107 protein-coding genes and 7 tRNA genes (1 of these 114 running past the window's edge) are annotated in these 114093 nt (G+C 62.7%); 72 read left to right on the forward strand and 42 right to left on the reverse strand.

The genetic code is table 11. The annotated features are described in order from the left end of the window. Positions 1-157: 157 nt before the first annotated feature. A complete protein-coding gene (locus J2X44_RS09545; RefSeq protein ID WP_310089276.1) occupies positions 158-922 on the reverse strand; it encodes a DUF1134 domain-containing protein in 765 nt (254 codons plus the stop codon). A gap of 242 nt (positions 923-1164) precedes the next feature. On the opposite strand from J2X44_RS09545, the gene J2X44_RS09550 reads away from it, so the two are divergent. The 5 genes from J2X44_RS09550 (at position 1165) to J2X44_RS09570 (ending at position 4412) form a co-directional block, all read left to right on the forward strand. Continuing rightward, positions 1165-1256 (forward strand) — tRNA-Ser (locus J2X44_RS09550). Positions 1257-1417: 161 nt separating this feature from the next. Beyond that, positions 1418-2062, forward strand: coding sequence for a PepSY-associated TM helix domain-containing protein (locus J2X44_RS09555; protein ID WP_310089277.1), 645 nt, complete (start codon positions 1418-1420; stop codon positions 2060-2062). 11 nt (positions 2063-2073) lie between these two features. Continuing rightward, positions 2074-2604, forward strand: coding sequence for a DUF2271 domain-containing protein (locus tag J2X44_RS09560; RefSeq protein WP_310089278.1), 531 nt, complete (start codon positions 2074-2076; stop codon positions 2602-2604). Between the two features lie 18 nt (positions 2605-2622). Beyond that, on the forward strand, positions 2623-3456 hold the full coding sequence (locus J2X44_RS09565; protein ID WP_310089279.1) for a DUF4198 domain-containing protein: 834 nt from the start codon (positions 2623-2625) through the stop codon (positions 3454-3456). Between the two features lie 92 nt (positions 3457-3548). After that, positions 3549-4412: an FAD:protein FMN transferase gene (locus J2X44_RS09570; protein WP_310089280.1), complete on the forward strand. Its 864-nt coding sequence runs from the start codon at positions 3549-3551 to the stop codon at positions 4410-4412. On the opposite strand, the gene J2X44_RS09575 is transcribed toward J2X44_RS09570, so the two are convergent. The 4 genes from J2X44_RS09575 to J2X44_RS09590 all read right to left on the reverse strand — a co-directional run bounded on the left by J2X44_RS09575 (position 4409) and on the right by J2X44_RS09590 (position 9327). Next, positions 4409-5092 (reverse strand): Fe2+-dependent dioxygenase, encoded by a 684-nt coding sequence (locus J2X44_RS09575; protein WP_310089282.1) that lies wholly within the window; start codon positions 5090-5092, stop codon positions 4409-4411. The genes J2X44_RS09570 and J2X44_RS09575 overlap by 4 nt on opposite strands. A gap of 57 nt (positions 5093-5149) precedes the next feature. Further along, positions 5150-7552, reverse strand: a complete 2403-nt coding sequence (locus J2X44_RS09580; protein ID WP_310089284.1) for a TonB-dependent receptor domain-containing protein — start codon at positions 7550-7552, stop codon at positions 5150-5152. Positions 7553-7690: 138 nt separating this feature from the next. Continuing rightward, positions 7691-8413, reverse strand: coding sequence for a TonB family protein (locus J2X44_RS09585; protein WP_310089286.1), 723 nt, complete (start codon positions 8411-8413; stop codon positions 7691-7693). 44 nt (positions 8414-8457) lie between these two features. After that, positions 8458-9327 (reverse strand): alpha/beta hydrolase, encoded by an 870-nt coding sequence (locus tag J2X44_RS09590; RefSeq protein WP_310089288.1) that lies wholly within the window; start codon positions 9325-9327, stop codon positions 8458-8460. Positions 9328-9452: 125 nt separating this feature from the next. On the opposite strand from J2X44_RS09590, the gene J2X44_RS09595 reads away from it, so the two are divergent. Beyond that, positions 9453-10244: an SDR family oxidoreductase gene (locus J2X44_RS09595; RefSeq protein ID WP_310089290.1), complete on the forward strand. Its 792-nt coding sequence runs from the start codon at positions 9453-9455 to the stop codon at positions 10242-10244. A 132-nt stretch (positions 10245-10376) separates the two neighbouring features. Here the strand turns inward: J2X44_RS09595 and J2X44_RS09600 are convergent. Both J2X44_RS09600 and cpdR read right to left on the reverse strand, forming a co-directional pair. Beyond that, positions 10377-10451, reverse strand: a tRNA-Val gene (locus J2X44_RS09600). A gap of 70 nt (positions 10452-10521) precedes the next feature. Next, on the reverse strand, positions 10522-10899 hold the full coding sequence (gene cpdR, locus J2X44_RS09605; RefSeq protein ID WP_088442230.1) for a cell cycle two-component system response regulator CpdR: 378 nt from the start codon (positions 10897-10899) through the stop codon (positions 10522-10524). 153 nt (positions 10900-11052) lie between these two features. Between cpdR and J2X44_RS09610 the strand changes: the two genes are divergently transcribed. Further along, complete coding sequence (locus tag J2X44_RS09610) at positions 11053-11928, forward strand: N-formylglutamate amidohydrolase (protein WP_310089296.1); 876 nt, start codon at positions 11053-11055, stop codon at positions 11926-11928. A 181-nt stretch (positions 11929-12109) separates the two neighbouring features. Here the strand turns inward: J2X44_RS09610 and J2X44_RS09615 are convergent. After that, positions 12110-12186, reverse strand: a tRNA-Pro gene (locus J2X44_RS09615). Between the two features lie 107 nt (positions 12187-12293). Then, on the reverse strand, positions 12294-12722 hold the full coding sequence (locus tag J2X44_RS09620; RefSeq protein ID WP_310089299.1) for a JAB domain-containing protein: 429 nt from the start codon (positions 12720-12722) through the stop codon (positions 12294-12296). A 154-nt stretch (positions 12723-12876) separates the two neighbouring features. Here J2X44_RS09620 and thyA point away from each other — a divergent pair, with 154 nt between their 5' ends. The 4 genes from thyA (at position 12877) to J2X44_RS09640 (ending at position 17527) form a co-directional block, all read left to right on the forward strand. Then, positions 12877-13812 carry a thymidylate synthase gene (gene thyA / locus J2X44_RS09625; RefSeq protein ID WP_310089301.1) on the forward strand — a complete coding sequence of 312 codons (936 nt, stop codon included), beginning with the start codon at positions 12877-12879 and terminating at the stop codon, positions 13810-13812. Positions 13813-13905: 93 nt separating this feature from the next. Beyond that, entirely contained in the window at positions 13906-15201 is a 1296-nt protein-coding gene (locus J2X44_RS09630; protein WP_310089303.1) for a thiamine pyrophosphate-dependent enzyme, read from the forward strand. Further along, complete coding sequence (locus J2X44_RS09635; RefSeq protein WP_310089305.1) at positions 15198-16223, forward strand: alpha-ketoacid dehydrogenase subunit beta; 1026 nt, start codon at positions 15198-15200, stop codon at positions 16221-16223. The genes J2X44_RS09630 and J2X44_RS09635 overlap by 4 nt, the downstream gene beginning before the upstream one ends. Before the next feature lie 5 nt (positions 16224-16228). Further along, entirely contained in the window at positions 16229-17527 is a 1299-nt protein-coding gene (locus tag J2X44_RS09640; protein WP_310089307.1) for a dihydrolipoamide acetyltransferase family protein, read from the forward strand. Positions 17528-17633: 106 nt separating this feature from the next. On the opposite strand, the gene J2X44_RS09645 is transcribed toward J2X44_RS09640, so the two are convergent. From J2X44_RS09645 to J2X44_RS09660, 4 genes are all read right to left on the reverse strand, one after another. Continuing rightward, positions 17634-22799 (reverse strand): hypothetical protein, encoded by a 5166-nt coding sequence (locus tag J2X44_RS09645; RefSeq protein ID WP_310249261.1) that lies wholly within the window; start codon positions 22797-22799, stop codon positions 17634-17636. Between the two features lie 67 nt (positions 22800-22866). Beyond that, positions 22867-23931 (reverse strand): hypothetical protein, encoded by a 1065-nt coding sequence (locus tag J2X44_RS09650; RefSeq protein WP_310089471.1) that lies wholly within the window; start codon positions 23929-23931, stop codon positions 22867-22869. A gap of 74 nt (positions 23932-24005) precedes the next feature. After that, on the reverse strand, positions 24006-24470 hold the full coding sequence (locus tag J2X44_RS09655; RefSeq protein ID WP_310089469.1) for a hypothetical protein: 465 nt from the start codon (positions 24468-24470) through the stop codon (positions 24006-24008). Between the two features lie 11 nt (positions 24471-24481). Then, positions 24482-25483: a hypothetical protein gene (locus J2X44_RS09660; RefSeq protein ID WP_310089467.1), complete on the reverse strand. Its 1002-nt coding sequence runs from the start codon at positions 25481-25483 to the stop codon at positions 24482-24484. A gap of 198 nt (positions 25484-25681) precedes the next feature. On the opposite strand from J2X44_RS09660, the gene J2X44_RS09665 reads away from it, so the two are divergent. Then, positions 25682-26878 (forward strand): AI-2E family transporter, encoded by a 1197-nt coding sequence (locus J2X44_RS09665; RefSeq protein WP_310089465.1) that lies wholly within the window; start codon positions 25682-25684, stop codon positions 26876-26878. 43 nt (positions 26879-26921) lie between these two features. Then, positions 26922-26998 (forward strand) — tRNA-Asp (locus J2X44_RS09670). A gap of 79 nt (positions 26999-27077) precedes the next feature. On the opposite strand, the gene J2X44_RS09675 is transcribed toward J2X44_RS09670, so the two are convergent. The 4 genes from J2X44_RS09675 to J2X44_RS09690 all read right to left on the reverse strand — a co-directional run bounded on the left by J2X44_RS09675 (position 27078) and on the right by J2X44_RS09690 (position 28787). Beyond that, positions 27078-27323 (reverse strand): DUF2842 domain-containing protein, encoded by a 246-nt coding sequence (locus tag J2X44_RS09675; protein ID WP_310089463.1) that lies wholly within the window; start codon positions 27321-27323, stop codon positions 27078-27080. Continuing rightward, positions 27320-27913, reverse strand: coding sequence for a 5-formyltetrahydrofolate cyclo-ligase (locus J2X44_RS09680; RefSeq protein ID WP_310089461.1), 594 nt, complete (start codon positions 27911-27913; stop codon positions 27320-27322). The genes J2X44_RS09675 and J2X44_RS09680 overlap by 4 nt, the downstream gene beginning before the upstream one ends. 231 nt (positions 27914-28144) lie before the next feature. Beyond that, positions 28145-28588, reverse strand: a complete 444-nt coding sequence (locus J2X44_RS09685) for a cell division protein ZapA (protein ID WP_310089459.1) — start codon at positions 28586-28588, stop codon at positions 28145-28147. Continuing rightward, positions 28581-28787 (reverse strand): hypothetical protein, encoded by a 207-nt coding sequence (locus tag J2X44_RS09690; RefSeq protein ID WP_310089457.1) that lies wholly within the window; start codon positions 28785-28787, stop codon positions 28581-28583. Before J2X44_RS09690 ends, J2X44_RS09685 begins: the two co-directional genes overlap by 8 nt. 168 nt (positions 28788-28955) lie before the next feature. On the opposite strand from J2X44_RS09690, the gene tkt reads away from it, so the two are divergent. The 5 genes from tkt (at position 28956) to J2X44_RS09715 (ending at position 34939) form a co-directional block, all read left to right on the forward strand. After that, positions 28956-30923, forward strand: a complete 1968-nt coding sequence (gene tkt, locus J2X44_RS09695) for a transketolase (protein WP_310089456.1) — start codon at positions 28956-28958, stop codon at positions 30921-30923. Between the two features lie 36 nt (positions 30924-30959). Then, complete coding sequence (gene gap / locus J2X44_RS09700) at positions 30960-31967, forward strand: type I glyceraldehyde-3-phosphate dehydrogenase (RefSeq protein ID WP_310089454.1); 1008 nt, start codon at positions 30960-30962, stop codon at positions 31965-31967. A 131-nt stretch (positions 31968-32098) separates the two neighbouring features. Continuing rightward, on the forward strand, positions 32099-33295 hold the full coding sequence (locus J2X44_RS09705) for a phosphoglycerate kinase (RefSeq protein WP_310089452.1): 1197 nt from the start codon (positions 32099-32101) through the stop codon (positions 33293-33295). A gap of 82 nt (positions 33296-33377) precedes the next feature. After that, positions 33378-34268: a fructose bisphosphate aldolase gene (locus J2X44_RS09710; protein WP_405053360.1), complete on the forward strand. Its 891-nt coding sequence runs from the start codon at positions 33378-33380 to the stop codon at positions 34266-34268. 11 nt (positions 34269-34279) lie between these two features. Then, a complete protein-coding gene (locus J2X44_RS09715) occupies positions 34280-34939 on the forward strand; it encodes an O-methyltransferase (RefSeq protein ID WP_310089450.1) in 660 nt (219 codons plus the stop codon). 78 nt (positions 34940-35017) lie between these two features. Here J2X44_RS09715 and J2X44_RS09720 read toward each other — a convergent pair whose 3' ends face one another. Further along, the gene (locus J2X44_RS09720) at positions 35018-35419 is read right to left on the reverse strand and encodes a hypothetical protein (protein WP_310089448.1); all 402 of its coding nucleotides are present in this window, start codon (positions 35417-35419) and stop codon (positions 35018-35020) included. A 35-nt stretch (positions 35420-35454) separates the two neighbouring features. Between J2X44_RS09720 and thiE the strand changes: the two genes are divergently transcribed. The 4 genes from thiE (at position 35455) to J2X44_RS09740 (ending at position 39942) form a co-directional block, all read left to right on the forward strand. Further along, positions 35455-36093, forward strand: a complete 639-nt coding sequence (gene thiE / locus J2X44_RS09725) for a thiamine phosphate synthase (protein WP_310089447.1) — start codon at positions 35455-35457, stop codon at positions 36091-36093. Positions 36094-36394: 301 nt separating this feature from the next. Further along, complete coding sequence (locus J2X44_RS09730) at positions 36395-38353, forward strand: OPT family oligopeptide transporter (RefSeq protein ID WP_310089446.1); 1959 nt, start codon at positions 36395-36397, stop codon at positions 38351-38353. Between the two features lie 100 nt (positions 38354-38453). Next, on the forward strand, positions 38454-39017 hold the full coding sequence (gene efp / locus J2X44_RS09735; RefSeq protein WP_310089445.1) for an elongation factor P: 564 nt from the start codon (positions 38454-38456) through the stop codon (positions 39015-39017). A 106-nt stretch (positions 39018-39123) separates the two neighbouring features. Continuing rightward, entirely contained in the window at positions 39124-39942 is an 819-nt protein-coding gene (locus tag J2X44_RS09740; RefSeq protein ID WP_310089444.1) for an inositol monophosphatase family protein, read from the forward strand. 99 nt (positions 39943-40041) lie between these two features. Here J2X44_RS09740 and J2X44_RS09745 read toward each other — a convergent pair whose 3' ends face one another. Next, positions 40042-40524, reverse strand: a complete 483-nt coding sequence (locus J2X44_RS09745) for a YbjN domain-containing protein (protein ID WP_310089443.1) — start codon at positions 40522-40524, stop codon at positions 40042-40044. Between the two features lie 216 nt (positions 40525-40740). On the opposite strand from J2X44_RS09745, the gene J2X44_RS09750 reads away from it, so the two are divergent. From J2X44_RS09750 to J2X44_RS09850, 21 genes are all read left to right on the forward strand, one after another. Beyond that, positions 40741-41115, forward strand: coding sequence for an NADH-quinone oxidoreductase subunit A (locus J2X44_RS09750; RefSeq protein WP_088441761.1), 375 nt, complete (start codon positions 40741-40743; stop codon positions 41113-41115). Between the two features lie 29 nt (positions 41116-41144). Further along, positions 41145-41678, forward strand: coding sequence for an NADH-quinone oxidoreductase subunit B family protein (locus tag J2X44_RS09755; protein WP_310089483.1), 534 nt, complete (start codon positions 41145-41147; stop codon positions 41676-41678). Continuing rightward, complete coding sequence (locus J2X44_RS09760) at positions 41678-42580, forward strand: NADH-quinone oxidoreductase subunit C (protein ID WP_310089442.1); 903 nt, start codon at positions 41678-41680, stop codon at positions 42578-42580. The genes J2X44_RS09755 and J2X44_RS09760 overlap by 1 nt, the downstream gene beginning before the upstream one ends. Before the next feature lie 35 nt (positions 42581-42615). Next, positions 42616-43833, forward strand: a complete 1218-nt coding sequence (locus tag J2X44_RS09765) for an NADH-quinone oxidoreductase subunit D (protein WP_310089481.1) — start codon at positions 42616-42618, stop codon at positions 43831-43833. 165 nt (positions 43834-43998) lie between these two features. Beyond that, positions 43999-44667 (forward strand): NAD(P)H-dependent oxidoreductase subunit E, encoded by a 669-nt coding sequence (locus tag J2X44_RS09770; RefSeq protein ID WP_310089441.1) that lies wholly within the window; start codon positions 43999-44001, stop codon positions 44665-44667. A 1-nt stretch (position 44668) separates the two neighbouring features. After that, on the forward strand, positions 44669-45961 hold the full coding sequence (nuoF, locus tag J2X44_RS09775) for an NADH-quinone oxidoreductase subunit NuoF (RefSeq protein WP_310089440.1): 1293 nt from the start codon (positions 44669-44671) through the stop codon (positions 45959-45961). Further along, complete coding sequence (locus J2X44_RS09780) at positions 45958-46608, forward strand: hypothetical protein (RefSeq protein ID WP_310089439.1); 651 nt, start codon at positions 45958-45960, stop codon at positions 46606-46608. The genes nuoF and J2X44_RS09780 overlap by 4 nt, the downstream gene beginning before the upstream one ends. Before the next feature lie 3 nt (positions 46609-46611). After that, positions 46612-48624: an NADH-quinone oxidoreductase subunit NuoG gene (gene nuoG / locus J2X44_RS09785; protein WP_310089438.1), complete on the forward strand. Its 2013-nt coding sequence runs from the start codon at positions 46612-46614 to the stop codon at positions 48622-48624. Then, positions 48621-48761, forward strand: coding sequence for a hypothetical protein (locus J2X44_RS09790; RefSeq protein WP_310089436.1), 141 nt, complete (start codon positions 48621-48623; stop codon positions 48759-48761). Before nuoG ends, J2X44_RS09790 begins: the two co-directional genes overlap by 4 nt. Beyond that, entirely contained in the window at positions 48758-49807 is a 1050-nt protein-coding gene (nuoH, locus tag J2X44_RS09795) for an NADH-quinone oxidoreductase subunit NuoH (protein ID WP_310089435.1), read from the forward strand. The genes J2X44_RS09790 and nuoH overlap by 4 nt, the downstream gene beginning before the upstream one ends. Further along, entirely contained in the window at positions 49804-50235 is a 432-nt protein-coding gene (locus tag J2X44_RS09800; RefSeq protein ID WP_310089434.1) for a hypothetical protein, read from the forward strand. Before nuoH ends, J2X44_RS09800 begins: the two co-directional genes overlap by 4 nt. Further along, positions 50232-50720 (forward strand): NADH-quinone oxidoreductase subunit NuoI, encoded by a 489-nt coding sequence (nuoI, locus tag J2X44_RS09805; protein ID WP_310089433.1) that lies wholly within the window; start codon positions 50232-50234, stop codon positions 50718-50720. The genes J2X44_RS09800 and nuoI overlap by 4 nt, the downstream gene beginning before the upstream one ends. A gap of 12 nt (positions 50721-50732) precedes the next feature. Continuing rightward, positions 50733-51344 (forward strand): NADH-quinone oxidoreductase subunit J, encoded by a 612-nt coding sequence (locus J2X44_RS09810; protein WP_310089431.1) that lies wholly within the window; start codon positions 50733-50735, stop codon positions 51342-51344. Positions 51345-51468: 124 nt separating this feature from the next. After that, a complete protein-coding gene (nuoK, locus tag J2X44_RS09815) occupies positions 51469-51774 on the forward strand; it encodes an NADH-quinone oxidoreductase subunit NuoK (RefSeq protein ID WP_260583119.1) in 306 nt (101 codons plus the stop codon). 4 nt (positions 51775-51778) lie between these two features. Then, the gene (gene nuoL / locus J2X44_RS09820) at positions 51779-53824 is read left to right on the forward strand and encodes an NADH-quinone oxidoreductase subunit L (protein WP_310089430.1); all 2046 of its coding nucleotides are present in this window, start codon (positions 51779-51781) and stop codon (positions 53822-53824) included. Continuing rightward, positions 53821-55374, forward strand: a complete 1554-nt coding sequence (locus J2X44_RS09825) for an NADH-quinone oxidoreductase subunit M (RefSeq protein ID WP_310089429.1) — start codon at positions 53821-53823, stop codon at positions 55372-55374. The genes nuoL and J2X44_RS09825 overlap by 4 nt, the downstream gene beginning before the upstream one ends. After that, entirely contained in the window at positions 55371-56804 is a 1434-nt protein-coding gene (gene nuoN, locus J2X44_RS09830) for an NADH-quinone oxidoreductase subunit NuoN (protein WP_310089427.1), read from the forward strand. The genes J2X44_RS09825 and nuoN overlap by 4 nt, the downstream gene beginning before the upstream one ends. Continuing rightward, positions 56726-57526, forward strand: coding sequence for a biotin--[acetyl-CoA-carboxylase] ligase (locus tag J2X44_RS09835; RefSeq protein ID WP_310089426.1), 801 nt, complete (start codon positions 56726-56728; stop codon positions 57524-57526). Before nuoN ends, J2X44_RS09835 begins: the two co-directional genes overlap by 79 nt. A gap of 1 nt (position 57527) precedes the next feature. After that, positions 57528-58313: a type III pantothenate kinase gene (locus tag J2X44_RS09840; RefSeq protein ID WP_310089425.1), complete on the forward strand. Its 786-nt coding sequence runs from the start codon at positions 57528-57530 to the stop codon at positions 58311-58313. Then, the gene (locus J2X44_RS09845) at positions 58310-59944 is read left to right on the forward strand and encodes a ribonuclease J (protein ID WP_310089424.1); all 1635 of its coding nucleotides are present in this window, start codon (positions 58310-58312) and stop codon (positions 59942-59944) included. The genes J2X44_RS09840 and J2X44_RS09845 overlap by 4 nt, the downstream gene beginning before the upstream one ends. 14 nt (positions 59945-59958) lie before the next feature. Further along, positions 59959-60219: a DUF1467 family protein gene (locus J2X44_RS09850; protein ID WP_310089423.1), complete on the forward strand. Its 261-nt coding sequence runs from the start codon at positions 59959-59961 to the stop codon at positions 60217-60219. 390 nt (positions 60220-60609) lie between these two features. On the opposite strand, the gene J2X44_RS09855 is transcribed toward J2X44_RS09850, so the two are convergent. Continuing rightward, positions 60610-62979 carry a hypothetical protein gene (locus J2X44_RS09855; RefSeq protein WP_310089422.1) on the reverse strand — a complete coding sequence of 790 codons (2370 nt, stop codon included), beginning with the start codon at positions 62977-62979 and terminating at the stop codon, positions 60610-60612. A gap of 68 nt (positions 62980-63047) precedes the next feature. Between J2X44_RS09855 and J2X44_RS09860 the strand changes: the two genes are divergently transcribed. Further along, complete coding sequence (locus tag J2X44_RS09860; protein ID WP_310089421.1) at positions 63048-63344, forward strand: Hpt domain-containing protein; 297 nt, start codon at positions 63048-63050, stop codon at positions 63342-63344. A gap of 184 nt (positions 63345-63528) precedes the next feature. Continuing rightward, positions 63529-64845 (forward strand): tetratricopeptide repeat protein, encoded by a 1317-nt coding sequence (locus J2X44_RS09865; protein ID WP_310089420.1) that lies wholly within the window; start codon positions 63529-63531, stop codon positions 64843-64845. 86 nt (positions 64846-64931) lie between these two features. Here the strand turns inward: J2X44_RS09865 and J2X44_RS09870 are convergent, their stop codons facing one another. Continuing rightward, positions 64932-65405: an Lrp/AsnC family transcriptional regulator gene (locus J2X44_RS09870; RefSeq protein WP_310089419.1), complete on the reverse strand. Its 474-nt coding sequence runs from the start codon at positions 65403-65405 to the stop codon at positions 64932-64934. A 172-nt stretch (positions 65406-65577) separates the two neighbouring features. Between J2X44_RS09870 and J2X44_RS09875 the strand changes: the two genes are divergently transcribed. From J2X44_RS09875 to J2X44_RS09890, 4 genes are all read left to right on the forward strand, one after another. After that, on the forward strand, positions 65578-67257 hold the full coding sequence (locus tag J2X44_RS09875; RefSeq protein WP_310089418.1) for a histidine kinase dimerization/phospho-acceptor domain-containing protein: 1680 nt from the start codon (positions 65578-65580) through the stop codon (positions 67255-67257). A 41-nt stretch (positions 67258-67298) separates the two neighbouring features. Further along, complete coding sequence (locus tag J2X44_RS09880; RefSeq protein WP_310089417.1) at positions 67299-68321, forward strand: polysaccharide deacetylase family protein; 1023 nt, start codon at positions 67299-67301, stop codon at positions 68319-68321. A gap of 70 nt (positions 68322-68391) precedes the next feature. Then, a tRNA-Ile gene (locus tag J2X44_RS09885) sits at positions 68392-68467 on the forward strand. 91 nt (positions 68468-68558) lie between these two features. Continuing rightward, positions 68559-70034 (forward strand): M20 family peptidase, encoded by a 1476-nt coding sequence (locus J2X44_RS09890; RefSeq protein ID WP_310089416.1) that lies wholly within the window; start codon positions 68559-68561, stop codon positions 70032-70034. Between the two features lie 31 nt (positions 70035-70065). On the opposite strand, the gene J2X44_RS09895 is transcribed toward J2X44_RS09890, so the two are convergent. After that, positions 70066-70142, reverse strand: a tRNA-Pro gene (locus tag J2X44_RS09895). Positions 70143-70181: 39 nt separating this feature from the next. Continuing rightward, positions 70182-70499 carry a hypothetical protein gene (locus tag J2X44_RS09900; RefSeq protein WP_310089415.1) on the reverse strand — a complete coding sequence of 106 codons (318 nt, stop codon included), beginning with the start codon at positions 70497-70499 and terminating at the stop codon, positions 70182-70184. A 406-nt stretch (positions 70500-70905) separates the two neighbouring features. On the opposite strand from J2X44_RS09900, the gene ettA reads away from it, so the two are divergent. From ettA to J2X44_RS09915, 3 genes are all read left to right on the forward strand, one after another. Continuing rightward, positions 70906-72585: an energy-dependent translational throttle protein EttA gene (gene ettA / locus J2X44_RS09905; RefSeq protein ID WP_310089413.1), complete on the forward strand. Its 1680-nt coding sequence runs from the start codon at positions 70906-70908 to the stop codon at positions 72583-72585. A 71-nt stretch (positions 72586-72656) separates the two neighbouring features. Further along, positions 72657-73034, forward strand: coding sequence for a PaaI family thioesterase (locus tag J2X44_RS09910; RefSeq protein WP_310249266.1), 378 nt, complete (start codon positions 72657-72659; stop codon positions 73032-73034). 73 nt (positions 73035-73107) lie between these two features. Beyond that, positions 73108-73680 carry a DUF1579 domain-containing protein gene (locus tag J2X44_RS09915; protein ID WP_310089410.1) on the forward strand — a complete coding sequence of 191 codons (573 nt, stop codon included), beginning with the start codon at positions 73108-73110 and terminating at the stop codon, positions 73678-73680. 9 nt (positions 73681-73689) lie between these two features. Here the strand turns inward: J2X44_RS09915 and J2X44_RS09920 are convergent, their stop codons facing one another. Continuing rightward, positions 73690-74268 carry a hypothetical protein gene (locus J2X44_RS09920; RefSeq protein WP_310089409.1) on the reverse strand — a complete coding sequence of 193 codons (579 nt, stop codon included), beginning with the start codon at positions 74266-74268 and terminating at the stop codon, positions 73690-73692. Positions 74269-74281: 13 nt separating this feature from the next. Further along, positions 74282-74923, reverse strand: coding sequence for a carbonic anhydrase (locus J2X44_RS09925; protein ID WP_310089408.1), 642 nt, complete (start codon positions 74921-74923; stop codon positions 74282-74284). Positions 74924-74985: 62 nt separating this feature from the next. On the opposite strand from J2X44_RS09925, the gene lipA reads away from it, so the two are divergent. Both lipA and J2X44_RS09935 read left to right on the forward strand, forming a co-directional pair. Further along, positions 74986-75918, forward strand: coding sequence for a lipoyl synthase (lipA, locus tag J2X44_RS09930; protein ID WP_310089406.1), 933 nt, complete (start codon positions 74986-74988; stop codon positions 75916-75918). 8 nt (positions 75919-75926) lie between these two features. Beyond that, positions 75927-76406 carry a type II toxin-antitoxin system RatA family toxin gene (locus J2X44_RS09935; RefSeq protein ID WP_310089405.1) on the forward strand — a complete coding sequence of 160 codons (480 nt, stop codon included), beginning with the start codon at positions 75927-75929 and terminating at the stop codon, positions 76404-76406. Here J2X44_RS09935 and J2X44_RS09940 read toward each other — a convergent pair. Both J2X44_RS09940 and J2X44_RS09945 read right to left on the reverse strand, forming a co-directional pair. Next, the gene (locus tag J2X44_RS09940; protein WP_310089479.1) at positions 76349-76906 is read right to left on the reverse strand and encodes a CinA family protein; all 558 of its coding nucleotides are present in this window, start codon (positions 76904-76906) and stop codon (positions 76349-76351) included. The two genes, J2X44_RS09935 and J2X44_RS09940, sit on opposite strands and share 58 nt — an antisense overlap. 2 nt (positions 76907-76908) lie before the next feature. Next, positions 76909-78087, reverse strand: coding sequence for a bifunctional 2-C-methyl-D-erythritol 4-phosphate cytidylyltransferase/2-C-methyl-D-erythritol 2,4-cyclodiphosphate synthase (locus J2X44_RS09945; RefSeq protein ID WP_310089404.1), 1179 nt, complete (start codon positions 78085-78087; stop codon positions 76909-76911). Positions 78088-78182: 95 nt separating this feature from the next. On the opposite strand from J2X44_RS09945, the gene dusB reads away from it, so the two are divergent. The 7 genes from dusB (at position 78183) to hflX (ending at position 87396) form a co-directional block, all read left to right on the forward strand. Next, a complete protein-coding gene (dusB, locus tag J2X44_RS09950; RefSeq protein ID WP_310089403.1) occupies positions 78183-79181 on the forward strand; it encodes a tRNA dihydrouridine synthase DusB in 999 nt (332 codons plus the stop codon). Beyond that, on the forward strand, positions 79178-80269 hold the full coding sequence (locus J2X44_RS09955) for an ATP-binding protein (protein WP_310089402.1): 1092 nt from the start codon (positions 79178-79180) through the stop codon (positions 80267-80269). Before dusB ends, J2X44_RS09955 begins: the two co-directional genes overlap by 4 nt. Then, entirely contained in the window at positions 80266-81675 is a 1410-nt protein-coding gene (locus J2X44_RS09960) for a sigma-54 dependent transcriptional regulator (protein WP_310089401.1), read from the forward strand. Before J2X44_RS09955 ends, J2X44_RS09960 begins: the two co-directional genes overlap by 4 nt. Positions 81676-81758: 83 nt before the next feature. Further along, complete coding sequence (locus J2X44_RS09965; RefSeq protein WP_310089400.1) at positions 81759-84059, forward strand: ATP-binding protein; 2301 nt, start codon at positions 81759-81761, stop codon at positions 84057-84059. Next, complete coding sequence (locus J2X44_RS09970; protein ID WP_310089398.1) at positions 84049-85428, forward strand: sigma-54 dependent transcriptional regulator; 1380 nt, start codon at positions 84049-84051, stop codon at positions 85426-85428. The genes J2X44_RS09965 and J2X44_RS09970 overlap by 11 nt, the downstream gene beginning before the upstream one ends. A gap of 118 nt (positions 85429-85546) precedes the next feature. Continuing rightward, positions 85547-86047, forward strand: a complete 501-nt coding sequence (gene hfq / locus J2X44_RS09975) for an RNA chaperone Hfq (RefSeq protein ID WP_405053402.1) — start codon at positions 85547-85549, stop codon at positions 86045-86047. 50 nt (positions 86048-86097) lie between these two features. Beyond that, positions 86098-87396: a GTPase HflX gene (gene hflX, locus J2X44_RS09980; RefSeq protein WP_310089474.1), complete on the forward strand. Its 1299-nt coding sequence runs from the start codon at positions 86098-86100 to the stop codon at positions 87394-87396. Here the strand turns inward: hflX and mazG are convergent. The 10 genes from mazG to J2X44_RS10030 all read right to left on the reverse strand — a co-directional run bounded on the left by mazG (position 87371) and on the right by J2X44_RS10030 (position 96264). Continuing rightward, the gene (gene mazG, locus J2X44_RS09985) at positions 87371-88147 is read right to left on the reverse strand and encodes a nucleoside triphosphate pyrophosphohydrolase (RefSeq protein WP_310089397.1); all 777 of its coding nucleotides are present in this window, start codon (positions 88145-88147) and stop codon (positions 87371-87373) included. The genes hflX and mazG overlap by 26 nt on opposite strands. Before the next feature lie 111 nt (positions 88148-88258). Continuing rightward, a complete protein-coding gene (locus tag J2X44_RS09990) occupies positions 88259-88435 on the reverse strand; it encodes a hypothetical protein (RefSeq protein ID WP_310089396.1) in 177 nt (58 codons plus the stop codon). Beyond that, on the reverse strand, positions 88432-89196 hold the full coding sequence (locus tag J2X44_RS09995) for an MBL fold metallo-hydrolase (protein ID WP_310089395.1): 765 nt from the start codon (positions 89194-89196) through the stop codon (positions 88432-88434). The genes J2X44_RS09990 and J2X44_RS09995 overlap by 4 nt, the downstream gene beginning before the upstream one ends. Positions 89197-89209: 13 nt before the next feature. Further along, on the reverse strand, positions 89210-89986 hold the full coding sequence (locus tag J2X44_RS10000) for a TatD family hydrolase (protein ID WP_310089394.1): 777 nt from the start codon (positions 89984-89986) through the stop codon (positions 89210-89212). After that, positions 89986-91560 carry a methionine--tRNA ligase gene (metG, locus tag J2X44_RS10005; protein WP_310089393.1) on the reverse strand — a complete coding sequence of 525 codons (1575 nt, stop codon included), beginning with the start codon at positions 91558-91560 and terminating at the stop codon, positions 89986-89988. Before metG ends, J2X44_RS10000 begins: the two co-directional genes overlap by 1 nt. Positions 91561-91598: 38 nt before the next feature. Next, positions 91599-92579, reverse strand: coding sequence for a DNA polymerase III subunit delta' (locus J2X44_RS10010; RefSeq protein ID WP_310089392.1), 981 nt, complete (start codon positions 92577-92579; stop codon positions 91599-91601). Further along, positions 92576-93196, reverse strand: a complete 621-nt coding sequence (tmk, locus tag J2X44_RS10015; RefSeq protein ID WP_310089390.1) for a dTMP kinase — start codon at positions 93194-93196, stop codon at positions 92576-92578. Before tmk ends, J2X44_RS10010 begins: the two co-directional genes overlap by 4 nt. A gap of 78 nt (positions 93197-93274) precedes the next feature. Further along, the gene (locus tag J2X44_RS10020; protein ID WP_310089389.1) at positions 93275-94324 is read right to left on the reverse strand and encodes a D-alanyl-D-alanine carboxypeptidase family protein; all 1050 of its coding nucleotides are present in this window, start codon (positions 94322-94324) and stop codon (positions 93275-93277) included. Next, positions 94248-95219, reverse strand: a complete 972-nt coding sequence (locus J2X44_RS10025) for a septal ring lytic transglycosylase RlpA family protein (RefSeq protein ID WP_310089388.1) — start codon at positions 95217-95219, stop codon at positions 94248-94250. Before J2X44_RS10025 ends, J2X44_RS10020 begins: the two co-directional genes overlap by 77 nt. Beyond that, a complete protein-coding gene (locus tag J2X44_RS10030) occupies positions 95203-96264 on the reverse strand; it encodes a lytic murein transglycosylase (RefSeq protein ID WP_310089387.1) in 1062 nt (353 codons plus the stop codon). The genes J2X44_RS10025 and J2X44_RS10030 overlap by 17 nt, the downstream gene beginning before the upstream one ends. Before the next feature lie 148 nt (positions 96265-96412). On the opposite strand from J2X44_RS10030, the gene J2X44_RS10035 reads away from it, so the two are divergent. The 4 genes from J2X44_RS10035 to J2X44_RS10050 all read left to right on the forward strand — a co-directional run bounded on the left by J2X44_RS10035 (position 96413) and on the right by J2X44_RS10050 (position 99023). After that, a tRNA-Ser gene (locus J2X44_RS10035) sits at positions 96413-96502 on the forward strand. Positions 96503-96645: 143 nt separating this feature from the next. Beyond that, complete coding sequence (locus J2X44_RS10040) at positions 96646-97797, forward strand: phage integrase central domain-containing protein (protein ID WP_310089386.1); 1152 nt, start codon at positions 96646-96648, stop codon at positions 97795-97797. Then, complete coding sequence (locus tag J2X44_RS17610) at positions 97794-98042, forward strand: sigma factor-like helix-turn-helix DNA-binding protein (protein WP_405053361.1); 249 nt, start codon at positions 97794-97796, stop codon at positions 98040-98042. The genes J2X44_RS10040 and J2X44_RS17610 overlap by 4 nt, the downstream gene beginning before the upstream one ends. Positions 98043-98093: 51 nt before the next feature. Then, positions 98094-99023: a HEPN domain-containing protein gene (locus J2X44_RS10050; protein ID WP_310089384.1), complete on the forward strand. Its 930-nt coding sequence runs from the start codon at positions 98094-98096 to the stop codon at positions 99021-99023. Positions 99024-99326: 303 nt separating this feature from the next. Here the strand turns inward: J2X44_RS10050 and J2X44_RS10055 are convergent, their stop codons facing one another. Beyond that, positions 99327-100172 (reverse strand): HNH endonuclease, encoded by an 846-nt coding sequence (locus J2X44_RS10055; RefSeq protein ID WP_310083269.1) that lies wholly within the window; start codon positions 100170-100172, stop codon positions 99327-99329. Between the two features lie 68 nt (positions 100173-100240). Here J2X44_RS10055 and J2X44_RS10060 point away from each other — a divergent pair, with 68 nt between their 5' ends. Next, a complete protein-coding gene (locus J2X44_RS10060) occupies positions 100241-101170 on the forward strand; it encodes a hypothetical protein (RefSeq protein ID WP_310083271.1) in 930 nt (309 codons plus the stop codon). A gap of 800 nt (positions 101171-101970) precedes the next feature. Beyond that, the gene (locus J2X44_RS10065) at positions 101971-102282 is read left to right on the forward strand and encodes a helix-turn-helix domain-containing protein (RefSeq protein ID WP_310083274.1); all 312 of its coding nucleotides are present in this window, start codon (positions 101971-101973) and stop codon (positions 102280-102282) included. An 11-nt stretch (positions 102283-102293) separates the two neighbouring features. On the opposite strand, the gene J2X44_RS10070 is transcribed toward J2X44_RS10065, so the two are convergent. Next, positions 102294-105596 (reverse strand): P-loop NTPase fold protein, encoded by a 3303-nt coding sequence (locus J2X44_RS10070; RefSeq protein WP_310083277.1) that lies wholly within the window; start codon positions 105594-105596, stop codon positions 102294-102296. Positions 105597-105707: 111 nt separating this feature from the next. After that, positions 105708-106466, reverse strand: a complete 759-nt coding sequence (locus J2X44_RS10075; RefSeq protein ID WP_310083280.1) for a type I restriction enzyme HsdR N-terminal domain-containing protein — start codon at positions 106464-106466, stop codon at positions 105708-105710. Positions 106467-106673: 207 nt separating this feature from the next. Between J2X44_RS10075 and J2X44_RS10080 the strand changes: the two genes are divergently transcribed. Then, positions 106674-108077 (forward strand): hypothetical protein, encoded by a 1404-nt coding sequence (locus J2X44_RS10080; protein ID WP_310083283.1) that lies wholly within the window; start codon positions 106674-106676, stop codon positions 108075-108077. A 311-nt stretch (positions 108078-108388) separates the two neighbouring features. On the opposite strand, the gene J2X44_RS10085 is transcribed toward J2X44_RS10080, so the two are convergent. Continuing rightward, a complete protein-coding gene (locus tag J2X44_RS10085) occupies positions 108389-109480 on the reverse strand; it encodes a flavin reductase (protein ID WP_310083286.1) in 1092 nt (363 codons plus the stop codon). Between the two features lie 109 nt (positions 109481-109589). Continuing rightward, positions 109590-110570, reverse strand: coding sequence for a nitronate monooxygenase family protein (locus J2X44_RS10090; RefSeq protein WP_310083288.1), 981 nt, complete (start codon positions 110568-110570; stop codon positions 109590-109592). 133 nt (positions 110571-110703) lie between these two features. Here J2X44_RS10090 and J2X44_RS10095 point away from each other — a divergent pair, with 133 nt between their 5' ends. The 4 genes in view from J2X44_RS10095 to J2X44_RS10110 are tightly spaced (at most 24 nt apart) and all read left to right on the forward strand, a layout consistent with a single transcriptional unit that may run on beyond the window. Continuing rightward, positions 110704-111798 (forward strand): acyl-CoA dehydrogenase family protein, encoded by a 1095-nt coding sequence (locus tag J2X44_RS10095; RefSeq protein ID WP_310083291.1) that lies wholly within the window; start codon positions 110704-110706, stop codon positions 111796-111798. Further along, a complete protein-coding gene (locus tag J2X44_RS10100; RefSeq protein WP_310083293.1) occupies positions 111795-113000 on the forward strand; it encodes an acyl-CoA dehydrogenase family protein in 1206 nt (401 codons plus the stop codon). Before J2X44_RS10095 ends, J2X44_RS10100 begins: the two co-directional genes overlap by 4 nt. A gap of 12 nt (positions 113001-113012) precedes the next feature. Then, complete coding sequence (locus J2X44_RS10105) at positions 113013-113795, forward strand: SDR family NAD(P)-dependent oxidoreductase (RefSeq protein WP_310083295.1); 783 nt, start codon at positions 113013-113015, stop codon at positions 113793-113795. A gap of 24 nt (positions 113796-113819) precedes the next feature. Then, a protein-coding gene (locus J2X44_RS10110) for an acetyl-CoA C-acetyltransferase (protein ID WP_310083297.1) crosses the window boundary here: on the forward strand, positions 113820-114093 show its start. 977 nt of this gene lie beyond the right edge of the window; only the first 274 of its 1251 coding nucleotides appear in the window; the start codon lies at positions 113820-113822; its stop codon lies off the right edge, out of view.

A 114093-nucleotide genomic window follows, 5' to 3' on the forward strand; every position in this document is an offset into this window, starting at 1 on the left:
GCACGCTCTGGGTCCCCGCTTTCGCGGGGATGACGAAGTCAAGAAATGCGGAACGTCCGCAATCGGTCGCTAGCTGACGACCACCCTTTTACGCCGCGCAAACAAAAAGGCCCGCGCTGAAGCGCGGGCCATTGTTTCGGTCAAGTTTGCCGGACCGTCAGAACGGCACCCAATTCTGCTTCTTGCGGAACTTCATGTAGCCGACGTTGGCGCCGAGCCGGGCGCCAACCCCGACACGGATCGGGATCAGCACGACATCGCCGCGGCGCAGGTAGCTGGCATTGAACCCGCCGAGCAGATAGGCTGCGCCTTCTCCGGCGGGGTAGCGTTTGTAGAGCTCTTCGCTGTCGAATAGATTATACACCAGGACAAAGGTGTTGCCTGCGTTGGCGCCGGCGTCAAAACCGATCGACGGACCGGTCCAGTAAGCGGGCAATTCGCCCTCGATCTTGTGATGCAGCGTCCCCGAGCCGTAACGCACGCCCAGGACGAGCGCGCCGCCAGCCTCGCGGCCAACGATATAGGCGTTGGGCTCACCCTGTTTTTTCAGAATGTCCTCGATCAATCCGGCCAGACCCTGCGCGCCTTTGCCGAACACACCCTCAGCGGCGCCGATCAGGTCGTCCTGTTTATAGGTCGAGCCGTCATTCACGGCGACCGTGGCGGCGGTCACGTCGCCGCTTGCGGCGGTGCTGTCGACCGCGACGTCGCTCGTCTGCTGGTCGCCAGTTGCCAGATCGCTGTTATAGTCGATCACTTCGTCGGTCGGTGCCGGTGCAGGCGGGGCTGGGTTGTCGATGTCGGCATCGATTGTCGTGTTCGGATCGATCTCGCGCATCTGCGCCGCCGCGGGCAGCGGCGACAGGGCGAGGCCGAGCGAGGCCAGGGTCGCCAAGGCAAGGCTGGTGAAAGTTTTCGGCATAACGGACCCCCAAAATTCGACCGGCACATGCACGGCGAAACCATTGTCAATCATGACTCGCTTTGGCCGCCGGGCAATGAACCGGCGATGACCCGAGTCGATTTTGCGCCAGACCGAATCGATTGCACGGCAAAATCCCAGATCGCCGCTAAATATTGCACAATCTTTGGCGTTGCGGGGCGCGAGGTGCATGGCTATAGCGACCCGCCTAGGCCAACTGTCGTTAGCGCGACAGACCATGCGGAGACGTGGGTGAGTGGCTGAAACCAACGGTTTGCTAAACCGTCGTGCTGTGAATGCGGCACCGAGGGTTCGAATCCCTCCGTCTCCGCCACTTATTCTGTTTTCGTCGATCCAGCCCTTCGGGGCGCGCTGAGCCAAGGGCTTTTGGCGTTTATACTGCGGCCGCCAAATCGCTGCAGTGCTGCAATAATTATTGTAATTGCGAATCGTTCTCGATAATGCCGCTGCATCATTCCTTGTCAGAACCCCGCAATGCATGCACCCAACCCCTCGCGCCCGGCGATCAAGAAAAGCCGGAAAGCCTTTTGGCTGAAACAGCTGCACATGTGGCACTGGATGAGCTCGGCCGTCTGCCTGCTAGGGCTGTTGCTGTTCGCGATCACCGGTTTCACGCTGAACCATGCCGCCGACATCGAAGCGTCGCCGGTCGTCACCGAAAAATCAGCTGAGCTGCCGCTGGCGTTGCTCGCCCAGCTGACCGCCGCCGTCCCCGCCGACGCCAAGGCGCCGCTGCCCGAACCGGTTGCCGATTGGGTCGAGCAGACCTTCCCCGTCAAAGCGTCGAACGAGGCCGAATGGTCGGCGGGTGAGGTCTATCTGCCCGCGCCGCGGCCCGGCGGCGATGCCTGGGTCGCGATCGACCTGACGACCGGCGCGGTAACCAGCGAAGTCACCAGCCGCGGCTGGATTTCCTACCTCAACGATCTTCACAAGGGCCGCAATTCGGGCGGCGAGTGGAGCCTGTTCATCGACATTTTCTCATTCGCTTGTCTGGTCTTTGCGATCACCGGGCTGTTCCTGCTTCAGCTTCATTCGGCGAAGCGCAAAAGCACTTGGCCGCTTGTCGGTCTGGGGCTGGCGATCCCCGCCGCGATCGCCGTCGTTTTCATTCATTAGGGAGTTTCGTGATGCAGCTTTCCACCCGCGTGCTTGTGCTGGGTTCGACCGTCGGGCTGGGCGCCGCCTTTGCCACCCCCGTGCTAGCCGCCGACCCTGGCACGATGGACGTGACGATCAACATTCCGCGGCTCAAGGTTGCCGAATATCACAAGCCCTATGTCGCGATTTGGGTCGAAAAGGCGGGTGCGAAGGCGAAGACGGTCGCGGTCTGGTACGACCATGACATGAAAGCGAATGAGGGGACGAAATGGCTCCGCGATGTGCGTCAGTGGTGGCGCGTGTCGGGCCGCTCGCTGACCTTTCCCGCCAATGGCATCACCGGCGCCACCCGCGCGCCGGGGGCGCACAAGGTCGTTTTCTCGCGCGCCCAACTCGGTGCCGGAGCGCCGGGCCAATACACGCTGGTGATCGAAGCCGCGCGCGAGGTCGGCGGCCGCGAATTGCTGCGTATTCCGTTCAGCTGGCCGACTAAGGCCGGGGCTGGCGGACGCGCCGCGGGCAAGACTGAACTGGGGGCCGTTTCGGTTTCCTTCCGCTAAACACGAAAGGGCATAGTGATGAACAAGCGATTTTGGGGTTTCGTGGCGGGCGCCGCGCTGACGGCGTTGGTGGCGGTTCCGGCCAGCGCGCATCGCCAGTGGATGATGCCGTCATCGACCGTGGTGTCGGGCGACGATGTGTGGGTGACGGTCGATGCCGCGGTGTCGAACGACCTGTTCTATTTCGAGCATCAGCCGCTGCGGCTCGACGCTATGAAGGCCTGGGCGCCCGACGGCACCGAGGCGGCCATCGAGAATAAATCGACGGGGCGCTATCGCAGCACCTTTGATGTCCATCTGACGCAGAAGGGCACTTGGCGGATCGCGTCGGTCGCCGACATGCTGATGGGCAGCTACGACCTGAACGGCAAGACCGAGCGCCTGCCGCGCGGCACGACCGCCGCCAACCTCGCCGAACGCGTCCCCGCGGGCGCGACCAATGTGAAGACCGCCGAAGCGAACAACCGCAACGAGATTTTCGTGACGGTGGGCGAGCCGACGACGACGCTGTTCAAGCCGGTGGGCAAGGGCATCGAGCTGGTGCCGGTGACCCATCCCAATGATCTGATCGCGGGCGAGACGGCGACCTTTCAATTCCTGTTCGACGGCAAGCCGACGGCTGGGCTGCCGGTTACGGTGATCCACGGCGGCATCCGCTATCGCGACGAGCTGGGCCAGATGGACCTGACCACTGGCCCCGACGGCAAGGTCGAGGTGAGCTGGGCCGAACCGGGCATGTATTGGCTGAACGTCACGACCCCGCAGGTCGAGAGCGAGGACGGCGAGGGCGCCCCGCCGCCGCTGGCACGGCGCGCAAGCTATGTCACGACGCTCGAGGTGCTGGCACCCTGAGCGACCGCATCCTGATCCCCCGGGCGCTGACGCCGGCCGCCTTTGCCGCGCGCGACCCGGGGGCAGCCATCACGACCTTCGCCGGCGAGACGATGGGGACGGACTGGTCGCTGCAAGCGGTCGCGGCGCCGCAATCGGTCGCTGTGGGGGTGCAGGCGGCGTTGGACCTTGTCGTCGCGCAGATGAGCCAGTGGGAGGCGCAGTCCGACCTGTCGCGCTTCAACCGCGACGCGCCCGATGTGTGGCGCGAACTGCCTGCCGAACTGACCCATGTCGTCGATGCGGCGCTGGCTATCGGACGCGCGAGCGACGGCGCGTTCGATCCATGTCTGGGTGCACTGACCGACCGTTGGGGCTTCGGCGCCAGCGGTCCGGTCGATCGCGTCCCCGACGCGGCCGATGGCGGCAAACGTAGGATCGATGTCGACCCTGATACGCGCCGAATCCGGCGCGGGGCGGGCGCGTTCCTGGATTTGTCGGGCATCGCCAAGGGTTATGCCGTCGATCTTGCCGCCGAATGGCTGTTGGCCAGCGGCGTCCGTCACTTCCTGCTTGAGGTGGGCGGCGAGTTGCGCGGCGAGGGGATACGTCCCGACGGCCAACCGTGGTGGGTCGATGTCGAGATGCCGCCCACGTCTGCGGTGGCGCCTTACCGGATCGCGCTGCATGATATGGCAGCGGCGACATCGGGCAATTATCGCCGCGGCTTCACCGTTGACGGCCAGCATTATTCGCACAGTTTCGATCCGCGCACCGGGCGGCCGATCGTCCATGCGGTGTCGTCGGTGACCGTATTGCACCGCAGCTGCATGATGGCCGACGGTTGGGCGACGGCGCTGACCGTGCGTGGCCCCGCGGCGGCAATTGCGCTGGCCGACGCGCAGGATTTGGCGGCCTGTGTGATTGCTGGGGACCGCGAATATGTGTCGCGCGGCTGGCGCGCGATGCTCGATTAGCTGTCGGCCCAGCGGCGCAGCAGGTTATGATAGACGCCGGTCAGGCGAACCACCGCCGCATCGCCCTGGCCCAGCGCGGTGGCGGCGCTCTGTACTCCCATGTCGAGGTCGAACAGCAAGTTGCGCTGGCCCTGATCGCGGATCATCGACTGGATCCACATAAAGCTGGCGACGCGGGTGCCCGCGGTCAACGGTTCGACGCGGTGGACCGTCGTCGATGGATAAAGGACCATATGGCCAGCGGGCAGCTTGATGCCTGGGGCTTCGCTAAACCCCTCCACGACCAGCCCGCCACCCTCGTAGCTGTCGGGATCGGCGAGAAAGAGCGTGGCCGAAAGGTCGCTACGCATCCGGAATTCGGTGCCGCGGCGCATGCGGATGGCATTGTCGATATGGTCGCCGAAATTCTCGCCCCCGCTGTAGCGGTTGAAATAGGGCGGATAGATTTTGAGCGGCAACGCCGCAGCGATGAACAGCGGGCTGCGCCCCAATGCATCGAGCACCAAGCGTCCGGCTTCGGCGGCGGCTTCGCCAAACTCTGGCAGTTGCTGATTGCGCTTCGCCAGCGCCGCTTGCGGCCCCGATGTCTCGTTGCCGTCGATCCATTCGGCGCCGTCAAGGATAGCGCGGAGCTTGGCGACACCATCAGCGTCGAGCACATCGGGAATGATCCGGATCATGGGCCGCTTCTAGGCTGAAACGGGCGGGAACGGCAATCGCCGCGCCCGCCCATTCGATCAGAAGTTGTAGAAGAGGCTGAACACCGCCGAACGCGCGTCGCCGGGGGTCGCCCAGCCGCCCGAGACGGCGCCGGTCGTGGCGTTCACATTGTTTCGGACGCCGGTGTAATAATCCTCATTCGTCAGGTTGGTGACGTTGAGCTGCGCGACCAGGCCGTTCTTGAAATCATAGGACACAAAGGCGCGGTGGATCAGATAATCATCGACCATGAACTGAGTCCGCTGAAGCAGGTTGCGCTGGTTGGTGGCGAACTTGCCCTGATAGGTCAGGCCGTAACCGACCTGCAGCCCGAACGGGAAGGCATAGGTGGTGAACAGGCTGCCCGAATGTTTCGGGGTCTGGATCAACCGGTCCCCAGCCTGCGGGTCGACAAGCGCGGCGCTGTTGCCGCAGCCGGTGGATGCGGGGGAACGCAGACAGAAGTCCGAAACGCTCTGCCGCACTTCGCTGTCGAGATAGGTGTAGTTGGCAAAGATCGCCCATTCGGGGGTCACGTTGCCGGTCACGCCCAGCGCGACACCATCGACGCGCGATTCGCCGTCGAGCACCTGCAACGAATTGGGCAGCGACGGGTCGTTCGACGGGGTGCGGAAATTGCTGCGTTCGTTGCGGAATAGTGCGGCGGTCAGCAGCAGCTTCTTGTCCATCAACTCGGCTTTGGCACCGATTTCGTAGGTCCGCGCCTTTTCGGGGGCCACCGCGCAGGGGTCGGCGGCGCCGGGCGTTGCGGGGATGACGCCGCAGCCGAGGCGAACGGTCGCCGACGACGGGGTCTTGGCATTGCCATAAGCGGCGTAGAGGCTGACATTCTCGACCGGATGGAACACCGCGCCAACGCGGTACGAGAACAGATTCTCGTCGCTGACCTGCCGGGCTTGTTGCGCCGCCGTCAGTGCCGTGGTTCCCGGCGGAACAAAGGTCAGCGGGATGTTGCGGAACTCGGCGCGGTTGCTTTCGTAACGGATGCCCGCGTTCAATTCGAACATGCTGCCGATTTCGAGCGTGTCGAACGCGTAGATGGCGGCATTACGGCTGTAGCCCTTTGACCGTGCGGTCACGGTGAAGTTGATCGGGCCGTTATAGACGGTGTTCGGGTTCGACAGGCTGATCGGGGCCAGCGGAGTGACGGCCGAGCCGTTGGGGTTACGCAGCAGCGACCCGGTGGTGATTTCATAATCTTCGCGCGAGAAGGAGGCGCCGACAACAAGCGTGTTGCGGGTGCCGCCCGTTTCGCCGGTCACGACCGTCAGATCGGTCTGGTTGTGCAGCATATCGTTGACCTGGTCGCGGACAAACCCGCGCGGGCCGCTCTGATAATAGGTGCCCGGGACATTCTGGCCCGCGGGGCAGGCGATGCCGACGGTCGAATTCGGGCCGGAACCGATCGGCTGAAGCCCGCTAGCGAGGCAGAACACACCCTGAGGGGCGCTGGTCTGGGTGTAGGCACCGACGCGCTGCCAGCGGGTCAGGTTGCGGATCGACACATCGTCGTTGAACGCGTGACGGAAGGTCGCGGTCAGGCGATCGACCTTGGTCGTTTGTTTGTCGAGATTGACGATGCCGAAATAGTCGCTGTCATCGACCCCCGCGAGCGGGCCGTCGTTGACAGTGCTCAGATAAAAGGGAACGCCAAAAATCGGGGTGTTGTCATCATCCTGATGGACATAGGCGAGCGTCAGGCTGGTCTCGCTATCGACGCCGATCGTGATCGAAGGTGCGACGCCCCAACGCTTGAAGTTTTCGACGTCGCGGCCGGGGACGTCATTTTCGTGATACATCGCGTTCAGGCGCACCGCGATCAGGTCGCTGACGCGCCAGTTGCTGTCGACCGAGGCGCGGTAGTAATTGTCGGTGCCGACCGCGGCCTGCACGGTGGTGGCGTTGCGCGCGAACGGGATTTTGCTGACCAGGTTGATCGTGCCGCCGACGCTGCCCGATCCGTTGAACACCGAGTTGGCCCCGTTGTAGACTTCGATCTGTTGCAGATTGAAGGGGTCGGTGCGGCTGTATTGGGCGGCGTCGCGGACGCCATCGACGGTCAGGTCATTGTTCGCCGAATAGCCACGCAGGTTGATCGCATCGCCATAGCCGCCGCCGCCTTCGCCGGCGCCAAAGGTGATGCCGGGGATCGTCGACAGTGCATCGCGAAGGGTCAGCAAATTCTGTTGGCGGAGCTGCTCCTGCGACACGACGGTGACCGTCTGCGGCGTATCGACGATCGGCGCCGTCGATTTGGGCGATTCCACCTCCGTCGCCAGCGTTCCGGACACAACGATATCGCCGCGGCTGCCGGGCGCGTCCTGTCCTTCGGCACCTGCTTCGGTGGCGAAGGCGGGGGCGCTAATCAGGCTGCCGACGCAGGAGAGGGCAAGGAAGGACGCGGATGTCGATGGCTTCACGGTTTAACCCCTGTTTTGATTGGCTCGGGGCGCCCGCTATTGAGAATTGATCGCAGAGTCAACGTATATTGCGAAACATTCGCATCTATGTGTCAGTTTGTCGCGCAACGGCTACTTTCGCGCTGGGGCAGATGACCCTCAGCGCCTTGGTTCGAGCCACCAGCTTTGGCGCCAACCATAGGCGCTCGCGACGGCTTGCCCCGCGGTGTTGGTCGCCGGCTTGAAGCGGAAACGCTCTTCGATCAGGCGGCACGTCGTAGTGTCCAGCGCATCATCGCCGCTCGAACGGCTCACGCGGCATCCGGTGACGCGGCCCGTCGGCTGGATCGTGAAGCGAACCTCGACCTCGCCGCCGATGCGCGCCCTGCTGGCGGCGGCGGGATAGTCGCGGTCGCGGATCGTGCCGCTCTGCCACTGCGCTTTGCTGCCGCCGCCGGTGCCGCTGCCTGAACCGCCCGACCCGGTGCCGTCGCCGCGCCCGCTGGCGCCCGATCCCGGGCCGGGGTTGGGCGTCGCGCCCGCCGAGGCCTCGTTGGCCGTGCCGGGCTTGGGCGCGGCCGCAATCGGCGGCACGATCGGAGGAAGTTTGGCTTTCGGGGCGACAACAGGCGCTGCTTTGGCATGTTTGTTCGCCGCAGATGCTGCGCCGCTTGCTTTGTCGCTGGCCGGGGTTTGCGGCACCGCCGGTTCGGGGGGCGGTGGCGCCGGGATGGCGATCGCCGCGATCGCCTGGCTAGCCTTGCGAACGACCTCGATGTCGAGCCCGCTGGCAAGCCCAAAGCCGACCGCCACGACGGCAAGCACAGCGCCGCTGCCCGACGCAAGCCGCTGACGTCTGGAAATCTGTCCGTTATATGCCATCCGCTGCCCCAAGCGCGCGCCGTCGCGCACCAACGGCGGCCGATTTACAGGAAATCGTCTAGCGTGGACATGAACCGGTCGAACTGGTCGTGGTGCAGCCAGTGACCGGCGTTTTCGAACTCGATCACCTTGGCCGTATTGAACGCCGCGAGGCGCCCGTCGCGTTCGGGGTTCGATGCCCAGCTGTTCGCACCGTAAAGCAGCAGCGTGGGGCAGGTGATCGCGCCCCACAGCGCCGCAATATCGTCCTGCGGCATGTCGAAGGCGGGCCAGACATTCAGATAATTGTCGAACTTCCAGCTCCAAGTGCCATCCTCGTTGCGGCTGATGCCATGGATGGTCAGGTGGCGCGCCTGCGCTTCGGTCAGATAGGCATTCTCGCTCATCATCCGGGCCAGCGCGTCGTCGAGCGTCGCATAGCGGCGCGGAGTGCGCCCGGCAGCCTGACGCTTGTCGTCGATCCATTTGCGGAACCGTTCGGCATAAGGTTTTGTGGCGCGTTCGGCGATGATCTTGGGCGACGGACCAAGCCCTTCGATCGCGACCAGCTTGCGGACATTTTCGGGATACAGGCCGGTATAACGCAGTGCGATATTGCCCCCCATCGAATGGGCGACGATGCTGATCGGCCCCAGATCGAGCTGATGGATCAACTGCGCAAGGTCATAGACAAAGCCATCCATCGCGTAATTCCCATCGGGAGACCACGCGCTGTCGCCATGACCGCGCAGATCCGGGGCAATGATATGATAGCGATCGCGCAGCTTGTCGGCGACCCAGTCCCAGTTGCGGCAATGATCGCGGCCACCATGAACCAGCAGCAGCGGCGGCGCGCCGCGATTGCCCCAATCGACATAGTGCAGCTTCAGCCGCTGCGAGATGAAAGCGTTCGAGGTGAGGCCGGCACTTGCCATCGGTTCGTCCTTGCTGTCTGTTCCAGTTTCAAAAGGCGACTGATCGCCATCCGTCAACCCCGCATTATGCACAATGGCGGTGGATGCGGGTGACGCCGATAAAGGAAGCAAGGGAGAGAAGCAGGATGACGACATTTCGCGATAATTTGCTCGTGGGCAAAACGGCTTTCGTCGCCGGGGGCACCAGCGGCATCAACCTGGGCATCGCCAAACGCTTTGCGGAACTGGGTGCGAAGGTAGCGGTTGCAGGGCGTGATCCCGAAAAGGCCGCGCGCGCTGCTGCCGCGATCGGCGCCGACGCGATCGGGCTGTCGGCCGACGTGCGCGATTATGCAGCGATTCGCGGCGCGATGGAGCAGGTCGCCGATCAGCTGGGGCCGATGGACATCGTGATTTCGGGCGCGGCGGGCAATTTTCTGGCCCCGGCGCTGGGCATGTCGGCGAATGCGTTTCGCACGGTTGTCGACATCGACCTCAATGGTACGTTCAACGTGTTCCGCGGCTGCCACGATCTGCTCAATCGTCCCGGCGCGTCCTTGGTCGCGATCACGGCGGGCCAGGCGGTCAACGCCTCGGCGCTCCAGGCTCATGCCTGCGCCGCAAAAGCCGGGATCAACCAGCTGATCCGGGTGCTGGCGCTCGAATGGGGGCCGGAGGTGCGGGTCAATGGCATCTCGCCGGGGCCGATTGCGGGGACCGAGGGCATGGCGCGGCTGGCGCCCGATGCCGCAACGCGCCAGTCGCATTTCGACCGGATCGCGATGAAGCGGTGGGGCGAAATTAAAGAGGTCGCCGAATCGGCAGTGTTCCTGTGCTCACCCGCCGCGGGTTATATCACCGGCACGATCCTGGATTGTGACGGTGGCAGCCAGGTTGGCGATGCGTCGCGCGGCGATCTGGCGCGCGGGATGGCTTGAAAATTGCCGTAGCCCTGAGCCTGTCGAAGGGCGCTTCTCGGATAAGCGCCCTTCGACAGGCTCAGGGCTACGGTCCAGACCGAACCGGAAAGCAAAAACGCCGCCAACCCGGCTGGGTGGCGGCGTTTTTAATGGTGGGCGTGGCAAGGATTGAACTTGCGACCCCTGCGATGTCAACACAGTGCTCTACCACTGAGCTACACGCCCATCCCTTGGGGTGACGGCCCCCTAATATCCCCGGCCACGCTTGGCAAGCCCTTCGCGCCCGATGATGTCGTTATTGTTGGCTTGACCGGTCGGCGCGGCCGAACAGATTGTCGACCTCGCGCACCAGATCCTTCAGGTGGAACGGCTTTGATAGCAGTTTCGCCTGCGGCACATTCTCTTCGGCGCGCAGCGATACGGCGGCAAAGCCGGTGATGAACATGACCTGCGTTTGCGGGGCGACCTTGGCGGTGTGCTGAGCCAGCTCGATCCCGTCCATTTCGGGCATCACGATGTCGGATAGCAGCAGGTCGAAGGTTCCCGAATCGATATAGGGCACCGCTGCGGTGCCGCGATCGACCGCGGTGACATGATAACCGGCGCTGGTCAGCGCGCGCGCGAGATACTCGCGCATCACGTCATCATCCTCGGCCAGAAGAATACGAATCATGCTGAAATCTGTCCCCTGGTCCTTCGATGCGGCCGAATCTGTTCAATTTCGGTCGGTCGCATCCTTAATGCCGTATCCGCCATAGCGTCAGAGATTTAACAAATTGACTTGGCAGTGCTGGATTCATCGCGCTTTTTTTGCCACCGATGATCCATGCGATCCAGCACCATCCTGCCCGCCGCCATTGCCGTCAACCGGCCTGCGGCGATCGGCCCGGTGGTCGTGTCGGTGCCGCACGCGGGGCGGCTGTATCCGCCCGAAATATTGGCGGCGGCGCGCGTCGGGCTCGCCGATCTGGAACGACTCGAGGATCGCTGGTGCGATCTGATCGCAGTGGGCGCGGTCGATGCGGGCGCCACCGTGCTGCAGGCGCTGTGGGCGCGAGCTGTCGCGGACTGCAATCGCGGCGAGGGGCAGATGGCGCCGGGCGAGGTCGCGATGCCGCTGCGCGCGCAATTTTCGGCGCCGGGACGCAAGGAACGCGCGGGGCTGGGCGTCGTGCCGACGCGGTTGGCGGATTGCGGGCCGCTGTGGAAACAGCCGATCGATCAGGCGGCGATGCAATGGCGGCTCGACTCCTTTCACCGGCCCTATCATGCGGCACTGGCCGATGCGTTGGCGGCGGCGCGCGACCGGTTCGGTTATGCGATTCTGCTCGATCTTCATTCGATGCCATCGATTCCGATCGGGCAGCCGGGCCATGGCGCGCGGATCGTTGTCGGTGATCATTTTGGCGTCACGTCGGGGGGCTGGCTGGTTGATCTGGTGCTGACGGCGGCGGAGCGCCTGGGTGAACCGGTCACGCGCAACCAGCCCTATGCCGGCGGCCACATCATTCGCACACATGGCAATCCCGGGCAGGCGGTTCATGCGGTGCAGATCGAGATCGACCGTCGTCTCTATCTGGGCGCCGATCGTCTACCCGACAGCGCCAGAGCGGCATCAATGGCGCGCTGGTTTGCCGATCTGGTGCACACCGCCGGACAAGCGCGCCCCGCGCCCGACGCCATCGTCCAGGCCGCCGAATAAAAAACCACCCCGTACCGAAGTACGAGGTGGCCAGGGTCCAGGGAGGACGCGCTCGCGCCAAAAGACGGAGCACTGACCGCGGTGGAAAGGGGGAAAACCACGGCGGCGTAAAACAAATCTAGGATGTTGTTGGCCGACTTACAAGAAGCGACGGTGCAGAATCTGCAATATGCGAAGAAATTGGTCGGGGAGAGAGGATTCGAACCTCCGGCCCCTGCCTCCCGAAGACAGTGCTCTACCAGGCTGAGCTACTCCCCGACCGATCTGCGCGCCGACCGGGGTCGCCGCGAAGGCAGGGCGGTCCTCTAGACGCGCAATCTGCGAACTTCAAGCGCCAATCGGCACATTCCGCGGGATTGCCGCGGCTACAACATTTCGGCACTTCGAAAGCTGAAATGTCCGCTCGCCACAAAAATCAGATGGTCGATCAGTTCGATGCCCATCATCCGCAGGAAAAGCGCGGTTTCGCGTGTGGCGGCGATGTCGGCGTCACTTGGCCGGGCGATGCCCGACGGGTGATTATGCGCCATCAATACCGCCACGACGCCGTGATCGAGCAGCGCGCGCCAGCAGCGCGGGGGAATGGAGCAGCGCCTGGCGTCGTCGCCGCCCGCCCGTTCGAGGTGAACGAGCCGGTCGAACGCATCAAATCCGGCAAGCAGCAAGCTCTCGCGGTCGGCCGCAAAATGCGGGCGAAGCAGGTGCTCGGCGATGTCGTCCTCGGCGGCGCACGGCACGAAACCGTCCACGACCGGCGGATCGGGCGTCTGGCCGACAGGCTGGAGCAGGGTCATGGCCCTGGCCATGCGCGGCGATCGGACGTTCGCCAATCACCGACTGCCCCGCTTTGGAGGCTTTCCCGCTGCGGGCCTGTCCGGGGCACCCGCTCCGCCCTTGTCGCCATCGCGCGCGCGGCCTAGCAAAGAGCGACAGAACCGGGAGTGAGTCTTGCCTGAATCCATCCATTATGAACTGCAATATCTCGACCTGATGCGTCGCATCTGGGTCGAAGGCGACGAGCGTGTCGACCGCACCGGAGTCGGGACGCGGTCGCTGTTCGGCGAGACGATGCGATTCTCGCTGACAGACGACACGATCCCGCTGCTGACGACCAAGCGCGTTTATTGGAAGACCGCGCTGCGCGAACTGCTGTGGTTCCTGACCGGTGACACCAATATCCGCGCGCTTGTGTCGCAGGGGGTGCGGATATGGACCGACTGGCCGCTCGAAAAATATCGCAAGGCGACGGGGGAGGCCATCAGCGCCGAGGAGTTTGAGGCGCGGATCATCGCGGATGACGCCTTCGCGGCCCAATGGGGCGATCTTGGCCCCGTTTATGGCCATCAATGGGTCAACTGGCCGCGCTACGAACCGGCGGGCGAGGGGCTTTTTCGCCGCGCCGAGCAGGGACATAACCAGATTGCGGCGTTGATCGACGGGCTGCGGAACAATCCCGGGTCGCGGCGACATATCTTTACCGGCTGGAACGTTGCGGATTTGGACCGCATGGCGCTGCCGCCGTGCCACATGACCTACCAATTTCATGTCCGCAGCGATGGCGGGCTCTCGTGCCTGCTGTTCCAGCGCTCATGCGATCTGGGGTTGGGCTTTGCCTTCAACGTCTTTGAAGCGGCGCTGCTGACCCGCATGGTCGCCGATCAGTGCGGTCTGCATGCCCATGAGTTGGTGTGGACCGGCGGCGACGTCCATCTTTACCTGAACCATGCCGATCTGGTCGAACAGCAAATGCGGCGAATTCCCGGCGGCGCGCCGAAACTGCGGATTTTGCGGCGTCCGGACAGCATTTTCGGCTATCGGTTCGACGATTTCGCGGTCGAGGCCTACACTCCGCAGGCGCATATTTCGGCACCCGTCGCGGTCTGATCGCTAGCGTTGCATTCGTATGGCGACCGAAATAATATGTCGCCACGCTGAAATATAACTAGGCGCTGATTCGCGCCGCATTGGGAAGACGATATGCCCGAATCGGATCGGCGCCCGGCGAGCAATCTGCCGCCGCTGTCGCTTCATATACCTGAACCGCGCTATCGTCCGGGCGACACGCCAGACTTTGGCGATATCGTCGTTCCTGCCGTTGACGCGACGCCGCGCCCATCGGAGGCGACCAAGCCCGATGCAATGCGCGACCTGTGTTATGGCCTCGTTCGTGTGCTCGATTTCGACGGCCAGGCGAAGGGCCAGTGGGATCCCAAACTCTCCCCCGAACGACTCCGCACGATGCTCCGCTACATGATGCTCGTCCGCGCGTTCGACGACCGCATGTTCCGCGCCCAGCGGCAGGGCAAGACCAGCTTTTATATGAAATGCACCGGCGAAGAAGCGACGTCGGTCGCCTCGACCATGGCGCTCGATCGCGGCGACATGTGTTTCCCCAGCTATCGCCAGCAGGGCATCTTGATCGCGCGCGACTATCCGCTGATCCAGATGATGAACCAGATTTACTCGAACCGCGGCGATCATCTGATGGGGCGCCAGCTGCCGATCATGTATTCGGCGCCCGAGCATGGTTTCTTCAGCGTCTCGGGCAATCTGGCGACGCAATATCCGCAAGCGGTGGGCTGGGCGATGGCATCGGCGTCAAAGGGCGACAGCCGCATCGCGACCGTGTGGTGCGGCGAAGGCTCGTCGGCCGAAGGCGACTTTCACTCGGCGCTCACTTTCGCCACGGTCTATAACGCTCCGGTTATCTTTAATGTCGTCAACAATCAGTGGGCGATTTCCAGCTTTTCGGGCTTTGCCGGCGGCGAACGCACAACCTTCGCCGCAAGGGCGGTGGGCTATGGCATCGCCGGGCTGCGCATCGACGGCAATGATCCGCTCGCGGTCTATGCCGCGACGCAGTGGGCGGCGGACCGCGCACGCACGAACAACGGCCCGACGCTGATCGAGCATTTCACCTATCGCAGCGAAGGGCACAGCACGTCGGATGATCCGACCGCCTATCGCCCCGCCGAAGAACCGACGATCTGGCCTTTCGGCGATCCGATCGCGCGGCTGCGCGGGCATCTCGAAACGCTGGGCGAATGGGATAGTGAGCGGCATGAGGCGCAGCAGCGCGAACTCGAAGAATTGGTAAAGACGACCCAGAAGCAATCGGAAAAGCTGGGTATTTTGGGGCATGGTATGCACCAACCGTTCGAAACGATGTTCGAGGACGTGTTCGAGGAGATGCCTTGGCACCTGAAGGAACAATGTGTGCAGATGCTCGCAGAGCAAGAGGCCAAGTTCGGTCCCGGCTGGAAGCCCGAATGATGGCCGAGACCAAAACAATGAACATGATCGAGGCGATCAACAGTGCGATGGACGTCATGCTCGCTCGCGACAGCAATGTCGTGGTGATGGGCGAAGACGTCGGCTTCTTCGGCGGCGTGTTCCGCGCCACCGCCGGCTTGCAGAAAAAGCATGGCAAGACGCGGGTTTTCGACACGCCGATCAACGAATGCGGGATCATCGGCGTTGCGGTCGGGATGGGCGCTTATGGTTTGCGCCCGGTCCCCGAAATCCAGTTCGCCGACTATATTTATCCGGGGCTTGATCAGCTGGTTAGCGAGGCTGCGCGGCTGCGCTATCGCTCGGCGGGCGACTTCATCTGCCCGATGACGGTCCGCACGCCGTTCGGCGGCGGCATCTTCGGCGGCCAGACGCACAGCCAGTCTCCCGAAAGCATCATGACCCACATCTGCGGCGTGAAAACCGTCATTCCTTCAAACCCTTATGACGCAAAGGGCCTGCTGATCGCGGCGATCGAGGATAACGACCCCGTTGTCTTTCTGGAGCCAAAGCGCATCTACAACGGTCCGTTCAGCGGGTATTACGATCGTCCGGTCGAGCCGTGGTCGAAACATGCGACGAGCGCGGTTCCCGAGGATTATTACCGCATTGAACTCGGCAAGGCGGCAACGGTTCGCGAGGGCGAGGCGCTGACCGTGCTCGCCTATGGCACGATGGTTCACGTCGTCAAAACAATTGTAGAAGAATTGAAGATCGATGCAGAAATCATTGATCTACGGACACTTCTTCCCCTCGACATCGATGCGATTGAAACATCGGTCAAGAAAACCGGGCGCTGTCTGATCATCCACGAGGCGACGCGCACTTCGGGATTTGGCGCCGAGCTGGCCGCATTAGTACAGGAACGCTGCTTCTACCACCTTGAAGCCCCAGTCGAGCGTGTCACCGGATTCGACACCCCCTATCCGCATAGCCTGGAATGGGCCTATTTCCCTGGTCCCGTCCGTATCGCGACCGCGCTGACCAAGATTCTGAAGGACTGACGCCCATGGCCCGCTATTCATTCCGCCTGCCCGATATCGGCGAGGGCATTGCCGAGGCCGAGATCGTCGCGTGGCACGTCAAGATCGGCGAGCGCGTCGAGGAGGACGCGCAGCTGGCCGATATGATGACCGACAAGGCGACCGTCGAGATGGAATCGCCGGTGTCGGGGATCGTTGTCGAACTCGCGGGCGAGGTCGGCGATTTGATCGCGATTGGATCGACGCTGGCAGTGATTGAGACCGATGCTGACGGCGATGTCGATGCGCCGCCCGCTGATACTGCGGTCGAAAGCGAGATTATCGCTGAAACGCCGGGCGCGAAAGCTTTATCCAAATCAAAGATTACAGAGTTAACATCAGACGTTGTGGTGCCGCAAACGGCGGCACAGCCACGTGAAGTGCCGTCGATTCCCACCTCGAGTGCCGTTGCGGCCGCGCATGATGCCAAGGTGCTGGCGTCACCCGCCGTCCGCGCTCGCGCCAAGGATCTGGGCGTTGATCTGGGTCAGGTGCACTCCGACGGCGACCGCATCCGCCACGCCGATCTGGATGCATATCTGCGTTATAGCGGCGGGCAAGGCTATCAGAGCCCCGGCGCCAGCCGCGCCCGCGCCGACGAACCGATCAAGATCATCGGCATGCGCCGCAAGATCGCCGAGAATATGGCGGCGTCAAAGCGCGCGATCCCGCATTTCACCTATGTCGAGGAAATGGACGTCACCGCGCTGGATGACATGCGCGCTGATCTCAACGCAAACCGCGGTCAGAGACCAAAGTTGACGATGTTACCTTTCCTGATCGTCGCGATCTGTCGGACGATTCCGCAGTTCCCGATGATCAACGCGCGCTACGACGACGAAGCCGGGATCGTGACGCGCTACGGCGCGGTGCATCTGGGCATGGCGACGCAGACCGACGCTGGGCTGATGGTGCCGGTGATCCGCGACGCGCAGGACAAGAATGTGTGGCAATTGGCCAGCGAAATCGGGCGTTTGGCGGAAGCCGCGCGGACCGGCAAGGCCAAGGTGGACGAACTGTCGGGATCGACGCTGACGATTACATCGCTTGGGCCGTTGGGCGGTATCGCGACGACGCCGGTGATCAACCGGCCTGAGGTCGCGATCATCGGCCCGAACAAGATTGTCGAGCGCCCGGTGTTCGACGGCGACGATATTCGCCGGGCGAAGCTGATGAACCTGTCGATCAGCTGCGATCATCGGGTGGTGGATGGCTGGGACGCCGCAAGCTATGTTCAGGCGCTGAAAAAGCTGATCGAAACGCCGGTTTTGCTGTTCGCGGACTGACCGGCCTTCAAGCCCCGTTCGTGTCGAGCGATGTCGAGACACGCTGAGTTTGCACTTGCCTTCGCGTCTCTCGACTTCGCTCGATATGAACGGAATGGGTGTGGGCTTAGAGGCCCAACCCGGCAAAGCTGGTCTGATCGAACTTGAGCTTGAACGTCACATAGGCGCCCGACCGCGAATAGCGCGCGTCTTCGAAATCGCGGTCGTGGAAGCCGGCAAAATTATAGCCGAAGGTGACGTTGGCATTCTTCATCGGCGCCAGCGTGACCGTCGGACCGCCTGCCCAGTTAACAGTGTCAGCATCGGTGCCGACCCGCACCGTACCCGACGCGCCAACATCGACGTGCTCGCCCAGGTTGAAGCGGAAATCGGCGCCGATCAGGTTCGACCAACCCTTGACGTCATCCGCGCCGAAGCGGTCGAAATTGTAGCGCGTTCCCCAGAAAAAGCCGAATTCGCCGCGTTCGTACCACATGCGATCAGCATCGCGGCGGTCGTTGCGGTCGCCAAGCGGCGTCCAGTTGACCGACAGGCTGTTGAGCAGGCGGCGGCTGGTCGCATCGCCATCGATCGTCAGTGCACCGCCGCCGATCGGCCCCGGCTGGCCTGCGATCGCATCGCGGACCTTGTCTGAACGAAGCTCGCTCTTGTTGAGCCAGGACAGGCTGGAATGCGCGGGGCGATGCGCCCAGCTCATTTCGAAATTGATGACCTCGGTCCTGGGCGTCGTACCGCTGCCGCTCGCCTTGGTATAGGTGAACAGGGCGCCAAGCGCACGACCTTCGCCGAGTTGACGCAAGCCGCCGAGCGTCAGCCCGTACCGATTGGCGATTTCCCCGTCGCGATATTCGGCGCGGCCCGTGAGGGTCCAGCGATCGGCGCGATAGGTGGCACCGGTGCTGATCGCGAGGAAATCCTCGGTCAATGTGCCGTTGTCGCCCAGGAAACCGCCCGAGGCGACGGGCTGGTTAACATTGATAACATCGCCTGCGCGAATGCCGCCCAGCGTGCGATTGCCATCGACCGATACGTCGACCGACCAGCGCTCGCCGAGCTTCAGCGATTGCGACAGACCATAGGCGGCAAAGCTGCGCGGGCCATATTCGCCGATTTCCTGCTGGTTTGCAGTGGCAAGCAGGCGCGCGCCCGACCAGGGCGTCAGGTCGAATCCCAGCCGCGCGGTACGCGCCTTGATCGTGTCGCCGTCGGCAATCTCGTAGCTGCCGACCAGATTGACGTCGCGATTGATCGCAAAGCGCGCGCCGAGCCGGTGGCGGGTCGGGAAATCGATGCTGGCTTCCTTGCCGCCCAGCGCAAACTCGGTCTGCGCGTCGAGTTCGAGGCGTTTTTCGAACAGTCGCTGGGTCGCACCGAACTGCACGATGTTCGAGCGATTGCGCGTGCCGTCCGAAAGCCGGTCGTCGGCGTGGGTCAGCCCGGCCCGCGCCACGGTGGTGCCGTTGTCATATTCAGCCAGCGCGCGGGCCGCGCGGCGGCGCGCGCCGGTGTCGAGATAATCTTCCTGCCACGCGCTGCCGCTGAGCGACAGGGTGCGGGTGGCGCGCAGGCGGGCGTCAACGCCGAACTTGCGTGTCCCGTTCTCGCCGCGGTTCAACTGTCCAGCGCCAAATCCGCTTTCGCGTTCGCGGACATAGGCCAGGAAATCGGCATTGCTACTATGATGCTCGGCCTCGATCAGCCACGCCTTGGCGGTGCCGGCGGCGGCGGCGGGGCTGCCGTTCTGGGCCTTGGCGTCGCTGACCGCCAGTTCGGCGCGGACTTCGGTGTCGATATTCGGACGATAGCGCGCGTCGATACCGCCAAGGTTGGTCTTGGCGTTGCCGTCCTCGTCATGGATAAAGGTCGCGCCGACGCGCAGTTTTTCGTCATTCGACTGATAACTTACGCGCCCACCCGCGTTCAGTACCCGTTGGCCTACGCCGTCGACCTCATATTCGGCGATGATGAACTGCGGATCGAGATCCGACGAGCGGCTGAGCACCGGATTGCGGAAACGGATGGTACCCGACAGATAGTCGATGTCGTAATCGACATGGCGCGTCATGCTGACGCTGTTAACAATGCGTTCGCTACGCAGGCGGTCGCGTGTTTCGATGACGATCCGCTCGCTGTTCGGCAGAATGTCGCGCGCGCCGAGCGGATAGGGACCGGTCAGCCCGTTGCCCTGGATCTCGTCGCGGCGGAAACGATAGGGGGTGTCGGCCACAAAGGCGGTTGCAGCGATATTGCGACCGCGATACTCGGCCTTGCCGCCGTTGAGCGCGCGCTGATAGCGGGCAAGCTCGGGTTCCGAAATCCCCGTTTCGATGTCGCCGAACATGGCGTAAAATTGCGGACGTTCGAGGCGCAGGTAGAGTTTGCGGACCGATGCGGCATCGTACCGCGTCTCGTTGCGGTCGGCGTAGATGGTATAATAGGCGCGCGGATCGATCACGCCGCCAAAACGGGCGTCGTCCTGATCCTTGTCGCTGTCATAGGCCAGCGTCATCAGCCATTTGCCACGCACCCGTCCCTTGGCATAGAGCGCCAGCCGCGCATCGGCGTTGAGATCGTCGAGCGTTTCAGCCGTGGGTTCCATACGGTCGTCGAGCGTGTTGTAGCCGAGCGTCCCGGCTGCAAAGCCGACCACGGTCCACGGCCGATCGCCTGGATCGAGCCAGGTTTCGATTGTCTGCTTGCGGATCACCTTGTCGTCGCGGAAGGTGAAGTCCATCGCGAGCGTGCCCGACGCGGTGGTCGGTTCGAGTTCGATATAGGCGATGCCGTCGTCGCCATCGATTTTCCACAGCGGCTGGGCACGTTCGAGCCCCGCGAGTTGGCGCGCCTGCTGTGCGTCGGCTTCGACCGCCGGATAATAGGGGGCAGGGACGCTGAAGTCGCCGGTCAGCCCGGCACGGATCGGCTTGCCGTCCCGGTCGGTCAGGCGCACCGCGATCACCGGGCGGGTTACCCCGTCGGCGACCAGCACCGACCGTTCGCGGATCAGCGCGGCGCGCATTGGCGTGATCGAATAGTGAACATTGCGCTCCAGCGCGGCGATGATAACGCCGTTCACATCTTTCACCTCGGCGACGAGGCGGTTTTCGCCTTCGCGAATTTCGAGCCCGCGCCACAGACTGACCGCAACGCTGCCGTCGGCCGACTTGCTGGTGCCCTCAAAGGTCAGCGGGTCGGCGGTCTTGCCATTGACGCGCAGCGTGACGGTCTGGCCGGGGACGTGTTTGATGGCAGCGCGGATCGCTTTCGAGCGCGGGTTGTGGTCTGGGGCAGGGAACAGCCAGGCGATGCCCGGTGCTTGTCCGGCAAGCCAGTCGCGACCGGCGCCGGCGGCTTCGGGATCGCTAAGCACGGTCGGCGCTGCGACTGCACTGGTTTTGGGGGCCGCGCGCGGCGCGCTGGCGATGGCACGGAAATCGGCGCGTTTCAGCGCGCCGCCGCGGCCTTCGACAAAACGCGAGATCGCGCTGCCGGCACTTTGCGTCGAGCGGGCGCATTCGATCGGCGCACGGTCGAGCGGCAGCGTCGAGGGGTCGATCTGGACGACATGCAGACCGGGGCGCACGCCTTCGAAATGGTAGCGGCCATCCTCATCGGTGACGGTGTAGCTGCCGTCCTGCAGCATCACGCGGACGCCAGCGATGCCATCAGCTTTGCGCGGATCCACCGTGCAGCCGCCGTCGGTGATGCGGCCGATGATCGTCATGCGGTCGCCCAGCTGGTCGCGTTTGATCGAAATCGTCGCTTCCGCAATGTTGCTGGCCGAGCCACGATTATCGATGGCTGAGGCGCGGTTGAGCGCGTTGCCGGGCCGTGCCGACACGATGACTTCGGCGAGATAGGTGAGCAACGCAGTGCGTGATGCGGCGATGCTGGGCACGACAACGCTGAATTCCCGGCCGTTGGCGGCGACATTGGCGGTGACGCGCACCCCGTCGACCCGCACCGTATCGGCGCGCAGCCGCATCCCGGCGGGCAGCACGTCGCTGACCGTTACTGCGCCGGTGTTGCGGCGCGCGTCGCGGTTGGCGACCTCGATGCGGTACTGGATCACGTCGCCCGGCACCGCGACCTGCGTCGAGGTCGTCTTGCGCAGGACGAGCGGCAAGCCGGGCTGATCGACAGGAATATCGACGCGGACCGGGGCGGGACTGTTGAGCGTGAAGGGGCTGCCATAGCTGGCGCCGCTTATTTCGAACGGCAGACCGTCGTCAGGGCGCCGGAAACCGGCCAGATCGGCGGGGCTTGCGGCGGATGGCGCGGTGAACGGCGCGGGCGGCTGAACGATCAGGCGATAGGTTCCCGGCGCCACAAATGGGAAACGATAGTCGCCGGGCGGGAAATTATAGGTGGTGCCGCCCGAATCGGTGACGCTCTGTCCCGTGATGACGCTGGACGGGTAGGCGGAGACGCCGTCGTCGCCGAACACTTGCGCGGGCTGGCCGGTGGCGGCATCGACGATGGTGACTCGGCTGCCCGGAACCGGCGCGCCGTCGCCGCTGTCGAACACGATGCCGAACGGATCGACGAGGAAATTGATCGTCGCGAGTGCGACAAGGCTGGCGCTGGCCTGGTCGGAAACGCGTAGCGACAGCGCCGCGCCCGAGCTGACCGACAGGCGGCAATCGCCCTGCGCGACCGCGGGCGGAACCCCGATGGTGTTGATAAACCCGACAAATTCGCCGCTGTTATTGGCGGTTTCGGTCAGTATGATCTGCTCGCGGTCGCCATTTTCGAGTTCGAGAACCACTTCGAGGGTGTCACGCCGCTGAGGATCGACATTGGCCGATGCGAGCGTGACCCCGACGACCAGCACTTCGCCGGCGCGGAAACTGTTGGTGCTTTGCAGCGACGCGGGAGCGGTTGAAATGCCCTCATACACGCCGCTGAGCGGGATGGTGCTGGTCGTGCCGCCTGCGCTGGCGCTGGCGCTCGCGCCACTGCCGCTGGCGCTGCTGAGGCCACTAGCGATCGGGCCGCTGCTTCGGCTGCACTGGGTTGGCGCCAGCGGCACCGATTTATTGCCGCCGCCATTGGTCAGGCGATAGGTGGTAATCGTCGGCCGTTCGGGCGGGCGAGGTGCCATGGTGACATCGACGCGGTTCGACAGTGCCTGACCGGGCTGTCCGTCATGCATCCACTGCGCCGAAGCCGTGTTCGTGATCACCTGCGCGCGCGCCGGGATGGCCGCGGGCAGCAATGCTGCCGCGACCAGCGCGGTCACAAGGCCGAAATATTTGGTGCCGAGCGCCATATTAGCCCCGAACGGAGCAGCGGGGGGCGGTTTTTGGGCCGCACCCGCTGCTCCACCGGTATTCCGATCAGTTGACCGTCGCGCGGAAAACGAGCGTGCGCGTTGCGCCTGCTGCGATCGTGGCGATCGTCCCCGATACGTTCGGCGCAGCATAGCTGCCACCCGCGACGCCGTCGGCGTTGCAAGTACCGGCTGTGGTCGTGCCGTTCAGCAGGATCGTACCCGTGCTGTATGTCAACTGGCCCGGAACGGGGTCGTTGATGACCACCGACGTCGCCGCCACGCTGCCGCTGTTGGCGACCGCGATGCAATATTCCACCACGGCACCCGGGATCAGTTTCGGATTCGTCGTGTTGTTGAACGGATCCGAGATGACGCGGCTGGTCTTGGTTACCGCGAGCGTCGCCGTCTGCACGGTATAGTCGTCGTTGTCGCTGTGCGATCCGTCGCGCGCCGCATCCCCGGTCACGCCCGCGATGTCGGCAAAGACTGTATCCTTGCCCGCGGTGTTCGCACCCGCCGTTTCCGTGATCGCTGCGCCTTGGGTGGAGGCCACGCCGCCTTCGCGTGCGGTGGCCCGCAGCGTGACGCCGGCGACGGCGTTGTTGGCGAGCCCGGTCGGAATGTCGGCGACGACAAACAGCCGGATCGCGGTATCGACGACGAGTTCGTCGACGAAACCGGTGAGCAGGGTGTCACCCACATCCCAGCTGCCGACCGTACCCGTGACGGTATTATCGCGATAAATCCGCACATTGGTGGCATCGAACGTGTCGGTGCCGCCATGCGCGGCGGCGCCGCCGACGATCTGCGAGGCGACGAGGGCGAAGTCGAGCACTTCGTTCGAGCTGTTGGTCAGCTGGAATGTCGTAACGGCGTTTGTCTGGCCCGGCACGACGCTGGTCGTGACCGTTCCCACCTCTTCGACGAGCAGGTTGATCTTGCGGTCGACGGTGAAATTGTTCGACGCCGACTGCTGTCCCTGGGCGACGCCACCGACCTGATAGTCGACGGTGGCGGTATTCGTGATCGTGGTACCTGCGGTCGTTCCGGCAGCAAATGCCGGCGTGGCGGCGAGACTTGTGATCGCCGCCAGACCGATGATGCCCACGGTGTTCAGCTTGCTGGTCATAGCTGAGCTCCTTGGCTTTGATCGATTGCCGTTTCCCCACCGCTGGCAATCATTAAGCGGCTATATTATTTATGTTATTTTACTACTCCTCGAAACATCAGCTTGCCGCTGCCGCCGACCGGAATCGGCTTTTGAAAGGCCCAACGGATGTGCGTCACATCGTCCGGCTGCGCGGCGCGGCGGGTGCCGTCGTTCAGCGCCACCGTCAGCTGATCCAATTGTCCCCAGCCGCGGCCGCCATCGATCGAGACGAGCGGCCTGGTGTCGCCGGCATCGGCGAAGCGCACCGCCGCGGGCAGGGGGTTGGTGATGACGAATTTATCGGCGGGCTGCGCGCCGGCGTTGCGATAATTGAGCACGAACACCAGCCGGTCGCCGGGAACTACGACCTTCGGTTCTTCGAGCAAAATCCGTTGCTTGCCCTGAGCATCAGTGGTCACGCGTTCGACAAAAACGTCGTTGGCAAGCGCCACTTGGTTGGCGGCGAGCGCCTGACCCGGCAACAGCGCCGCAAGCAGCAGGAAAAAGGCCGTGCGCATGGGCATCTCCATCAATCGATCGTGGTTCGGAAGGTGACGGTTCGGGTTTGCCCGCCGGCAACAGTGCCGAGCGCGACATTGACCCGCGTGCCGTTGTAATCGCCCGCATCGGCGTCGACCGCGTCGGACTGCGCGACGCCTCCAAGCGTGATCGAACCCGCGGCATAGCTGGTGTCGGCGGGAATATTGTCCGTAATCGCAAGGCCGCTGACCGACCCGCTGCCCGCAACCGTCGCGACGATCGTATAGGTGATCGTTGCGCCCGGAATCGGGTCGGCGGTACCCAGCGAATTGGTCACAACGGCCGATTTGACGAGCGCAACGGTCGCGGCCGCCACGATGAATGCGCCTGCATCGGCCCCATCGGCGCCGGTCGAGCCGACGACCGCGTCGCCGCCGCCTTCGCCCTGGCCCGCAAAACTGTCGCCTGGATCGCCGGTGCCGGTCACCGCAGCAGCGACCAGGCTGACGATGCCGCGATTGCCGTCAACGACGCCGCCAGGCGTCGTCGCAACGACAAAAACCGTGACGCTTTCGTCGGGATCAAGCTCAGGGTCGTTGGCGCCTGGGGTGTACGGCGTATCAGTACCGGCGTCGAACACGCCGTCCCCATTGTCGAGATAGATTTGGGTGACGAGGGGATCGTAATTGTCACCGCCGCCGTTGGCGATCGTACTCAGCACGAAGTTTTCGACGCCGTTGCCGTTGTTTGTCACCGAAAAGGTCAACACCTGTCCGGTCGCGCCAGGGGTGGTGGAAACATCGGCGGGGTTGCTCGAATCGACGGTCACGTCGAGCAGCTCATCGACAAGCAGGTCAACCTGGTTCGAATTGATCGTGGTCGAGCCGCCGCCAGTGTCAAAGCTGGCCGATGCCGTATTGCTGATGGTCGAGCCGGCTCGCGTGCCAGCGGCCTGAGCCTGCATCGGCAGCGCGATCGCCGCCAATATGGCGAGAAGTGAACAAGAGGGTAGAAGCTGATGCTTCGCGCCCCCCACAGGCGCTTTCATCATCACTTTAACTCCGAAGTGGTTGGTCCTTGAAGCCCTCAATCGACGAAAAAGGGTAATTTCTGGTTAAAAAGCAGCAAGAAAGACAAGTTGTGACCCAGAAGGGGACAAAGGGGCGGCTCGGTTCGTCGCGAAACGGGGCGGCTGGCGTAAAATGCAAAGCCCGCGTAAGAAGAGGAGGTTAACGCGAGGAGAGATGGGGTGGCGGACGATCGGGGGAGCAGAGACGCGCGCCCGCGTTCGAACCCTTTGCATCAGATCGAAATCGACGATTTTCGCCGCGACCGGCTGCTCGCGGCGCTGACATTGATCTTTGGCGCCAGCTTTTGCTTGGGGTTGCCCTTTGCGTTGCAGGCGGGCGCCGAGTTTTTTCTGCCACTGACCGCCGCGATTGTCATCGCAATCGCGCTGGTGCCGCTGCTCGAATGGCTGGAGCGGCGCGGTGTGCCGTCGGGGCTGGCGGCGTTCCTGGCGCTGACGATGTTCCTGATGCTGATCAACGCCGCGCTGGCGATCATCGTCGTCCCGGCGACCGATTGGTTCGCAAGGCTTCCCGATTCGATTCCGCGTATTCAGAGCAACCTGGCTCCGTTGATCGATTTTTATTCGACGTTTCAGGCTTTTGTTGACCGTACCTTGATGTCGGTCGCAAGTGGGAGTCAGGCGACGGCACAGGCGGTAGCGGCGACCGCCCCGACATCGGTCGTCGACTATTTTATCACATCGGCGCCCGCTGCGGCGATCCAGCTGTTCTTTGCGGTATTGGTGATCTTTTTCTTCCTCGCCGGATGGACGCGGCTGCGCAAGGGGACCATCCGGCGTCGCGGCAGCTTCGACGGGGCGATGCAGACCGCGCGCGTGATTCAGAATGTCGTCGATGCGACCGCGGATTATCTCGCGACCATCACCATGATCAACGCGATTCTGGGCCTTTCGGTCGGATTGTTGCTATGGGTGCTGGGGATGCCATCGCCCTTCATGTGGGGCGGGATCGTCAGCATCTGCAATTTCGTACCCTATCTGGGGCCAATCGTCGCGGCGGCGCTGTTGGGAATCGGCGGACTGATGACCTTCGATGCGGTCGGGCTGGCGCTGCTACCCGCGGTGATCTTTATCGGTGTCCATCTGGTCGAGGCGAATCTGATCACCCCGCTGGTGCTGGGCAAGCGGCTCACGATCAATCCGCTGCTCATCCTGGTCTCGCTGAGCTTCTGGGGCTGGATATGGGGAACGCCGGGGGCGTTGCTGGCGGTGCCGTTGCTGTTGATCCTGCAGACCGTGCTCGCATCGACCGGAACCCCGGATCTCGCGGGTTTCCTGTTCGAACATGGCACGCTGACTACCACCGATGAGGTACGCGATCGATTAAATCGCACCCACGAAGAAAGCGACGGTTGACAGGCCGAAGCGCGCCGCATATTGGCGCTGCTCCCAAGCACACGCGGGTGTAGCTCAGTTGGTTAGAGTGCCGGCCTGTCACGCCGGAGGTCGCGGGTTCGAGCCCCGTCACTCGCGCCATTCCCTCCATTTTCGGACGGAATGGCCACCGCAGCTTGGGATCATCCAATATCGGAAATTGGGGACTTGGCGCCGCTCGTTAGCGGCGCCAAGTCCCCAATTCCATCCAGCGCAGCAGCGGCTTCAGCGGCAGGATCCACACGATCCCCGCGATCAGATAAAACACCGCCTGCACCAGCACCGGCCACGCGCCGACCCATGGCGACAGGCTGACGATGATCGCGGTCCAGCCCGCGATGAGCAGCAGGATCAACAACATGCCCGCCGGCTTGCGCCAGCTTGGCTGGGAATTGTCTTGGACAGGTTCTTGGCGGTCCGGGCTCACAAACGATCTCCACACAGGATGAATTCTTGTTCGGTCAATATGGCGTTGAGCACCATGTCGGTCGATTCGCGCGGCGCCGCGTCGATTTCCTGTACCGACCAGCCGACCCCAATCCGCAATATGCCGGGATGCGCGGCGAAATAGCGGTCATAATGACCGCCGCCTTGGCCGATCCGGCCGCCGTGACGGTCGAACCCAACGAGGGGGCAAAAGACGATGTCGGGGACCGCGGTCGGGGCATCGTCGGCGGGCTGCGGGGTGCTCCATGGCCCCTTTACTAGCGCCTCACCGGTTCGCCAGCGCCGAAAGTCCATCGTATCGATGCGCGCGGCGTGGTGGGGCAGGGCAAGCGCCCCCGCCGCGGCGAGGTCGGCGAACATCGGCAGGATGTCGGGTTCGTCGCCCCACGCGGCGTAGGCGCCGACGACAGCGTGATCGGCGACGAGATCGACGAGTGGCGCGGGTAGGGCGCGAAAGGCCGCCAGCAGCCCCATGCCGTCGAGGTTTGCCGCGAAATGCTTGCGCCGAAAGCGAAGTTTCTCGCGCATCTTTTGTTTTTGTTGAACCAGATCGGCGGACAAGTGGGTCATCGCCTCCTGTGCGGGTTTTCGACCCGGCGCGCGGGTCGGTTGGCGGGCCCGCCGAGGTCGTTTGCTGGAAAGTCCTCTGACGCCAGTAACGTCAGGTGGGGACCATGTACGTCGGACCAGGGTCCGGGCAGGGACAGCCCCCTAGGATGATGTATCGCCTCAGGGATTTTCGCAAAAGCTCGTGCCGGGCAGTACCCGCCGCCCCCTATGTAGGGGCGCGGGCGAGCGCGCTCAAGGGATTTGCTCGACTTTCGTTGCCAGCGCCTCGATCCGGTCGGCGATCTGGAGCAGCGCCCGGTCGTTCGCTGGCTTGGCAGGCGACGGTGCGGCGGGCGCCGCCCGCGCAGCCTCGAGTTCCTTGAGCGCCGCCTGTTCACGCGCCACTGCGGCGCGCAGTTCGTCGCGCGTCGCCGCTTCGCGGCTTTCGGCCAGCGCCACCGCGGCCCGAAGCGAATCGGATTGCGGCTCGGCCTTGTCGACCTTGCCCTTGGCTTCCTGGGCATCGTCTGCGAGCATCAGTGCGGCGAACAGCAGCTGGCGAACCTCGGTCCCGCCATTGATCCCGCGCGCTTTTTCATCCACGACGGCCGCGAGTTGGAGCAGTTGGGCCTCTTCGCCGTCGGCGCAGTGGACGTCATAGGGGCGCCCGGCGATGGTCAGTCTGACATCAGCCATGATTCGCCTCCGCAATCAATCGATCGAGTTCGCCGATCACCGCCGCAACCTCGGCTTTCAGTGCCGATTGGTCGGCTGCGGGGGTCGCAATGGCGGATGAAGGCTTTTTTGGCTGGTCGGCCAGCGCCTTTTCGATGCGACTGAGCGCGCGTTCGATGCGGCCGATGGCCAGGCTGGATTCGTCAAGGTCGAGTTCCATGCGCGATGATTAGCAGTGCGGGGGAGGGGGTGCAATTGCCCTGTCGGTCCAAAATGCGCCGATTTTCCCTTCGCAGCGGTTGACTCCTGACCCCGCCGCCGCAAAGGGCTGTGCGCATCCAGTCGGGCCGTAGCGTCCGGCGCCTGCCCAGCCATTTCCGGGGGACCAATGACACTGCCCGAACGTCAGCTCGCCAATGCTATCCGCGCGCTTGCGATGGATGCCGTCCAGGCCGCAAACAGCGGTCATCCGGGGATGCCGATGGGCATGGCCGACGTCGCGACGGTGCTGTATTCGGATTATCTGAAGTTCGATCCAACCGACCCGAAATGGGCCGATCGCGACCGATTCGTGCTGTCGGCAGGCCATGGTTCGATGCTCGCCTATGCGACGCTGCATCTGGCGGGCTATGCGCGGCCGACGCTCGACGACATCCGAAATTTCCGCCAGCTGAACAGCCCGTGCGCGGGGCATCCCGAAAATTTCGAGCTGGAAGGCGTTGAAACGACGACCGGGCCACTGGGGCAGGGACTGGCGACCGCAGTCGGCATGGCGATCGCCGAGCGGCATCTCAACGCGCTTTATGGCGACGATCTGGTCGATCATCGCACCTGGGTGATCGCGGGCGACGGCTGCCTGATGGAAGGCATCAACCACGAAGCCATTGGCCTGGCCGGGCATTTGCAGCTGGGCCGGATGACCGTGTTGTGGGATGACAACAAGATCACCATCGACGGATCGACCGACCTGTCGACCAGCGAAGACATCGCGGCGCGCTATGCAGCGACCGGCTGGCATGTCGAAAGCTGTGATGGGCACGATCCCGCCGACATCCGCCGCGCGATCGACGCGGCGCTCGCCGATCCGCGGCCATCGCTGATCGCCTGCCGCACGATCATCGGCTTTGGGGCACCCAACAAGCAGGGGACGTCGGCAACACATGGTGCACCGTTGGGCGCCGACGAAATCGCCGCGGCACGGACTGAGCTTGGCTGGACCGCCGAGCCGTTCGTCATTCCGGCCGATATTGCGGCGGCGTGGGCAGTATTCGGACAAAAGGGCAAATCGCTTCATTCCGAATGGAATGATCGCCTCGTAACCAGCGATAAGAAAAAGGAATTCGAGGATCGTCTGAACGGCAAGCTGGTGACCGGTGCGGCGTTCAAGGCCTATCTGGACGGGCTGGTCGCAGAACCGCCGAAGGTTGCGACGCGCAAGGCTTCGGAGAATACGCTGGGCGCGCTGACCGCCGATATTGCGGCGCTCGTCGGCGGCAGTGCCGATTTGACCGGTTCGAACAACACCAAAACATCATCTACCAAGCCGCTGACAAAAGACGATTATTCTGGCCGTTACATCTATTATGGCATCCGCGAGTTCGGCATGGCCGCAGCCATGAACGGTATGGCGCTTCACGGCGGTCTGATCCCGTACGGTGGCACCTTCCTGGTTTTCGCCGATTATTGCCGCGCCGCGATCCGCCTGTCGGCGTTGCAGCAGCAGCGGGTGGTCTATGTGATGACCCACGACAGCATCGGGCTGGGTGAAGACGGCCCGACGCACCAGCCGATCGAGCATCTGCAGTCGCTGCGCGCGATGCCGAACCTGCTCGTCCTGCGCCCCGCCGATGCGATCGAGACCGCCGAATGTTGGGCGCTGGCACTGGCGCAGGACAATCGCCCGTCATTGCTGGCCTTGACCCGTCAGAATCTTCCGCCGCTGCGTCATGACGTCACGGAAAATCGTTGTGCAAAAGGCGGTTACCGCCTTCGCGCGGCGTCCGCAGCACGCAAGGTCGTGCTGGTCGCGACCGGTTCGGAGGTCTCGCTTGCCCTCGATATCGCCGACAAGCTGGAGGCCGCGGGTCATGGCGCCGACGTCATATCCATGGTGTCGACCGAATTGTTCGACGAACAGGATGCGGCGTATCAGGCCGGCATCCTGCCGGGCGACGTCCTGACCGTCTCGATCGAGGCGGGGACGACGTTTGGCTGGGAGCGCTACACCGGCCGTGACGGCTTGCGCTTCGGAATCGACAGCTTTGGCGCCTCGGCGCCGATCGACGATCTCTACGCGCATTTCGGCCTGACCGTCGATGCGATTACCCCCAAGATTTTGGCAAAGCTCGGCAACTAAGGACCGGCTGGCCCCACGCAGAAAGGAATTTTCGACATGGCTGTGAAGGTTGCAATCAACGGTTTTGGCCGCATCGGCCGCAATGTGGCGCGCGCTATTCTGGAGCGGACCGATCACGACCTCGAGCTGGTGTCGATCAACGACCTGGGCGATGCCAAGGCAAACGCCCGTCTTTTCCGCAATGACTCGGTTCACGGTGCCTTCAACGGCAGCGTCGATGTCGATGGCAACGACTTGATCGTCAACGGCAAACGCATCCAGGTGACCGCCGAACGCGACCCCGCTGCCCTACCACATGCCGCGAACGGCATTGACATCGTGATGGAATGCACCGGCTTTTTCACCAACAAGGCCGGCGGCCAGAAGCATATTGACGCCGGCGCCAAGCGCGTGCTGATCTCGGCCCCGGCCAAGGAAGTCGACCTGACCGTCGTGTTCGGCGTCAACGACGACAAGATCACCGCCGACCACCTGATCATCTCGAACGCATCGTGCACCACCAACTGCCTCGCGCCTTTTGCCAAGGTGCTGCATGAAGCGATCGGTATCGAGCGCGGCCTGATGACCACGATCCATGCCTATACCAACGACCAGAAGATCCTTGACCAGATCCACGACGACCCGCGCCGCGCCCGCGCTGCTGCAATGTCGATGATCCCCACGTCGACCGGTGCGGCGGTTGCCGTTGGCCTCGTTCTGCCCGAACTCAAAGGCAAACTCGACGGATCGTCGATCCGCGTTCCGACCCCCAATGTTTCGGTCGTCGATCTGACTTTCACGCCGCTGCGCGAAACCACCAAGGAAGAAGTCAACGCGGTCCTCAAGGCGGCGGCCGAAGGCCCGCTGAAGGGCGTCCTCGCTTATACCGACGAGCCGCTGGTTTCGATCGACTTCAATCACGATGCGGCCAGCTCGACGATCGACAGCCTGGAAACCGCAGTGATCGATGGCAAGCTGGTGCGTGTGCTCAGCTGGTACGATAATGAATGGGGCTTTTCGAACCGCATGATCGACACCGCAGGCGTGATCGCCAAGTTCCTCTGATCGCTTGATTCCCGTTCGCGCTGAGGAGGGGCTGAGCCCGGCGAAGACCCGTCTCGAAGTGCCCTTCGAGACACCGCTTCGACAAGCTCAGCGGTTCCTCAGGGCGAACGGAAACAGAATAGGAAACGACGATGACCGCGTTCAAGACCCTCGACGACATCGGCGATGTCACCGGCAAGAAAGTGTTGGTGCGCGTCGACCTTAATGTCCCGATGATCGACGGCGCGGTCGGCGACCGGACGCGGATCGAGGCGGCGATGCCGACGATCCGCGAACTCGCCGACAAAGGCGCGATCGTCCTGCTGCTGGCGCATTTCGGGCGGCCCAAGGGCGCGAAAAACCCGACCCAGTCGCTCAGCCTGGTGATGGGCGGGGTCGAGGATGTGCTGGGTCATTCGGTGATGTACATTCCCGAAGCGGTCGGTGAGGGCGCCAAGGCGGGGATCGCGGTGCTCGCCGCGGGAGATGTCGCGGTGCTGGAAAATACCCGCTTCTATCCCGGCGAGGAAACCAACGATCCGGCCTTTTCCGACGCGCTGGCCGAGATCGGCGACCTTTACGTCAACGACGCCTTTTCGGCGGCACACCGCGCACATGGATCGACCGAAGGCATTGCCCGGCGGCTACCCGCCTATGCCGGGCGCGCGATGGAAGCCGAGTTGAAGGCGCTCGACGCCGCGCTCGGCAATCCGGCGCAGCCGGTCGCCGCGGTCGTCGGCGGCGCCAAGGTGTCGAGCAAGATCGATGTGCTGCGCCATCTGGTGAGCAAGGTCGATCATCTAATCATCGGCGGCGGCATGGCGAACACCTTTCTCGCGGCGCGCGGGATGGATGTCGGCAAGTCGCTGTGCGAGCATGAGCTGGTCGATACTGCCAACGCGATTTTCGACGCCGCCGATGCCGCGGGCTGTACGATCCATCTGCCTTATGACGTCGTGGTGGCAAAGCAGTTCGCGCCCAGTCCGCCGACGCGCACCGTCAACGTCCACGAAGTTGCCGCCGACGAGATGATTCTCGACATCGGCCCCGCGGCGACCGAAGCCCTGGCCGACGTGCTCAAGAACTGCCGCACTTTGGTGTGGAATGGCCCGATGGGTGCGTTCGAGACGCCGCCGTTCGACACCGCCACCGTTGCGCTGGCCAAGACCGCCGCGGCGCTGACCCGCGAAGGATCGCTGATCTCGGTCGCGGGCGGCGGCGACACCGTCGCGGCGCTCAACCATGCCGGGGTCGCCGAGGACTTCACCTTTGTGTCGACCGCTGGCGGCGCCTTCCTGGAATGGATGGAAGGCAAGCCGCTGCCGGGCGTGGACGCGCTGAAAGCCTGAGTTTTTTTTGCGCGTATTTGCATCCCGGTAGCGGGATCGCTATGCGCGGCGCCACATACGTATGCAAACCCACGGAGACGTTATGATCACCGCCAATGCCGCCATGCTGGAACAGATCAAATCGGGGCAGGGCTTTATCGCCGCGCTCGACCAGAGCGGCGGTTCGACGCCGAAGGCGTTGAAGGGCTATGGCATCGAAGCCGATGCCTTTTCCAATGACGAAGAGATGTTCGGCCTGATCCACGCGATGCGCAGCCGCATCGTCACCGCGCCGTGCTTCAACGGCGAGAAGGTGATCGGCGCGATCCTGTTCGAGCGCACGATGGACGGTGATGCGGGCGGCAAACCGGTTCCGGCGCTGCTGTGGGAGCGCGGTGTGGTACCTTTCCTGAAGGTCGACAAGGGTCTGGAAGACGAAGTTAACGGCGTTCAGTTGATGAAGGCCAACCCGGAACTTGGTGATCTTTGCGCGCGGGCCGTCGCCAAGGGCGTGTTCGGCACCAAAATGCGTAGCGTCGTCAATCTCGCCAATCCCGCTGGCGTCCAGGCCATCGTCGAACAGCAGTTCGCGGAAGCGAAGCGTATCGCGGCGCACGGTCTGGTCCCGATCATCGAGCCCGAAGTGAACATCAAGAGCGCCGAGCGCGACAGCGCCGACCGGCTGCTGTTGACCGAAACGCTGGCGGCGCTGGACGCATGGGACGGCGCGCCGGTGATGCTGAAGCTGTCGCTGCCGACCGAGGCGGGGTTGTTTCAGCCGCTGGTCGATCACCCGAAAGTTCTGCGTGTCGTCGCGCTGTCGGGCGGCTTTGCGCGCCCCGAGGCGTGCGCCGAATTGGCGAAGAACCCTGGCATCATCGCGAGCTTCAGCCGCGCTTTGCTGGAAGACCTGCGCCACCAGATGAGCGACGACGAGTTCGACAAATCGCTCGGCGGTGCCATTCACGAGATTCACGCGGCGTCCGTGGCTTAAGCCGGAGCCGCATGATGGGAGAGAGGTGGCAAGCCGTCGACGACTATATCGCCGCAAAATTGCTTGGCGATGACGACGTGCTTGCCGCCACTCTCTCCCATAATGCCGAACAAGGCCTGCCGCCGATCGACGTGTCGGCGGCACAGGGCAAGATGTTGTTCCTGCTGGCGCAGATCGCGGGCGCCAAACGGATTCTCGAAATCGGGACGTTGGGCGGCTATTCGACGACCTGGCTGGCGCGGGCGCTGCCCAATGATGGCCAACTGGTGACGCTGGAACTAGAGCCGCATCATGCCGCGGTGGCGCGCGCGAATCTGGAGCGCGCGGGAGTGTCGGATAAGGTCGATATTCGGGTCGGCCTAGCCGCAGACAGTCTGGCGGCGATGGCCGACGAATCGCCGTTCGATTTTGTGTTCATCGACGCCGACAAGCAAAGCAATTCGCACTATGTCGTCGAGGCGATCCGTCTCGGGCGCCCCGGTACGACGATTGTCGTCGACAATGTCGTGCGCGAAGGCGGGGTGCTGGACGTGGAAAGCGATGACGAGCGGATCGTCGGCACCCGCGCCTTGTTCGACATGATGAGCGCCGACCCGCGGCTCGATGCAACGGCGGTGCAGACAGTTGGCGCAAAGAAGTGGGACGGGTTCGTGCTGGCGCGGGTCAAATGATCACCGTAGCTCCGAGCCTGTCGAAGGGCGCTTTCCAGTGAGGCGCCCTTCGACAGGCTCGGGGCTACGGCATTTGAATCAGATCCCACCCGCGAAACGGAAAGCAAAGCGATAATCCTGCGGCTTCAGCTCGACGTTCGTCATCTTGTCCGGGCGCACCGATTCCAGAGTGATGCTGCCATCCGCCAGCGGCGTCGCTTCGCCTAGCGTCACTTCGAACGGCTGCTGTTCGCCATTGCCCCGAAACCACAGCATATATACGCGCACCCGGCCCGCCCACACGCAGCGCGCGTTCATCGGACAGCGGCTGTCCTCGAGTACCGCCACCGGCTGGATGATTGGCCCATCGGCATAAGCCTGCTGGCCAAGCGCGACGTTACTGGCGTCGGACAGTGGCGACGGATCGCGCGTCGTGGCGCACGCCGACAACGTGAGCGCGGCGATGAGGATGGCGGCAGCGAGGCGAGGGCTGTTCTGCATTTGCGGGTTGATGAACGCGTCGCTATGAACCCGCCATGACCCGCACCCCCTGCCAGCTTTACCTGATCTCGCCGCTCGAAGTCGGCGGCGATTTTCCCGACCGGTTGATCGCGGCGCTCGATGCCGGCCCGATTGCGGCGTTCCAGTTTCGCGTCAAAGGATTGGACCAGCATGAGGCGGCTCGCCTTGCCGAACCGCTGCAGGCGATCTGCGCCGCGCGCGATGTAGCGTTCATTGTCAATGACGATGTTGCGCTGGCCAAGCGGTTGGAGGCAGACGGGGTTCACCTGGGACAGGGGGACGGCGATGCGAAGGAAGCGCGGGGCATTCTGGGCCTTGATGCACAGATCGGTGTAACCTGTCACGGCAGCCGGCATCTGGCGATGGAAGCAGGCGAGGCGGGGGCCGACTATGTCGCGTTCGGCGCCTTTTATCCGACGACGACCAAGGCGGTCGAACATCGCGCCGACCCCGAAATCCTGACCTGGTGGCAGGGCATGTTCGAACTGCCCTGCGTCGCGATCGGTGGGATCACCGTCGAGAACGCGCGCGAGCTGGTCGATGCCGGTGCAGATTTTCTGGCGGTGTCAGGCGGCGTTTGGTCGCACCCCGATGGCCCGGGGGCGGCGGTGGAGACGTTCAGCGCGCTTCTGAAAGATCAGCCCGCGGGATAGTCGCGCCCCGGCGTTTGCGGATGCTCCCCCGCCGCGGCGGGCCTGGCATCATCCTTGCGCCAGCCGAACAGCCCCGCGCACGGGGCGGCGCGCGGTACGGGGCGCGCGCCACCCCGGCGAGGCCGCGGTATAAGGTCAGAAAGATCGTTGTGCATCATGGCTGTCGGTATGGCAGCGGCCGCAGGCGGCATATTGGATCGATGCGTCAAAACAGCTTCGGTTCGTCGCCTTTTTGCGCCGCCACAAATTTTGACTTGCGCGCGGCGCGGCTGGTCGCGAGACAGCGGGCGGGGAGACGTTTATGACTGAAATCACGACGGTGGCCGCGCGCGGCCGCGAACTGACGCTTCGCGCGATCCTGCTCGGCGGCATCCTGACTTTGATGTTCACCGCTGCGAACGTCTATCTGGGGCTGAAGGTCGGGCTGACCTTTGCCACCTCGATCCCCGCCGCGGTGATTTCGATGGCGCTGCTGCGCTATATGGCCGGATCGACGATCCTGGAGAATAATATCGTCCAGACGATTGCGAGCGCCGCGGGCACGCTGGCGGCAATCATCTTCGTACTGCCGGGCCTCGTGATGGTCGGTTACTGGCAGGGTTTCCCGTTGCTCGAAACGACCGCAATTACGATGCTCGGCGGCATATTGGGTGTGTTGTTTTCGGTCCCGCTGCGCCGCGCGCTGGTGGTCGATTCGGACCTGCCCTATCCCGAAGGCCGCGCCGCCGCGGAAGTCTTGCAGGTCGGCGCCGCGAGTGCCGAGGGCGCCGCGGAGAACAAGGCAGGACTGTCGGCGCTGCTGTGGAATTCGATCATCGCAGCGGGTTTCACGCTCCTTACGCAGATGAAGCTGGTGGGCGCCGAAGTTGCGCGCTGGTTCAGCGTCGGCACCGGGGCAACGGGCATCGCCGGGGGCTTGGGGTTTGCGTTGTTTGGCGTCGGCCACCTGGTCGGGCTGTCCGTCGGGATGGCGCAGCTTGTCGGCCTGATCACCGGCTGGTGGGTTTTGTTGCCGATCCTGACGCAAGGCGGCGCGGGCGACGCCGAGACGCTGGCGAACACCGTGTTCCGTGCCGACGTGCGTTTTTTTGGTGCCGGGGTGATCGCGGTCGCGGCGATCTGGACCCTCGTCAAGATTGCAGGACCGGTGCTTGGCGGCATCCGTTCGGCGATGGCGGCGAGCCGCGCGCGGCAGGGCGGGGCGACGTTGGCAGTCGAAGAACAGGATATGTCGATCAACTGGGTGTTCGGCGGCTCGCTGGCGCTGATGGTGCCGATCGGCTGGCTGCTGTGGTCTGTGCTCGCGGACGGACCGCTCGCGGGATCGTCGATGATCCTGGTGGCGGGCGCGATCCTGTTTATCATCGTGGTCGGGCTGATGATCGCGTCGGTGACCGGCTATATGGCGGGCCTGATCGGCGCGTCGAACTCGCCGGTGTCGGGGATCGGGATTCTCGCGATCATCGCGTCCTCGCTCCTGCTGCTCGGTCTGCTCGGCCGCGGCGGCGGGGAGGCGGAGATCGAGGCGATGGTCGCTTATGCGCTGATCGTCACCGGGTTGGTGTTCGGTATCGCGACCATCTCTAACGACAATTTGCAGGATCTGAAGACTGGACAGCTGGTCGGCGCGACGCCGTGGAAGCAGCAAGTCGCGCTGATCATCGGCGTCATCTTCGGCTCGCTGATCGTGCCGCCTGTCCTCAATGTGCTGAACGAAACCGTCGGATTTGTTGGCGCGCCCGGTGCGGGCCCCAACGCGCTGGCGGCGCCGCAGGCAGGGCTGATCTCGTCGCTCGCGCAAGGCGTGCTCGGCGGCGATCTCAACTGGACTATGCTCGGCTATGGCGCGCTCGCGGGGGTCGGTTTTATCATCGTCGACGCGCTGCTCGGCCGCGCTGACAAGCTGCGGCTGCCGCCGCTGGCGATCGGCATCGGCATCTATCTGCCGATGGCGGTGATCCTGCCGGTGGTAATTGGTGCGGTCGGCGGCTGGTTTTACGATCGCTGGGCAGCGAAGCGTCCGAACGCCGGGTTTGCTCACCGCATGGGGGTATTGACCGCAACCGGGATGATCGTCGGCGAAAGCCTGTTCGGGGTGCTCTACGCGGGTATCGTCGCAGGCAGCGGCAGCGACGCCCCGCTGGCGGTGGTCGGCGAGGGCTATGCGCCTTATGCGCCGTGGATCGGACTGATCCTGTTCGTTGGGCTTATTTGGGCCAGCTATCGGCGGACGCGGCATATGGTCGTCGCAACAGCCTGACTTGCCCTTCGCCGCTCGCGCGGCTAAAGGCCCGCACCTGATAGCTGTGCCCGGCGGGCGCGGCTTTGCTCTTTCCATCCTTGTCTAGTGAGTGTGCGCGATGAAAATCACCGGCGTTGAAATCCGTCCCGGCAATATTATCGAATTTGAAAAGGGGATCTGGAAGGTCACCAAGATCCAGCACACCCAGCCGGGCAAGGGCGGCGCCTATATGCAGGTTGAAGCCAAGAACCTGATCGACGGACGCAAGCTGAACAACCGGTTCCGCAGCGCCGACACGGTCGAAAAGGTCCGCCTCGACACCAAGGATTTCCAGTTCCTTTACGCCGAGGGCGAGGATCTGGTGTTCATGGACAAGGACAGTTTCGAACAGATCAATATCTCGAAAGACGTCGTTGGCGACGCCCACGAGTTCCTGCAGGACGGTATGGATGTCGTGCTCGAGCTGTGGGAAGATCGCCCGATCTCGGTCGAACTGCCCGAAACGATCGAAGCGACGATCGTCGAGGCCGATGCGGTGGTGAAGGGGCAGACGGCGTCGTCGTCCTACAAGCCCGCGATCCTCGACAACGGTGTGCGCGTGATGGTGCCGCCGCATATCACCAGCGGCACCAAGATCGTCGTGCATGTGTACGACCGCGAGTATGTCCGCCGCGCGGATTGATTAGGTTCCCCTCCCTGCAAGGGAGGGGCGAGAGGTGGGTGACACGCCCGCCCATGTTGCTACCCACCCCCAACCCCTCCCTTGCAGGGAGGGGGGAGATCGAACAATGGCCGTATCGGGCATCATCACCGTCATGGAACGCGCCGCGCGCAAGGCCGGCACGAAACTGCGCCGCGACTTTGGCGAGATCGAGCATCTGCAGGTGTCACAAAAGGGCCCCGCCGATTTCGTGTCAAAGGCCGACCAGGCTGCCGAGCGCACGCTGTACGATGAACTCGGCCGCGACCGTCCGGGTTGGGGCTTTGTCCTCGAAGAAGGCGGTGTGATCGAGGGCGATCCGGGCAAGCCGCGCTTCATCATCGATCCGCTCGATGGCACCTCGAACTTCCTCCACGCCATCCCGCATTTTGCGATTTCGATCGCGGTGCAGGAGCCCAAGATTGGCGGCGGCTGGGGCGACGTTACCTCGTGCCTTATTTATCAGCCGGTCACCGACGAAAGCTATTGGGCCGAGCGCGGCCGCGGCGCGTGGCTGCATGACCGGCGCTTGCGCGTGGCGTCGCGGCGTCAGCTCAACGAATGCCTGATTTCGACCGGTATTCCCTTCATGGGTCATGGCAATATGGCGCAGTGGAGCCGTATTTTCGGTGCGGTCGCACCCGAAGTGGCTGGCATCCGCCGCTTTGGCGCCGCCAGCCTCGACCTCGCCTGGGTCGCCGCGGGCCGTTATGACGGGTTCTGGGAAAGTGACCTCAAGGTCTGGGACGTGGCGGCGGGCATGTTGCTGGTCCGCGAAGCCGGCGGCTTCGTCAGCGATTTTCGCGGCGGTGACCGGTCGGTCGAGCGCAGCGAATTCATCGCCGGCAGCGCTGCGGTGCATTCGAAACTGCAAAAGCTGATCGCCGGGGCGCTAAGGAACGCTTGAACGGACGAGCCTCGTCATGCCGGACTTTATCCGGCATCGACGGCGGCGTTGAAGTCCTGGACCCCGGATGAAGTCCGAGATGACGAGTGACTATTCAGACTATTTCTCGAATATATACTCGCGGAAACTGTCCATCAGCGTTGCCCAGGTGTTGAACGTTTCGCCAACATTTTCGCGCGGGATGCCGGCGAAATCCAGATCGACGTCCATTTCCAGCACCGGATCGCCCTCGTCATCCTGGTATGCGCGGGCAAAACGCTTATCCTTGTTCCATTTGTTGAGCTTGTCGAGCGACACGCCCTTGGCGTCGCTGAATCCCATATAATATTGCAACGTCTTGCACTTCTTGCCGTCTTCGCAATTCATGAACAGGACGAGGAATTTCAGTCCGCCGCGACTGCTTTCGATATAGGGATCGTCGCCGGGCTTGGTAACGATCGTTGCGGGCCAGCCCTGCGACTCGACGATCGCCTCGATCGTCGCCGGATCGCTGGCATTGACCAGCTCGGCATGGGCAGGGGTGGCGGCCAGCAGGGCGGATGCGCCGAAAGCGACGGCTGCGTGCGTGGTAAATCGGCGCATAAAAATCCCCCTGTCGAAACCGCCCTCGAAAGCGCGAGGCCAAGCCCCATTTCTTGCGGCGTATCACAGCGATAGGCGCTGTCACCAGTACGCTTTGTGCTTTTGGTCACTTGGCACGCGAAAATCATGCCCGCGGTGCTTGCGAGGCGCGGCGCGCTGGCCTAAAGCGCCCGCATAACGGGTGGCAAACACCTCAAAACAAGACTGCGAGCTCCCATGGTCGATCTGACGCAATATCTGCCGATCCTGATATTCCTGGTCATTGCGGTCGGGTTGTCGTCGGCGTTCGTGTTCCTGCCGATGGGCGTGGCGCGGCTGACCGGCGCGCACAAACCCGACCCGGCAAAGCTGACCGAATATGAATGCGGCTTCCCCGCGTTCGAGGATGCGCGCAGCCAGTTCGATGTGCGTTTCTATCTGGTCGCGATCCTGTTCATCATCTTCGATTTGGAAGCGGCTTTCCTGTTTCCATGGGCAGTCAGCCTCGAAGAGATCGGCTGGGCCGGTTGGGCCACGATGATGATATTCCTCGCCGAACTCGCGATCGGCCTTGTGTATGCATGGAAGAAAGGGGCGTTGGACTGGGAATGAGCAGCTCGATCATCCTGCCGCCCGGCCAGATGCCGGTTGCAAGCCCTGTCGCTCCGGGAACCAACCCGGACCAGAGCTTTTTCGACGATCTCAACAGCGAGGTCGGCGACAAGGGCTTTCTCGTCACCTCGACCGAGGATCTGTTCAACTGGGCGCGTACTGGGTCGCTGTGGTGGATGACCTTTGGTCTCGCATGCTGCGCGGTCGAGATGATTCACGTCAACATGCCGCGGTACGACATGGAGCGTTTCGGCGCCGCGCCGCGCGCATCGCCACGCCAGAGCGACGTGATGATCGTAGCGGGGACGCTGTGCAACAAGATGGCCCCGGCGCTGCGCCGCGTTTACGACCAGATGTCGAACCCGAAATATGTCATCTCGATGGGTAGCTGCGCCAACGGCGGCGGCTATTATCACTACAGCTATTCGGTGGTGCGCGGTTGTGACCGCATTGTGCCGGTCGACATCTATGTCCCCGGTTGTCCGCCGACCGCCGAAGCCTTGCTTTATGGCGTGATGCAATTGCAGCGGAAGATCCGCCGCACCGGGACGATTGAACGCTGATGGCCCACGCCGCTCCCCTGATTGCGCCGCGCGCGACGCTGGCGGCTGAGCTGAAGCAGCTGCTCGGCACCGATCTGCTCGCGCATGATTTCGCTGCCGACGAAGACAGCATCACCGTTGATCGCACCGCGATTGCCGGGGTGATGATCGCGCTGCGCGATAATCTGGAATATCAGCAGCTGATGGAGATCGCCGGGGTCGACTATCCCGACCGTGCCGAGCGGTTCGAGGTCGTCTATCATCTGCTCAGCGTTACGCGGAACCACCGCCTGCGCGTCCGTGTGTCGACCGACGAGGCGACGCCCGTGCCGAGTATCGTGCCCGTGTGGCCCGTCGCGGGCTGGCTCGAGCGCGAAGTGTTCGACATGTATGGTGTGCTGTTCGCGGGCAATTCTGACCTCCGCCGCATCCTGACCGACTATGGTTTTCAGGGCCATCCGCAACGCAAGGATTTCCCGCTGACCGGCTATACCGAGCTGCGATACAGCGAAGAGGACAAGCGCGTCGTATACGAGCCGGTGAAGCTGGCGCAGGATTTCCGCAACTTCGACTTCCTGTCCCCATGGGAAGGCGCCGACTATGTGCTGCCGGGCGATGAAAAGGCCGGCGGCACGGGCGAAGCGCCGGGCAAGGGCGCGCCCACGCCAATGACTGCGAAGGAAGTGAAGTCGTCCGACGACAAGGCGAAGGCTTCGCCGCCGCCGACCCCCAAGACGACCGACAGCCCCGCACAAACGGGAGCGGGCGCCAAGGTGAACAAGGCGGCGTCGAAAACGAGCCGCGACGGCGCGAAATCGAAGGTTGCGACCAAGGAAGCGAAAACGCCCGCGACGACCAAAGCTGAAAAAGCGCCCGCCAAGCCGCGCGCGCCGCGCAAGCCCAAGACGGGAGGTGACGCATGACCGACACCCCAACGATCCGCCACCACGGCGGCGACATGTTCGAAGGCTATCCGGTCGACACCGCAAATACCGCGGGCGATCAGGCGGTCACCAACTACACGATCAACTTCGGTCCGCAGCATCCGGCGGCGCACGGCGTGCTGCGGCTGGTGCTCGAACTCGATGGCGAGATCATCGAACGCGTCGATCCGCATGTCGGGCTGCTGCATCGCGGCACCGAAAAGCTGATCGAATATAAGACCTATCTTCAGGCGCTGCCTTATTTCGACCGGCTCGACTATTGCTCGCCGCTCGGCATGGAGCACAGCTATGTGCTCGCGATCGAAAAGCTGCTCGACCTCGAAGTCCCGGCGCGCGCGCAATATCTGCGCACGATGTTCGCCGAACTGACGCGCATCTGCAACCATATGCTCAATATCGGGTCGCACGTCATGGATGTCGGCGCGATGACCCCGAACCTGTGGGTGTTCGAGCTGCGCGAGGATTGCCTCAACTTCTTCGAACGCGCCTCGGGTGCGCGGATGCACAGCGCCTACTTCCGTCCCGGCGGCATCCATCAGGATGTCCCCGAAAAATTGCTCGTCGACATCGGCGAATGGGTCGAAACGCGCCTGCCGAAGCTGTTCGGCGACGCGATGAGCCTCGTCATCGACAACCGCATCTTCAAACAGCGCAACGTCGATATCGCGACGGTGAGCAAGGAAGACGCGCTGGCGTGGGGCTTCTCCGGCCCGATGATCCGCGGCAGCGGCATCGCATGGGATTTGCGCAAGTCGCAGCCTTATGACGCCTATGCTGCGATGGAATTCGACATTCCCGTCGGCACGCGCGGCGATTGCTATGACCGCTTCATGGTCCGCGTCGAGGAAGTCTATCAGTCGGCGAAGATCATCAAACAGTGCCTGCGCGACATGCCCACCGGCCCGATCGCCAGCCTCGACCGCAAGGTCGTGCCGCCGAAGCGCGGCGAGATGAAGCAGTCGATGGAATCGCTGATCCATCATTTCAAGCTCTATACCGAGGGCTTCCATGTCCCGGCGGGCGAAGTTTACGTGGCGACTGAAAGCCCGAAGGGCGAATTCGGCGTCTATCTGGTCAGCGACGGCACCAACAAGCCGTACCGCTGCAAGATCCGCCCAACGGCGTTTTCGCATTTGCAGGCGATGGACATGATGTCGAAGGGCCACATGCTCGCCGACACGACCGCGATCATCGGCGCCATTGACGTGGTGTTCGGGGAGTGCGACCGGTGACGCCGTCGTCGCTCGAGATGCTCTGGTTGGGGGCTGTTGCGGGGTTGATCGCCTATCCGGTCGGCGACCTACTCAATTGGTGGATTATGGAACCTCTCGTCGTTTTGACAGCGGCATGCGCGCTGCTGCTCGCTGGCCGGAATTTGCCCACAAAGGTCGGATCGCATGGCTGACGCACCCCAAATCCCCGACGAAGCCGAAACCCGCGCGCGCTGGGGCGCTTTTGCGTGGACGGCGGAGAATGCCGAAAAGGCGAAGGCGGTTATCGCGCGCTATCCCGCAGGGCGCCAGCGTTCGGCGGTGATGCCGTTGCTCGACCTGGCCCAGCGGCAGGTCGGGGCCGAGACGCAGACGCAGGGCTGGCTGCCCGTGCCGGTGATCGAATATGTCGCGGCGCAGCTCGATATGCCGTTCATGCGCGCCTATGAGGTCGCGTCGTTTTACACGATGTATAATCTGGCGCCGGTCGGGCGCTATCATGTTCAGGTCTGCGGCACGACGCCGTGCCTGCTGCGCGGGTCGGACGATGTGATGGCCGCGTGCAAGAATCGCGGCATGGTGAAGGGCAAGACGACGCCCGACGGCCTGTTCACGCTGACCGAGGTCGAGTGCATGGGCACCTGCACCAACGCGCCGATGGTCCAGATCAACGACGATAACTACGAAGATCTGGATTTCGACCGCATGGCCGCGATCCTTGACGCGCTGGCGGCGGGCGAGACGCCGAAAGCGGGGACGCAGATCGCGGGCCGTCACACGAGCGAACCCGAGGGTGGTCCGACGACGCTGAAGGAAATGGTGAAGGCCAACCACGACTATCGGAAGGAGTGGTGACATGAGCCTTCAGGACAAGGACCGCATCTTCACCAACATCTATGGCTTCCAGCCGTGGAACCTGAAGTCGGCGCAGATGCGCGGCGATTGGGACAAGACCAAGGACCTGATGAAGCGCGGCCAGGACGCGATCATCGAGGAGATCAAGGCGTCGGGGCTGCGCGGCCGCGGCGGCGCGGGTTTCCCGACCGGTCTGAAATGGTCGTTCATGCCGAAGGAGCCGCGCGCCGACCGCCCGAGCTTCCTGGTCATTAACGCCGACGAATCCGAGCCGGGGTCGTGCAAGGACCGCGAAATCATCCGCCACGATCCGCACAAGCTGATCGAAGGCGCGCTGATCGCGGGTTTCGCGATGCGCGCGCGCGCCGCGTATATCTATATTCGCGGCGAATTCATCCGCGAGGCCGAGACGTTGTTCGCGGCGGTTCAGGAGGCGTATGACGCCGGTCTGCTCGGCAAGAATGCGGCGAAGTCGGGCTATGATTTCGACGTCTTTGTCCACCGCGGCGCCGGCGCCTATATCTGCGGCGAAGAAACCGCGATGATCGAAAGCCTGGAGGGCAAGAAGGGCCAGCCGCGTCTGAAACCGCCGTTTCCGGCGGGTGCGGGCCTTTATGGCTGCCCGACCACGGTCAACAACGTCGAGAGCATCGCGGTCGTCCCGACGATCCTGCGCCGGGGCGCGCCTTGGTTCTCGTCCTTTGGGCGCGAGAATAACAAAGGCACCAAGCTGTTCCAGATCAGCGGCCATGTGAACACGCCGTGCGTCGTCGAGGAAGAGATGAGCATCCCCTTCCGCGAGCTGATCGACAAGCATTGTGGCGGCATCCGCGGCGGCTGGGACAATCTGCTCGCGGTGATCCCCGGCGGGTCGTCGGTGCCGCTGGTTCCGGCAGCAGAGATCATGGATTGCCCGATGGATTTCGACGGGCTGAAAGCGGTCGGATCTGGGCTCGGCACCGCGGCCGCCATCGTGATGGACAAGTCGACCGACGTCGTTCAGGCGATCAGCCGCATCAGCTATTTCTACAAGCATGAAAGCTGCGGCCAGTGCACCCCGTGCCGCGAAGGCACTGGCTGGATGTGGCGCGTGATGGAGCGGCTGCGCACCGGCGATGCCGATATCAGCGAAATCGACACGCTGTTCGACGTCACCAAGCAGGTCGAAGGCCACACCATCTGCGCGCTGGGCGACGCGGCGGCATGGCCAATCCAGGGATTGATCAAGCATTTCCGCCCTGAGCTGGAGCGACGTATTCGCGATAATGGCGGTGTTATGGAGGCAGCGGAATGATCGCTTTTGCTCTTGCTTTGATGCTCTCGGCACAGGCCGCCGAGGCGCCCGTCCGGATGGACAATACGCCAACCCCATGGCCCGATCCAGAGCGCGAACAGGACGGCGTGATTTCCAAAGCCGATCCGGAGGCACGGTTGACGATGGCGCGCTTTGCCACCTGCGTTGCGGACAGCAGCCCTGACAAAGTCGCCGATGTCCTGACGAGGGATTTCCGCACGAGCGAATATCGCAATGGACTGAAAAACTTGGCCCGCGCCAATGAAGGCTGCGCCACCCGCGTCGGCCTGCGCGGTCGCATGTCGGGGTCGAACCTGTCGATGGCTGCTGCGCTGGCAGAGGCGATGATCGCGCGGAACACTGCGCCGCTCAACGCTCGACTGGCCAAAGCGGCATCGGGCAAGGACGCGCCGACCTTTGCCCCGTCGGACAAGATCGCGATGTGCGTCGCGCGGTCAACCCCCGACGATGTCGCCGCACTGTTCGCAACCGCACCCGGATCGACAAGCGAAATGCAGGTTGCCACCAAACTGCAGCCCGCGGTTCAGCTGTGCAGCCGCGAGGCGAAGCTGGAAACGAGCGTTGCCGGGCTCCGCTCCATCGTCGCCACCGCCACCTTCCGACTGCTGGCGGCGCAGGAAAGCTGATTCATGCCCAAAGTTACCGTAGATGGCGTAGAAATCGACGTCCCTCAGGGCGCCACCGTCTTGCAGGCGTGCGAGCTGGCGGGGAAGGAAATTCCGCGTTTCTGCTATCACGAACGCCTGTCGATCGCCGGCAATTGCCGCATGTGCCTCGTCGAGGTTGCCCCCGGTCCGCCGAAGCCGCAGGCGTCGTGCGCGCTGCCGACGGCTGAGGGGCAGATCATCAAGACCGACAGCCCGATGGTGAAGAAGGCACGCGAGGGCGTGATGGAATTCCTGCTCATCAACCATCCGCTCGATTGCCCGATCTGTGATCAGGGCGGCGAATGCGACTTGCAAGACCAGTCGGTCGCCTATGGCCGCGGCGCGACGCGCTATGACGAGAACAAGCGCGCGGTTACCGAAAAATATATGGGTCCGATCGTCAAGACGGTGATGACCCGCTGCATCCAGTGCACGCGCTGCGTCCGCTTTGCCGAGGAAGTCGCGGGCGTCGAAGACATCGGCGCGATTGGACGCGGCGAGAATATGCAGATCACGTCGTATCTGGAACGCGCGGTCGCGAGCGAGTTGTCGGGCAATGTCGTCGATCTGTGCCCAGTCGGGGCGCTGACCAGCAAGCCCTATGCGTTCGAAGCACGCCCGTGGGAGCTCACCAAGACGCTGGGCATCGACATGATGGACGCGGTCGGCACGAATGTGCGGATCGACGCGCGCGGGCGCCAGGTGCTGCGCGTGCTGCCGCGGATCAACGATGACGTGAACGAAGAATGGGCGAGCGACAAGACCCGCCACCATGTCGACGGCCTGACCCGCCGCCGCCTCGACCGCCCCTATGTGCGTCGTGACGGCCAGCTGGTCGAAGCAACATGGGCCGAAGCGTTCGACGTGATCAAGGCCGTGAAGGCGGGAAAATCAGTCGCGGCGATCGCGGGCGACATGGCCGATTGCGAGACGATGTTTGCCGCGAAGGCACTGGTCGGTGCGCTCGGTTCGACCTTGCTCGAAGGACGCCAGACCGGGCTCGACTATGACGTCACCAGCCTGTCAGCGGTCAATTTCAACACCGGCATTGCCGAGGCCGAGAATGCCGATGTGATCCTGCTGGTCGGGACCAATTTGCGCTGGGAAGCGCCGCTGATCAACACGCGCGTCCGCAAGGCGGTGTGGAAAAAGGGCGCGAAGGTCTTTGCGATCGGTCCCGAGAAGGACCAGACGTACAAGGTCAACTGGCTCGGCGACGACGCATCGCTCGTCGTAAAGCTGCCCGCGCCGGCGCTCGACGCGCTGAAGGGTGCCGAACGCCCGCTGATCATCATCGGCGGGGGCGGGCTTGCGGTTCCCGGCGTCCATGGTGCGGCGCTCGCGCTTGCCAAGTCGGTGAACGCGGTCAAAGATGGCTGGAACGGCTTTTCGGTCGTCCATATGGCGGCGAGCCGCATGGGTGGGCTGATGCTCGGCTATGCGCAGCCCGGCGGGATCAGGGATATCGTCGCGGCGAAACCCAAGGTCGCGTTCTTCCTGGGCGCCGACGAAGTAGACTTCGTCGGCTTTGCCAAGACGCTGAAGGTCTATGTCGGCCATCATGGCGATAAGGGCGCGCACGCCGCCGATGTCATCCTGCCCGCAGCGGCTTGGCCCGAAAAGGATTTCACCACGGTCAACACCGAGGGCCGGGTACAGCGCAGCGAGAAGGCGGTGTTCGCACCGGGTGACGCGCGCGAGGACTGGAGCATTTTCCGGGCGCTCGCCGATGCGCTGGGCGTGTCGGTCGGCTTCGACAGCTTCGACGCATGCCGCACGGCGATGATTGCGGCGGTCCCGGCGCTCGGCGTTGAACGGCTGGCCGATTATGGCTGGGCGGCGCCGAAGCTGCCCGCCAAACCCGAGGCGCACGCAATTCCGTCGCCGATCAAGGATTTCTACCTCACCAACGCCATCTGCCGCGCGTCGCCGACGATGCAGCGCTGCTCGGACGAGCTGATCCATGGCGCAGACTTTGCGGAGGCTGCGGAATGACCCCGGTACATGCCATTGCCAGCGTGCTGCTGGCGGGAATGAGCTTCGCCGTGTGGCGCGGCTTTAATCCGCGCGGCAAGTCGAACAAGCCCGGCCCGCATAACGGCTGGCGAAATCAGGACGGGACCGGTAAATGACCGAGACCTTCATCTCGTGGGGCATGGACCCGAATTGGGCGTGGGGCGTCGCGACGATTGCGGGCATCCTGTTGATCGCGCTGCCGCTGATGCTGGCGGTCGCGATGATCATTTATGCCGATCGCAAGATTTGGGCGGCGATTGCGCTCCGCCGCGGTCCTAACGTGGTCGGTCCGTTCGGTCTGTTGCAGAGCTTCGCCGACGGTCTGAAAGTGTTCCTGCAGGAAACGATCATCCCGACCGGTGCGAACCGCGGGTTGTTCCTCATCGCGCCGATCATCACCTTCACCGTCGCGTTGCTGGCGTGGGCAGTGATCCCGTTCAATTCGGGCGCGGTGCTGGCCGACATCAACGTCGGATTGCTCTACATCCTCGCGATTTCGTCGCTCGGCGTGTATGGCGTGATCCTGTCGGGTTGGGCGTCGAACTCGAAATATCCCTTCTTCTCGGCAATGCGCGCCTCGGCGCAGATGATCTCCTATGAAGTCTCGATCGGGTTCATCCTGATCGGCGTCGTGCTGTTCGCCGACAGCTTCAACATGAACGAGATCGTGAAAGCGCAGCAGGGCCACGGGCTCGGCATCGTCAATGCCTTCGGCTTCAACCTGCTGCTGTTCCCGCTCGCGGTGATGTTCCTGATCTCGTCGCTCGCCGAAACTGCGCGCGCGCCGTTCGACCTTACCGAAGCGGAATCGGAGCTCGTCGCGGGTTACCAGACCGAATATTCGTCGATGAGCTTCGCGCTCTTCTGGCTTGGCGAATATGCCAACGTCCTGCTGATGGCGACGCTGAACGCGGTGCTGTTCTGGGGCGGCTGGCTGCCGCCGCTCAACATCGACCTGATCCCGTGGTTCGACATTCCCGGGATCATCTGGCTTTTCGCCAAGATCCTGCTTTTCTTCTTCATCTTCAGCTGGGTGAAGGCGACCGTGCCGCGCTACCGCTATGATCAGCTGATGCGCCTTGGCTGGAAAGTCTTCCTGCCGATTTCGCTGATCTGGATCTTCCTGATCTCGGGCTGGCTGATGCTGACGAGGTATGGATGATTTTGGCCATAACATCTTTGTTGGCTCTGCAAGCCGCCGCTTCTCCTGTTCACTCGGTGACGCCATGGTCCGGTTCGGTTCAGGTGATGAATTGCGACGTCGTTCAAGCGAAAGGAGGCAATGCTATTTTTGCCCTGACGCTGATGGACGACAAGGCATTTGTCGCTGACGGAACCGGAGCCGGAATAACGATGGAGCGTTTCGCTCCGACAAATAACGGCCCGGATATAGTTCGCGGTAATGCGATCATCCGACGCATGGATTTCGATGCGGCCGATGCGAAAATCGTCGTTCGGCAGCTTTATCAGGCAAACGCGCTTCGCAGCACGTTCGTTGTGATTGGCGATGATGCAACAGACGAGCGGGATTTGGGCTTCGAGCAGGCCGCTGGATTTTGCCGTTCCAATTCGACCGAGACAAAACAATGAGCACCATCGCCCATCTGATCAAAAGCTTCACCTTGTGGGAGTTTGTGAAGGCGCACGCCCTCACGCTCAAATATTTCTTCAAGCCGAAGGCGACGATCAACTATCCGTTCGAGAAGAACCCGCTGAGCCCGCGTTTCCGCGGCGAGCATGCGCTGCGCCGTTATCCGAACGGCGAGGAACGTTGCATCGCGTGCAAGCTGTGCGAAGCGGTGTGCCCGGCGCAGGCGATCACAATTGAGGCCGAACCGCGCGAAGACGGCTCGCGCCGCACGACGCGGTATGACATTGACATGACCAAGTGCATCTATTGCGGCTTCTGTCAGGAAGCATGCCCGGTCGATGCGGTGGTCGAGGGGCCGAACTTCGAATATGCGACCGAAACGCGCGAAGAGCTGCTCTATGACAAGGCCAAGCTGCTCGCCAATGGCGACAAATGGGAACGCGCGATCGCGGCAAATCTTGCCGCCGACGCGCCCTATCGATAAGGGCGCGCGCATATGATCCAACTCTTTGCCTTTTACCTGTTCGCGACCGTCGTCATCGCCTCTGCGGCGATGGTGATTTTCGCGCGCAACCCGGTGCACAGCGTCATGTGGCTGATCCTCGCCTTCTTCAACGCGGCGGGGTTGATGCTGCTCGCGGGGGCCGAGTTCATCGCGATGCTGCTGGTCATCGTCTATGTCGGTGCGGTCGCAGTGCTGTTCCTGTTCGTCGTGATGATGCTCAACATCGATTTCGCCGAGCTGCGCGCCGGTTTCGTACGCTATCTGCCGCTCGGCGCGCTCGTCGCTATCATCCTTGCTGCTGAATTGATCTTCGCGGTCGGCGCATGGAGCGCGGGTGGGGTCGATCTCGCGGCACGCGCGGCGCCCGCGGTCAGCGACAAGAGCAATATCCAGCAGATCGGCGAGCTGCTCTACACGCGTTACATCTTCCTGTTCGAGGCGGCGGGTATCGTGCTGCTCGTCGCGATGATCGGCGCGATCGTGCTGACGCATCGCCAGCGTGGTGGGGTACGCACGCAGAATATCTCGCTGCAAAATCAGCGCCGTCCGCAGGACGCGACGCGGCTCGTTGATCCGGGCGTCGGGCAGGGGATGGAATTGTGATTTCTAGTGCCCCCCAAACTCCGTTTGCATCGAGCGAAGTCGAGATGCGTCTGGCGCTGCGCTCGCGTGTCTCGACTTCGCTCGACACGAACGGAATTCGGATGACCGTGATTGGAGCGGACGAATGATTTCGGTCGGCCATTATCTTGCCGTTTCGGCGGTGCTGTTCACGCTCGGCGTGCTCGGCATCTTCATCAACCGCAAGAATATCATCGTCATCCTGATGGCGATCGAACTGATCTTGCTGGCGGTGAACATCAACCTGGTCGCGTTCAGCGCCGCGCTGAACGATCTGGTCGGGCAGGTTTTCGCGATGTTCGTGCTGACCGTCGCGGCGGGCGAAGCGGCGATCGGGCTTGCCATTCTTGTGATCTATTTCCGCGGCCGCGGCACCATTGCGGTCGATGACGCCAACCGGATGAAGGGGTAAGCCGGTGATTCAGGCGATCGTTTTCCTGCCGCTGCTCGCGGCGCTTGTCGCAGGGCTCGGCCAGCGGGCCATCGGCCCCTTTGCGGCCAAGCTGATCACCACGGGCGCGCTGTTCACCAGCGCGGCGCTCAGCTGGCCGATCTTCCTGTCCTATGTGATGGGCACGGGTCAGGCCGAGGTCGTGACCGTGCTGCACTGGGTGTCGTCGGGCGCGCTGCAGTTCAATTGGGAGCTGCGCGTCGATGCGCTGACCGCGGTGATGCTCGTCGTGATCACAACGGTGTCGGCGCTCGTCCACCTGTATAGCTGGGGCTATATGGAGGAAGACCCGGACCAGCCGCGCTTCTTCGCCTATCTCTCGCTGTTCACCTTCGCGATGCTGATGCTCGTGACCGCGAACAATCTGGTCCAGATGTTCTTCGGTTGGGAAGGCGTCGGCCTTGCGTCGTACCTCCTCATCGGTTTCTGGTACAAGAAACCGAGCGCCAATGCCGCGGCGATCAAGGCGTTCGTCGTCAACCGCGTTGGCGATCTTGGCTTCATGCTCGGTATCTTCGGCACCTTCCTCGTCTTCGGCACCGTGTCGATCCCCGAGATTCTGGCTGCTGCGCCGGGCATGGCGGGTTCGACGATCAGCTTCATGGGCATGCGTCTCGACACGATGACGATCCTTTGCCTGCTGCTGTTCATCGGCGCGATGGGCAAGTCGGCGCAGCTCGGCCTGCACACCTGGCTGCCCGACGCGATGGAAGGCCCGACCCCGGTGTCGGCGCTGATCCACGCCGCGACGATGGTCACCGCGGGCGTGTTCATGGTGTGCCGCCTGTCGCCGATGTTCGAAACATCGGACGTCGCGCAGGGCGTCGTGATGTTCGTCGGCGCCGCGACCTGCTTCTTCGCCGCGACCGTCGCGACAACGCAGTGGGACATCAAGCGCGTCATCGCCTATTCGACCTGTTCACAGCTCGGGTACATGTTTTTCGCTGCGGGCGCGGGCGCTTATGGCGCGGCGATGTTCCACCTGTTCACGCACGCCTTCTTCAAGGCATTGCTGTTCCTTGGTGCCGGTTCGGTCATCCACGCGATGCATCACGAACAGGACATGCGCTATTACGGCAATCTGCGGAAATCGATCCCAATCACCTATTGGGCGATGATGCTCGGCACGCTGGCGATCACCGGCGTCGGCATCGCGGGCGTTGCGGGCTTTGCCGGCTTCTATTCCAAGGACGGCATCCTCGAGGCGGCTTATGCGAGCGGCGGCGGCGGTGTCATCGCTTTCTGGGTCGGCATTTTTGTCGCCTTCCTCACCAGCTTCTATTCGTGGCGCCTCGTCTTCCTGACCTTCTATGGCAAGCCGCGCTGGGAACAGAGCGAGCATATCCAGCATGCGGTGCACGACGATCATGGCCACGGCCATGACGAGCATGCCCACACCGCGCATGACGATCATCATCATGCCGCTTCGGGCGACGGCACCGCAGGTTACCAGCCGCACGAGAGCCCGATCAGCATGCTGATCCCGCTGGTCGTGTTGTCGATCGGCGCGGTGTTCGCGGGGATCGCGTTCCACCACCCGTTCATCTATCCCGAAGAGGGGCTGGCGTTCTGGAACGGCAGCCTGGCGTTCGACGCCGAGTTGATGCACCACGCGCACGAAGTCCCGCTGTGGGTGAAATGGACGCCGTTCACGGTGATGGCGATCGGGCTGTTCCTCGCGTGGAACAGCTATATCCGCAACACCACGCTGCCGGCGCGGTTCGTGGCCCAGTTCAAGCTGCTCCACCAGTTCCTCTACAACAAATGGTATTTCGACGAGCTCTACGACATCCTTTTCGTCAAGCCCGCCTTTGCGATCGGCCGCTTCTTCTGGAAGCGCGGCGATGAACAGACCATCGATCGCTTCGGTCCCGATGGCATGGCGGCGCTCGTTCAGGGGGGCACCCGGCTCGCGGTGCGGCTGCAATCGGGTTATGTTTATGGATATGCGTTTGTGATGCTGCTCGGGCTTGTCGGCCTTGCCAGCTGGGCCATGGTGAAGTTCCTGTGAGCGGTTTCCCGATCCTTTCGCTGATGCTGGCGGTCCCTGCGGTCGCCGCCATCGCCTGCCTGTTCGTCGGCGACAAGATGGCGCGCTGGGTCGCGCTTGGTGCGACGCTGATCACCTTCGTCCTTGGCTGTATGATGTGGGCCGGGTTCGATATCGGCGGCGCGCAGTGGCAGTTCACCGAACGCGCCGACCTGTTCGGGCGCTTCAGCTGGGCGCTCGGCATCGACGGCATGGCGCTGATGCTGATCATGCTCAGCGTGTTCCTGATGCCCCTCTGCATCCTGGCGAGTTGGGACGCGATCAAGAGCCGTGTCGGTCTCTACATGGCGATGTTCCTGATCATGGAAACGATTATGATCGGCGTGTTCTGCGCGCAGGATCTGCTGCTGTTCTATATCTTTTTCGAAGCCGGATTGATCCCGATGTATTTCATCATCGGCATCTGGGGCGGCGCGAACCGCAAATATGCGGCGTATAAGTTCTTCCTCTACACGCTGCTCGGATCGGTGCTGATGCTGGTCGCGATGATCGCGATGATCGGTGAAGCGGGAACCACCGACATTCCGACGCTGCTCAACTACGACTTCCCGGTCGAAATGCAGACGTGGCTGTGGCTCGCCTTCTTCGCCAGCCTCGCGGTCAAGATGCCGATGTGGCCCGTCCACACCTGGCTTCCCGACGCGCACGTCCAAGCGCCGACGGCGGGCTCGATGATCCTGGCAGGCGTGCTCTTGAAGCTCGGCGCCTATGGCTTCATCCGTTTCATGATGCCGATGTTCCCCGACGCGTCGGCGCAACTGATGTGGATCGTGTTCGGCCTGTCGATGGTCGCGGTGGTGTACACCAGCCTTGTCGCCTTGGCGCAGAGCGACATGAAGAAGCTGATCGCCTATTCGTCGGTCGCGCATATGGCGATCGTCACCGCGGGCCTGTTCGCGTTCAACCAGCAGGGGATCGAGGGCGCGCTGATCATCATGCTCAGCCATGGTGTCGTGTCGGCCGCGCTCTTTTTCTGCGTCGGCGTGATTTACGACCGGCTCCACACGCGCGAGATCGACCGGTATGGCGGCCTCGCGGTGAACATGCCGGCCTATGCGCTGTTTTTCATGCTGTTCACGATGGCGTCGATCGGTTTGCCGGGGACCAGCGGTTTCGTCGGCGAATTCCTGAGCCTCGCGGGCATTTATGAAGCGTCGAGCTGGGTCGCGTTCGTGTGCACCACCGGGATCATCCTCGGCGCCGCCTACATGCTTTACCTCTACCGCCGCGTGGTGTTCGGCGAACTGACCAAGGATGATGTAAAGGCAATGCCCGACCTCAACGCGCGCGAATGGACGATCCTGGCGCCTTTGGCCGCCGTGGCGTTGTGGATGGGCGTCTATCCCGAGAGTTTCCTCGCCCCGATGCGCGGTGACGTGACGACGGTTGTCGCGCGCCTCGCTCCGGCTAAGCCTGCGGGCGATGCCCATCTCGCAGCCGGCAATCCGCAGCCCGCCAAGGCGCAAGGTGCAACCGCCCACGGATCGAGCCATGCGGGAGGCGTCCAATGACCGCCGATCTCGCGCTTATCTGGCCCGAACTGATCCTGACGATCGGCGGGCTCATCACGCTGATGCTCGGCACCTTCATGGGTGACCGGCAGGTCGGTCTATACCAGCTCAGCGCGCTGCTGACGCTGGCCGCGGCCGCGGCATCCGTCGTCGCGCTGTTCGGTATCGAGACGACGGTTTTTTCCGGCACATTGTCGGTCGACAGCTTCGGCGGCTTTGCCAAGCTGCTGATCTATGCCGCGAGCTTCATCTGCATCCTGATCGCACCGCGCTTTTTCAACGGGGGGATGCGCGCCGAATATCCGGTGCTGATCCTGTTCGCCGCGCTCGGCATGGGCATCATGGCCTCGTCGCGCGATCTGATGACGCTGTATGTCGGGCTCGAACTGAACAGCCTCGCGGCCTATGTGCTCGCCAGCTTCATGCGCACCGACGAACGGTCGAGCGAGGCGGGGCTGAAATATTTCGTCCTCGGCGCGCTGGCGTCGGGCATGCTGCTCTACGGCATTTCGCTGCTCTATGGCTTCACCGGCACCACCGATTTCGCCGGGATCGCCAAGGTCATGGGCGGAGAGCTCAACATCGGGCTGATCTTTGGCATCGTGTTCGTGCTCGCGGGGCTGGGTTTCAAGATCAGCGCCGTGCCGTTCCACATGTGGACCCCCGACGTCTATGAGGGCGCGCCGACCCCGGTGACGACCTTCTTCGCTACAGCGCCGAAAGTGGCGGCGATGGCGCTGATGACGCGCGTCGTGATCGACGCGATGGGGCCTGCGGTCGGTGCGTGGCAACAGATCATCATCTTCCTCGCGCTCGCCTCGATCATCCTCGGCGCGGTCGGTGCGATCGGACAGAAGAATATCAAGCGCTTGCTCGCTTATTCGTCGATCAACAACGTCGGCTTCATGCTGATCGGTCTCGCCGCGGGAACGCAGGCGGGGGTTGAGGGCGTGCTGACCTATCTGCTTGTCTATGTGGTGACGACGGTCGGCGCCTTCGTGGTCGTGCTGCAATTACGCGATGCCGATGGCAATTACATCGAAAGCATCCCGGCGCTTGCCGGTCTGTCGCAGCGCCGCCCCGGCTTGGCGGCAGCGATGGCAGTATTCCTGTTCAGCCTGGCGGGCATCCCGCCGCTGTTCGGCTTCTGGCCGAAATATCTGGTGTTCGAGGCCGCGGTGAATGCCAATTTGGTGCCGCTGGCGGTTGCCGGTATCGTCGCGTCGGTGATCGGCGCATTCTATTATATCGCGATCATCAAGACGATGTATTTTGACGATAAATCGAACACCGAAATCCCTGCCGGTGGCGGCGCGATCGTCGAGGATGCGGTGATTACCGCCAGCGCGCTGTGGCTGTCGGTCATCGGCTATCTGTTCATTCCGGTGCTGGCCGTCGTTTCGGCGAGCGCCGCCGCGGTGCTGTTCTGATACCGCCGATCGAGCGGGTAGCGCAGACAGGTTCGACCAATGCCGACCTGCTGGCGCGGCTGGCCAGCGGCGAGCAGGTCGGCGAGGGGCACTGGCTGATCGCCGATCGTCAGACCGCTGGACGCGGACGGCTGGGACGCGGCTGGAACGACGGGCAGGGCAATTTCATGGGCTCGACCGTCGTTCACCTGACGATCGGTGACCCGTCGCCTGCAAGCCTCGCGCTGGTCGCCGGGGTGGCGCTGGCCAAGACCGTCGCGGCGCTAGCACCGAACATCGACGCGCAGCTGAAATGGCCGAACGACCTGTTGGTGGGCGGCGCGAAATGCGCGGGTATCCTGATGGAGCGCACCGGCAATTCGGTGGTGATCGGGATCGGGGCCAATCTGGTCGCCGCGCCTGAGCTGCCCGATCGACCGACCGCAACGCTGGCGAGCAAAGGCGTCGCGCTCGACCGCGATCATTTCACCGGCGCGCTGGGCATCGCGATGATCGACGCGCTGTGGACGTGGCGGCAGGAAGGCGTGGCGAGCATCGTGCGCGCCTGGCTGCCGCTGGCCCATCCGCTCGGGACGCCGCTGCATGTGTCCGAACAAAGCATTGACGGGACATTCGACGGTCTGGCCCAGGACGGCGCGCTCCGCTTGCGCCTGGGCGGCGGCGAGACCATGTTGATCCATGCGGGAGACGTCGAGTTACGGCGACCTGCGGAGGGGAATTGAGATGCTGCTCGCGATCGATGTCGGCAACACCAATGCAAAATTCGCGCTGTTCCGCGGCACCGAGCTGCTCGCGCGCTGGCGCATCGCGACCGACGACCGCCGGACCGCCGACGAATATATGGTGTGGCTCGATCAATTGCTGCGCATCGAGGGCCATGACCGCGCCCAGGTCGATGCCGTGATCATCTCGACGGTGGTGCCGCGCGCGCTCCACAATCTCCAGCTCCTCGCGGTCAAATATTTCGGTGTCGATGCGCTGGTCGCCGGGCGCGAGCCGGTGACGTGGGGCATCGCGCTCAAGGTCGACGAGCCGCGCTCGGTCGGCGCCGACCGCGCGGTCAACGCGATTGCGGCGCAGGCGGTCGAGCCTGGCAGGGACAAGCTGGTGATCAGTTTCGGTACTGCGACGACGCTCGATCATATCGGTTCCGAAGGCGCCTATCTGGGCGGCATCATCGCGCCGGGGGTCAATTTGTCATTGGAGGCTCTGGTCGCCGCCGCCGCCAAGCTGCCGCGGATTGCCATCGAAGCCCCGACAACGAGCAGCGTTATCGGGCGGACCACCGAAAGCCAGATGCTGATCGGGGTATATTGGGGTTATGTATCCATGATGGAAGGCCTAATAGGGCGTATGAAATCCGAAATCGGCAAACCTCTCACCGTCATCGCGACCGGCGGCCTCGCCACCCTGTTTCAGGAACAGGCGCATCTGTTCGACCGTATCGAGCCTGATCTGACGCTGAACGGCCTGATGCATCTTTATGCGCAGCGGGGTGCCGCTGCATGACCGTCCCCGGCAAAGAATTGTTGTTCCTCGCGCTCGGCGGATCGGGCGAGATTGGCATGAACGCCAATCTCTACGGCTGCGACGGCAAATGGATCATGCTCGACCTTGGCGTGACCTTTGGCACCCATGATTATCCCGGCATCGACATCATCATGCCCGATCTGGAATTCATTGAGGATCGCAAAAAGGATTTGCTCGGTATCATCCTGACCCACGGGCATGAGGATCATATTGGCGCTCTGCCTTATCTCGCCGCCGACCTTGGCGTGCCGCTCTACGCCAACCGCTTCACTGCCGGGCTGATCGCCAACAAGCTGGCGGAAGAAGGGTTGGAGAAAGAGGTCAAGATCAAGACCGTCGACATCGACGCGCATTTCCAGCTTGGCCCGTTCGGCATCCGGCTGATGCCGCTGGCGCACTCGATTCTCGAGATGAGCGCGGCGGTGATCGATACCCCTTATGGCCGCGTATTCCATACCGGCGACTGGAAGCTCGACGCGGATCCGGTGCTGGGCACGCCGTCGAGCGCCGCGGCGCTGACCGCGATCGGTGATGAGGGCGTCGATTTCTTGATCGGCGATTCGACAAATGCCTTCAATCCCGAGGCGTCGGGCAGCGAGGGCGACCTGTATGACGGGCTGCTCACCGCGGTCAGCAATGCCAAGGGGCGCGTCATTGTCACGACCTTTGCGTCGAACGCGGCCCGGCTCAAGACGCTGGGGCGCGTTGCCACGGCGACCGGGCGCTCGCTGTGCGTCGCGGGCCGTTCGCTCGACCGCATTCTGGGCGTCGCGCGATCGGTCGGCTATCTCAAGGACTTCCCGCCGACGGTCGATTTCGACGAGGCGATGCGCCTGCCGCGCGACAAGGTGATGGTCATCGCTACCGGCGGGCAGGGCGAACCGCGCGCGGCGCTGGCGCGCATGGCGTCTGACAGTCACCAGATCAAGTTGCAGGCGGGCGACACGGTCGTCTTTTCGTCCAAGCAGATCCCGGGCAATGAAGTCGCGATCGGGCGGATCATGAACCAGCTTGCTGCCAAGGACATTCTGACCGTCACCGAAAAGCAGGCGCATATCCATGTCAGCGGCCACCCGGGGCAGCCCGAACTGGCGGCGCTCTACGGCTGGCTGCGGCCAAAGCTGGTGGTGCCGGTCCACGGCGAGATTCGCCACATGCACGAACAGGCGCGCTTTGCGCTGGAAACGGGCGTTCCCGATGCGCTGATCCAGGAAAATGGCGATCTGGTCCGCCTCGCCCCCGGTCCCGCCAAAATCCTCGAGCGCGTCCGCGCCGGGCGGCTGATCCTCGACGGCGATGTGATCCTGCCTGCCGATGGCGAGACGATCAACGAGCGCCGCAAGCTGGCGCTACACGGTCATATCACCGTCGCCGTCATCTTCACCGGCAAACGCTTTACCGAGGTGGCGGTCAGCTATCGCGGCGTCCCGGTCGAGGATGAGCGCGAGGCGTTTATCGACGAGATGCGCGAAGCGGCAGAGAAAGCCGCGCTGGTGCCCGCCAAGGAGCAGGAAAAAATGCGCGAGGCGATCCGGCTGAGCGTGCGCCGCGTCGCGACCGACTGGACCGGCAAAAAACCCGTCGTCGATGTCATGCTCGTGCAGCTCTGAACGGACTTACAACGATGAAATGGACTTCGGCGCTCGCAATCTATTCGCTTTTCTTCGCGCTCAGCGCCTTTTTCGTGCTGCCGTTTCATGGGCGGAAAGCGAGCGATGACGAGGCGCCGCTCGTGAAGGGGCAGGACCGCGGCGCGCCCGCGGTGTTCCGGCCCGGCCGCATCCTGCTCCAGATGGCGATCGTCGCGACGATCGGGTTTGTGCTTTACTATGCCGCCTATGTGACTGGGGTTGTCGATCCCGATGTGATGAGTGGTCGGGCTTGATGGGTCGGGGAGCGATCGGCGTGATGACCGCGTAACAATCCAAAGTTCAGGAAAGTTCAGCCTCGCGCGGTCCGCGATTTGAGCCTCCAGTATTGTCGGATCGCTCGGCGCCCCCCCCATGGCTGGCCGGCGAACGGCAATATGATGCCCCGATTGAGGGTTCGCACAGCCAGATAATGTAGGAAAGCCCTATTTGAAGGCTATGTCAGCTTTGGGGTGGGAAGCTGCAATTCCCCAAATTCGTCATCCCCGCGAAAGCGGGGACCCAGAGCGTGCGTAGGCTAACCCCACCCTAGGTTCCCGCTTTCGCGGGAATGACGAAGTTGTAGAAACCGGAACGTCTACTTCTGGTCGTTTGCAGACATGCCAATCCGCTGACTCCCGCCCCGACTACCCCCGCAACCGATCGATCGCCTGCGCCAGCGCCACATACAGCTTGCCGATGTCCGACGACAGCAGGGTCACGCTGATCGCCGATCCGTCGCGGGCGCCAATCAGCAGGCGCAGCATGGCTTCGAAGTCGTGGATGAACTGGTTCACCGACGCATGGAAGCCGTCGTCATTCTGATAAAGCCGCAGGATTTCCTTGGCCTCGCCGCTCTCGATCAGCTTGACCGCGCGGCGGGCGAACACGCCGCGATCGCCCTTCAGATAGGCGTCCCAGGCGGTGTCGCTGACTTCGCTCGACAATATCTTGGTGACGTCGATCGCGGTCGATTTCAGCGCCTCGGTCAGCAGACCCACTTGTTTGGCGAGCGAATCACGACCCGAGGCAGATATCGCCTGTTCGGCTTCGGCCACGCGCGCTTCGACGCTGGCGCTGGTGTCCATAATCGTGATCAGCTGGCGCATCAGGCGGTCGGCAGCGCCGTTTGCGGCGGACACCGCGCGCGCCGACGCTTCTTCGATCGCGGTCAGCTGCGCCATGATCTCGTTCTTGAACGCGGCGTCGATGGCCTCGGTCGCGGTCGCCTGCATCGCCTCGCGGGCACCCGCCACCAGTTTTTCCAGCGTCTGCCGTGCCTCGTCGGCGGCGGAGTCGGCGGTGGCGCGCACGTCGCTCAGCGTCGCGATCATCCGTGCGCCGCCCTGTTCAGCAAATTCGTCGGCGCCGTCGCGCAGCTTGGCCAGCGCGGCTTCGGCATCGGCCAGCGATCCATTGATGCGGTCGGCCAATTGCTGCTGGCTGGCGGCGTGGCCCGCCATCTGGTCTTCGTTCGCCTTGAGGGTCGCCTGAACCGCGTTGACGTGCGACATCGTCGATTGCGCGACCAGCTCGGATGCCTCCAGCATCGGGCGCAGCTGCGACAGCCCAGCCTGCGTCGCTTTGCCGTGCGATGTCATGCGGTCGAGCGCATGCGGCAACGTCTCGTCGAGCTCGCGCGTTACCGCGTCGAGCGCGAGGAGCAGCGATTCCGCGTGGGAAATCAGCTGGTGCGCCGATGCGTTCCCGCTCTGCACTTCCTGCAAGAAGGCGCTGAGCTGTGCCTTGGTGTCATCGATTGCGCGGCCGATCACGCCGGTACTGGCGCTGACACTGACGTCGAGCACCTCAAGCTGCTGCGCCACATCGGCGACATGCGCCGTGATCCGTGTTGCCAGCGCATCGCTGGCGTCGGCATGCGCCGCCAGCAGGGCGCCCATGGCCTCGCCCGCGTCGCGCGCGGCGGCAAGTTTGCCGTCCATCTGGGCGGCAGCACTGTCGACGCCGTCGCGGAACAGGCGCCAGCTTTCGTCCATCTGGCCGGTGACCGCGGTGACGGTCGATGTCATCTCATCGCGCGCTGCAGCCCCGACCCTTACCATGCGCGCGAGAGCAGCGTCGTGCGCGGCGCTGACTTGGGTCGAGGCGCCAATAAGCCCCGATTCGACTTCTTTAACCTGTTCCTGCAACGCCACGATCGCTTCCAGCATGGTTGCGGTCGATGCCTGGCCGGTCTGCGCCGCTTTTGCCGCTTCCTCGCCGAGCGCCGCCAGCTTCGCTTCCAGACTGGCGCCCTGCTGATGCGCGACAAGGCCCGCTTCGCGGAAATTAACCGCAAGCCGCTGCGCGACATCGTCGATCCGGGGTAATCCGGCGAGCAATCCGTCCATGCGTTGCAACGCGACGTCGCCCGACCGCGCGAGCTGGTCATGGGCATTGGCGATCACCGACGCATTGCTGGCCAGCTTGTCGCTACTTTCGCCCAGCCGCGCCACGGTATCGAACCCCAGTTGCTGTACGATTCTCGCCTGTTCCCCGAGCTGTTTCTGCGCGTCGGCGAGGTGCAAGCCGAGCGAGTGCATCGACTGATTGAGCGCAATATTCTCGTCGCGCAGCGCGCTGGCGACGCGCGCGAAGCGGGCCTGTTCGGACCGGCTTGAACGCAGCAGCGTCATCCACAGGACGGCAAGCAGGGTCAGCGGCATGGCGATCGTCGCAATCAGCGCCGACCATTCGGTCAACGCCGGTCCGCGGGTCAGACCATCGGTGGCAACGGCGATCGCAAATCCCGTCCAGCCGATGCCCAGCAGGATCAGCAGCGCCGGAGCGACGCGGTCGCGCCACGCCGATGGCGCGGCCGAATCATCTTGCATATCATCGCTGTCCGGGATGTCGGTCAGCGACGACATGTCGAGCCAGTCGCGTTCGGCGGGCGCCTCCGCTTCGGGTGCGCGCGCAGTCTCCGGCGGCGCGGCGTCAGCCGACGCGGCGGTGCCAGATTCCTGAATTGTGGCGGAATCCCGCCACAATCCGACGATTTTCTTGTCCCCCGTCATCCGGCTATCTTAGCACCAAATGACCGTCTTGAAACGGAAACTTAACCACAAGCTGCCAACGCTGTGGAATGTCCTTTGATAGTGGCCCGCTCGATCGATACCTCAGCGCCGCGATCGGCGATGATCCGGCGATTGCGCTGGACCTGCGCGGAGCCTTTACCGGCAGCGCGCGCGATCTGGCGGACCTGATGCGCCGTGCCCGTTGCGACGCCAATTGGGATGTCGCGGCGCTTCGCCTGAAGGGGCTCGCGGCGACCTTTGGCATCATCTCGCTGATCGAACTCGCCGAACAGGCGATGGCGGGGGCGCCCGGCGATCCGCTGGTGCTGCGCCAGATCAACCAGGCGATCGACGACATCGCCTGACACCGTCGGGCTTCACCGCCGGGTTCAATTTCGGTTCAGCCGTTCTCTTCCAAAGAAATATCGATACCGGCCGTCTTGCCTTGGCAACGCGACGGGTTTAGCCGCGTTATGAACGCGCGCCGGAACCCTGTTTGCGTTGCCTGTTATCGTTGGGCGAGCCGGCCGATTCTGAGGAGAGATTTCGATGTTCACCCGTTTCCGCTCGATGCCCGCGACGGCGATGGCCGCCGTGCTCGGCTGCGCGCTGATGACGACCGCCGCACCGGCCGCCGCCCAGAAAAAGGAAAAGCCGAAGAAGGAAGAGGCCGCCAAAGGCAAGGGTCTGACCGCGAGCAAGGGTTTCGCTCCCGCACTCAAGAAAATGACCGACGCGACCGCGGCGAAGGATCCGGCAACGCTGATGGCGGCGGTGACCGAGGGCCAGGCGAGCGCGACGACCCCCGACGACAAATATCTGGTCGGCTTTTATCAGCTCCAACTGGGCATCCTGAACAAGGATCAGGCGCTGCAAGGGCAGGGGCTCGACGTGATGCTTGAATCGGGGCTGACCCCGGCCGAAAATGTCGGCGTGTATAATTTCTACTCGGGCAATTTTGCCTATGGCGCGAAGAACTATACCAAGGCGATCCAGCGGCTCGAAGCGGCGAAAGCTGCGGGCTCGACCGAGTCCGCCTTGTCGCCGATGCTGATGGACAGCTATTTGAACGGTGGCCAGATCGACAAGGGATGGGAAATCGCCCAGGCCGGGATCACGGCGGCGCGCACCGCGGGCACCAAACCGTCGGAAGAACTATATGTGCGTCCGGCGCAGGCGTTCCAAAAAGCCAACCGCACCAACGAGATGCTCGACGTCCTGACAATGCGGGTCCAGGATTATCCGACCCCGGCGACGTGGCGCAACACGCTGTATATCCTGTTGCAGCAGGCTGGGGGCGACAAGGAACTCAACCTCGACATCCTGCGCCTGATGCGTGCGACCAATTCGATGACCCAGCGCCCCGAATATCTGGAATATGCCGGCCTGGCGACTGAAGCCGGTTTCCCCGGGGAAGTCGTGGCGGTGATCAAGCAAGGCCAGAACAGCGGCGCGATCCCCAAAACCGATACGCATTTTGGCAGTATTCTGGAATCGCAGACACCGCGCGCCGCGTCTGATGCCGCCGCGGTGGCCGCCGATGCCGCCAAGCCAGCGACACTGACCAATCCGAAGGCGGCACGGGCGACCGCCGACGCGTTGGTAGGCAATGGCGACGCCGCCAAGGCGATCCCGCTGTATCAGGCCGCCTTGGCCGCGGCGCCGACCGACCCGCTCGTGCAATATCGCCTGGGAGTCGCGCAGGCGCTGGCCGGGCAGGGCGATGCGGCGGTCGCCAGCTTCGCCAAGGTGCAGGGCAATCGCCAGCGGCTGGCGCAGCTATGGTCGATCCGGGCCAAGGCCGGCGCGGCTCCCGCCGCCGCACCGGCAGCGGCTCCGGCCGCCGCACCCGCGACCGGCAGCTGAACGCTCGATCGCGACCAACCGAAAAAAAAGGCGCCGTTCCGGATCGGAACGGCGCCTCTTTTTTAGTCCGTGATGAGTAGTAGCGATCAGGATTCGACCGGAATTCCCGCCAACTGCTTCGCAGTGCGAATCGTCAGCGATGTTTTAACGCTGGTGACATTGGGCGCGGAGGTCAGGTGGGCCGTCAAAAACGACTGAAAACTTTGCAGATCGCGCGCCACGACTTTCAGCAGAAAATCGATTTCGCCGTTGAGCATGTAACATTCGCGAACTTCGGCCAGGCCGCCGACATAATCCTCGAACGCCTTCAGATCGGCCTCGGCCTGGCTGCGCAGGCTGACCATGGCAAAGACAGTGATGCCATACCCCAGCTTCGCGGCATCAAGGTCGGCATGATAGGACCGGATGACCCCCGATTCTTCCAGCGCGCGCACCCGGCGCAGGCACGGCGGCGCGGTCAGTCCGACCATCTGGGCCAGCTCGACATTCGTCATTCGGCCATTTTTTTGTAGTTCGCCCAGAATCTGCAGGTCGATCTGATCGAATTTCTGACTCGCCATTGTTGAAACATCCGCTTTCCAAAACTGCGGTGACCATAATATTATTTCAGGCGATTGCAATTGTCCCACAATGTGACGTGGCCGGTTAAGGCACTTTCATGACTGGGGGATTCACGCTAGCCGGTAAGCATATGCTAACCAAGGACCAAGGGTGTGGGACGGGCTTCCCGTGATGGCTGACTCGATGATCGCGACCATCTTGCGCCAGGCGCCTGCGGACCCCCGTGCCAGCATCGCGGCGTGGCGGCAACTGTCCGATATTCTGGCCCAGCGTGGCAATCAACTGGGCGACGACGATATTCGTCGCAGCCTGCACGCGCTCGCCGTGCTCAGGCCGCAAATACCCGAGTCGGTGCGCCGCGATTGCGCGCGGGCGGTTGCTCGGCATGGCCGTTTTGCGCCTTTGGTGGCGCTCTACGCCAATGATGTGCCGGCAGTTTCGGCAATCATGCTGCGTCACGCGCGGTTGTCGGAAACCGATTGGCTGGCAATGTTGCCAGCCACCAGCGCCATGGCGCGTTCGGTGCTGGCGGGTCGCAATGACTTGCCTGTCGGCGTCTATCGGGCGCTCGCCAGTCTGGGCAGCGCATCGGTCGCGCTGCCGCAGCCTGGGGCGATGACCACCGACGCTGCGGCTTGCGAACCGGAGCCGAAACCGGCCCCGGCGGTCGCGCTGCACGCCGCTCCCGATGCGGCAGTGGAAAATGGCACCAGCCAGATCAGCGAATTGGTCCGTCGGATCGACAAATTCCAGTCGGCGCGTAGCCAGCCTGATGGCGCGCGCGCCGCGCAGGCGCCGCGCGCAGCCTTTCTGTTCGAAACCGGACCTGATGGGGTGATCCATTGGGTGGAGGGCGTCACCCGCGGGGCGGTGATCGGGCTGTCGATCGCCGATGCGGCATTTGGCGGCGAGCCTGGAACCGACGGCGTCGCGGCGGGCGGTTTTCGGCAGCGCGCCGAGATTCTCAACGCGCGCATGATGCTGGAAGGCACGCCCGCCGACGCGGGCGAGTGGCGCTTTTCCGCGCTGCCGTGGTTCGATCCGGCAACGGGGCAGTTCCGCGGTTATCGCGGCAGCGCCCGCCGCCCCAATCGCAGCGAGACGCCCTATGGCCGCCCGGCTGCCGAGGATTCGGGCGATTCGATCCGCCAGCTGATCCACGAACTGCGGAGCCCGCTCAACGCCATTTCGGGTTTTGCCCAGATCGTTGCGGGGCAGATGTTCGGACCGGTCAACCAGAGCTATCGCACGATGGCCGACACGATCGTCGCCGACGCGGCATCGGTGCAAACGATCATCGACGACCTGGAAACCGCTGCGCGGAGCAACTCCGCCGCCGCGATCGACCCGGCGCCCGGCGAAGTGGTCGACATGGGCGCGATCGTGACGCAGGTCGAAAACGATCTGGCGGCATTGCTGGCCGAGCAGCGCGTAGACCTGAGCATTTCGCGGATCGGTGGCCCGTTTGTGGGGCTGGCCAACGACGCCAATGCCCGACGTATGGTCGGCCGCCTGCTGACCGCGCTGGTCGATGTGTCCGAAACGGGCGCTATATTGGTTGGGCAACTGGTCACCGAATCGCAGCATGACGATATGCTCCAGTTGCGGATCGTGCGTCCGGCGACGATCCGCTTCGCGACCGCCGCCGATCTGCTCGACCCCGGTTTCAGCCCCGAAGGTGAGGCGCCGGGCGCGGCGGTGCTCAGCCTGGGCTTCTCGCTGCGGCTGGTCGACAGCCTGGCGCGCGCCACTGGCGGACGGCTCGATATCGGGCATAACGCCTTGACCTTGCATCTGCGCTCGGCCAACTCGAAGCCCGAGGTCGCGCTGGACGTCCAGCAAGGCGAATAGGCCGGTCGGCCTGAATAATTGGCGCGGCAAAGGGGAGCGTGGTGCAGCCTGCGGGCAATTTCTTTGCATATCCGGCGGCATCCGACCTGGTGGAACTCGCCGCGGATGAACGGCCGCGCTTTTGGGTTACCATCGACACCGAGGAGGATTTCGACTGGGCGGCGCCCTTTGCCCGCACCGGCTATCGCCTCGCGTCGGTCCCGGCGCTCGCCGACTGCCAGAGCTATTTTGCCCGCGCGGGCGTGAAACCCATCTATCTGGTTGACTGGCCGATCGTCGTCGACGACCGCGCGGTCGCCATTCTGGGCGCTGCCCAGGCCAGCGGCGCCTGTGACATCGGGGCGCAGCTGCACCCATGGGTGACGCCGCCGCACGACGAGGACGTGAACGCCCGCAACAGCTACACAGGCAATCTTCCCGCCGAGCTTCAGCGCGCCAAGATGACGGCGCTGCGCGACGCGATCCGCGATCGGTTCGGCGTTTCGCCGACGGTTTACCGGGCCGGGCGCTATGGCCTGGGCGAAAATACCGCCACGATGCTCGCCGAGCTGGGTTTCCGTTGCGACACATCGGTCCGCTCCGGGTTCGATTATCGCGCCGGCCACGGCCCCGACTATCGCGCGGCGCCCCTGCACCCGTGGTGGGTTCGCTCCGATGCGGGAGCGGTGCTCGAAATGCCGGTCACAACCGTGTTCGGCGGACTGCTAGGCGGGGTAGGCGGCCGCGTGTATCATCGCATCGCCCGTAACGGCACCCATGCCGGCGCGGCGCTCGCAAGGCTCGGGCTGGTTGAGCGGATCGCACTGACCCCGGAAGGGATTCCCGCCGCGCGGGCATGCAAGGCGATCGATCGTGCCATCGACCTGCGGTTGCCGGTGCTCAATTTCTCTTTCCACTCGCCGTCGCTGCAACCCGGCAATACCCCTTATGTTCGCAGCCAGGCCGATCTCGACCTTTTCTATCGCTGGTGGGACATGGTGCTGGACCATCTGGCGCGGCGCGGCGTCGAGGCGACGACTGCCGACGACATCTGGGCAATGGCGCAGCGCCGGACGGCTGGCTGAGCGTTGACGCTTGCCAACGCAGCGCGGCGTCCGCTATCGCCCGCTGACCCCTCACCGGGTTTTTCCAGGGGGGCCTGTAGCTCAACGGTTAGAGCTGGCCGCTCATAACGGCTAGGTTGCGGGTTCGAGTCCTGCCGGGCCCACCATTCCCCCGTCCAGCCATTGTCTTCTCCCAAACCATTTTCCTTGCAAAACGAAACCGATCGCGGTCCATTGTCCCGACAGCGGGAGAGAGACATGGGAAAGCGGCGTACGATCCTGATCGGGGGGCTGGCAGTCCTTGCGGTCGTCGCGGCAACGGTCGCCGTGCGGACCGCAAGTTTTACGGCTGCCAACATTGCAGACGGCAGCGACGTACGGCTTGCCGCGACGCCGCGCTATGATCTGGCGGCGGCGATCGCGCATCTGAGCGCCGCGGCGCAGATCCGCACGATCTCGCATCAGGATCCGGCGGACAACGACGTCGCCGAATGGGACCGGCTGCACGCCTGGCTCGCCGCAACCTATCCCGCGACCCATCGCGCCATGGCGCGCACCATTTTGCCCAACCGGACGCTGATTTATCATTGGCCGGGCAGCGATGCGGCGCTGGCGCCGATCATCGTCATGGCGCATCAGGACGTCGTGCCCGTCACCGAAGGGACCGAGGGCGATTGGAAATATCCGCCCTTCGCCGGGACTATCGCCGAACAGGCGGTGTGGGGCCGCGGGACGGTGGATGACAAGGGATCACTGGTCGCGCTGTTCGAGGCGATCGAGGCGCTGGCCGGACAGGGGTTTCAGCCCAAGCGCGGCGTGTATCTGGTGTCGGGTCACGACGAAGAGGTCGGCGGATCGGGCGCGGTCGCTGCGGCGGCGAAGCTCAAGTCCGAGGGCGTGAAGGCGATCTTCACGCTGGATGAGGGCAGCGTCGTGCTGACCGACACGCCGGTCATCAACAGCCCCGCGATCATGATCGGGATCGCCGAAAAAGGCTATGCGACGCTGAAGGTCACCGCCGAGGCGCCCGGCGGCCACAGCTCGATGCCGCCCGCCGAAACCGGTGTCGGTACGCTGGCGCGGGCGATTACCGCTATCACCGAAAAGCCCTTTCCGCTCAGTATTCGGGGGCCGGGCGCCGCGATGCTTGAGGCACTGGCGGCCGAAAAGGGTGGCACGACCAAGATGGCGGTCGCCAACCAATGGCTGTTCGGCCCAATCCTGAAGCGCCAGGTCGCGGCCACCCCATCGACGGCGGCGGCATTTCACACCACGATCGCTCCGACGATGCTGGAGGGAAGCCCGAAAGAGAATGTCCTGCCGCAAACCGCCAATGCGCTGATCAACTATCGCATCGCGCCGTGGAACCGGTCCGCCGACATCATGGCGCGCGCCAAGGATGCTGTCGGCGACTTGCCGGTCGAGCTGGCTTGGGTAAAGCCGCCGCGCGAGCCGTCGCGGGTGTCGTCGACCAGTTCACAAGGCTGGAAATGGATTGCCGCGACGGCGCGGGCCGACGCGCCGGGCGCCGTGCTGTCGCCGATCCTGGTGGTCGGCGGCACCGACAGCCGTAGCATGGAGCCGGTGTCGGAGGATGTGTATCGGTTCATGCCGATGCATTTTTCGCTGAAAGAAACGGCGATGATCCACGGCACCAATGAGCATATGAAGATCGACAGCTTCAAGCGCATGATCGATTTCTATGCGCGGCTGATCGCGACGTCGGCGGGATAGTCGGCGGCAGGATCAGGTCGGCTGGGGTCAGTGGTCGGGGAGACAGGATTCGAACCTGCGACATCCTGCTCCCAAAGCAGGCGCGCTACCGGGCTGCGCTACTCCCCGACTACTGCCCCGCGCCTTAGCCAGCGCATGGGCACAAGTCTAGCCGCGCGAACGGCGGGCAAAGAAAAAGGCGGCCTTCCCGAAGGAAGGCCGCCAAATTCTAGTTTCGGTCAACGCCCCGAAGGGCTGTGACTTACTTCTTTTCTTCAGCCGGAGCGGCCGGAGCAGCAGCGGCGTCGGCCGGAGCAGCAGCGGTCGCAGCAGCGTCGGCCGGAGCAGCAGCTTCGGCACCAGCGGCAGCAGCGTCAGCACCAGCAGCAGCGGCTTCAGCGCCAGCAGCAGCGGCATCGGCGCCTTCTTCAGCAACAGCTTCAGCAGCCGGGGCTTCCGTGGTGGCTTCTTCAGCAGCCTTTTCACCGCAAGCGGCGAGGGCGAACATGCTGGCAGCAACGGCGATAGCAGCAAATTTCTTCATGATGTGTGGGCTCCCTAAAATGCCTTACCGCGTCGGGGAAACTTTCCCGTTCCGCGAGCGGCGGGATTTAGCCGTTCCGTATGGATCGTCAACAAAAATAATTGAGATGGCCTGCGCTGGCGGAAATCTGTCATTCCTGCGTCACATTCGACAGTCCCGGTGGTCGCTCCGCGTTAGCGAGAATCGCCAAATTGTCTTCCGACGCCAGTGGATCATCGCCTTATCGCTGCCCGTGCGATCTGCACCGCAAGGCGTTGATTGCCAAATTCGTGCCCATTCGCTAACCGGCGCGCAACTGACATTTCGTCCCGCCGCGCCCGCGGCGCAGCTTATATCCGGAGCATTTCCATGGCCGCCCAATATAGTTTCGTGATGAAGGGTCTGAACAAGACCTATCCCGGCGCGCAAAAGCCGACGCTGAAGGATCTAAGCCTGCAATTCTATCCCGATGCCAAGATCGGCATCGTCGGCCCGAACGGCACCGGCAAATCGACCCTGATGAAGATCATGGCGGGGATGGACACCGAATTCACCGGCGAAGCCTGGGCAGGCGAGGGGATTACCGTTGGTTATCTGGCGCAGGAGCCCGAGCTTGATCCGAACAAGACGGTCAAGGAAAATGTCATGGACGGCGTGCGCGGCGTCGCCGACATGATGGACCGCTTCAACGAAATCAGTACGCTGATGGCCGATCCACCCGCAGACGCCGATTTCGAGGCGCTCATGGACGAAATGGGCACGCTGCAGGAAAAGATCGACGCGGTCGATGGCTGGACGCTCGACAACCAGCTCGAGATCGCGATGGAGGCGTTGCGCTGTCCGCCGGGCGATGCGAGCGTCGCGAACCTGTCGGGCGGCGAAAGGCGCCGCATCGCGCTGACGCGTCTATTACTCGAAAAGCCGTCGATCCTGCTGCTTGACGAACCGACCAACCATTTGGACGCCGAAAGCGTCGCGTGGCTGGAGAAGCATCTGGTCGATTATCCAGGCAACGTCATTCTCGTCACCCACGATCGCTACTTCCTTGACAATGTCGTGAACTGGATCCTCGAACTCGATCGCGGCCGCTATTTTGTCTACGAAGGCAATTATTCGACCTATCTGGAGAAGAAGGGCAAGCGGCTCGAACAGGAGTCGCGCGAGGACGCCGGCCGCCAGAAAGCGATCAAGGACGAACTCGAGTGGATCCGCCAGTCGCCCAAAGCCCGTCAGGCCAAATCAAAGGCGCGTATCAAGAGCTTCGACCAGCTGGTCGAGGCGCAGGAAAAGCGTATCCCCGGCAAGGCGCAGATCGTCATCCAGGTGCCGCAGCGCTTGGGCGGCAAGGTCATCGAGGTCGAGAATATCTCGAAGGCCTATGGCGACAAGCTGCTCTTCGAAGATCTGTCCTTCTCGCTGCCCCCGGGCGGCATCGTCGGGGTGATCGGACCCAACGGCGCGGGCAAATCGACCTTGTTCAAGCTGATCACGGGACAGGAAACCCCCGACAGCGGCAAGGTGACGATCGGTGACACCGTCCATCTGGGCTTCGTCGACCAGAGCCGCGACGACCTGAAACCCGACAACAATGTCTGGCAGGAAATTTCGGGCGGCGCCGAGATGATGAACATCGGCAAGCACGAGATGCAGACCCGCGCCTATGTCGGTGCGTTCAACTTCAAGGGCGTCGACCAGCAGAAGAAGGTCGGCCAGCTATCGGGCGGTGAACGCAACCGCGTCCATATGGCCAAGATGCTGAAACAGGGCGGCAACGTCCTGCTGCTCGACGAACCGACCAACGATCTCGATACCGAAACGCTGGCCGCGCTTGAAGAAGCATTGGAGAATTTCGCGGGCTGCGCGGTGGTCATCAGCCACGACCGCTTCTTCCTCGATCGCCTCGCGACGCACATTCTGGCGTTTGAGGGAGACAGCCATGTCGAATGGTTCGAGGGCAATTTCGAATCCTATGAAGAGGACAAGATCCGCCGTTTGGGCGACGACGCAACGCGGCCGCATGCGACGTCGTACAAGAAACTGACGCGCTGACCGCGATGGGGGAGGCGGCGCCGATCTCGTCAAGCTCGATCCGGCTGGATGCTGATGCACTCAACGCTTTTATGGCCGAGGCCTTCCCTCACTCGGTGCCCGGTTCTCGCGGCACCGTCGTCTCGGCCGTGCCGGGCCATATTCAGGCCCGCATGGACCCGACCGAATTGGCTTTGCGCCCCGGCGGGCTGATCTCCGGCCCGACCCAGATGGGTTTTGCGGATATGGCAGCTTATGCGCTGGTCCTCGCGCATATCGGCCCCGTCGCGATGGCTGTGACCAGCGCGCTCAATTACCAGTTCCTGCGCCCGTGTCGGCCGGGTCCGCTGTTCGCCGACGCGCATATGCTGCGGCTCGGCAAGCGGCTGGCGGTGATGGACGTGCGGATATGGACCAATGATGCCAACAAGCCAGTCGGGCAGGCGAATGTGACCTACGCGATTCCCTGAATCTCCGCTCCAAGACCTATTTTCCCCGGGTGTCAGCTGTGTTATATCAGCAACACAATACGGGAGGATCATCATGCGAATTGTTCTTGTCGCCGCAGCCATGCTGTCCGCCGCCATCTTGCCCGCGCAAGCGCAGATGCGGACCGATCCCGCGGTCGTCGCCGAACAAAAGGCCGCGATCGCCAAACTGGCGAAACTGCATGGCGAATGGCGCGGCACCGCGACGATCACCAGTCCAGGCGGCGCGATCAAGCTCGTGCAGACCGAACGCGCCGGCCCTATGCTTGACGGCACCGCGCTGGTCATCGAGGGGCGCGGATATGACGAGGCGGGCAAGCTGGCGTTCAACGCTTTTGCGGTCATTTCCTACGATGCCGCAACCGACCAATATGCGATGAACAGCTGGACCGACGGCCGCACCGGGAAATTCCCGTTTGCGGTGACCGATACGGGTTTTGAGTGGAGCATTCCGGTCCCGAACGGCGCGACGATCAAATATGTCGCGACGGTCGCCGATGGCAAATGGACGGAAGTCGGCCGCTATGTCGGCGTGGGCATGCCGCCGGTGGAGTTTGCCAAGCTGGAGGTCGCGCGGATCGGCGATACCGATTGGCCCGCCGCAGGGTTCGTCACCGCCAAGCCGTGACGGGTCAGGTCAGGCTGGCGGCACTTCCCACAGCACCAGCTTGGTCGCGTGCACGTCTTCGCGCGCCTTTGCGGCGTCCAGCCGCTCCAGCTTGATGCTGCCTTTCAACGCGCCCATTTCGATCATCGCGCCGATCACCACGACGCCGCCCGCGCCGACGTCGATCGAAAATTCGGCGGGGTGCGCCAGCTTTGCCTTGGCGGTGGCGACATGCAACTGATGTTGCCCCGGCCCAACGTCAGCCATCAGCATCTGGCCTGACTTGATCTGACCTTTGGCTGCGCCGTTCAGCGTCACGTCCATGCCCTGCAACGCCGCGACGAACCCGCGCCGCGTGATGTAGATCCGTGCTTTCCCCGCGGGTGCCTGCATTGTCCGAGCGTCGGCGATCGCCGCGGCGTCGGCCTTGGCACCACCCTTGTTGCTCGACAGCGCCCAGAAACAGAAGATGACGATGCCGCCGATCAGCAGCACCGACAGGATGAGCAAGGTTTCGGGCGACAGGACACTGGCCAGCGATGGACCCATGAACGCGCCGACAATTGCTGCCACAACGATCAGCGTCAGCCACATTGCATTCTTGCTCATGTCGCGCTCCTGTTCAGGCGGCGGGTGAAAACTCCCCGCTCGCTTCGTCCAAAAGATGCAGCACCCCGTCGCTGATCGCGAAAAAGGCGCCGCGTAGCCGCAGCGTTCCGCGCTTTTCCTTTTCCTGGATGCAGGGGAAGGTGCGCAGATTGTCGATGCTGACGCGCACCGCGGCCATTTCCATCGCGCGCCCGGCGTCGCGGTTGTCGATGTCGGCGTGTTCGCGGCGGACCTGATCGCTGGCGTCGTCGAGCATCGCGATCCAGTCGGCGATAAAGCCGCCACGACCCGGCTCGGCGCCCGCCATCGACCGGTGCAGCGCGGCGTGGCAGCCGCCGCACAGACCGTGGCCCATCACGACGATTTCTTCGACCTTCAAGAACTGGACGGCGAATTCCAGCGCCGCCGACACGCCGTGGCGCCCAGGCGTCGTTTCAAACGGCGGCACCAGCGCGGCGACATTGCGGACGACAAAGATTTCGCCGGGATTGGTGTCGAAAATCTGCGACGGTTCGACGCGGCTGTCGGAACAGGCGATGACCATCACCTTGGGCGATTGGCCAACCGCCAATTCGTCCCAGCGGGCGCGTTGCTCCTGCCAGCCGCCGCTACGGAAACGGCGATAGCCGTCGATCATGTCAGCAAAGTGAGTCATGGATTCGCCTTAGCATAGGTAGAGAGGTTGAGAAGAGGCGCGGGCGCGACTATGTGGGCGGAATGAACGCTCCCGCATCACCCGCCGCGACCCCCAGCCAGCGCACCCGCAAGCCCGACTGGATTCGCGTCAAGGCGCCGACCAGTCCCGGCTATGCCGAAACGCGCAAGCTGATGCGTGAGCTTAACCTCAATACCGTGTGCGAAGAGGCGGCGTGTCCGAACATCGGCGAATGCTGGACCAAGAAGCACGCGACGGTGATGATCCTGGGCGATACCTGCACCCGCGCCTGCGCCTTTTGCAACGTCAAGACCGGGATGCCGCGCGCGGTCGATCCGTTCGAGCCCGAGCATACCGCGATCGCGGCCGCGAAAATGGGACTCAGCCACATCGTCATCACGTCGGTCGACCGCGACGACCTGCCCGACGGCGGCGCGAGCCAGTTCGTCAAAGTGATCCAGGCGCTGCGCCGCGAAACGCCGCAGACGACGATCGAAATTCTGACCCCCGATTTTCGCAACAAGCCCGAAAGCGCGATCGCCGCGATCGTCGATGCGCGGCCCGACGTCTATAACCATAACCTCGAAACCGTCCCGCGGCTCTATCCGACGATCCGCCCCGGCGCGCGTTACTATGCGTCGCTGCGCCTGCTCGAAAGCGTCAAGCGCCGTGATCCGTCGATCTTTACCAAGTCGGGGATCATGCTCGGGCTGGGCGAACAGCGAATGGAGGTGCATCAGGTGATGGACGACATGCGCAGCGCCGACATCGATTTCATGACGATGGGGCAGTATCTGCAACCGACCCCGAAGCATGCCAAGGTTATCGACTTCGTGACGCCGCAGGCGTTCGACGCCTATGCCCAGATCGCGCGCGCCAAGGGCTTTTTGCAGGTCGCTTCGTCGCCGCTGACGCGGTCAAGCTATCACGCCGGCGATGATTTTGAACGGATGCGCGCCGCGCGCGAGGCGCAGCTGACGCGCGCTGTTGGCTGACCCCAGTCTTGCCCAGGCATCACGAAACCCGCGTTCTGCCGTATAGCGACGAGCAGATGTTCGCGCTCGTCACCGACATCGCGCGTTACCCGGAGTTCCTGCCGTGGGTTATCGCGCTGCGTATTCGTACCGATAGCGAGCATGAAACGGTCGCCGACATGATCGTCGGGTTCAAGGGGCTGCGTGAGAGTTTTTCGTGCCGTGTGCACAAGGACCGCCCGGGTGCGGTGACCGTCAGCTATATCGACGGCCCAATGCGCCACCTGAACAACGAGTGGCATTTCGCCGCGGTCGAGGATGGCGGGTGCCGCGTTGACTTCATGGTCGACTTCGCCTTCCGCAGCCGAATGTTCGAGGCCTTGGCCGGCCAGATGTTCGACAAGGCGCTGCGCAAGATGATCGCGGCATTCGAAACGCGCGCCGACGATCTTTACGGCGCGGGGAGGGCAATGTCCTCCGAGGGCCGCAGCGCGTCCCTTTCAGGCTGAAGCAGGTCGAGCGCGAACAGCGTCGCGTGATGGCGGATCGCGGCGCGATCGCCGCCTTCGAACTGCACCCGCTGGGTGAAATAATCGTCAGGGTCCTGGCCGCGGAGCGCGCGCGCAAAAACGACAAGCCCCACAGGCTTTTTCTCCGATCCGCCGCCCGGACCGGCGATGCCGGTGATCGCGACGGCAATATCGGCGTCGCTGTTGGCTAGCGCGCCGGTGGCCATGGCCCATGCTGTGGCCAGCGAGACTTCGCCAAAGGTTTCGAGAATTTCGCTGCTTACATCGAGTTGGCTCTGCTTGGCATGGCCCGAATAGGTGATGAAACCCGCGGAAAACACGTCCGAACTGCCCGCGATGTCGGTCAGCGCGGCGCTGACCATGCCGCCGGTGCAGCTTTCGGCGACTGCAACCCTGCGCCCCGCGGCGCGGTTGCCCGCCAGCACGCTTGTCGCCAGCGCGTCGCGCACCAAAAGGCGCGATTCTTCGTCAGGCAGCACGGTCAATTCTCCGGAAGTTGCAAAGTCGCGACAGCCTGTGCAGCGATCCCCTCGCGGCGGCCGGTGAACCCCAGCCGCTCTGTCGTTGTTGCCTTTACACTAACCCGGTCGAGCGGAATCGCAAGGATTTCGGCGATGCGCGCGCGCATCGCGGCGCGGTGGGGGCCGATTTTCGGGGCTTCGGCGATGATCGTCAGATCGACATGAACAATACGACCGCCGCGCGCGACAACCCGTTCGGCGGCGAAAGCCAAAAAGCGATGCGACGCGGCGCCGCGCCATTGCGAGTCGCTGGGCGGGAAATGATCGCCAATATCGCCGTCGCTCAGGGCGCCCAAGATCGCGTCGGTCAGCGCGTGAAGCCCGACGTCGGCATCACTATGCCCTTCAAGTCCATGACTATGAGCGATTTCTATCCCACCAATCCACAGCGGCTTGTCCGCCACCAACCGATGGACGTCGTAGCCCATTCCGACGGTAGTTCGTGTCATGGCCTCGATTCCCAATAAGCCCGAGAGGATCGCCATATCCTCGGCATATGTCAGTTTGTGGAGGCGCGCGTCGCCCGCCACGGTGGCAACCGCGACTCCCAGTCGCCGCACCAGCTGTGCATCGTCGGTGGCGTTGGCGTCGACCGCTTCGGCATGAGCCAGCCGCAATGTGCCAAGACGAAAGGCCTGCGGAGTCTGAACGCGCGCCAAAGTGGTGCGGTCGATGACATCGCCAGCGACATCTGCGGCCTGCTCGACGAGCGTGTCGGGAACGGGCAACGTCGGGATGGCTGCCTTTGCGAGGTCCAGCGCGGCGAGCAGTCCGTCGATGATGTCGGCGGTCACGCCGGGCCGCGCGGCGTCGTGGACAAGCACCGGCGTCGCATCGTCGCGATCGGCAAGTGCGGCCAGCGCGTTGGCGACCGATTGCTGGCGTTCCATCCCGGGATTGGCGGAAATCCAACCTTGGGGGAGATCGCCCAGCGCCGCCATGACGTCATCATTGGCGACCAGCACGCCGCCGCCGATCGTCGGATGCACAGCAAACGCATCGAGGCTCCAGCGGAGGACCGGTTTGCACCCGAGCATCGCCAACTGCTTGGGCACCGCGAAACCGGCACGGCTGCCGAGGCCACCCGCGAGCAATATCACCATCGTGCGGGGCGGGATCGGGGGGACGGACTCGGTCATCGTGACCGGCGGTTAGCGCAGCCGCAGCTTGCGGGAAAGCGGCTTAGCGTGTACGGGCTGCTCAAATTTTAGGCAATCAGACGAAAGCTCCCGCCATGGCGCCGCTGCGGCCCATCCAGATCGGCAACATCACCATCGCAGATCCCGTGATCCTGGCGCCGATGACCGGCGTCACCGATATGCCGTTCCGCACCCTGGTGCGCCGCTATGGCTCGGGGCTCAATGTTACCGAGATGATCGCGAGTCAGGCGGCGATCCGCGAAACGCGGCAGTCGGTTCAGAAAGCGGCGTGGCACCCGGTCGAAGAACCAGTGTCGATGCAGTTGGTCGGTTGCACTCCTTATGAAATGGGCGAGGCGGCGAAGCTGAACGAGGATCGCGGCGCCGCGATCATCGACATCAACATGGGCTGTCCGGTGCGTAAGGTCACCAACGGCGACGCGGGGTCAGCGCTGATGCGCGACCTGACGCTTGCCGCGGCGCTGATTAAGGCCTGCGTCGAGGCGGTAAAAGTGCCGGTGACGGTCAAGATGCGGATGGGTTGGTGTCACGACAGCCTGAACGCGCCTGAGCTGGCGCATATTGCCGAAGATCTGGGCGCCAAGCTCGTCACCGTCCATGGCCGGACCCGCAACCAGATGTACCGTGGCGAGGCGGACTGGAGTTTCATTCGTTCGGTCAAGGAGGCGGTGTCGATTCCGGTCATCGCCAATGGTGACATTTGCTCCGCCGATGACGCCAAAACCGCTCTGGCCCAAAGCGGCGCCGATGGGGTGATGATCGGCCGCGGCGCCTATGGCCGCCCCTGGTTATTGGGGCAGGTGATGGCGGCGCTGCGCGGCGAGGGTGAACGTCCCGACCCCGGAATCGACGAACAATATGACGTCATTACATCGCATTATCGGGCGATGATCGATCATTATGGTGAAATCACCGGGGTCAATATGGCGCGCAAGCACCTCGGCTGGTACGTCAAGGGGCTGCACGGGTCGGCCGAGTTTCGCAACATGGTCAACCAGATCCCCAGCAGCCGCGATGTGCTCGACGCACTCGAACGCTTCTACACCCCGTTTCTGAGCAAGGCCGCGGCGTGAGCGCGCTCACGTCGAGCATCCCGACCATCGACCATGACGAGTTGATCCACTCGCACCCCGTTCCGACATTGTTGATCGACAGGGGCGCCGTGGTGCTTTTCGTCAACGCCGCTGCCGAACAGATGTGCAACATGAGCCGGTCGGCGATGATCGGGCGCGTCGTGTACGACGTGATCGACATGGACCGCAGCTATCGTCAGCGGATGAGCGACGCCGCAACGTCGGCGCTGTTCGCGCACCGGGCCGAGATTTCGGTGGGCGGCCGTAAAGCAATATATGTCGATATGCAGATGGTGCCTTATGGCCAAAGCGGCCATCGCATTCTTGCGCTGATCCCGGCGCAAAGCGATGCCGAACTGATGGGCGGCGCAATCGGGCGGTCGGGGCGCGCGGCGGGCGGCGCCGCATCGATGCTGGCGCATGAAATCAAGAATCCGCTGGCGGGCATCAAGGGCGCGGCGCAGTTGCTGGCGCGCAAAACCGATGCCAGCGGCGAACGCTTTACGACGTTGATCGTCGCCGAGGTCGACCGGATCGCGACGTTGATCGACCAGATGGAGCATTTCTCGCGCGGCCAGCCGATCGCCTGCGCGCCGATCAACCTGTACCAGCCGATCCACCAAGCGATGGAAACCGCGCGCGCGCGCCAGTTCCCCGGTGTGCGTTTTGCCGAGGATTTCGACCCGTCGCTGCCGCTGGTCCACGGCAACCATGACGCCATGGTGCAGATATTGCTCAATCTGGTCACCAACGGCTGCGAAGCGCTTGGCGGGCGCGACGATGGCGTGGTGCGGCTGGCGACCGCGTATCGCCATGGGCTGTCGATCGACAATGGCGACGGCCGCGGCCGTATCGCGCTGCCGATCGAGGTCAGCGTCAGCGACAATGGCCCCGGCGTTCCCGCCGACATTCGCGGCGACCTGTTCGATCCGTTCGTGACGACCAAGCGTGAGGGGCGGGGGCTGGGTCTGGCGCTCGTCGCCAAGCTGGCGCGCGATATGGGGGGCACGGTCCAGCATATGCGCGACGGCGAGTGGACGCGCTTTCGTGTCCATCTGCCGGTGGCACAACAGGGACGCCGCGCATGAGCAACCGCAAGACGATCCTGCTGGTCGAGGATGACCCGGCGATCGCGATGATCATTCGCGAGACGCTGGTCGGCGAATGCGGCCATTTTGCGTCGGTTGGCAGCATCGCCGAACGCAACGCCTGGCTGGCCGACAATCGTCCCGACCTGGTGATTACCGATGTCGTGCTGCCCGATGGCGACGGCATCGATTCCTTGCGGATCGACGCGGCGACGCCGGTCATCGTGTTGTCGGCGCAGAACACGTTGGACACCGCTGTGCGTGCGACGGGCATCGGCAGTTACGACTATCTGCCCAAGCCGTTCGACCTCGACGAGCTGACCGCGAGCGTGCGCGCCGCGTTGCAGCGCCGGGCCGAACCGGCGGTCGGCACCGATCCGGCGCAGGCCGACAGTCATGGACTGGTCGGCCGGGCGCCCGCGATGCAGGCGGTTTATCGCACGATCGCCCGCCTTGCTTCGAATGATCTGGCGGTGCTGATTCTGGGCGAATCGGGGACGGGCAAGGAAGTCGTCGCGCGCGCGATCCATGCGACCGGGCTGCGCCGATCCGGGCCGTTCGTCGCGATCAATATGGCGGCAATCCCGCGCGAGCTGATCGAGGCCGAACTGTTCGGTCACGAAAAAGGCGCGTTCACGGGCGCGCACAGCCGCAACGCGGGGCGCTTCGAGCAGGCGGCGGGCGGCACCCTGTTCCTTGACGAAATCGGCGACATGCCGCTGGAGGCACAGACGCGGCTGCTGCGGGTGCTGCAAAGCAACGAATATTCGACCGTCGGCGGCAATCAGGCGCTGCGCGCTGACGTTCGCGTTATCGCCGCGACGCACCGCGACATGCGGACCCTGGTCGCCGATGGGCGTTTCCGCGAGGATCTGTTCTACCGGCTCAACGTGATCCCGGTGACGCTGCCGCCGCTGCGTGACCGGCGCAGCGACATTGCCGCGCTGGTCCGGCATTTTGTCGACGCGGGGCGCGGTTCGGGGCTGCCCGACCGGCAGTTTGCGCCCGCTGCGATGCAGTGGCTGGAACGCCATGACTGGCCAGGCAATGTTCGCGAGCTGGGCAATGTCGTCCAGCGGCTGGCGGTGTTGTCGCGCGACACGGTGGTGACCGCGCGCGATGTCGAAACGGTGCTGCACGAAAATGGCGAGGGTGGCGGCGGAGTGGCGCCCGCCGACCTGATTGCGCGCGCCGTCGACGATTGGGCGCGCGAGCAGATGGCGAGTGACTCACCCGACGGCGAACTCCACGGCCAGCTTGAAGCGATCGTCGAAGCGGCGCTGTTTCGCCGCGTCCTGCTCGACGTGCGCGGCAACCAGCTGGAGGCCGCGCGGCGGCTCGGCATCAATCGCAACACGTTGCGCAAGCGACTGGGGCAGCTCGAGATCGATCCCAGCCACCTTTGAGCAACCGAACTAGCTCATAATAGCGGCATTCGGGCGTCATGCGCGACGTTTGTGTGTTTTCTATGCAACAGGTTTGTCGTAGCATGGCAACAATGGCGCATGCGGCTCCCCTGACTCACGATATCGATTCCGCCGACCAGGACGCGCGCTCGGGCTTCTGGCGCTTTGCGGCGCCCGAATATTACACGCTGGCGCTGATCGTCAGCATCGGCATCGCAACTTATATCTTTGTCACCGGCGACGCGCAGAGCGAGCGATTGCTGACCCCGGCGCTGGTCGCCGCGATCATGGTCGCCAATCTGGTGCCGGCGATGGCGCTGATCGTGCTGATCGGCAGCCGCGTGGCCCGCGCGCGCGCGGTGCGGTCGATGGAGGGCGGGAACGGACGTCTGCATGTCCGGCTGGTTGCGCTGTTTTCGATGATTGCTGCGGTGCCGACCTTGCTCGTGGTGATCTTCGCCTCGCTGCTGTTCCAGTTTGGCGTCGATTTCTGGTATTCCGACCGCTCGCGGGGCATGTTCGAAAATGCCGCGACGCTGGCGCAGTCCTTTTATGAAGAAAGCCAAAAGTCGGTCGCCTTGCAGACGGGCGCGATGTCTAAAGACCTCGGCAAGTATCTCGATAGCCAGGCAATCGACAGCATCAGTTTCCAGGATGCCTACGGGTTTCAGGTTGTCGTTCGCGAACTCAATGAATCCGCGATTATCGAGGTAGGGCGCGATGGGATTCCCCGGACCGCGGTGATCATCGACCCTGACAACCGGGCTGCCGAAGGTCGGGTTACACCGACGATCATGGAACGGCTTAACGCTGGCGAAGAAGTCGTGGTCACGCGAAGTGCCAACAGAATTGAAGCGGTCACACGCCTTCCCGGCAGGCCCAATGCATTTCTTTATGCGTCACGTGCCGTGTCCAGTCTCGGCCAGCAGCAGATCCAACTCGCTCGGACGGTGCTCGCTGACTATAATGCCCTGTTCGACCGCTCGCAGCTTTTGCAGCTCCAGTTCAACGGCGCTCTTTACCTGGGTTCGCTCCTGCTTCTGGCGCTTGCGGTGATTGCCGCGATTGTCGTTGCCGACCGCATCGTCCGTCCGCTCGGGACGCTGATTGGGGCGACGCGCACGGCGGCGGGCGGCGATCTATCGGTGCGCGTCACGCCGCCGGCGCGCGATGACGAGATAGCGGTGCTGACCCGCGCCTTTAACCGGATGACCGAGCAGTTGCAGGGGCAGACGGGGGCACTGGTCAGCGTCAACGAACAGCTGGAAGCGCGGCGCAGCTTTATCGAGGCGGTGCTCAGCGGCGTTTCATCGGCCGTAATCTCGGTCGATGCGGATCACCGCATTCAGCTCGCCAACGCCGCGGCCGAGCGGCTGATCTGCCAATCGGCCGATTGCCTGACCGGGCGGCCGTTGGCCGAGGTCGCGCCCGAATTGTCGCAACTTCTCAGTGGCGACGAGCGCGAAGCGGTGGTGCAACTGGCGCGGCCCAACGCCGAGCCCGCGACCCTTGCCGCCAAAGCGGTCGCGCAGGGCGATGGCTTTGTCCTGAGTTTTGAGGACATTACCCAACAATTGCTCGACCAGCGCCGGGCCGCTTGGTCCGACGTCGCGCGCCGCATTGCGCACGAGATCAAGAACCCGCTGACCCCGATCCAGCTTGCCGCCGAACGGCTGCAGCGGCGGTTCGGCGACAAGATTGAGGGCGACAGCGCGACGTTCAAAAAGTTGACCGATACGGTAGTCCGCCAGGTGCATGACATGCGGCGGATGGTCGACGAGTTTTCCAGCTTTGCGCGGATGCCCAAGCCGACCTTCGGGGTCGAGGATGTTCGCGACATCCTGCGCCAGGCGGTGTTCCTGTTCGAGGTGGCCAAGCCCGACATCGTCTTTGCGGTGAACACTCCGGACGGGATCGAACCGCTGGTTTGCGATCGCCGCCTGCTGTCGCAGGCCATGACAAATATCGTCAAAAACGCCGTGGAAGCGATTGAAGAAAATTCTAAAAATTTCGAATCGGTACCAATCGGACATATTGACGCAGAGCTGGCGACAGGGCCGCATGGCGAAATCCTGATCCGCGTGGCCGATGACGGGATCGGCTTGCCGCAAGCGCGTGAGACGATCGCCGAACCCTATATGACGACGCGGCAGGGTGGCACCGGGCTGGGGCTTGCGATCGTCAAAAAGATCGTCGAGCAACATTATGGCGAACTCGAGTTTTCCGACAATCCCGCGGGGCAGGGGACGTGCGTCACGCTGACCCTGCACCCCGATCGCCTGCAAGGATTGGCCGGGAAGGGCGACGAAACAAGCATGGGACAGGCAGAATCGGTTCCGGGGCGGATCCGCAACCGACAGGACAGAGAAGAACATGGCGCTTGATATTCTGATCGTTGATGACGAGCGCGACATTTGCGACCTCGTCGCTGGCGTCATGGAAGACGAAGGTTATGAGGCGCGCACCGCGTCCGACAGCGATTCGGCGCTCGATGCGATCCGTCAACGGCGGCCGTCGCTGGCGCTGATCGACGTGTGGCTCCAAGGCTCGCGGCTCGATGGTCTGGGGCTGGTCGAGGCGATCAAGGCGTTCGACCCGACGCTGCCGATCATCGTAATTTCGGGGCATGGCGGGCTCGATACCGCGGTCGCCGCGATCCGCCGCGGGGCGTTTGACTTCATCGAAAAGCCGTTCGAAGCCTCGCGCCTGCTACATCTCGTCGCGCGCGCGACCGAGAACGAGCGGCTGAAGTTCGAATATGAACAACTGCGCGAAAAGGCGGGGCCATCGGACGAGCTGACCGGCACCAGCGCCGCGATCAACAATGTCCGCGCGACGCTGAAACGCGTGGCGGGGACGGGGAGCCGCGTCCTGATCACCGGCGCCGCCGGGGTCGGCAAGGAAGTCGCCGCGCGCGTGTTGCACGGGTGGAGCGGGCGACACAATGCGCCGTTCCGGGTGATCTCGTCGGCGCGCATGGACCCCGAAACGGTCGAAACCGAGTTGTTCGGGGCTGAAAGCGACGATGGATCGATCCGCGTCGGCTTGCTCGAACAGGCGCATGGCGGCACCTTGTTTCTCGACGAGGTCGCCGACATGCCGCTGACGACGCAGGGCAAGATCCTGCGCGTGCTGACGGACCAGAGCTTCACCCGGGTTGGCGGTCGCACGATGATCCGGGTCGACGTGCGGATCATTTCCGGGTCGGCGCGCGATCTGATGACCGAAATCGCCGAGAGCCGCTTTCGCGAGGATCTCTATTATCGGCTCAATGTCGTGCCGGTGCATATCCCGCCGCTGCGCGAACGCCGCGACGACATCGCCAGTCTGTGCGATCATTACATCCGCCGCTATGCCGCCGACCGCCGGGTGCCGCCGCCCGAGATCAGTTCGGAGGCGATGGCCGCGCTGCAAGCGCATGAATGGCCGGGCAATGTCCGCGAACTTCGCAACGTGATCGAGCGCGTGATGATTTTGGCGCCAAGCGATCGGCTGACGCGGATCGACGCCGACATGCTGCCGGGTGAGCTGGTGCGCGGTGGGACCGATATTTTGCCGAATTCGGAATCGATCACGACGATCCCGCTGAAGGAAGCGCGCGAGAATTTCGAACGCGAATATCTGCGCATCCAGATCAACCGTTTTTCGGGCAATATTTCGCGCACCGCGACGTTTATCGGCATGGAACGCTCGGCCCTGCACCGCAAACTGAAACTTTTGGGGCTCACCGAGAGTTCGGAGGGCGAGGGGTAGAGGCTTTACGCTAGACCTGGCGCATGCTTTGCCGCATATTGTTTGTCAGAAGAAGGTCTTGAAAGCCGGAAAACCGGTAGCGTACCCGCGGGTTTCCCGCCAAAAACAGGAGGCAAATGTGTCCGATAAAAATCAGAATCTCCAGGATATTTTCCTAAACGCACTTCGCCGCAGCAAAACCCCGGTGACCATGTTTCTGGTCAAGGGCGTCAAATTGCAGGGCATCATCACATGGTTCGATAATTTCTCGCTGCTGCTGCGCCGCGATGGTCAGTCCCAGTTGGTTTACAAGCACGCGATCTCGACCGTGATGCCGTCGCACGATTTCGACCTGTCGCTGCTGGGCGACAATTTCCGCGACGCGCCGGCGAGCAAGGGCAAGGCTTTGCAGGACGTGTTCCTCAATGCCGTGCGCAAATCCGATGAATCGGTCACGATGTTTTTGGTCAACGGGGTGATGTTGCAGGGCGATATCGTCGCTTTCGATCTGTTCTGTATGCTGCTTGAACGCGAGCGGCAGGTTCAGCTGGTCTATAAGCATGCGATCTCGACGGTGCAGCCAAACGGGCCGATCAATCTGACCGACAGCGAACCCGACGCTGAAGCGGACAACGCCTGATCGACCCGATAACCGACAATGAAGACGAAGTAACCCGCGGCGCTGCGGCGCTGCTGGTTGTGCCTGAATGGCATAGCCAGCGGCTGGCGCGCGACCTGGATGCACGCGCCGAGGAAGCGCGGGGACTTGCGGTTGCGATCGGGTTGAATGTCGTAGCAGTGCACACACTGCGGCTGCGCCAGACCCGCGCCGCGACCCTGCTTGGTGTCGGGCAGATCGATGCGATTGCCCCGGACGTCGAAAAACATGGCGTCCAGCTGGTGGTCGTCGATGCCGCGCTCAGCCCAATCCAGCAACGCAATCTGGAAACCGCGTTCGGCACCAAGGTGATCGACCGGACGGGCCTGATCCTGGAAATCTTTGGCGAACGCGCCGCGACGGCCGAGGGGCGGTTACAGGTCGAACTGGCGCATCTCGATTATCAGGCGGGGCGGCTGGTGCGCAGTTGGACCCATCTCGAACGCCAGCGCGGCGGCTTTGGCTTCTTGGGCGGCCCCGGCGAAACGCAGATCGAGGCTGATCGGCGGATGATCCGCAACCGCATGGCGCGGATCCGCCGTTCGCTAGACGATGCGCGGCGCACCCGCCAGTTGCAGCGATCGAAGCGTCAGCGTGCGCCGTGGCCCGTGGTGGCTTTGGTTGGTTATACAAACGCCGGAAAATCAACCTTTTTCAACCGCTTGACGGGAAGTGACGTCATGGCGGAAGATATGTTGTTCGCCACCTTGGACCCGACCATGCGCGAAATCCGGTTGCCCGGGATCGACAAGGCAATCCTGTCCGACACGGTGGGTTTTGTCTCCGATCTGCCCACCGAACTGGTCGCCGCCTTCCGCGCGACGCTGGAAGAGGTCACGACCGCGGACCTGATCGTCCATGTTCGCGACATTGTCCATCCCGACAGCGAGGCGCAATATGACGATGTCCGCGCCATTCTGAGCTCGCTGGGCGTTAACGGACCGGAGGATGGCGGGGAGGGGGACGCAGCGCCCGCGATCCCGCAGATCGAAATCTGGAACAAGATAGATACCGCCGACACCGATGACCGTGCGGCGATCGAAGAATTGGCGGCGCGCCGCTCTGACGTCGCATTGATATCGGCGGTTACGGGCGAGGGGGTCGAAGCCGCGCGGGTGCTGATGGCGGCGCAATTGACGGCACTACACAAGGTGCAGCGTATCTACCTTGGCTATCAGCACGGCGAAGCGGCGGCGTGGCTTCATGCGCGCGGCGAGGTCCTGAGCGATGAGCCAGAAGGCGAGGGGCACGTCCTGACTGTCCGGCTGGACCCAGCCGACAGCGCGCGGTTCGAGCGGCTGTGGCCTACGAAAGACGCTCCGACGCCTTGACAGCCTGCCAATGCGCTTCCTGGACGTCGAGCGAGAGGCCCGACAGGCTGCCACCGGCGCGATCCTCCATCGCCGCAAAGCGGCGCGCGAATTTGAGGTTGGCATCGCGGAGCGCAGTTTCGGCATCGACGCCCAGATGGCTGGCATAGTTGACGACAGCGAACAGCAAATCGCCGACTTCCTCATGGCGCGCCGCATCGTCTTCGGCCGCCGCGACTTCGGCAAGCTCTTCGGCGATCTTGTCGCGCGGGCCATTGGTGTCGGGCCAGTCGAACCCGACGCGGGCCGCGCGCGACTGGAGCTTTTGGGCGCGCAGCAACGCCGGGAGCGACAAGGCGACGCCCGCGAGCGCGCCCTTGGGGCCGTCGGCGGCGCGCTCGTCGGCCTTGATTTGTTCCCATTGCCGACGAACGTCGTCAGTCTGGCGGTCGCCGAAGATATGCGGGTGGCGGCGTTCCATCTTGTCGCTGATCGCGGTGGCCACATCGTCAAAAGCGAACAGACCGGCGTCGGCGGCGATCTGACTGTGGAACACCACCTGGAGCAGCAGATCGCCAAGCTCGTCGCAAATCGCGGCGGGGTCGCCGCCGGCTATTGCATCGGCAACTTCATAGGCTTCCTCGATCGTATAGGGCGCGATGGATGCGAAATCCTGCGCGAGATCCCATTCGCAGCCACCATGGGGATCGCGCAATTTCGCCATGACGGAGAGCAGGCGATCGATGGGGGATTGAAGCGGCACATCAGCCATATATTTATCCGATAATATATATTATGTTAAATCTATATATTTTCCGACGGGAGACGACCCCCTGCCGTTGATATCATGAGCATTTCCAACCAACTGCTTGGCGCCGCTCGATCACGTCACCATCTGCCATGTCTTGATCACCAGAAACACCAGCCCAAAAATCGCGGCCCACGCCAGCGCCATCTTGACCCAGTCGGCCGCGGGCAATCGCCTTGCCAGCAACGAACTGACCACCAGCGCCAGCGCGCCGAAAAACCAGATCAGTTGCACCCCGGTATCGCCGCTCACAGCTGCACCTCCAGCCCGTCATAGCCCGGCTCGACGCCCGGCGGCAGTTCGCGCGCCAGATCATCATAATCCATCGTATTGTCCATATGGGTGATAATCGCGCGCGGATTGCCGCATTTTTCCAGGGCCGCAAGTGTCATCGCCAGATGCGGGTGCGTCGGGTGCGGATAACGGCGCAGCGCATCGATCACGAACAGGTCGACGCCTTGGAAGAAATCGGCCATTTCGTCGGTAAACTTCGAAAAATCAGTCGCATAGGCGATCTTGTGCGAACCATCGCTGAAGATCAGCCCCGATGCCTTGATCGGGCCGTGCGGCATTTCGATTGCCGACACTTCGATCGGCCCTATCGACTGATGGTCGAGCAGGTCGATCGGATCGACCGACGCCGGATAACCTGCGTTGCCGGCAAAGGCGTAAGTGAAGCGCCATTTCAATATGTCGAGGACATGGTCGCGCGCGTAGGCCGGAACCGCAGAACCGCGCAGGTGCATGATCTGGCGCAAATCGTCGAGGCCGTGACAATGATCGGCATGCTCGTGCGTCCAGATGATGCCATCGACCGCGCCGACCTGGGCATCGAGCAGTTGCAGCCGCATGTCGGGGCTGGTGTCGACAAGCAGGCGAAAGCCGCCGAGCGAGATGAGGATCGAGGCGCGGCTGCGCAGATTGCGCGGATTGTCGGGATCGCATTGCCCCCAATCATTGCCGATCCGTGGCACCCCCGAGGAGGTGCCGCAGCCCAGAATCCGGAGCTTCATACGCGATCCGACTTCATGGCGCTGCCTTGTTGAAAAGCGTGTAAAAATTGGCGCTGGTTGCTGCCGCAAGCGCGGCTTCATCTTCGTCACGTAGCGCCGCGAGAAACGCCAAAGTATCGGCGACGAAGGCCGGTTCGCCGGTCTTGCCGCGGTGCGGGACGGGGGCGAGGAAAGGGGAGTCGGTTTCGATCAACAGCCGGTCCTGCGGCAACCAATTCGCGGTCGCCTGGAGATCGGCGGCGTTCTTGAATGTTACAATGCCAGAGATCGAAATATAGAGGCCAAGGTCGAGCGCTTTGCGGGCAAAATCGTCGCTGGCGGTGAAGCAATGAATGACGCCGGGGAACGTCATCCTGCCCATCTCCTCACCGAGCAACGCGAGCGTATCGGCTTCGGCATCGCGGGTGTGGACGATGATCGGCAGCCCGGTCGCCTGCGATGCGTGGATGTGGCGGCGGAAGCTGTCCTGTTGGCGGACGCGGTCACTCTTGTCGTAATAATAGTCGAGCCCGGTTTCGCCGATGCCGATCACGCGCGGATGCGCGGCGCGCGCTACCAGCCTGGCGGTATCGACGTCGGGATGATGGTCGGCGTCGTGCGGATGAATGCCGACGCTGGCCCAGACATCGGGGTTGGCTTCGGCGGCGGCGAGCACATCGTCCCATTCGCTTTCGCGCGTCGCGATGTTGAGCATCGCGGTGACGCCGCGCGCGCGGGCGCGATCGAGAACGTCCCCCTGCTGCTCGGCGAGCCCCTTGTAATTGAGGTGGCAGTGCGAATCGACGAGCATTACGCCTCCCCTTCCCCTTCCGGCAGGTCGAGGCGCGGGAAGAGGGGGGTTGGCTGGGCAAGGATAAGGCCGCTTTCGGCAAGCCTTGCGAACCAGTAAGGGTCAGCGAGCGACGCGAAATCGCGCTCGTCCGCAGCGACACCCATCTCGTCGAGCAAATTGTCGGCGGCCGTCGGGACGACGGGACGGATGGCAATCGCCAGATCTCGGACAACCATGAACAGCGTCATCAGTACCGCGGTCATGCGATCGGGGTCCGTCTTCTTCAGCGCCCAAGGTGCTTGTTCGTCCACATATTGGTTGCAGGCAAACACGGCGCGCATCCACGCTTCGATCCCGACCGAGAAATTCAAGCTCTCAAACTCTCGCGGCAATTCTGCCTGTGTCGCTATCACAACCTTCGCCGCCAGCTCATCATCGGCTGCGGCGGGAGTAAATTTTTCAAGTTTGCCACCCAAATTCTTGAAAATCATCGACAAGATGCGCTGCGCCAGATTGCCGAAGCTGTTCGCCAGATCGGCATTGGCGGTGCGCACGATCGCTTCGGCCGAATAGGTGCCGTCTTGCCCGAAGCTGACTTCGCGCAGCAGATAATATCGTAGCGGGTCGACCCCGAACTGGTCGGCGAGCGCCATCGGATCGACGACATTGCCGAGCGATTTTGACATCTTCTCGCCGCGGTTGAGCAGGAAGCCATGTCCGAACACTTGTTTGGGCAGCGGCAGGCCGGCGCTCATCAGGAAAGCTGGCCAGTAAACAGCGTGAAAACGCACAATATCCTTGCCGATCATATGGATATTGGCGGGCCAGAATTTGCCGAAATCGCCCTCGAGATCGGGGTAGCCCAACCCCGACAGATAGGTGGTGAGCGCGTCGACCCACACATACATGACATGCCCCGGCGATCCGGGGACCGGCACGCCCCAGTCGAAACTGGTGCGCGAGATGCTGAGATCCTTCAGCCCGCCCTCGACAAAGCGCATCACTTCATTGCGGCGGCTGTCGGGGCGAATGAAATCGGGCTGGTCGTTATAGAGCGCGAGCAGCCGGTCCTGATAATTCGACAAGCGAAAGAACCAGCTTTCCTCGACGGTCCATTCGACCGGGGTTCCCTGCGGCGAAAGGCGAACACCCCCTTCCCCGTCGACCAATTCGCTTTCGTCGTAAAAGGCTTCGTCGCGGACCGAATACCAGCCTTCGTAACGGTCGAGGTAAAGATCGCCATTGGCCTCCATCGCGCGCCAGATCGCCTGCGACGCGGCATGATGCGCGGCGTTCGAGGTTCGCATGAAATTGTCGTAACTGATATTCAGCTTGGCATACATCTCACGGAAATAGGACGACATTTCGTCCGCAAGATCGATCGTTTCGCGACCTTGGTCACGCGCCGTCTGAAACATCTTCAGGCCATGTTCGTCGGTGCCAGTGACCAGCCGGACATCGCGGCCCCGTGCGCGCTGAAACCGTGCCATCACGTCGGTCGCGATCGCTTCATAGGCGTGGCCGATATGCGGGCGCCCATTGGGATAGCTGATCGCGGTGGTGATGTAGAAAGGTGCGCTGTTTTCGGACATGGCCGCGCCTTAGCCGCTGGCGCGCGCGAGGGAAAGCGTCAGCGTGCGGCCTGTCCCGACCGCGGTGCCAGTTCGGCCAGACAATTGCCGATTTCGAACCCGACCATCGTCCCATCATAGGAGCCCCGGATGGCATCGCGCACCGTGCGCTGCACCCGGTCCCACTGCGCGAGGATCGGTGCGATGTCGGCCACCGGCCGATCGCGCGCCAAGCTGGCCAGCAGCCCCGGCACGATGTCGATGACCAGTTCGAGCCGGGCGCGATTGCTGGTGCCGCCGACCTCGCGGGCCAGCGCCTCGCGCAGGCGGTTTTCGGGGTCGCCGGTGGCGGCGATGGCGAGCAGCTTTTTCTCCATCACCGCTACGTCGCTGTCGATCAGCGCCAGCGCCTTGCCCGGGACGCCGCCCGCCGCGGTGACGATCGCGCGCACTTCGGTCATGTCGAGCATCGGGCGGATTTCATGCAGCCATGCGGTCATGACGTCATGGTCAACAGGTTGAAAACGCAGGGTTCTACACCGTGATCGGATCGTTGGCAGCAAGCGCCCCGGCGAATGGCTGATCAGCAGGAACAGCGTTTTGGCGGGCGGTTCTTCGAGCGTTTTCAGCAAGGCGTTGGATGCCGCCGGTTCGAGATCGTCGATCGCGTCGACGATGATGACGCGCCATTCGCCGAGCGAGAGCGAAAAATGCAGCCGAGTCTTGAGCTCGCGCACCTGTTCGATCGTGATGTTGCGCGCCAGATCCTTGGCCTTGTCCTTGGCCTGGCGCGCCAGCCGCAGGATTTCAGGATGGTTCCCGGCGTCGACCAGCCGCCCGGCGGCGGTGTCGCCGGGGTCGTCGATCGGTATCGTTTGCCCTTCGCCGCCGCGACCGTGGGTGACCAGGAAGCGCGCGACGCGCGACGCAAAAGCGCCCTTCCCCATTCCTTGCGGCCCGGCGAGCAGCCAGGCGTGGTGCAGCCGGCCGCCCTGCCAGCCTTCCAGAAAGGCGGCTTCGGCGTTTTGATGGCCGATCATAGCCACTCGGCGAGGCCCGCAAGGATGGCTTCGGTGACTTGCTCGGCAGGTGCGTCGGCATCGACGATCCGCCAGCGGTCGGGCTCGGCCTGCGCCATTTCGACGAAACGTGCGGCGAGGCGCGCCTGATAGTCCGCTGGTTTGCTGCCCATCCGATCGCTGTCGCCGCGCGCGGACAGGCGGCGCGCGGTTTCGGCAGCGCTGACAGTAAGCAGGAAGGTGCGGTCGGGCAGCAAGCCTTCGGAGCCGATGCCGTGCAGCGACAGGATGTCGGCATCGGTGATGCCGCCGCCGCCGCCCTGATAGGCGCGGCTGGAATCGACAAAGCGGTCGCACAGCACCCATGCGCCACGCGCCAGCGCTGGACGGATCGTGCGTGCGACATGATCGGCGCGCGCGGCGGCGAACAACAACGCCTCGCTGCGCGCATCCCAACGGTCGTCGCTCCCTTCCATCACCAGCGTTCGGATCGCTTCGGCACCCGCGCTGCCACCGGGTTCGCGCGTGGCGACGGTTTCAATCCCGCGCGCATCGAGCGCCGCTGCCAGCTTGCGAATCTGGGTCGATTTTCCGACCCCTTCCCCGCCCTCCAGCGTGATGAAGCGCCCGCGTTTCATACCGAAAGGCTGTCATAATGGGGAAGGACGGAACGCGTGTGCATGATCAGGCGGTAGCCGTCGGCACGCGCTTTGTCATTACGGTGCAGCGCGACCACCGCCACTCGCAGCTTTTTTGCCCGGGCGGCTATCGTTCGCCGCCATCGACAATCCGAAACCCCAGCTCATCAGCCGTTCTGCCTCTTCACGGCGCGCCTTTTCGCTCGGCAGACCGGCGACGACCATGATCAGGCGGCGGCCATCGCGTTTTGCCGAACCCAAGAAGCAATAGCCTGCCTCCGACGTGTGCCCGGTTTTCAGCCCGTCGGCGCCGATGAAGCGACCGAGAATCGGGTTGCGGTTCGGCTGGATGATCGGCTTGCCGTCGGGTGAAGTGCCGTGCTGAAGTTTCGACAGCGAGAAATAGCGCGCATAGCCGCCGGGATGATCGCGGATCAGCCGGTCGGCGAGCATAATCAGGTCGGCGGCGCTGACCTTGGTCGCCCCGCCGTCGGGCCAACCGTTCGGCGTTCCGAAATTACTCGATTTCATGCCCAGTCTTGCCGCTACATCATTCATTCGTTTGACAAATATCGTCTCACTGCCATCGATCCCAACTGCCAGCGCGGCGGCGGCATCATTGCCCGATACGGTGATCAGGCCTTTGAGCAGGTCGTCAACCGAGACTTTTTCTCCGGGACGCAGGAACATCGTCGAACCGCCCTTAGGTCCGCTCCACTTCTTCCACGTCGCCACGTCGACGGTGAAGTGCGTATCGCGGGTCAATTCGCCCTTCTTGATCAGGTCGAGCACGACATAGGCGGTCATCACCTTGGCCATAGACGCAGGCGCAAAGCGTTTGTCGGCGCCGCGTGTATAGAGAATTTCGCCCGAATCGAGATCCTTCAGCATCACGATCGGCGCCTGCGTCGTGTATTGCTGCCGCTCTACCGCAGCGCTTTTCGGGCGCGCATCGTCCGCGATCGCTGGCGGGGCAAATGATAATGCAATTCCTGCTAAAACTGCGGCACTTTGCCCCGTAATCGTTGCAAGTTTTCTCACGTCGGGTCTGTCAGCGTTCGCGCTGGACGACTGCGTCGCGAAAGCCGTTGGCCTTTGCTTTGCCAAGAGCCGCGCGGGCGTCGGCATCGCTCGCGAAGGGGCCAATACGGACGCGCCAGAGGTTGCCCGCCTTGCTGAAGCTGCCACCGACCGATTTCGCTGCGGCCTCCGCACGGCTCTCGCTGCTGAATGCGCCGACCTGGACGACATATTTCCCGGCTACGGAGGGCGCAGGCTTGGCGGTCGGCGTCGGCTTCGCGGCAGGTTTTGCCTTTTCGACGGCGAGGCGGTCGTCGCCGGGCTTAGCCTTTGCTGATGCGATCGGCGGCGCGGGCTGCGCATCGACTGGTGGCACGGTGGCCAGAGCCTTGGGAGTCGGCATGGCCTTCAATTTGGTCCGCAGGATCGACAGCAGCGAATCGGGTGTCGCGATCCGCTCCGGGACGGCGCGACCGCCGCGCAGTTGGGCACGTTCGGCGGCGGGCGGGTTGGTGCGGCGCACGCGCACCCCCGACAGGCCGTCGGTCAGGCCAAGCTGTTCGGCGGCGCCGCGCGACAGGTCGATCAGGCGGTCGCCGACCATCGGGCCGCGGTCGTTAACGCGAACGAGGATCGTGCGTCCGGTGTCGAGCGCGGTCACCTCGACATAACTGGGCAAGGGCAAGGTCTTATGCGCGGCGCTGATCGCCGCAGGATCGAAGGTCTCGCCATTGGCGGTCGGCCGTCCGGCGAGTTCCTCGCCATACCAGCTGGCGTAGCCGACATCGTCGTAATCCGCGATGTCTGCCGGGGTGTAGGTCGTGCCGCCGACCGTATAGGGATCGCCAATCTTGACCGGCGTGTCGCTGACGCCGTTGGCAGCCTGCGCCGGTGCCGGACTAGCGGTCGGCCCGCCTTCGCGTTCGCCGCCGAAACTGCCGCAACCGGCAAGCAGCAGCATCGCCCCGGCCATCAGCCCCGTTTTTCTACCGATCGATTTCATCCGCCAGCAACCCCACAGACAGTGCGTAAAAATTGGAACAATTATAGTCCAATATCGCACGATAGTTACCGGTCAGCAAATATGCGGTCCGCCCAGGGCCGTCGGGTTCGAGCAAAACCGCCTGAACGTGCCCGTCGGGCCAGCGTCCGGCGATCGGCTGAATGCCGTCGGCGCGCCATTCGGCCATTGAGCGCCAGCGGCTGTGGCGCGCAAAAACGCGGGGACAGCGGGTCGGGGTCAGGCGGCTGGCAATACGGTTCCGGTCAAAGCCGCCCGGCACGGTGACGGCGACGCCCCATGGCTGTCCGGCGCGCCAGCCAGCGCGGCGCAGATAGGCGCCGATCGATTCGATCGCGTCGGCTTCGCTCGACCAGATGTTGGCGCGGCCGTCGCCGTCGCCATCCTCGGCCACTTGCAAATAGACCGACGGCAGGAATTGCGGATAACCAAAGGCGCCGGCCCAGCTGCCTTTCAATACATCGCGCGGCACCCCGCGCTGAACCATCTCCAGCGTCGCGAGGAATTCGGGTTCGAACAGGCTCCGGCGCCGCCCTTCATAGGCCAGCGTCGCCAACGCCTCTGGCAGATCAAAGCTGCCGGTGACCTGACCATAGGCCGTTTCATGGCCATAGATCGCGATCATGATGCTGGTCGGCACGCCGGTCCGCGCTTCAATGCGCGACAACAGGGGCAGCAGGCGGTCGTGGACACGGCGTCCGCCGCCGATCCGCGCTGCATCGACATGCTTTGCCTTGTACGGCGCGAAGTTGGGGATTGGCGTGTCGTTGGTCGGCGGGCTGCCCAGATTGTCGCGGTCAAGCGCGATGACCCGCGGATTGTAGCGCAGCCCCGCCGTGACGCGGTCGAAAACCTGCCGCGATACGCCCCGCGCCTGCGCCTTGGGCCATAAGGACTGGACATAGGAATCGAAGCCGCTGTCGCCGCTCTGTGCGTGCAGCGGCGTCGACGCGGTGAATAGCGATGCCGACAGCACCGCGGCGGCGAGAGCAAAAAGGCGTCCGATTCTTAAACTGATAGCATGCATGATGTTCCCACCCATAAGGCGTGTCTCGCACAGATGCGAGCGGCTTGACTAGATTGCGGGGGGACAAGTCGAGTCATTCGCGCGGTGGGCCGAGCCAGCAAGGTTTTTCTTGCCGGAAAGCCGCATCGCGCTATGGCGGCGGCCGTGCGGACAGGTGGCCGAGTGGTTTAAGGCAGCGGTCTTGAAAACCGCCGTGGGTGCAAGCTCACCGTGGGTTCGAATCCCACCCTGTCCGCCAAGTTCTAATCCCACATTCTCCCGATCCGTTTTTCACATCCCAGCTTTGCTGCGGGTTAGAGAAACGATTCGGGTCCCTGTGTGTCCCACAGGATCCAGTCCGACATTTTTGCCAATGTGGGACGGAATTTTATGATTACACCTATGAAAAGCATTTCGAACGGGGCTGCGAAGCCCAAGGAAAAGTCACGCCGTGTGAGCTATGGCGACGGGCTTATGCGGCTCGATCGACCGGGAGGGGCGAGCAGCTGGGTTTGCCGAGTGCAGAAGCACGGCAACCGCCGAGATTTCGGCTTGGGCAGTTGTCAGAAAGTCAGCTTGGCGCAAGCACGCGAGCTGGCGCGCGAAATCCGGAGCCAGATCGAATTGGGGATCGACCCGCAATTCGAGCGACGCAAGCGGCAGGCGGTGCCGAATTTCAAGGAAGCGGCGGCGCGAGTTTACGAGGTCCATTCGAAAACGTGGCGCAACGGTAAGCACCACGCACAATGGACGCGGACGCTGGAATTATATGCCTTCCCGCACATCGGGAAGTTCCGGGTCGATCAGATCACCGGTCCGATGATCCGAGATTTGCTTGAGGAAATCTGGCTTGAGAAGCCTGAAACGGCGCGCCGCGTGCGGCAGCGGGTCGGCGCTGTCCTCGATTGGGCTTATGCATCAGGCTACCGCGATACCGAGGCTCCCATGCGGGCGATCACCAAAGGCCTGCCCCGCCAACCCCGCCGCGACAATCATTTTGCCGCCATGCCCTATGAAGACTTGCCAGCGTTCGTGCAGACGTTGCGCGAGAAGGAATCGTTCAGTCGGCTGGCGCTGGAATTTGCGATCTTCACCGCCGCGCGATCCGGCGAGGTGCGCGGCGCGACATGGGATGAGTTCGACCTTGAGAAAGGCCTGTGGACGCTCTCGAAGGATCGGATGAAAGCCTTTCGCGAGCATGTCGTGCCGCTCAGCCGCCGCCCACTCCGGATCGTTCAGCGCTGCGCGCGGCTCCGTATACCGGGGTGCGAGTTGGTATTCCCCGGCATCCGCAGAAACCGCCCGTTATCGGACATGACGCTTTCGAAGCTGGTCAAGGAGTTGGGAGAGCCGTTCACGGCGCATGGGTTCCGTTCATCATTCCGCGATTGGGTGAGCGAGGAAACCGACCATCAGAGTGATGTCGCCGAAGCCGCTCTCGCCCATACGGTCGCGAACAAGACCGAGGCCGCTTACCGGCGCGGCAATCTGCTCGAAAAGCGCCGCGTGATGATGGAGGATTGGGCAAACTTCTGCGAAGGGAAGAAGCGGTGAACCGCTTCACCCGCGCGAGGCGCCGCCTACTACGCCTCTACGAGCGCGCTATCGATCGGCTGGACGAGTTCGACCGCCGCGTCTTTCTCGGCCACCGGGTCGAGGAACTTAGTTATCGCCAGCTTGCCGAGCGGCATGGCGTCAGCGTCCACGAGATCGAGCAGGCGATGATGCGAAGTCTGCGCGTGATTGCGCAAACGGTCGATAGAAAGAACCGCAGGCGGTGGCAATTTCGGCGCCGTTGACGGCGCTTCGACCTTGCCAATCTGCCGCCGTCTCGACAGGGTGCCGCCAGCATGAAATCCGACCTCGATCACCTCCCGGCAAACAAGCAGCGCGAATTGGAGCGCGTAAAGCAGATCGTCTTTGAGGAGTTCGAAGACGCGCTCGCGCTCGGCACTATGAGCTGGAAGAAAAAGGGCCGGATCGACAAGATCATTCTATACGGCAGCTATGCGCGTGGCGGCTGGGTGGACGAACCGCACACCGCCAAGGGGTATCGATCGGACTTCGACCTTCTCATCATCGTCAATGACAAGCGGCTGACCGAGAAGGTCGATTTCTGGCTCAAGCTGGACGACCGGCTAATTCGTGAGCTGGCGATCGACAAGACGCTCCACACGCCAGTCAATTTCATCGTCCACACCTTGCAGGAGGTTAACGACGGACTGGCGCATGGCCGATATTTCTTCATGGACGTCGCCAAAGACGGAATCGCGCTGCACGAGTTTGACGATAAGCCGCTCCACACACCCAAGCCGAAGACGCCGGAACAGGCACTCGCGATGGCGCGGGAATATTTTGACGAGTGGTTTCCATCAGCGATGGGCCGCGACAAACTCGCACGATACGCGGTTCAAGAAGGTTTGTTGAAACACGCCGCTTTTGAATATCACCAGACAGCGGAAACGCTTTATCACTGCGTTCTGTTGGTCTGCACCTTCTACACCCCCCATGTTCACAATCTCGCTTTCCTGCGCACCCAAGCCGAGCGTCTCGATATGCGACTGGTCGATGCCTGGCCTCGTGAAAAACGCGAGGATCGGGCGCGCTTCGAGAAGCTCAAAGAGGCTTATGTGAAAGCTCGCTATTCGAAGCACTACCGCATCACCGAAGAAGAGCTGACGTGGCTCGGCGGCTGCGTCGATGAGCTTGGGCGCGCGGTCCACGCGATTTGTTCGGAGCGGATCGCCGAACTCGAAGCAAACGCTTCGATTGCCCCCTGATTATCCAAGGCCATACGAAAAAAGGCGCAGCTGAGCGCCGTTTAGCGCGCCCGGTATGGCAGATTTCGGGAGTGCCATACGCGCGAACCCGCAGAAAACCGACCATGACGCGCCAGTAGCTGGCACGGCTTTTATCTTGCCTTCCTATTTGGCTCCCTGATTTTCGAAGTTTTCGCCATTTTTATCCCTCCTTGGCAGCAAATAATCCACCTCACCCAGTCGAACGAGCGAATGTCAGCAAGAACCGAGCGCTGCCCCATCTCACTAGTCTCCTGCCTGGCTCTGACTGACCGCCAATCACGGCTACACCTCGGCGGACGGCAGAGTTTTTTGTCCGACCACGACATAATACGTTGGCGTGCCGAGCACGCCGAAGAGATGCACCTTTACCGCGATAAGCGATGGATCGCTGCAATCAACAAAGCCTAACTCATGAAGGCCAGTTGATGGCTCGTGGCTTCCCTCTCCGCCGCCGATGAACTCGGCCCGGTTGTCCACATCTCGCTTCATGATCATGTCGCAGACGAATGGAGTGAAACTACCCCATCCCAATTCGGCAACAGCAAATGAATGGGCAATCTTTGCGATGGTTAGGCAGAAGGACTCTGTCGAAATCGTGCCCGTTGGCATCACTTGTCTTGCGCGAAGTGCCTCACAAAGCCACTGAAGATGCGCGTCACGATCTTTCCAAAATCCACCGCCGCGAATCCACAAGCGCCGGGTTGCCGCTGATCGATTTTCCGTGGTGACTTCGCCGGTCAGCAAATCCGGGAGGTCATAGAGCGGCATCAGAATCAGAAACGGGCAGATGCTTCGGTCGACGTAAGCGATGTCCCAATCGGTGCTGTTGTCGTATTTGACTTTCAGTGGAAGGTGCTTTGGCCGGTCCTTCGGACGTCGGGTAGGCATGTCATAGAGCATCCGCAGTGGCCCTAAGATTGTTCGCGAAAATTCGCCTTCAAAGGCACCTGTTATCTTCGCGCATACTTTGCAGCTGGCCTTCGGCAAGATCCAGCTGCCGCCCAGCGCAAACGGGATGATGTGTTCTTTGGTAAGGTTGTCGGTCGCTCCGCAATAGATGCATGCCCCGATCGGGGAAAATTGCCTTGGAGGTAGCAGCGGAAGTTTCGGTCGATTGGGTTTGGCCACGGTGAAAAACTACTTCAAATTAGGCGTCCGCAACAAAGCAATTTTCACCAGTTTACTCGGATATCTCAATGAAGCGTCACGAAGCATGGAGAATGGCATATCGGATGGACCGATACATGCGGAGCGCGTCGATTGGGGAGATCGAAGAGCGTAGTCGCGATATTGCCATCAACTTGATGAATGTGAACGAAAAAGGGCAGCTATCACCGGGTAGTCCGGATAATCGATCCATTTATTGGTGGGAGTTGTGGACACACGTTCTTGAAGAGTTTGGGTTGCGGTCTGTCGATCACATGCAACTCGATTTGATGGCACCATTCCCATGGGTCAGTCATCCTGACCAACCGCGCGGCCTTAGAATACTTGGAACGCGCAAACTGCCAAAAACGGACTTTATCGCCCGTGTTGGACAGCGGGAACACATGAAGGACGCTTTTGAGCGTGGAAGCTTTCGCATCGCGCCCGCAACATCATACGCCGATCCATCACTCAACCCGGCGATCAGAGACGAAGAATTATCAGTCACCGCTATTCGTAGCGGAGACACTGCTACGATCCGCCCATTTGATCCGGCCACCGGCATTTCCGGCGCTCCGATTAAAGCGATTGGCAACGTCAGCTTTTCTCAAACCATGCAGGAAAACTTTTTCGTTTTATGCATGACGCGGGGATATCAGCCCCGCATTCTCGATGATTTTGAAGCCAATTCCTTGTTGGTCATTCATAACGTCAACCGGTTCCTCATTCGACTAGAGAAAGCCGTGAAGAGATTGCGTTCCGATCTCACTCTCGTTGCCAGACCGATCACCTATTATGATCCCTACCGAGTGCAGCCGAAGGATTTGGAAGCGCCCTTCTCAAAGAATTTTCGATATGCCTACCAACGGGAATATCGCCTCGTTTGGCACAAGTCGGGTCTCGGGTTTGATGAAGAACCATTCTTCGTGGAGATAGGCGCCCTTCGCGATATCGCGATCCTGTTCAATTCGCGGGATTAGATTCGCGCATTCTCGCTCGTATCTCGCGATCGCCCTTGGTTGCTTTAACGGCCTCAACAAGCGTGGCAGTTAATGACCTGGCTATCCAAGGGTGAGGATCGTCGCCTTCATTTCCATCAACGGTCGTGCGGCCCGCCATAACGAGACATCTCCCTTGAGCGACCTCTAAAGTTGAAACATGATCTCTCTCATACTGCGCTATCCCCTTCCCACCCCAAAAGCGGTCAGTCGCCCCTAGGCTCTCTCGCCTGCCCGGTTCCCGAATTTTTCGGGCCGCGATGCTTCGCATCGGACCCACATTTCATAATCACACACCTTACGCACGGGTGCATAACGCTTTTCTGCCACTTTTCGAGGCTGCGCTTAGGCAGCGCGCGCTGCCTCGTCGGCGCCAAGTGACGGTTTTCTGCGACGTTTCGAGGCAGCGCATCGCACTCTCTTCGGACGCGAAGATGGCGGACAGAAGTTGTCGCGAGCCGCGGATCAGCCGCTTGCATATATTGGTCTCGCGGACGGCGTAATGAAGGCCGGTGGGTGGGCAATCAGTCGCCTATTCTCGAGGTTTCAGGCTGTCAGGAGGAGATCGGACCGCCGCGCGACTCGAAACATTCGAATGCATCCCCAGCGGTCTAGGGAAGTCCGCCCGAACGGCAAACGGGCTGCAGTCGTAGAAACGGCTACGTTGGGTAAGAAACGTCGGGTGGCAAGTGGCGACGCAATTTCAGATAATCGGATGCGACGGAGTGGCTGCCCTCTCTTTTCGGGCCATCCCGTCACCACTCTCGACGAATGATGGTGTTATGCCCACCCTGCCCTCTTCCCCGCCGCCTTCTTCGCCCTTGGCGATCGAGCCAATCAGCATGCGCATTCCCGATGCTTGCCGGTTCACCGGGATCAGTCGCAGCTCACTCTATCTGCTTATTGCTAGGGGAGAGGTCGAGATCGTCAAGATGGGCGCCGCCACGCTCGTCCTCACTGAAAGCCTGCGCAATTTGATCGAGCGGCAACGTGGTAGTCGGCTGAGCCGAACCGCAGTTCCAATCGAGCGTCGGCCTACCGAAAAGCGCCAGGTACTGCCAATCCGATCGATGCCATTGTTTGAGGAAGGTTAGGTTGTCTCTACTTAACCGAGCAAACGCTGCATCATCTCGCCCCAGTGGCGTTTGTCGTCGTTCGTTGAGGCTGCGCATTCGGCAACCGCATTTCTAAAACGATGACGCGACTCTTGTGCACTCTGGTCGAGAATTTTGCGCAGCCAGGAGGCACGATCCTTGAGCCAAGCCCTTCCATCCTTCGAGCGGGCCAGTGGCAATGCGATCTTATCGACCAATTCTGCGGCTCGCGATTCGAAACTCGCCTCGGCGAGGAAGCGAGCCCCACCCATCTTGAGCAGCTTGAGCGTTGCAGCGGGAGAAAGTTCGAGCGCGGTGTCTCGCATGGCCTCCAGGACCTTTCGTCGGCCCTTGGGCGAGAGGCGGAGCGCGAGTGCGAACCATCGTGCCAATGCAGCCTGTTTGCTCGCAGCGAGGATCATCGATGGTGCGAGAAGGGCATCGACGAGCGGGGACTGAACGCCAAGTTTCAACTCCTTTTCGTCCAGCAGCTCCGTGACGATCCGATAAGGCTGCTTTCCATCCGAAATCGCAGTTTGCCAATCATTGACCGTAGCCTTTTTGACTTTCTCGATGAGCTTGGAACGAAAGCGCACGGCTTCGTCGCCGCCCTGCTTTTCAAGAAGCTTGGCCGTTTCAAGCAAGCTGTCGCTCCACGGAGCCGCGTCTACCGTTTCCCAATAGGTCTGATAACTTGTAGTCTGGCGAGCAAAATCCTCGCGAAGTGACCAGTCGAGCATGCGAGAGTAGTTCGACAGATTGTTTAGGATTTTATCGGGGTAGGCTCGCCCAAGTTTTTTATTCCGAACCCGATCGTTCATCATCGCGGTGATGAGATCGCGCGCACCAAAATGCTCGTCATAGTATTTGAGCAGTGTGTCGATCACCACTTTACCCGGCATCAAGTCATTGAGCGCCTTATTGATGTCCCGTGACGCATCTGGAAAACGACGAAAAAAGGCGCGCCACCCTTCAGGAAGCGGCGCCGCAACCTCGATGCCTGTCCAGACGAGGGCAGCAAGAAGGGAATTTACGACTGTTTCGTCGCCGGTCGTGGCAACCGCCGCGGTTCGGCTGGCCAAGGTGCCGTCCTCCGCCAGCCGCTGCAGAGCGGCGTGACGGGTTTCGCGCGGCCCTGTCGCGGCTAAGAGCGTCCGGACGGCGGCGCGGCACAAATCGGTTTCGCCGCTATTGTTTCGGATCACCTGCTCAGCCTGATTTATCAAAACATCTCCGGAGACCAGCGTCTGGCCGATCATCTGCTCTGCCGCGGGGGACGCCAACAACAGAGCAAGATCGGGTACGGCTAGGCAATGCGCTGGGTCAGAAAGCATCGCGACTAGCTGAGCTTCAATGGCCTCCATCCCTACGTCGGACAATAGCCTCTCGCGGAAAACGGGGAATTCCCCGAGCCCGGCGAGACGTCGCAAATAAAGCGCCGGATCGGCGCTTATTCGGAATCCGGGCGGCGGAAGTCCCTGATGAACGGCGAAATCGATAAGACGGGTTGCTGCAATGGCAAGTTCATCAAGATCATGCCCGTTGGTTTCGCTGGACACCAGGCTATGTTCGATCATTGCCGTTGCGGACGAGATGAATGTCGGTGCGTCACCTTGCTCAACGTGATCGAAAAATAGCGCCAGTCTTTCTGCCAATATTTTGGACTGAGGCAAGTTCTTGAGATCGTCCAGTCCGGCGAAGGCGACAACGAGATTTTGCCATGCCGCGCGCTTCCACGCAGCTTCTGCATTTGTGAGCGAGAGGAAGTGCGCGGCGTTGGTGACGATGTCGAACGTGATATTGCCCATAATTCCAGTCGGAAGATTGTCCGTCACTTGTTCGAAGATATCACCGAAACCGGGCAACTCGCGATAGGGCGCGATGGTCTCGAACGAATTGTTCGCGATAGCATCGCGGATCGGCTGGGTCATGAGAACCTGCCCCGCGAGCTCAAGATCGACGCCATAGTGTAGAGCAGCAAGTTCGCGGGGCCAATCGCTGCTAAAGCGATGCAGCGGGTGGCCCGTGCTGCGTACTTCCGTGGATATGTCGGCAATGCGTTCGCGATTGATCGAAAAATAGACGAGCGTCTCGAAGGTCAGCGAGCTGCTACGCCACTGCATGAGCAACGCGATGATATGATTGAGTATTTTGTTAATTTCGCGCGGCGTAATCGGGGTTTGAGTGACAGTAAACCACGCATCGAGAAACTGCTTAATCGTGAAGCTACGCTCCTCGGTAAAGGCCGTCCCGAGACAGGACCGAAGCTCATTATCGACGTAGCGGCGCCAGTCGGACATGACTGGAGCAGGTACGTCAAACGTCACATCGAAGGTCTTGTTGATGAAAGAGCGGGCGAGCTTTCGCCCTTTTTCGGTGTCACTGCCCATAGCGAACACTTCAGATATTGAATCGCCATCGACGGGCAGGATTAAAGTTGGATGGTATGATTCCGACACGAGATCGTCGCCACCGCTCGATGAAAGAAAAAAGCTCCGGACGTTAGCCCAGATGTTCATTGCTTCCTTTCCATCGACCCGGTCAATATTGTCAATCACGATGACGAGGCGTTTTCCTTTCGTTTCGACCTCACGCATCAATCGCTGGAACTTCCTGCCAAACTCGATCGACGTGGGCTCAATAGGTTTCTGGGTAAGCGTTTGAACCCGCCCAAGATTTCGATTGAATAAGAGCGCGGGCCAAAAAGGCGCATTTGCGTTATGTTCAAGCGAGAGAATCCAGCGAAAAGTCCAAATCGCGATTGGCCCGAGCGTCAGTGCGAGGCCGAGAAATAGAGTCCATATCCCGGCTTGGGTAGTAGTTTGCCCCATCGCATCTCGAAAAGTATCTTTGCCAAGGAAGCCGAGACCAATCGCAAAGGCACCCGCGAGGAGGAAAAACAGTTTTGCCTCGTTGGTAACGATCGGCTTATCGTAGCGCGTTGTCTCTTCTAGCTTACCCGAGAGTTTTTTGAGCTGCTTCTTCCAGACCTTTGGATCCGCAGCTTGATGACCTATGAGGAAGCGGACGAGCGCTTCCATGAAGGATCGGCGGAGAGGATCGTGCTGGTGAAGCCAAGCATCATAATTAAAAATCAAAATGTTGGGATCGGCCTTGCGCAATTGATCGCCCACCTGTCGGATGATCGTCGATTTGCCACTTCCCCACCGCCCGCGAAGGCCGATTATCTTTAAATGGTCGTGCGAGACGATTGATTTGGTAATAGCGATAGCTACGGGCGTGTGTGTAGCTAGAAAATCGACTTCTGCCGGTTCATCGACAATGAATCTGAGCTCGCAATCTTCGCCTATCACAAACGCTTCCCCCCCATGGCCAATTGCTTATGTTTTCGTTCATTCCCCGGCGTCTCTGTTCGCCTCGGCGCCGTTGGTCAGGCACGTTCACCTAGGGCTGCAATGTGGCGATTAGGATGCTTTGGCGGCCTTTCGGGCTCTTGCGCTCTCGGCCTTTTTTATCTGCGCTTTGGCAGCTTTAGGCGCATCTCCATCGATCACATCCCTCTTTAGTACATCGTTGGTGAGCAAGACTCGGATCTCATCATCACTCGCCTTCATTTCGAATAATCGTCGAAATTCTCGACGGATCATCCCTACGACATTTTCACCTTGGACAAGCTCGGCCAGGACGTGACGGTTCAAAATCTGGGCCTGACGGTGAAAAGCCTGCAATGCGTCGGTGCTAATGTTCTCGCGGCAAAGCATGGTTACCTTCGCGAGATCATCAGCTGAACGCACGGCAAGAACACCCATGTCGAAGCAATAAACCTCTTCCCAATCGATTGGCTGACCAAATTTGATTCGATAGATTTTCCAGACGATGGCGTTTGTTAAAATGATCCACTCGATACCTTGGTGTGCACCATAGTTCACGGCCTGGCGCAGGTGTCCTTCGTTCAGTTTCGTCCCTGCGGACTTCACTTCCGCAAGGTAGTGAACTTTCGATTCCACTCGGATTGCTAGATCGCAAAAAGTGCCGCGTATTTGCTGTTCACTCGTGAGTTCGGTATATTTATCGTAGCCAAATATGTCAGTTAGCATGTCCTTGATGACAGTGACCGTATCGGCCTCTGAGATGTCGCGCTCGGCAAGTTTCCTGACAATCGGCTGGTACTTCTTCAGGCCCGCGATGACCCGATCCTGCGCGCGCTTCGGCAGCTTCGTCAATTTGCCGCTCCTCCCCGATAAAGATGATCGACCTCCCATCGCACTGATGAGACAAATACTCAATGTTTCAGCCAACTGCAGCGGGCGCTAAATCGGTTAGCGCTTTGGTGAAGGCAATTTGTGATAACCCTACCGGTAGCATATCTGGAAGACACGCTACCGACCTGCTAGGATTCGGGACAAGGGGGCAAGATGAGACACCGGCTAATGATTTTCGCTCTTGCCGCTTTGACCTCAAGCAGTGCAATCGCCGCCGAGTTTTACCATGAGGTCGATTCAGATGGCTCTGCGCTGATCCTAATATTCGGCGAGATACAGACAGGAGACGACTCCAAATTCCGAGAGTTGTCGGTACGATTTCCGGAAGCACTTGTCGGGCTCGACAGCCCAGGAGGCGCTATCGTGCCAGCGCTTGAAATTGGCCGTCAAATTCGTCTCCGCGGATACTCAACTGCGGTTACCTCGTCGTCCAAATGTACTTCAGCTTGCGCGCTCATCTGGTTGGCGGGAACGCCTCGGTTTCTGGATCCCGGCGGCTCGATAGGTTTTCACGCAAGTTACAAAGATCAAGGTGGTCAGTTGGTAGAAACAGGCGTTGGAAATGCCCTTGTCGGCCATTATCTATCGCAATTGAGCCTATCTGAGAGAGCGGTCGTTTTTGCGACAAGTGCGTCGCCTTATGAAGTTCGGTGGCTGAACAACTCCAATCGACTATCTTCTGGCATCGAGTTCTCGGTTGCAGATGCGCAACCCGTGCGAGCGCCGCGAGATTTGGGGAAAACAACTCGCGTTGCCCCCGTAGCGAAAGCGGCGCCCCAGCCACCCCCGCCCGTCTATGCCGCACCACTGCCGATTCCGCCGCCAGTTCGGGCTAGAGCGAGGTATACTGCTGCCAGTTTGCGCGCAGAATTGTCGGCCCCGCAACTTGCCGAGACAGTCGCCGCGAAAATGGCACTGCCTCATTCGCAAACCAAAATTATGGCGGAACACATTGACGCAATGTTCGCGAATGAAAGCTATCTCGAACGCGTTGCTGCGGAAATGAATGCCGCAGGATCGGCACTTTCCGGTAAGAACGCTGGAGCCGTCGCCTTCGAGATCGCCGCTCAGTTAGCACAGAAGCTCATTTACGCTGGCCTCAGGCGGCTACCAGACGCTGATCTCCAGAGATTCATTGCCATTATGGGTACAGCGTCACTGGATGCAAATGTGGCGGAATGTGGAGCTATTTTTTATCCGAGCGAGACGAAATCTGCTGCCCAAGAATTTCAGGTAGTGGGGCGGCAGGGCGATGCTGCCCTTCGGCAATATCTGATGATTATTCGGAAAGCAATTTTCGCTGAGGTCGAGCGTTCTCCGTCGATCGTGGCACTTTCCCCTACGCAGGCACAGGCCGGCGAGGCCGCAGCCGCAGACGAAATGCTCAGAATTATCGATACTCTACCGGCGGACAATCAATCTGCTGTGGCGGAAGCAATGGCGGATATGGACAACGCAAACTTGCGGGACAAATGCGCCGCGCTGACAGTTGTCCTGACGGCTGCCTCCACCACGCAAGGAATAACGGGCAACTGGTATCGACGGCGATTTATTGAACTTTCGCAAGAGTAGACTTAACTCGCAATCGCGGCCCGCCGATTGCGAGAAACTAACCGGCCCCGGCGCTCGCACCTTCCACGCTGTGTAGCGATCAGGTTTGCGCCATCAGAAACGCAGGTAGTGTGGCGTAGAACCGAAAATGATCGACAAGAATCTGCAATTCTGGCATAGAGGTTATCCGGACTGAATCTTGGTTTCAGGCATGCGGGGAACAGCATGTGGGACCGAATTTCGCAGACAAGTATTTGAAAAAACATATCAAATACATAGGGTTAGTTTCTTAAAACCACCCTGTCCGCCACCATCCCGACGCCAATAGCTGCTCAAGCGAAATGCAGGCGGCGATATTTGCCGCGAAAATAGAGCAAGGGATCGCGGTGCGGTTCGAACTGCGCGCGTACGACGCGGCCGACCAGGATGAAATGATCGCCTGCTTCGTGCAGCGATTCGCGCTGGCATTCGAACGACACCAGCGAACTGCCAAGCAACGGCACACCGGTCTGCCCCGGCGCCCACGGCAAGTTGGCAAAGCGATCCTCCCCGCGGGTCGCGAAACGGTTCGACGCAGGTTGCTGGCCGATTTGCAGCACATTGACCCCGAAATGTGCCGCCTCGCGCAGCGCGGGCGCGGTTCCCGACGCATTGGCGATGCACACGAGCAGGAGCGGAGGATCGAGCGATACCGACGTAAAGCTGTTCGCGGTCAGCCCGACCGGGGTGCCATCGGCATCCACCGCGGTGACGATTGTGACCCCGGTGGCAAAACAACCCATCGCGTCGCGCAGCGTCCGCGGGTCCGATCCCGCCTGAAACTCGGTCGCCTCGCGCGGTTGGCGGCATTCGAGAAATTCGAGCAGCTGACCGAGCAACGCCTCGGTCCGGTCGGCGTCGATTGCCAAATCGGCATCGTCGATGTCGACACGCTCGCCAACCGGCAGCGCGGCCCCAAAGGCATCGCTTCCGGCGCTCGGTTGTGCCGGGGCAAAGCCGCCGCACACGACCAGCGTCGGTAGCGTCTGGCGCGCCGCGATGCCGCTTGCGACCGCATCGGCATCGTCGGGCATATCGACCAGCACCAGCCCGCCCGCGAGTAACACGCCGTCGGTCGCCAGCGCGCGCGTCGCGATCCAGCCGCCGTGCCGCGCCGCGACGACCACCGGGCGCGACCCCATCTGCGCCAGGACGAGGCGCAAATCTTCGACATGCGCCGCCAGCTGATCCGGCCCGCCTTCCGTGCGCAGATCGAGATTGACCACGCGGCGTCCCGAGAGCACCAATCCGTCCGCCACGGCCCGCCACGCGCCGCGCGGCTGCCCGAAATCGGGGATCAGCAGCACCGCGGGGTCGTTGTCGTCGCCCAGCATGTCGGCGGGCAGCACGGCACCGCCAAAACCTTTATAGTCGATGAGGCTCAAACATTCCCCCTGGCGCACCGGCGGGCGATAACGCCGTGAGCAACGAGCTGATCAGATTGTGAAGAATCGGATCATATCGAAAGCCCTCTCGGCGCGCCAGCATATCGGCCTATCGCCGCATCGCCGCCAGCCGCTGATCGACGATGGCGTCGGCGTCGGCAATGATGCGATCGATCAATTGCTGACAGGTCGGAACGTCGTGGATCAGCCCCTGCACCATCCCGGCCCAGAACACCCCCTTGGAAAGGTCGCCAGTTTCGAGCAGTTCGCGCCCCGCCTTGCCGTTCACCAGTTCGGCGACGTCGGCGAAGGTCGCGTCGGGCTGCGCCAGGCGGCGCACCACCTCTTCGCTGACTTCGCTCTTGCCAACCCGCGCGGTGTTTTTGAGGCTGCGGAAGATCAGATACGACCCGCGCTCGTCATTATCGACATAGGCCTGTTTTACATTGTCGTGGATCGGCGCCTCGACCGTCGCGCAGAAGCGGGTGCCCATGTTGATGCCCTCAGCCCCCAGCGTCAGCGCGGCGACCAGCCCGCGACCATCGCCGAAGCCCCCCGACGCCAGCATCGGAATCTTCACCTTGTCCGCTGCGGCGGGGATCAGGATCAGCCCGGGAATATCATCCTCGCCCGGATGTCCCGCGCATTCGAAACCGTCGATCGAGATGATGTCGCAGCCTGCGCGCTCGGCCGACAAGGCGTGGCGTACCGCGGTGCATTTGTGGAGGATGGTGACCCCATGCGGTTTCAGCAATTCCCAGATTTCGCGCACCGCTGGCGTCCCTGCGGTCTCGACGATCTTGATCCCGCCATCGATGATCGCTTGGGCATAGGCCTTGTAATCGGGCGCGTTGATCGTCGGAAAGACAGTCAAGTTCACCCCAAACGGCTTGCCGGTCATTGCGCGGCATCGCTCGATCTCGTCGCGCAGCGCCTCGGGGCTCGGCTGGGTAAGCGCGGTCAGGATGCCAAGCCCGCCAGCGTTCGATACGGCGCTTGCAAGTTCGGCGTAGCCGACGCTCTGCATCCCGCCCTGTACGATCGGATGTTCGATCTCCAGCATTTCGGTGATGCGTGTCTTGAAAGCCATCGTTAGTCCTTCCCCATGTTCGGTCGCGACAAATTGACGCTACGTCGCCGCCGCGCCGGAATTGCCTTGACGTTTACGTCAACGTCCGGTTCACTGGCAAGACAAGATATATGGGAGCGGGACGAATGGCATCATGACCATCCTTTATGACGAAGGCCAGCAGGCGATCGCGACCGAATCGCGGCGCGTGCTCGAAGCGCGCAGCAGCATCGAGGCTTTGCTGCCGTTGCTCGAATCGGTCGGCGAATATCACCGCCCCTTCTGGGACACCGCGAAAGAGCAGGGCTGGACCGCGCTCGCGCTCCCCGAAACGCATGGCGGACTGGGACTTGGCCTTGTCGAACTCGGATTGATCGCGCATCAGGCCGGCCGCAGCGTCAGTGGAGCGCCATTTCTGACATCGGGCTTCGGCGCTGCCAAGGCCATCGAGCTTTATGGCACCGAGGCGCAGAAGGAGCGCTGGCTGCCGCGGCTGGCCTCGGGCGAAAGCATCGGCGTGATCGCATTTGCCGCTGGCCCCGACGCCTTGCCCAGTCGGCCCGACGTCACGTTGACCGGCGACCTGCTTGACGGCGTTGCGCGCGGCGTGTCCGGCGGGCTGGCCGCCGACGTGGCAGTCGTCCTAGCCAACGGCCCTGGTATGCCGGTCCTGACCTTGGTCGATCTGGCGGACGTCGAGCGGACCCCCGTCGCAGGCTTCGACAACAGCCGCTGCCTCGCCGACCTTGGCTTTTCATCCACACCGGCCGAGCCGCTTGCGGTGGGCCATGCCGCGCGCGACGCGGCGCTGCATATCCTGGGGTTGCAAGCGGTGGTCACCGCGCACGAGCAGACCGGCGGCGCCGAGGTGCTGATGGAGATTGCGCGCGACTATGCGCTGACCCGCCGCGCCTTTGGTCAGCCGATCGGCGCCTTTCAGTCGGTGAAGCACCGCATCGCCGAACTCTATGGGCTGGTCGAACTCGCCCGCGCGAACTGCATCCACGCCGCGGCGCGCGAGAGCGCCGCCGATTTCATCATTGCCGCCGCCGCCGCTAGGCTATCGGCGACCGAGGCTTATGACACCGCGGCGCGCGACTGTGTGCAGATCCATGGCGGTATCGGCGTGACGTGGGAAATCGGGCTGCATCTTCACATGCGCCGCGCGCGCAGCCTCGCGATCGAACAGGGCAGCAGCCTGTTCTGGGAAGATGTTCTCGTCGACCGGCTGGCAGGAGAAGCGGCATGAGCGATCTGGAAATCTACCGGTCCAAGGCGGCCGCGTGGCTCGCAACGATGGCGCCGGAATTTGGCCGCGATGCTCGCAAGGGGCTGACCGAAGCCGACGACTTGGCGCTCGGGCGCCGCTACCAAAAGGCAAAGTTCGATGCAGGCTATGCCGGGATCAACTGGCCGACCGAATATGGCGGTCAGGGGCTGACCCATCTCGAAAAGGTGACCTTCGACGCCGAGGAAATGAAGTACGGCTTTCCCAATTTCTATTTCGGCATCTCACTCGGGATGCCGGTGCCGGTGCTGATGCAGTTCGGCAGCGACCGGGAGTTCGTCAAGGAACGCGTGCTCAAGGCGCTGCAGGGCGAAGAGATCTGGTGTCAGCTGTTCTCCGAACCCTCGGGCGGCTCCGACCTCGCGGGCCTGCGAACCAAGGCCGAGCCCGACGGCAATGGTTGGAAGATCAACGGCCAGAAAGTGTGGACCAGCTGGGCGCATTACAGCGACTATGGCGTCATCGTCGTCCGCACCGACCCGACCGTCCCCAAGCACAAAGGCCTGACCTATTTCTGGGTCGACATGAAAGCGCCCGGGGTGACTGTTCGTCCAATCCGGCTTGCGGGCGGCGACAGCCATGTCAACGAAGTATTTTTCGACGATGTGAAGATCAGCGACGACCACCGCATGTCGCCGGTCGGCGGCGGCTTCGCCGTTGCGATCACGACCTTGATGATCGAACGCTATGTCGCGACCGATAGCGCCGGGTTCGGTCCACATCTCGACCTGTTCGTCGATCTGGCAAAAGACATCGCGCTCAATGGCAAACTCGCGATCCAGGATGGCCGCATCCGACAGCAGATCGCGCGCAACTATGCGATGCGCTCGGGGCTCGATTCGATCAACGTCCGCGCGCGACTGATGATGCAGGCGGGAATGGTCCCCGGCGCCGAAGGATCGCTGAACAAGCTGGTCGCGGTCCGCTCGCGCCAGAAATTGTCCGAACTGGCGATCGACCTGCAAGGCACCGACGGCTTTGCCTTCGACGAACATGCCTCGCAAAAGGAAGATTGGGCGTCGAGCTGGATCAACGCCCCGACCGGTCGCATCGCGGGGGGATCGGACGAGACGTTGCTCAACACGATCGCCGAAAAGGTGCTCGGCCTGCCGCAGGACCATCGTCCCGACAAGGGCATCCCGTTCAACCAAATTCCGGCCTGAGGAGACGCACGCATGAAGTTCGATTCCACGACATCGGCGGTCGTTACCGGCGGCGCCTCGGGCCTTGGCCGCGCCACCACGGAAGCCTTGGCAGCCGCAGGCGTCAAAGTCGCGATTTTCGATATCAACAACGCTTTGGGTGAAGAGGTGGCGGCATCGATCGGGGGCTTGTTCTGCAATGTCGATATCACCGACGAGCAATCGGTTCTGGACGGCTATGCGAAGGCGCGCGCCGCGCATGGCCAGGAACGGATTTGCGTCCATTGCGCGATGACCTCGCGCCGCGGCAAGACGCTTGCCTATGACAAGGAAAGCCGCGCCTTCCGCCGTACCCCGACCGAGGACTACGCCTATGGCGTCGCGGGCATCTTGACGGCCAGCTATCGGATCGGGTCGATCGCCGCCGAAGGCATGGCCGCGCTGCCCGAGATGGAGGACGGCGAACGCGGCGCGATCATCTTCACCGCTTCGGTCGCGGCGCAGGACGCGCAGATCGGGCAGGTCATCTACGGCTCGGCGAAAGCAGGCGTAAACGGCTTGGTACTGCCGATGGCGCGCGACCTGATGGACCTGGGCATCCGGGTCAATGCAATCATGCCCGGCGTGTTCGGCACGCCGCTGCTCGGCAATATGAACCCGAAGGTGAAGGAAAGCCTCGAAGCCTCGGTCCCCTTCCCCAAGCGGCTGGGCAAGGCAGAGGAATATGCCAGCCTCGCGATGGAAATGATCCGCAACACCTATTTCAACGGCCAGGCGGTCCGCCTCGACGGCGCGATCCGCATGGCTCCCCGCTAACTCCCCGACCGAAAGGAATATCCCATGGCCGAAGCCTATATCATCGACGCCGTCCGCACCCCGCGCGGGGTCGGCAAGCCCGGCAAGGGCGCGTTGTCGCACCTCCATCCGCAGCATCTTGCCGCCACCGTGCTGAAAGCGATCAAGGATCGCAACAATCTCGACACCGCGACGGTCGACGACATCATCTGGTCGACGTCGAGCCAGAACGGCAAGCAGGGCGGTGACCTTGGCCGCATGGCGGCGCTGTCGGCGGGGTATGATACCAAGGCATCGGGCACGACGCTCGACCGCTTCT

This window comes from Sphingopyxis sp. BE259 (genome assembly GCF_031457495.1).
Taxonomy (GTDB): domain Bacteria; phylum Pseudomonadota; class Alphaproteobacteria; order Sphingomonadales; family Sphingomonadaceae; genus Sphingopyxis.

Bases quoted from the DNA above. Each gene is read 5' to 3' on its own strand.
- J2X44_RS09545 (WP_310089276.1), bottom strand. From the start codon at position 922: ATGCCGAAAACTTTCACCAGCCTTGCCTTGGCGACCCTGGCCTCGCTC.
- J2X44_RS09555 (WP_310089277.1), top strand. From the start codon at position 1,418: ATGCATGCACCCAACCCCTCGCGCCCGGCGATCAAGAAAAGCCGGAAA.
- J2X44_RS09560 (WP_310089278.1), top strand. From the start codon at position 2,074: ATGCAGCTTTCCACCCGCGTGCTTGTGCTGGGTTCGACCGTCGGGCTG.
- J2X44_RS09565 (WP_310089279.1), top strand. From the start codon at position 2,623: ATGAACAAGCGATTTTGGGGTTTCGTGGCGGGCGCCGCGCTGACGGCG.
- J2X44_RS09570 (WP_310089280.1), top strand. From the start codon at position 3,549: ATGGGGACGGACTGGTCGCTGCAAGCGGTCGCGGCGCCGCAATCGGTC.
- J2X44_RS09575 (WP_310089282.1), bottom strand. From the start codon at position 5,092: ATGATCCGGATCATTCCCGATGTGCTCGACGCTGATGGTGTCGCCAAG.
- J2X44_RS09585 (WP_310089286.1), bottom strand. From the start codon at position 8,413: ATGGCATATAACGGACAGATTTCCAGACGTCAGCGGCTTGCGTCGGGC.
- J2X44_RS09590 (WP_310089288.1), bottom strand. From the start codon at position 9,327: ATGGCAAGTGCCGGCCTCACCTCGAACGCTTTCATCTCGCAGCGGCTG.
- J2X44_RS09595 (WP_310089290.1), top strand. From the start codon at position 9,453: ATGACGACATTTCGCGATAATTTGCTCGTGGGCAAAACGGCTTTCGTC.
- cpdR (WP_088442230.1), bottom strand. From the start codon at position 10,899: ATGATTCGTATTCTTCTGGCCGAGGATGATGACGTGATGCGCGAGTAT.
- J2X44_RS09610 (WP_310089296.1), top strand. From the start codon at position 11,053: ATGCGATCCAGCACCATCCTGCCCGCCGCCATTGCCGTCAACCGGCCT.
- J2X44_RS09620 (WP_310089299.1), bottom strand. From the start codon at position 12,722: ATGACCCTGCTCCAGCCTGTCGGCCAGACGCCCGATCCGCCGGTCGTG.
- J2X44_RS09630 (WP_310089303.1), top strand. From the start codon at position 13,906: ATGCCCGAATCGGATCGGCGCCCGGCGAGCAATCTGCCGCCGCTGTCG.
- J2X44_RS09635 (WP_310089305.1), top strand. From the start codon at position 15,198: ATGATGGCCGAGACCAAAACAATGAACATGATCGAGGCGATCAACAGT.
- J2X44_RS09640 (WP_310089307.1), top strand. From the start codon at position 16,229: ATGGCCCGCTATTCATTCCGCCTGCCCGATATCGGCGAGGGCATTGCC.
- J2X44_RS09645 (WP_310249261.1), bottom strand. From the start codon at position 22,799: ATGGCGCTCGGCACCAAATATTTCGGCCTTGTGACCGCGCTGGTCGCG.
- J2X44_RS09650 (WP_310089471.1), bottom strand. From the start codon at position 23,931: ATGACCAGCAAGCTGAACACCGTGGGCATCATCGGTCTGGCGGCGATC.
- J2X44_RS09655 (WP_310089469.1), bottom strand. From the start codon at position 24,470: ATGCGCACGGCCTTTTTCCTGCTGCTTGCGGCGCTGTTGCCGGGTCAG.
- J2X44_RS09660 (WP_310089467.1), bottom strand. From the start codon at position 25,483: ATGATGAAAGCGCCTGTGGGGGGCGCGAAGCATCAGCTTCTACCCTCT.
- J2X44_RS09680 (WP_310089461.1), bottom strand. From the start codon at position 27,913: ATGACCCACTTGTCCGCCGATCTGGTTCAACAAAAACAAAAGATGCGC.
- J2X44_RS09685 (WP_310089459.1), bottom strand. From the start codon at position 28,588: ATGGCTGATGTCAGACTGACCATCGCCGGGCGCCCCTATGACGTCCAC.
- J2X44_RS09690 (WP_310089457.1), bottom strand. From the start codon at position 28,787: ATGGAACTCGACCTTGACGAATCCAGCCTGGCCATCGGCCGCATCGAA.
- tkt (WP_310089456.1), top strand. From the start codon at position 28,956: ATGACACTGCCCGAACGTCAGCTCGCCAATGCTATCCGCGCGCTTGCG.
- gap (WP_310089454.1), top strand. From the start codon at position 30,960: ATGGCTGTGAAGGTTGCAATCAACGGTTTTGGCCGCATCGGCCGCAAT.
- J2X44_RS09705 (WP_310089452.1), top strand. From the start codon at position 32,099: ATGACCGCGTTCAAGACCCTCGACGACATCGGCGATGTCACCGGCAAG.
- J2X44_RS09710 (WP_405053360.1), top strand. From the start codon at position 33,378: ATGATCACCGCCAATGCCGCCATGCTGGAACAGATCAAATCGGGGCAG.
- J2X44_RS09715 (WP_310089450.1), top strand. From the start codon at position 34,280: ATGATGGGAGAGAGGTGGCAAGCCGTCGACGACTATATCGCCGCAAAA.
- J2X44_RS09720 (WP_310089448.1), bottom strand. From the start codon at position 35,419: ATGCAGAACAGCCCTCGCCTCGCTGCCGCCATCCTCATCGCCGCGCTC.
- thiE (WP_310089447.1), top strand. From the start codon at position 35,455: ATGACCCGCACCCCCTGCCAGCTTTACCTGATCTCGCCGCTCGAAGTC.
- J2X44_RS09730 (WP_310089446.1), top strand. From the start codon at position 36,395: ATGACTGAAATCACGACGGTGGCCGCGCGCGGCCGCGAACTGACGCTT.
- efp (WP_310089445.1), top strand. From the start codon at position 38,454: ATGAAAATCACCGGCGTTGAAATCCGTCCCGGCAATATTATCGAATTT.
- J2X44_RS09740 (WP_310089444.1), top strand. From the start codon at position 39,124: ATGGCCGTATCGGGCATCATCACCGTCATGGAACGCGCCGCGCGCAAG.
- J2X44_RS09745 (WP_310089443.1), bottom strand. From the start codon at position 40,524: ATGCGCCGATTTACCACGCACGCAGCCGTCGCTTTCGGCGCATCCGCC.
- J2X44_RS09750 (WP_088441761.1), top strand. From the start codon at position 40,741: ATGGTCGATCTGACGCAATATCTGCCGATCCTGATATTCCTGGTCATT.
- J2X44_RS09755 (WP_310089483.1), top strand. From the start codon at position 41,145: ATGCCGGTTGCAAGCCCTGTCGCTCCGGGAACCAACCCGGACCAGAGC.
- J2X44_RS09760 (WP_310089442.1), top strand. From the start codon at position 41,678: ATGGCCCACGCCGCTCCCCTGATTGCGCCGCGCGCGACGCTGGCGGCT.
- J2X44_RS09765 (WP_310089481.1), top strand. From the start codon at position 42,616: ATGTTCGAAGGCTATCCGGTCGACACCGCAAATACCGCGGGCGATCAG.
- J2X44_RS09770 (WP_310089441.1), top strand. From the start codon at position 43,999: ATGGCTGACGCACCCCAAATCCCCGACGAAGCCGAAACCCGCGCGCGC.
- nuoF (WP_310089440.1), top strand. From the start codon at position 44,669: ATGAGCCTTCAGGACAAGGACCGCATCTTCACCAACATCTATGGCTTC.
- J2X44_RS09780 (WP_310089439.1), top strand. From the start codon at position 45,958: ATGATCGCTTTTGCTCTTGCTTTGATGCTCTCGGCACAGGCCGCCGAG.
- nuoG (WP_310089438.1), top strand. From the start codon at position 46,612: ATGCCCAAAGTTACCGTAGATGGCGTAGAAATCGACGTCCCTCAGGGC.
- J2X44_RS09790 (WP_310089436.1), top strand. From the start codon at position 48,621: ATGACCCCGGTACATGCCATTGCCAGCGTGCTGCTGGCGGGAATGAGC.
- nuoH (WP_310089435.1), top strand. From the start codon at position 48,758: ATGACCGAGACCTTCATCTCGTGGGGCATGGACCCGAATTGGGCGTGG.
- J2X44_RS09800 (WP_310089434.1), top strand. From the start codon at position 49,804: ATGATTTTGGCCATAACATCTTTGTTGGCTCTGCAAGCCGCCGCTTCT.
- nuoI (WP_310089433.1), top strand. From the start codon at position 50,232: ATGAGCACCATCGCCCATCTGATCAAAAGCTTCACCTTGTGGGAGTTT.
- J2X44_RS09810 (WP_310089431.1), top strand. From the start codon at position 50,733: ATGATCCAACTCTTTGCCTTTTACCTGTTCGCGACCGTCGTCATCGCC.
- nuoK (WP_260583119.1), top strand. From the start codon at position 51,469: ATGATTTCGGTCGGCCATTATCTTGCCGTTTCGGCGGTGCTGTTCACG.
- nuoN (WP_310089427.1), top strand. From the start codon at position 55,371: ATGACCGCCGATCTCGCGCTTATCTGGCCCGAACTGATCCTGACGATC.
- J2X44_RS09840 (WP_310089425.1), top strand. From the start codon at position 57,528: ATGCTGCTCGCGATCGATGTCGGCAACACCAATGCAAAATTCGCGCTG.
- J2X44_RS09845 (WP_310089424.1), top strand. From the start codon at position 58,310: ATGACCGTCCCCGGCAAAGAATTGTTGTTCCTCGCGCTCGGCGGATCG.
- J2X44_RS09850 (WP_310089423.1), top strand. From the start codon at position 59,959: ATGAAATGGACTTCGGCGCTCGCAATCTATTCGCTTTTCTTCGCGCTC.
- J2X44_RS09855 (WP_310089422.1), bottom strand. From the start codon at position 62,979: ATGACGGGGGACAAGAAAATCGTCGGATTGTGGCGGGATTCCGCCACA.
- J2X44_RS09860 (WP_310089421.1), top strand. From the start codon at position 63,048: ATGTCCTTTGATAGTGGCCCGCTCGATCGATACCTCAGCGCCGCGATC.
- J2X44_RS09865 (WP_310089420.1), top strand. From the start codon at position 63,529: ATGTTCACCCGTTTCCGCTCGATGCCCGCGACGGCGATGGCCGCCGTG.
- J2X44_RS09870 (WP_310089419.1), bottom strand. From the start codon at position 65,405: ATGGCGAGTCAGAAATTCGATCAGATCGACCTGCAGATTCTGGGCGAA.
- J2X44_RS09875 (WP_310089418.1), top strand. From the start codon at position 65,578: ATGGCTGACTCGATGATCGCGACCATCTTGCGCCAGGCGCCTGCGGAC.
- J2X44_RS09890 (WP_310089416.1), top strand. From the start codon at position 68,559: ATGGGAAAGCGGCGTACGATCCTGATCGGGGGGCTGGCAGTCCTTGCG.
- ettA (WP_310089413.1), top strand. From the start codon at position 70,906: ATGGCCGCCCAATATAGTTTCGTGATGAAGGGTCTGAACAAGACCTAT.
- J2X44_RS09910 (WP_310249266.1), top strand. From the start codon at position 72,657: ATGGCCGAGGCCTTCCCTCACTCGGTGCCCGGTTCTCGCGGCACCGTC.
- J2X44_RS09915 (WP_310089410.1), top strand. From the start codon at position 73,108: ATGCGAATTGTTCTTGTCGCCGCAGCCATGCTGTCCGCCGCCATCTTG.
- J2X44_RS09920 (WP_310089409.1), bottom strand. From the start codon at position 74,268: ATGAGCAAGAATGCAATGTGGCTGACGCTGATCGTTGTGGCAGCAATT.
- J2X44_RS09925 (WP_310089408.1), bottom strand. From the start codon at position 74,923: ATGACTCACTTTGCTGACATGATCGACGGCTATCGCCGTTTCCGTAGC.
- lipA (WP_310089406.1), top strand. From the start codon at position 74,986: ATGAACGCTCCCGCATCACCCGCCGCGACCCCCAGCCAGCGCACCCGC.
- J2X44_RS09945 (WP_310089404.1), bottom strand. From the start codon at position 78,087: ATGACCGAGTCCGTCCCCCCGATCCCGCCCCGCACGATGGTGATATTG.
- dusB (WP_310089403.1), top strand. From the start codon at position 78,183: ATGGCGCCGCTGCGGCCCATCCAGATCGGCAACATCACCATCGCAGAT.
- J2X44_RS09960 (WP_310089401.1), top strand. From the start codon at position 80,266: ATGAGCAACCGCAAGACGATCCTGCTGGTCGAGGATGACCCGGCGATC.
- J2X44_RS09965 (WP_310089400.1), top strand. From the start codon at position 81,759: ATGGCAACAATGGCGCATGCGGCTCCCCTGACTCACGATATCGATTCC.
- J2X44_RS09970 (WP_310089398.1), top strand. From the start codon at position 84,049: ATGGCGCTTGATATTCTGATCGTTGATGACGAGCGCGACATTTGCGAC.
- mazG (WP_310089397.1), bottom strand. From the start codon at position 88,147: ATGGCTGATGTGCCGCTTCAATCCCCCATCGATCGCCTGCTCTCCGTC.
- J2X44_RS09995 (WP_310089395.1), bottom strand. From the start codon at position 89,196: ATGAAGCTCCGGATTCTGGGCTGCGGCACCTCCTCGGGGGTGCCACGG.
- J2X44_RS10000 (WP_310089394.1), bottom strand. From the start codon at position 89,986: ATGCTCGTCGATTCGCACTGCCACCTCAATTACAAGGGGCTCGCCGAG.
- metG (WP_310089393.1), bottom strand. From the start codon at position 91,560: ATGTCCGAAAACAGCGCACCTTTCTACATCACCACCGCGATCAGCTAT.
- J2X44_RS10010 (WP_310089392.1), bottom strand. From the start codon at position 92,579: ATGATCGGCCATCAAAACGCCGAAGCCGCCTTTCTGGAAGGCTGGCAG.
- tmk (WP_310089390.1), bottom strand. From the start codon at position 93,196: ATGAAACGCGGGCGCTTCATCACGCTGGAGGGCGGGGAAGGGGTCGGA.
- J2X44_RS10020 (WP_310089389.1), bottom strand. From the start codon at position 94,324: ATGCCGACGCCCGCGCGGCTCTTGGCAAAGCAAAGGCCAACGGCTTTC.
- J2X44_RS10025 (WP_310089388.1), bottom strand. From the start codon at position 95,219: ATGAAATCGATCGGTAGAAAAACGGGGCTGATGGCCGGGGCGATGCTG.
- J2X44_RS10030 (WP_310089387.1), bottom strand. From the start codon at position 96,264: ATGCATGCTATCAGTTTAAGAATCGGACGCCTTTTTGCTCTCGCCGCC.
- J2X44_RS10040 (WP_310089386.1), top strand. From the start codon at position 96,646: ATGAAAAGCATTTCGAACGGGGCTGCGAAGCCCAAGGAAAAGTCACGC.
- J2X44_RS10050 (WP_310089384.1), top strand. From the start codon at position 98,094: ATGAAATCCGACCTCGATCACCTCCCGGCAAACAAGCAGCGCGAATTG.
- J2X44_RS10060 (WP_310083271.1), top strand. From the start codon at position 100,241: ATGAAGCGTCACGAAGCATGGAGAATGGCATATCGGATGGACCGATAC.
- J2X44_RS10065 (WP_310083274.1), top strand. From the start codon at position 101,971: ATGCCCACCCTGCCCTCTTCCCCGCCGCCTTCTTCGCCCTTGGCGATC.
- J2X44_RS10080 (WP_310083283.1), top strand. From the start codon at position 106,674: ATGATTTTCGCTCTTGCCGCTTTGACCTCAAGCAGTGCAATCGCCGCC.
- J2X44_RS10090 (WP_310083288.1), bottom strand. From the start codon at position 110,570: ATGGCTTTCAAGACACGCATCACCGAAATGCTGGAGATCGAACATCCG.
- J2X44_RS10095 (WP_310083291.1), top strand. From the start codon at position 110,704: ATGACCATCCTTTATGACGAAGGCCAGCAGGCGATCGCGACCGAATCG.
- J2X44_RS10100 (WP_310083293.1), top strand. From the start codon at position 111,795: ATGAGCGATCTGGAAATCTACCGGTCCAAGGCGGCCGCGTGGCTCGCA.
- J2X44_RS10105 (WP_310083295.1), top strand. From the start codon at position 113,013: ATGAAGTTCGATTCCACGACATCGGCGGTCGTTACCGGCGGCGCCTCG.